The organism is Streptomyces sp. NPDC057002, from assembly GCF_042673825.1.
In the GTDB taxonomy this organism is placed as follows: Bacteria; Actinomycetota; Actinomycetes; order Streptomycetales; family Streptomycetaceae; genus Streptomyces.
In genome coordinates this window covers 114,220-229,562 of record NZ_JBHURZ010000012.1, presented here as the reverse complement: position 1 = coordinate 229,562, position 115,343 = coordinate 114,220, and the positions used below count along the sequence as shown (strand labels likewise).

At 70.6% G+C, this 115,343-nt stretch carries 87 protein-coding genes and 4 pseudogenes (2 of these 91 only partly in view); 43 read left to right on the top strand and 48 right to left on the bottom strand.

Features of this window, described 5'->3' with window-relative positions; translation table 11 throughout:
* The 7 genes from ACFT32_RS41490 to ACFT32_RS41460 all read right to left on the bottom strand — a co-directional run.
* Positions 1–2,738: the 5' portion of a Swt1 family HEPN domain-containing protein gene (locus ACFT32_RS41490; protein WP_382499525.1), read on the bottom strand. 676 nt of this gene lie to the left of the window's left edge; only the first 2,738 of its 3,414 coding nucleotides appear in the window; its start codon is at positions 2,736–2,738; the stop codon falls past the left edge of the window.
* Positions 2,738–5,635, bottom strand: a complete 2,898-nt coding sequence (locus ACFT32_RS41485; RefSeq protein WP_382499523.1) for a DUF1156 domain-containing protein — start codon at positions 5,633–5,635, stop codon at positions 2,738–2,740. The genes ACFT32_RS41490 and ACFT32_RS41485 overlap by 1 nt, the downstream gene beginning before the upstream one ends.
* Positions 5,636–5,715: 80 nt before the next feature.
* A complete protein-coding gene (locus ACFT32_RS41480) occupies positions 5,716–9,183 on the bottom strand; it encodes a helicase-related protein (protein WP_382499521.1) in 3,468 nt (1,155 codons plus the stop codon).
* 194 nt (positions 9,184–9,377) lie between these two features.
* The gene (locus ACFT32_RS41475) at positions 9,378–10,742 is read right to left on the bottom strand and encodes an AAA family ATPase (protein ID WP_382499519.1); all 1,365 of its coding nucleotides are present in this window, start codon (positions 10,740–10,742) and stop codon (positions 9,378–9,380) included.
* Entirely contained in the window at positions 10,739–12,256 is a 1,518-nt protein-coding gene (locus ACFT32_RS41470) for a hypothetical protein (RefSeq protein WP_382499518.1), read from the bottom strand. Before ACFT32_RS41470 ends, ACFT32_RS41475 begins: the two co-directional genes overlap by 4 nt.
* Positions 12,253–13,371, bottom strand: coding sequence for a hypothetical protein (locus ACFT32_RS41465; protein WP_382499516.1), 1,119 nt, complete (start codon positions 13,369–13,371; stop codon positions 12,253–12,255). Before ACFT32_RS41465 ends, ACFT32_RS41470 begins: the two co-directional genes overlap by 4 nt.
* A gap of 115 nt (positions 13,372–13,486) precedes the next feature.
* Entirely contained in the window at positions 13,487–14,377 is an 891-nt protein-coding gene (locus tag ACFT32_RS41460; RefSeq protein ID WP_382499514.1) for a hypothetical protein, read from the bottom strand.
* A gap of 155 nt (positions 14,378–14,532) precedes the next feature.
* On the opposite strand from ACFT32_RS41460, the gene ACFT32_RS41455 reads away from it, so the two are divergent.
* From ACFT32_RS41455 to ACFT32_RS41440, 4 genes are all read left to right on the top strand, one after another.
* On the top strand, positions 14,533–16,194 hold the full coding sequence (locus tag ACFT32_RS41455) for a PD-(D/E)XK nuclease family protein (RefSeq protein ID WP_382499512.1): 1,662 nt from the start codon (positions 14,533–14,535) through the stop codon (positions 16,192–16,194).
* Positions 16,176–17,351: a hypothetical protein gene (locus tag ACFT32_RS41450; RefSeq protein ID WP_382499510.1), complete on the top strand. Its 1,176-nt coding sequence runs from the start codon at positions 16,176–16,178 to the stop codon at positions 17,349–17,351. The genes ACFT32_RS41455 and ACFT32_RS41450 overlap by 19 nt, the downstream gene beginning before the upstream one ends.
* Entirely contained in the window at positions 17,344–20,781 is a 3,438-nt protein-coding gene (locus ACFT32_RS41445; protein WP_382499509.1) for a signal recognition particle, read from the top strand. The genes ACFT32_RS41450 and ACFT32_RS41445 overlap by 8 nt, the downstream gene beginning before the upstream one ends.
* Positions 20,782–20,869: 88 nt before the next feature.
* A complete protein-coding gene (locus tag ACFT32_RS41440; protein WP_382499507.1) occupies positions 20,870–23,728 on the top strand; it encodes a pPIWI_RE module domain-containing protein in 2,859 nt (952 codons plus the stop codon).
* Positions 23,729–24,007: 279 nt separating this feature from the next.
* Here the strand turns inward: ACFT32_RS41440 and ACFT32_RS41435 are convergent.
* The 3 genes and pseudogenes from ACFT32_RS41435 to ACFT32_RS41425 form a co-directional block, all read right to left on the bottom strand.
* Positions 24,008–25,415: pseudogene (locus ACFT32_RS41435) on the bottom strand (bifunctional 3-(3-hydroxy-phenyl)propionate/3-hydroxycinnamic acid hydroxylase); the annotation flags it as partial.
* Between the two features lie 52 nt (positions 25,416–25,467).
* Positions 25,468–26,406: a fumarylacetoacetate hydrolase family protein gene (locus ACFT32_RS41430; protein ID WP_382499505.1), complete on the bottom strand. Its 939-nt coding sequence runs from the start codon at positions 26,404–26,406 to the stop codon at positions 25,468–25,470.
* Between the two features lie 39 nt (positions 26,407–26,445).
* A complete protein-coding gene (locus ACFT32_RS41425) occupies positions 26,446–27,564 on the bottom strand; it encodes a VOC family protein (RefSeq protein WP_382499503.1) in 1,119 nt (372 codons plus the stop codon).
* A gap of 137 nt (positions 27,565–27,701) precedes the next feature.
* Between ACFT32_RS41425 and ACFT32_RS41420 the strand changes: the two genes are divergently transcribed.
* Together ACFT32_RS41420 and ACFT32_RS41415 are read left to right on the top strand one after the other, a co-directional pair.
* Positions 27,702–28,337, top strand: coding sequence for a TetR/AcrR family transcriptional regulator (locus ACFT32_RS41420; RefSeq protein ID WP_382499501.1), 636 nt, complete (start codon positions 27,702–27,704; stop codon positions 28,335–28,337).
* Positions 28,338–28,352: 15 nt separating this feature from the next.
* A complete protein-coding gene (locus tag ACFT32_RS41415; protein ID WP_382499500.1) occupies positions 28,353–28,997 on the top strand; it encodes a TetR/AcrR family transcriptional regulator in 645 nt (214 codons plus the stop codon).
* 39 nt (positions 28,998–29,036) lie between these two features.
* Here ACFT32_RS41415 and ACFT32_RS41410 read toward each other — a convergent pair whose 3' ends face one another.
* A complete protein-coding gene (locus ACFT32_RS41410; protein WP_382499498.1) occupies positions 29,037–29,615 on the bottom strand; it encodes a TetR/AcrR family transcriptional regulator in 579 nt (192 codons plus the stop codon).
* Positions 29,616–29,751: 136 nt separating this feature from the next.
* Here ACFT32_RS41410 and ACFT32_RS41405 point away from each other — a divergent pair, with 136 nt between their 5' ends.
* Positions 29,752–31,374 (top strand): MFS transporter, encoded by a 1,623-nt coding sequence (locus tag ACFT32_RS41405; RefSeq protein ID WP_382499496.1) that lies wholly within the window; start codon positions 29,752–29,754, stop codon positions 31,372–31,374.
* Here the strand turns inward: ACFT32_RS41405 and ACFT32_RS41400 are convergent.
* From ACFT32_RS41400 to ACFT32_RS41385, 4 genes are all read right to left on the bottom strand, one after another.
* On the bottom strand, positions 31,365–41,945 hold the full coding sequence (locus ACFT32_RS41400; RefSeq protein ID WP_382499494.1) for an amino acid adenylation domain-containing protein: 10,581 nt from the start codon (positions 41,943–41,945) through the stop codon (positions 31,365–31,367). The two genes, ACFT32_RS41405 and ACFT32_RS41400, sit on opposite strands and share 10 nt — an antisense overlap.
* Positions 41,905–43,230 carry an MFS transporter gene (locus ACFT32_RS41395; protein ID WP_382499491.1) on the bottom strand — a complete coding sequence of 442 codons (1,326 nt, stop codon included), beginning with the start codon at positions 43,228–43,230 and terminating at the stop codon, positions 41,905–41,907. The genes ACFT32_RS41400 and ACFT32_RS41395 overlap by 41 nt, the downstream gene beginning before the upstream one ends.
* A 114-nt stretch (positions 43,231–43,344) precedes the next feature.
* Positions 43,345–43,686 carry a MazG-like family protein gene (locus tag ACFT32_RS41390; RefSeq protein WP_382499490.1) on the bottom strand — a complete coding sequence of 114 codons (342 nt, stop codon included), beginning with the start codon at positions 43,684–43,686 and terminating at the stop codon, positions 43,345–43,347.
* A gap of 47 nt (positions 43,687–43,733) precedes the next feature.
* Entirely contained in the window at positions 43,734–44,291 is a 558-nt protein-coding gene (locus tag ACFT32_RS41385; RefSeq protein WP_382499488.1) for a DoxX family protein, read from the bottom strand.
* 154 nt (positions 44,292–44,445) lie between these two features.
* Between ACFT32_RS41385 and ACFT32_RS41380 the strand changes: the two genes are divergently transcribed.
* Entirely contained in the window at positions 44,446–44,772 is a 327-nt protein-coding gene (locus tag ACFT32_RS41380) for a nuclear transport factor 2 family protein (protein ID WP_382499486.1), read from the top strand.
* Between the two features lie 272 nt (positions 44,773–45,044).
* On the opposite strand, the gene ACFT32_RS41375 is transcribed toward ACFT32_RS41380, so the two are convergent.
* Complete coding sequence (locus tag ACFT32_RS41375) at positions 45,045–45,803, bottom strand: SDR family oxidoreductase (RefSeq protein WP_382499484.1); 759 nt, start codon at positions 45,801–45,803, stop codon at positions 45,045–45,047.
* A 134-nt stretch (positions 45,804–45,937) separates the two neighbouring features.
* Here ACFT32_RS41375 and ACFT32_RS41370 point away from each other — a divergent pair.
* Positions 45,938–47,578, top strand: a pseudogene (locus ACFT32_RS41370) (alkaline phosphatase D family protein).
* Here the strand turns inward: ACFT32_RS41370 and ACFT32_RS41365 are convergent.
* Positions 47,565–48,587 (bottom strand): Gfo/Idh/MocA family protein, encoded by a 1,023-nt coding sequence (locus ACFT32_RS41365; RefSeq protein WP_382499482.1) that lies wholly within the window; start codon positions 48,585–48,587, stop codon positions 47,565–47,567. The pseudogene ACFT32_RS41370 and the gene ACFT32_RS41365 overlap by 14 nt on opposite strands.
* An 86-nt stretch (positions 48,588–48,673) precedes the next feature.
* Here ACFT32_RS41365 and ACFT32_RS41360 point away from each other — a divergent pair, with 86 nt between their 5' ends.
* The 4 genes from ACFT32_RS41360 (at position 48,674) to ACFT32_RS41345 (ending at position 52,724) form a co-directional block, all read left to right on the top strand.
* Entirely contained in the window at positions 48,674–49,981 is a 1,308-nt protein-coding gene (locus ACFT32_RS41360; RefSeq protein WP_382499481.1) for a multidrug effflux MFS transporter, read from the top strand.
* Positions 49,924–51,108 carry a serine hydrolase domain-containing protein gene (locus tag ACFT32_RS41355; protein ID WP_382499479.1) on the top strand — a complete coding sequence of 395 codons (1,185 nt, stop codon included), beginning with the start codon at positions 49,924–49,926 and terminating at the stop codon, positions 51,106–51,108. The genes ACFT32_RS41360 and ACFT32_RS41355 overlap by 58 nt, the downstream gene beginning before the upstream one ends.
* Positions 51,109–51,299: 191 nt before the next feature.
* Positions 51,300–52,289, top strand: a complete 990-nt coding sequence (locus ACFT32_RS41350; protein ID WP_382499476.1) for a small ribosomal subunit Rsm22 family protein — start codon at positions 51,300–51,302, stop codon at positions 52,287–52,289.
* Positions 52,290–52,370: 81 nt separating this feature from the next.
* Complete coding sequence (locus ACFT32_RS41345) at positions 52,371–52,724, top strand: hypothetical protein (RefSeq protein WP_382499474.1); 354 nt, start codon at positions 52,371–52,373, stop codon at positions 52,722–52,724.
* Here ACFT32_RS41345 and ACFT32_RS41340 read toward each other — a convergent pair.
* On the bottom strand, positions 52,691–54,052 hold the full coding sequence (locus ACFT32_RS41340; protein WP_382499472.1) for a S28 family serine protease: 1,362 nt from the start codon (positions 54,050–54,052) through the stop codon (positions 52,691–52,693). The two genes, ACFT32_RS41345 and ACFT32_RS41340, sit on opposite strands and share 34 nt — an antisense overlap.
* 127 nt (positions 54,053–54,179) lie before the next feature.
* Positions 54,180–54,392, bottom strand: a complete 213-nt coding sequence (locus ACFT32_RS41335) for a DUF6243 family protein (protein WP_382499471.1) — start codon at positions 54,390–54,392, stop codon at positions 54,180–54,182.
* A 110-nt stretch (positions 54,393–54,502) separates the two neighbouring features.
* Between ACFT32_RS41335 and ACFT32_RS41330 the strand changes: the two genes are divergently transcribed.
* A complete protein-coding gene (locus ACFT32_RS41330) occupies positions 54,503–55,132 on the top strand; it encodes a TetR/AcrR family transcriptional regulator (RefSeq protein ID WP_382499470.1) in 630 nt (209 codons plus the stop codon).
* On the opposite strand, the gene ACFT32_RS41325 is transcribed toward ACFT32_RS41330, so the two are convergent.
* Complete coding sequence (locus tag ACFT32_RS41325; protein WP_382499468.1) at positions 55,111–56,031, bottom strand: glycerophosphodiester phosphodiesterase; 921 nt, start codon at positions 56,029–56,031, stop codon at positions 55,111–55,113. The genes ACFT32_RS41330 and ACFT32_RS41325 overlap by 22 nt on opposite strands.
* A gap of 192 nt (positions 56,032–56,223) precedes the next feature.
* On the opposite strand from ACFT32_RS41325, the gene ACFT32_RS41320 reads away from it, so the two are divergent.
* Positions 56,224–56,952 (top strand): bifunctional DNA primase/polymerase, encoded by a 729-nt coding sequence (locus ACFT32_RS41320; protein ID WP_382499466.1) that lies wholly within the window; start codon positions 56,224–56,226, stop codon positions 56,950–56,952.
* 27 nt (positions 56,953–56,979) lie between these two features.
* Here the strand turns inward: ACFT32_RS41320 and ACFT32_RS41315 are convergent, their stop codons facing one another.
* The 6 genes and pseudogenes from ACFT32_RS41315 to ACFT32_RS41290 all read right to left on the bottom strand — a co-directional run bounded on the left by ACFT32_RS41315 (position 56,980) and on the right by ACFT32_RS41290 (position 63,314).
* A complete protein-coding gene (locus tag ACFT32_RS41315; protein ID WP_382499464.1) occupies positions 56,980–57,972 on the bottom strand; it encodes a hypothetical protein in 993 nt (330 codons plus the stop codon).
* Positions 57,935–58,893, bottom strand: a pseudogene (gene efeU, locus ACFT32_RS41310) (iron uptake transporter permease EfeU); the annotation flags it as partial. The pseudogene efeU and the gene ACFT32_RS41315, both read right to left, overlap by 38 nt.
* A 5-nt stretch (positions 58,894–58,898) precedes the next feature.
* The gene (gene efeB / locus ACFT32_RS41305; protein WP_382499463.1) at positions 58,899–60,140 is read right to left on the bottom strand and encodes an iron uptake transporter deferrochelatase/peroxidase subunit; all 1,242 of its coding nucleotides are present in this window, start codon (positions 60,138–60,140) and stop codon (positions 58,899–58,901) included.
* Positions 60,141–60,152: 12 nt separating this feature from the next.
* Positions 60,153–61,301, bottom strand: coding sequence for an iron uptake system protein EfeO (efeO, locus tag ACFT32_RS41300; RefSeq protein WP_382499461.1), 1,149 nt, complete (start codon positions 61,299–61,301; stop codon positions 60,153–60,155).
* A 97-nt stretch (positions 61,302–61,398) separates the two neighbouring features.
* On the bottom strand, positions 61,399–62,229 hold the full coding sequence (locus tag ACFT32_RS41295) for a heme ABC transporter ATP-binding protein (RefSeq protein WP_382499644.1): 831 nt from the start codon (positions 62,227–62,229) through the stop codon (positions 61,399–61,401).
* Complete coding sequence (locus tag ACFT32_RS41290) at positions 62,229–63,314, bottom strand: FecCD family ABC transporter permease (protein ID WP_382499458.1); 1,086 nt, start codon at positions 63,312–63,314, stop codon at positions 62,229–62,231. Before ACFT32_RS41290 ends, ACFT32_RS41295 begins: the two co-directional genes overlap by 1 nt.
* Before the next feature lie 66 nt (positions 63,315–63,380).
* Here ACFT32_RS41290 and ACFT32_RS41285 point away from each other — a divergent pair, with 66 nt between their 5' ends.
* Positions 63,381–64,025, top strand: a complete 645-nt coding sequence (locus ACFT32_RS41285; RefSeq protein ID WP_382499457.1) for a PhzF family phenazine biosynthesis protein — start codon at positions 63,381–63,383, stop codon at positions 64,023–64,025.
* Between the two features lie 21 nt (positions 64,026–64,046).
* Here ACFT32_RS41285 and ACFT32_RS41280 read toward each other — a convergent pair whose 3' ends face one another.
* Together ACFT32_RS41280 and map are read right to left on the bottom strand one after the other, a co-directional pair.
* A complete protein-coding gene (locus ACFT32_RS41280; RefSeq protein ID WP_382499455.1) occupies positions 64,047–64,694 on the bottom strand; it encodes a heme oxygenase (biliverdin-producing) in 648 nt (215 codons plus the stop codon).
* A 172-nt stretch (positions 64,695–64,866) separates the two neighbouring features.
* Positions 64,867–65,724, bottom strand: coding sequence for a type I methionyl aminopeptidase (gene map / locus ACFT32_RS41275; protein WP_382499453.1), 858 nt, complete (start codon positions 65,722–65,724; stop codon positions 64,867–64,869).
* 58 nt (positions 65,725–65,782) lie between these two features.
* On the opposite strand from map, the gene ACFT32_RS41270 reads away from it, so the two are divergent.
* Positions 65,783–66,016 carry a hypothetical protein gene (locus ACFT32_RS41270; protein WP_382499452.1) on the top strand — a complete coding sequence of 78 codons (234 nt, stop codon included), beginning with the start codon at positions 65,783–65,785 and terminating at the stop codon, positions 66,014–66,016.
* Positions 66,017–66,448: 432 nt separating this feature from the next.
* On the opposite strand, the gene ACFT32_RS41265 is transcribed toward ACFT32_RS41270, so the two are convergent.
* On the bottom strand, positions 66,449–67,051 hold the full coding sequence (locus tag ACFT32_RS41265) for a hypothetical protein (RefSeq protein WP_382499449.1): 603 nt from the start codon (positions 67,049–67,051) through the stop codon (positions 66,449–66,451).
* 118 nt (positions 67,052–67,169) lie between these two features.
* Between ACFT32_RS41265 and ACFT32_RS41260 the strand changes: the two genes are divergently transcribed.
* Genes ACFT32_RS41260 through ACFT32_RS41250 form a run of 3 tightly spaced genes read left to right on the top strand, consistent with a single transcriptional unit; the run spans position 67,170 to position 69,242 of the window.
* Positions 67,170–68,243 carry an exo-alpha-sialidase gene (locus ACFT32_RS41260; protein WP_382499448.1) on the top strand — a complete coding sequence of 358 codons (1,074 nt, stop codon included), beginning with the start codon at positions 67,170–67,172 and terminating at the stop codon, positions 68,241–68,243.
* Between the two features lie 35 nt (positions 68,244–68,278).
* A complete protein-coding gene (npdG, locus tag ACFT32_RS41255) occupies positions 68,279–68,998 on the top strand; it encodes an NADPH-dependent F420 reductase (protein WP_382499446.1) in 720 nt (239 codons plus the stop codon).
* A gap of 13 nt (positions 68,999–69,011) precedes the next feature.
* Positions 69,012–69,242 carry a hypothetical protein gene (locus ACFT32_RS41250; RefSeq protein ID WP_382499444.1) on the top strand — a complete coding sequence of 77 codons (231 nt, stop codon included), beginning with the start codon at positions 69,012–69,014 and terminating at the stop codon, positions 69,240–69,242.
* Here the strand turns inward: ACFT32_RS41250 and ACFT32_RS41245 are convergent.
* Positions 69,232–70,032: a site-2 protease family protein gene (locus ACFT32_RS41245; protein WP_382499443.1), complete on the bottom strand. Its 801-nt coding sequence runs from the start codon at positions 70,030–70,032 to the stop codon at positions 69,232–69,234. The genes ACFT32_RS41250 and ACFT32_RS41245 overlap by 11 nt on opposite strands.
* A 105-nt stretch (positions 70,033–70,137) precedes the next feature.
* Between ACFT32_RS41245 and ACFT32_RS41240 the strand changes: the two genes are divergently transcribed.
* Together ACFT32_RS41240 and ACFT32_RS41235 are read left to right on the top strand one after the other, a co-directional pair.
* Entirely contained in the window at positions 70,138–70,812 is a 675-nt protein-coding gene (locus tag ACFT32_RS41240) for a DUF6578 domain-containing protein (protein WP_382499441.1), read from the top strand.
* Between the two features lie 181 nt (positions 70,813–70,993).
* A complete protein-coding gene (locus ACFT32_RS41235; protein WP_382499438.1) occupies positions 70,994–74,275 on the top strand; it encodes a BTAD domain-containing putative transcriptional regulator in 3,282 nt (1,093 codons plus the stop codon).
* Between the two features lie 20 nt (positions 74,276–74,295).
* Here ACFT32_RS41235 and ACFT32_RS41230 read toward each other — a convergent pair whose 3' ends face one another.
* From ACFT32_RS41230 to panB, 3 genes are all read right to left on the bottom strand, one after another.
* Positions 74,296–75,117 carry an ABC transporter permease gene (locus ACFT32_RS41230; protein WP_382499436.1) on the bottom strand — a complete coding sequence of 274 codons (822 nt, stop codon included), beginning with the start codon at positions 75,115–75,117 and terminating at the stop codon, positions 74,296–74,298.
* Positions 75,114–76,133, bottom strand: a complete 1,020-nt coding sequence (locus ACFT32_RS41225) for an ATP-binding cassette domain-containing protein (RefSeq protein ID WP_382499433.1) — start codon at positions 76,131–76,133, stop codon at positions 75,114–75,116. The genes ACFT32_RS41230 and ACFT32_RS41225 overlap by 4 nt, the downstream gene beginning before the upstream one ends.
* Positions 76,134–76,265: 132 nt before the next feature.
* On the bottom strand, positions 76,266–77,117 hold the full coding sequence (gene panB / locus ACFT32_RS41220; RefSeq protein WP_382499431.1) for a 3-methyl-2-oxobutanoate hydroxymethyltransferase: 852 nt from the start codon (positions 77,115–77,117) through the stop codon (positions 76,266–76,268).
* A gap of 203 nt (positions 77,118–77,320) precedes the next feature.
* Here panB and ACFT32_RS41215 point away from each other — a divergent pair, with 203 nt between their 5' ends.
* The 4 genes from ACFT32_RS41215 (at position 77,321) to ACFT32_RS41200 (ending at position 82,158) form a co-directional block, all read left to right on the top strand.
* Positions 77,321–78,919, top strand: coding sequence for an MFS transporter (locus ACFT32_RS41215; protein ID WP_382499429.1), 1,599 nt, complete (start codon positions 77,321–77,323; stop codon positions 78,917–78,919).
* Between the two features lie 46 nt (positions 78,920–78,965).
* Complete coding sequence (locus ACFT32_RS41210; protein ID WP_382499427.1) at positions 78,966–79,616, top strand: TetR/AcrR family transcriptional regulator; 651 nt, start codon at positions 78,966–78,968, stop codon at positions 79,614–79,616.
* A gap of 268 nt (positions 79,617–79,884) precedes the next feature.
* On the top strand, positions 79,885–80,844 hold the full coding sequence (locus ACFT32_RS41205) for an endonuclease/exonuclease/phosphatase family protein (protein WP_382499642.1): 960 nt from the start codon (positions 79,885–79,887) through the stop codon (positions 80,842–80,844).
* Positions 80,845–80,940: 96 nt separating this feature from the next.
* The gene (locus ACFT32_RS41200) at positions 80,941–82,158 is read left to right on the top strand and encodes an MFS transporter (protein ID WP_189724683.1); all 1,218 of its coding nucleotides are present in this window, start codon (positions 80,941–80,943) and stop codon (positions 82,156–82,158) included.
* Positions 82,159–82,249: 91 nt separating this feature from the next.
* On the opposite strand, the gene ACFT32_RS41195 is transcribed toward ACFT32_RS41200, so the two are convergent.
* Positions 82,250–82,798: an O-methyltransferase gene (locus tag ACFT32_RS41195; protein ID WP_382499640.1), complete on the bottom strand. Its 549-nt coding sequence runs from the start codon at positions 82,796–82,798 to the stop codon at positions 82,250–82,252.
* Positions 82,799–82,839: 41 nt separating this feature from the next.
* On the bottom strand, positions 82,840–83,553 hold the full coding sequence (locus ACFT32_RS41190; protein WP_382499425.1) for a haloacid dehalogenase type II: 714 nt from the start codon (positions 83,551–83,553) through the stop codon (positions 82,840–82,842).
* 85 nt (positions 83,554–83,638) lie between these two features.
* On the opposite strand from ACFT32_RS41190, the gene ACFT32_RS41185 reads away from it, so the two are divergent.
* Complete coding sequence (locus tag ACFT32_RS41185; protein WP_382499423.1) at positions 83,639–84,202, top strand: CGNR zinc finger domain-containing protein; 564 nt, start codon at positions 83,639–83,641, stop codon at positions 84,200–84,202.
* 88 nt (positions 84,203–84,290) lie between these two features.
* Positions 84,291–84,812 (top strand): hypothetical protein, encoded by a 522-nt coding sequence (locus tag ACFT32_RS41180; protein ID WP_382499421.1) that lies wholly within the window; start codon positions 84,291–84,293, stop codon positions 84,810–84,812.
* A gap of 28 nt (positions 84,813–84,840) precedes the next feature.
* On the opposite strand, the gene ACFT32_RS41175 is transcribed toward ACFT32_RS41180, so the two are convergent.
* From ACFT32_RS41175 to ACFT32_RS41160, 4 genes are all read right to left on the bottom strand, one after another.
* A complete protein-coding gene (locus ACFT32_RS41175) occupies positions 84,841–86,595 on the bottom strand; it encodes an NAD+ synthase (protein ID WP_382499419.1) in 1,755 nt (584 codons plus the stop codon).
* A 76-nt stretch (positions 86,596–86,671) separates the two neighbouring features.
* Positions 86,672–88,615, bottom strand: a complete 1,944-nt coding sequence (locus ACFT32_RS41170) for a protease pro-enzyme activation domain-containing protein (RefSeq protein ID WP_382499417.1) — start codon at positions 88,613–88,615, stop codon at positions 86,672–86,674.
* A gap of 174 nt (positions 88,616–88,789) precedes the next feature.
* A complete protein-coding gene (locus ACFT32_RS41165) occupies positions 88,790–89,407 on the bottom strand; it encodes a DUF305 domain-containing protein (RefSeq protein ID WP_382499416.1) in 618 nt (205 codons plus the stop codon).
* Positions 89,404–90,075: a DUF3105 domain-containing protein gene (locus tag ACFT32_RS41160; protein WP_382499414.1), complete on the bottom strand. Its 672-nt coding sequence runs from the start codon at positions 90,073–90,075 to the stop codon at positions 89,404–89,406. The genes ACFT32_RS41165 and ACFT32_RS41160 overlap by 4 nt, the downstream gene beginning before the upstream one ends.
* Before the next feature lie 196 nt (positions 90,076–90,271).
* On the opposite strand from ACFT32_RS41160, the gene ACFT32_RS41155 reads away from it, so the two are divergent.
* Positions 90,272–90,718, top strand: a complete 447-nt coding sequence (locus tag ACFT32_RS41155; RefSeq protein WP_382499412.1) for an RrF2 family transcriptional regulator — start codon at positions 90,272–90,274, stop codon at positions 90,716–90,718.
* A 12-nt stretch (positions 90,719–90,730) separates the two neighbouring features.
* On the opposite strand, the gene ACFT32_RS41150 is transcribed toward ACFT32_RS41155, so the two are convergent.
* Positions 90,731–91,918 (bottom strand): globin domain-containing protein, encoded by a 1,188-nt coding sequence (locus ACFT32_RS41150; RefSeq protein WP_382499410.1) that lies wholly within the window; start codon positions 91,916–91,918, stop codon positions 90,731–90,733.
* Between the two features lie 295 nt (positions 91,919–92,213).
* Between ACFT32_RS41150 and glnA the strand changes: the two genes are divergently transcribed.
* Complete coding sequence (glnA, locus tag ACFT32_RS41145) at positions 92,214–93,575, top strand: type I glutamate--ammonia ligase (RefSeq protein ID WP_184596240.1); 1,362 nt, start codon at positions 92,214–92,216, stop codon at positions 93,573–93,575.
* 67 nt (positions 93,576–93,642) lie between these two features.
* Positions 93,643–94,085: pseudogene (locus ACFT32_RS41140) on the top strand (phage terminase small subunit P27 family).
* A gap of 24 nt (positions 94,086–94,109) precedes the next feature.
* On the opposite strand, the gene ACFT32_RS41135 reads toward ACFT32_RS41140, so the two are convergent.
* Positions 94,110–95,351, bottom strand: a complete 1,242-nt coding sequence (locus tag ACFT32_RS41135; RefSeq protein WP_382499408.1) for an IS701 family transposase — start codon at positions 95,349–95,351, stop codon at positions 94,110–94,112.
* A gap of 35 nt (positions 95,352–95,386) precedes the next feature.
* Entirely contained in the window at positions 95,387–95,908 is a 522-nt protein-coding gene (locus ACFT32_RS41130; protein WP_382499407.1) for a hypothetical protein, read from the bottom strand.
* Positions 95,909–96,091: 183 nt separating this feature from the next.
* Here ACFT32_RS41130 and ACFT32_RS41125 point away from each other — a divergent pair, with 183 nt between their 5' ends.
* Positions 96,092–96,262 carry a restriction endonuclease gene (locus ACFT32_RS41125; RefSeq protein WP_382499405.1) on the top strand — a complete coding sequence of 57 codons (171 nt, stop codon included), beginning with the start codon at positions 96,092–96,094 and terminating at the stop codon, positions 96,260–96,262.
* 179 nt (positions 96,263–96,441) lie between these two features.
* On the opposite strand, the gene ACFT32_RS41120 is transcribed toward ACFT32_RS41125, so the two are convergent.
* On the bottom strand, positions 96,442–97,188 hold the full coding sequence (locus tag ACFT32_RS41120) for a hypothetical protein (protein ID WP_382499404.1): 747 nt from the start codon (positions 97,186–97,188) through the stop codon (positions 96,442–96,444).
* 226 nt (positions 97,189–97,414) lie between these two features.
* Here ACFT32_RS41120 and ACFT32_RS41115 point away from each other — a divergent pair, with 226 nt between their 5' ends.
* Positions 97,415–97,558: a hypothetical protein gene (locus tag ACFT32_RS41115; protein ID WP_382499402.1), complete on the top strand. Its 144-nt coding sequence runs from the start codon at positions 97,415–97,417 to the stop codon at positions 97,556–97,558.
* 300 nt (positions 97,559–97,858) lie between these two features.
* Here the strand turns inward: ACFT32_RS41115 and ACFT32_RS41110 are convergent, their stop codons facing one another.
* Complete coding sequence (locus ACFT32_RS41110; protein ID WP_382499637.1) at positions 97,859–98,869, bottom strand: hypothetical protein; 1,011 nt, start codon at positions 98,867–98,869, stop codon at positions 97,859–97,861.
* 116 nt (positions 98,870–98,985) lie between these two features.
* Here ACFT32_RS41110 and ACFT32_RS41105 point away from each other — a divergent pair, with 116 nt between their 5' ends.
* From ACFT32_RS41105 to ACFT32_RS41095, 3 genes are read left to right on the top strand one after another with little or no spacing between them, the layout of a single operon-like run.
* Positions 98,986–99,681 carry a TetR/AcrR family transcriptional regulator gene (locus ACFT32_RS41105; RefSeq protein WP_382499401.1) on the top strand — a complete coding sequence of 232 codons (696 nt, stop codon included), beginning with the start codon at positions 98,986–98,988 and terminating at the stop codon, positions 99,679–99,681.
* 59 nt (positions 99,682–99,740) lie between these two features.
* Complete coding sequence (locus ACFT32_RS41100; RefSeq protein ID WP_382499399.1) at positions 99,741–100,322, top strand: sugar O-acetyltransferase; 582 nt, start codon at positions 99,741–99,743, stop codon at positions 100,320–100,322.
* A gap of 13 nt (positions 100,323–100,335) precedes the next feature.
* The gene (locus ACFT32_RS41095) at positions 100,336–100,899 is read left to right on the top strand and encodes a TetR/AcrR family transcriptional regulator (protein WP_382499398.1); all 564 of its coding nucleotides are present in this window, start codon (positions 100,336–100,338) and stop codon (positions 100,897–100,899) included.
* Here the strand turns inward: ACFT32_RS41095 and ACFT32_RS41090 are convergent.
* Positions 100,880–101,326, bottom strand: coding sequence for a VOC family protein (locus tag ACFT32_RS41090; protein WP_382499396.1), 447 nt, complete (start codon positions 101,324–101,326; stop codon positions 100,880–100,882). The two genes, ACFT32_RS41095 and ACFT32_RS41090, sit on opposite strands and share 20 nt — an antisense overlap.
* A 61-nt stretch (positions 101,327–101,387) precedes the next feature.
* Entirely contained in the window at positions 101,388–101,900 is a 513-nt protein-coding gene (locus ACFT32_RS41085; RefSeq protein WP_382499394.1) for a pyridoxamine 5'-phosphate oxidase family protein, read from the bottom strand.
* Between the two features lie 207 nt (positions 101,901–102,107).
* Here ACFT32_RS41085 and ACFT32_RS41080 point away from each other — a divergent pair, with 207 nt between their 5' ends.
* On the top strand, positions 102,108–105,116 hold the full coding sequence (locus ACFT32_RS41080) for a bifunctional [glutamine synthetase] adenylyltransferase/[glutamine synthetase]-adenylyl-L-tyrosine phosphorylase (protein WP_382499392.1): 3,009 nt from the start codon (positions 102,108–102,110) through the stop codon (positions 105,114–105,116).
* Positions 105,117–105,164: 48 nt separating this feature from the next.
* On the opposite strand, the gene ACFT32_RS41075 is transcribed toward ACFT32_RS41080, so the two are convergent.
* Both ACFT32_RS41075 and ACFT32_RS41070 read right to left on the bottom strand, forming a co-directional pair.
* Complete coding sequence (locus ACFT32_RS41075) at positions 105,165–106,046, bottom strand: phosphatase PAP2 family protein (RefSeq protein WP_382499391.1); 882 nt, start codon at positions 106,044–106,046, stop codon at positions 105,165–105,167.
* 96 nt (positions 106,047–106,142) lie between these two features.
* Entirely contained in the window at positions 106,143–107,177 is a 1,035-nt protein-coding gene (locus ACFT32_RS41070; protein WP_382499389.1) for a LacI family DNA-binding transcriptional regulator, read from the bottom strand.
* Between the two features lie 400 nt (positions 107,178–107,577).
* Between ACFT32_RS41070 and ACFT32_RS41065 the strand changes: the two genes are divergently transcribed.
* The 6 genes from ACFT32_RS41065 to ACFT32_RS41040 form a co-directional block, all read left to right on the top strand.
* A complete protein-coding gene (locus ACFT32_RS41065) occupies positions 107,578–108,846 on the top strand; it encodes an extracellular solute-binding protein (protein WP_382499387.1) in 1,269 nt (422 codons plus the stop codon).
* 128 nt (positions 108,847–108,974) lie between these two features.
* Positions 108,975–109,979, top strand: coding sequence for a carbohydrate ABC transporter permease (locus ACFT32_RS41060; RefSeq protein WP_382499385.1), 1,005 nt, complete (start codon positions 108,975–108,977; stop codon positions 109,977–109,979).
* A gap of 13 nt (positions 109,980–109,992) precedes the next feature.
* Positions 109,993–110,910, top strand: a complete 918-nt coding sequence (locus ACFT32_RS41055; protein ID WP_382499383.1) for a sugar ABC transporter permease — start codon at positions 109,993–109,995, stop codon at positions 110,908–110,910.
* 175 nt (positions 110,911–111,085) lie between these two features.
* Positions 111,086–112,768 carry a glycoside hydrolase family 13 protein gene (locus ACFT32_RS41050; RefSeq protein WP_382499634.1) on the top strand — a complete coding sequence of 561 codons (1,683 nt, stop codon included), beginning with the start codon at positions 111,086–111,088 and terminating at the stop codon, positions 112,766–112,768.
* 119 nt (positions 112,769–112,887) lie between these two features.
* Positions 112,888–114,261, top strand: a complete 1,374-nt coding sequence (locus ACFT32_RS41045) for an alpha-amylase family protein (protein WP_382499381.1) — start codon at positions 112,888–112,890, stop codon at positions 114,259–114,261.
* Between the two features lie 158 nt (positions 114,262–114,419).
* On the top strand, positions 114,420–115,343 hold the 5' portion of the coding sequence (locus ACFT32_RS41040; RefSeq protein ID WP_382499379.1) for a glycoside hydrolase family 30 beta sandwich domain-containing protein. The gene runs 504 nt beyond the window's last position; only the first 924 of its 1,428 coding nucleotides appear in the window; it begins with the start codon at positions 114,420–114,422; its stop codon lies off the right edge, out of view.

Genomic DNA, 115,343 nt, shown 5'->3' with positions numbered 1-115,343 from the left:
GCACCTTCGAGGGCCATACGCACCAGCGTGGCCCCGAGCACCGGGGTAATCCAGCCCTTGGCCTTGAGCGCCGCGGTGACGCGCTCGGCGAGGTAACCACCGTCCTTGGCGATACGAGTGAAGAAGATGGTGGGCTTCTGGCCGGGCAGCTCGGTCGGGATCAGCGCTGCGGTGAATGCCGCCCGCACACGGTCGTCGACGGCTGCGTCCAACTGACGTGCTCGGGTGACGGACTGCTTGCGCTGCTGGGCGCTCAGCTCGAGCTCCTCGGCCTCGTCCGCGATGGACTTCCAGGCCCGGTACTCTCGCACCACTCCATCGAGTTCGGGGTAGGTATCGCGATCAGCGGCGACCATGACCAGCATGTTGCGGCGCTGCCGCTGCCCGGCACCGGCCTCCCGCAGGAGACGCGCGGCGAAATCCGTGGCGGCGGAGGCGTCCTTGCCCCAGGTGAACTTCGGGTGCAGGACCACGAGCTTGAGCACCTCGGAATCGGGGATGTCCCCGGTGTCTAGAGGCGCAGCATGCACGGCACCGAACGAAGCCTTGGATGTCTTCGCCGTGGCCTTGAGGCGTTCGACGATCGTGGCGTGCACGTCGGCCTCGCTGTAGCCGGCCGCACGGTCGGCGGCCACACGGGAGACAGAAGCAGCCAGGTCGTACCAGGAGCGGTCGCCGTCCTCGTAGAAGTAGGTGGCGCGCTGGCCCAGCAGGGCGCGGGCGTCACCGATGTGGTTGATGACGTCACCGGGAACCGCGGTGCCCAAGCGGAGCTGCTGAATGTCGACGCCCTTGTGCGCCGAGCGAAGCGTCGGGACGGTCGCCATGAACACCGATCGCGCGACACGCCTGGTGAGGGCGCGTTGACCGAACGAGGGACGCTCACGGTCGATCTGAACAGGAGTGGCCCCCTCGCCGTCGACGTCCTTGTCCACCACAGGCTTCCAGTTGTCGTCGAGATACTTGGTGATCTCGCTGAATACCTGGGTGTCGTGGACGGGCACGGCGCCGGGGGTGATGAGCGGTGTTGTGTCATGAGCGGCCCACAGTGAGTTGATGACCACGCTCATCAGACGCAGCACGCCGCGGGTGCGCTGGAACTTCGGCAGCGTCGACCAGTCCTCGTAGAGCCGGTCGAACAGCTCAGGGTGGATCGGGTAGGCCGCTCGAATGCGCTGCTCGTACGCGCCGGTGGCCGACTCGCGGGGGAAGAACCCAGTGTTCTCCTGGTAGTACTTCACGTACTGCTTGGCCACCGCCGCGATGTCCGCCAGAGCCACGGCGTCGGGTTCTTCGAACAGGCGCCGCCGCACGATCTCGAAGGATTCGATGTTGTTTGCCGGTCGCCAGTCGTCGGCGTTTCGGCCGATGGTGTGCTGCAGGGTTTCCAGCGCGACGTGCCCGTTGGGGCCGCCGACCTCCAGCGCCGAGCCGCCGCCTCCGTTGTCCAGGGAGTCGGCTGCGGGAATGGAGACCACGAGCATGACCCCCGGGATGGACTTGGCCATCTCGGTCAGGTGCTGGGCGAAGGTGTGCTGCGTTGCGAATGTTCCGCCGGGCAGGTCGTCGCGGCCCACGAGCTGGCGGGCGTAGGCCACCCACTCGTCGATCAGAATCAGCACGCTTTTGCCGCTCGCGACGACGTCCCGTACGACGGCGTCCAGCGCGTCGCCGGGATCGGTGCCGGTCGCATCAGCCATCGCGACGCGATCGAACGCCTCGCGATCTCCGAGCTGCCAGGCCAACTCCCCCCAAAGCGTGCGCACCTGCGTGCCGTCGTCCTTAGGGATCGGCTGGCTCGGGGAGAGCTTTGTGCCCACCAAGGTGACCCGCTTCACGTTCAGAGATTTCAGCGGATCGTCTTCGGCCGTCGGCAGGGAGGCATGTACGACATCCTGGACGGCCTGAGGCAGCGCGTTTGTGGTCAAGCCGCCGGAGAACAGGTGATACAAGGCCAGCATCGAGTGCGTCTTGCCGCCACCGAACTGGGTCTGAAGGTTTATCACCGGGCTTGCCCCGGCATCTCCGGAGAGGCGCTTGAGCGCACGAGTCAGCAGGTCGGACAGACCGCTGGTGAGATAGGTACGGGAAAAGAACTCAGCCGGGTTCAGGTACTCCGGCGCCGCAGTGTGGCCATGGGCCACCGCGTACAGGTCTGCGGCGAACTCTGCGGCGGAGAACTGCCCGCGGATCACATCGCCGTGTGGCTGGATGACCTCACGCCATGGCTTGATCGCCGTACCAGCCTGCATACCGGCCACCTTGACCGCCTGCGCTTCACGCGTCAGCCGGTTGCGAGTCTGCTTCTCGAAGACTTCCCGCTGGTGCTCCATGCGCATTTTCGCGATCGCATCGGTCTCGTCCGCAGTACCGATCACCGTCAACAGACGCTCGATCGTGTCCAGTGCGCGGTAGGTGTCGTCTGAGGAGAATTTCTGCCCGTGGTGCGCTGCGTTCGCAGTCTCCCGCAGCTCGGAGGCCAACGCGGACTGCGGGCGCGAGAGGTCCTTCTCGAAGACCTTCCATCGCTCGGTGACCATGCGCAGCAGGAACCGCACGTCGTCCCGTGAGTACATCTTTGCCGCGCCGAACTTCGCCTCGTCCTCTGTGGCGACCAGCTCAATCCAGTCCTTGCCGGGCGGAGTCTGGGCGGACATACGCATGTCGACCCACGGGCGCATCCCCTCGAGGAGGTGGTCGAGTCCGCGCAACACCTTCTCGTTGTTCGTCAGCGCCATCAGATTTCCTCCCCAAAGAGCGTTTCAGCCACAGCGGCTGGCCGGATCGTGGTCGATGTCGCACAAACATCGGCCCACGCTCCTCCAAGCCCATTGAACAGGCTGGCAGTCGTGGAGTCCTGAGACTCCATCAGCTCATAGATGCGGGTGGCCAGGCGGTTGACTTCGTCCAAATCCACCTTTCCCTTTACCCCGGCCATGAGCCTGGCGGCCTCTTCGCGTCCGTCGGTCGCGTACGCACGTGCCAGGTGGCTGGTGACCTCCCACAGCGACAGCCGGTCGTTACGGGCCGGGTCCCAATGGGGATCAAGGTTCTGCGGCTTGATGAGCGTGACCTTGCCGCCACCGGAAGTGATGATTCCCCCACGAGCGATTCCGTCGACCGACAATCCCAGGGGCACGGCCAGAGACTCAGCATTGCCGTAGGGACGGGTATTCCAGCTGTAGGAGCGATACCAATCCAGGCAGAATCGGGTGCTGGAGTCCAGATCGGCATCTTGCTCGTTTTGTATGGCATCGAACGTCTGGTTGATCAAAGCCAGCGCGGTCTTTACGCTCATCGTCGAGCCGTCGTCCTCCAAAACACGGGAGTAACGGGAAAATACGGCCATGCCCGGGCCCAGGATCGTCTGACGTAGATCAGCCGGAGCGATCGCACCCTCACGAATGCGTGGCAGCGCCTCCTCCAGCTCCGCATGCAATGCCATCAGAAAACCCGTGCGATCTGTCGCCATGGCGGTAGTTGCACGCGGTCGCAGGGCCAATACGATAGAGGACGCGAGGGCATTGGTTCCGGATGCAACCATTCGATTGGAAAGTTCAGAACGCACGGGCCAGGTTGCGGTGACGCTCCACCCTTGGCGAATCATTCCTTCCAGGAAGGTTGACCATCCCGTGGAAGCGACGCCATCCTTTTCGAGTTCCGCTTGTTTGAAAGCGTAGAACACGGCGATGGGGTAATCCAAGGACGCCGACTGGCGTGCGTGAGCAAAAACGTTTTCGAATCCTTCTTCGAAGAACCTCTCGGCTCGCTCCTTGTTGCCGTGCCGATAAGGATTGGCGACCAGTTCTTCTGCTTTAGGGACGAGCATGGTCTCGAAAAGGTCCGGGTGGATTCCGCGAAGGGATCGGCGTAGCCATACGTAAAAGTAGTCGGATACATCTGAGTAAACGATGTTGTCGTAGTATGGCGGATCGGTTGAGATGAGAAGTCCTTCATATCCGCGCGCCGCGGCATCTGCCTGTTTGGCTGCTCCGTTCTTTAGGGCCGGGACCTTTTCGAGGGATCGGCACACCCAAGTGAGATCTTCGAAGAAGTCGCCTGAGGATTCCCCGAACGGGTTGGCTTCTGCAAAATCCCACGCCATAGGAATTGCTTGTCGGGCGAACAATCCGCGGACTGCTTCCATCTTAGGGCTACTGTCCCAAGAATTGATCGAAGACATCTTGTTGGTGGTGCGGCTGATTGCAAATGAGATGTAGGTGGCAATGGCGTCTGCGTACGCATGGGCGCCGTCACCTCCATCAGTCAGACGCTCACCCCGAGGAACTCCGGCGGCAAGGGCGTCAGTGAATGCAATCTCGCGAGCCTCATTGACCAGGTCGCTAAGCGTGGTCAGTGCAACGAGTTGTCGGTTAGTGAAGTAGTCGGCGAAGGAGAAAAATCCCCAGCGGCGTCCCTGTGCGTTACCACCGAATGTACCTCGGGCCTGAGCGTGCAGTGCAGGGTCGCTCTGTCTGATGTCGAAGGCAGGCTCATCAGAGTTCTTCGCAGCGGTTCTGTGGGCTTCCGACGGGGGGAGATAGATGCGCCGCCTGCGCCCCACCACAACGACTGCAATCAGCTCAGGCGCAGGTTTCTTTTCGCTTAGCATGTCATGCTGAAGGTGCACTTCGGCTGCGCTCACGAATGTCTGGCAAGCAATGCACGTGGCGCCTGAGTGCCCAGACATCGTCCCGTCGTTAGTCTTCGTTGGTGCTTTCTTCGGGTCGTGCCCGATGCTGAACTCAACGCGCCGTCCGCCGGGCGCCGCCGTGTCGTCTACCACCGTCGGGACGACGTACGCTTCTTTGCCTTTCTTCTTGCCAAGCCACCAGGTACGTACCAGTGGCATGCGGATGCCGCAGGCGGGGTTCGGGCAAATCACCGTCCGAGCCCAGATCCACGCGATGACAGTGGCGTCTGTGGTCTTCCCGGTGGGCTCCCCGTCAGCCCCCAGCACAGGCACCTGTGCCTCGGGGTACAAGTGTCCAATGCGCTTTTGGGCGCGGTCACGCATCCAGGCCCCATAGCGGCGCACGTCCTCCGCTAGACCAGTGGCGCGCGGCCAAGGTCCCAATCGACTCTCCGCAGCACCCGGGAAGACGGGCGGTTGCCCCGCGAACTTCGGCGGGATCTCGATCAGGGCCTTGTTGATCAGTACAGGTACCGGATTTAGATCGCTGGCGTGAGCCTCCAGGCCCAGGCGCTGCGCTTCCAAGGGGATGGTGCCGCCGCCCGCGAACGGGTCAACGATTGCTGGGGGCTTCCCTCCCGTGCTCTTGAGGACCTCCTCACGGGCTTCTCGGTACAGACCCTCGTCGTTGATGTTCTCCCAGACCACCAGACGCCGGATGATCCCGTGCAGGCGCTCGCGTTCCGCCTTCTGTTCCTCCTCGGTGGCGAACAGCTCGGGATGCGAAGACGGGTCATCGACGAGTTGGGCGAACAGAACCGCCCGCGCGGCCGCCAGCGGTCGGCGGGCCCACCACAGGTGCAGTGTGGACGGGTGCCCGTAGCGGATCGACTTCTCGCGGGCGGACTCTGCGTTGATGTCCTCCAGCGGGAGGGAGACCTCGATGAGCTTGCGTCGAGGGACAGAACCTGACGGCGGTACGGGCTGCACTGCGGTGTTCACCTACTCAATCTAAAATCCGAGGCGCTCGAACCGTGCCTCGGGTGGCGTTCGAGCGGATGAAAGCTTGTGGGCCTTGTGCGTCAGAGAGGTTTTACACCACGGTCCCACTCGGCCTTCCACTTGCGGCGCAGGTCGTCGACGTACTTGTCCAGGACCAGGTCGGCGAAGGGGTTGAGCACATAGCGGACCTGGTCGTTCGACCCGTCTGGGGTGTCGGGGTCCACGGCGACGAGCGCGAGCCGGTAGTCGGGCTCGGCATTTTTGGCGTAGCCGACCTCGCTGGTGGTGACGGTGAAGTTGTCAGCGCCCAGCACACGCCCCTTGACCTCTATGAAGATCAGGTGGCCGTCGGGCTTGCGGGAACGGATGTCGAAGCCCTTGTTGGAGTGTGCCATCTCCTCGGGCACCCGTCCGAGCCGATGCTCGGAAGCCAGCACGGCATCTACGGCACGACGCTCGGTGACGGTGGTGTCCAGGGCGACGCTGTCCGGCGTCGGCTGTTCGCCGACCAGGCTCGGAACCGAGGCAGGCAGGACAAGCGCGGCGCTGATGATCTTCGGCGGGTGCACGGTGACCTGCGTCTCGAGGTCAAGCTCGCTTTGGCGGCGCGCGAGTCGGGCCTCCAGGGAACGCGCGCGATCACGTGCGGTGGCCGGTGAGATACGGATCTTCTTGCCTCCCGCCTGTGCCTCGGCAAGCTTGATCGACTCACCGTCCCAGTAGTTCATCTGAGCCAGCAGCCGCTGACGTACCAGCTTGCGCGTCCGCTCGACAGCCGGGACGACGCGTGCGACGACGTCGGCCCGGTGCTCGGGCAGGCCGTGCCGGATCGCCCAGCCCTGGGCGATCTTCTCAACGCCCTCGGCAAGCCAGGGCGAGGACAGTTCGGAGTCGATGGCAAGGGCCAGTGCGGTTTGCTGCTCCAGGTTCAGGTCTGCAGGCAGGGACAGGTCGAGGTACGGGGCGGGGCCGGCCGGCTGTGCGGTTCCGTCCGGCAGCACGGAAACATACTCGAACCTCTTGCTGATCGCGGTGCCGCGCCCGTCCGAGAGCTCTTCCATCAGGGCGAACACCAGCCGCGGGGTGCCGGCGGCCCGGTCCAGGAAGGTTGCTCCACGGGTCACGGTGTCGCCGTACCTGTTCAGGATCTCGGTGATGATCGCGTCCATCAACGGATGACCTGGGGCTATGAGCTCGGCGTCCGGGCGGCCGGGCATCACCACAGCTGAGGGCTCGAAAGTGATGCGCCCATAGCGCGGGCTGATGGTGCGCCGACCTTCGCGCAGAGTGGCGGGCACCTGAGTCAGCTCGAATCGGTCTTTCTCCCGCTTGGAGGCACGCCCACCCAGGGCACGCAGGGACTCCATGACGAAAGCCTGCACGAAATGGGGCTGCATGCGCCGGGCACGGGCCTCATCCATCTGCCGGCGCAGCTCGGCCAGCTCCTCTAGTCCAATCTCCGGTGTGGCTAGGGCGCGTTCCTTGATCAGCTCGTGGAGGCCGTCGGCTACGGACTTGTCGATGACCTGGTCCAGGTAGGCGCGGACCTCGGGCTGCTCGCCGTAACGGATGGCTCGCACGAGTAGGTCACGCAGCGGCTCTTCCGCGAAGGCGTTCTCACCAAGGACGTCGAAGACCTTGCCGCCGTAGGCGCGGCGCTGCTGCTCGATCTTCGTCAGCAAGCGCTGGAAGACCTGGCCCTCCCTGGTTTCGGAGGCCACGAGGTTCCACAGGCGGCAGACCTCGCGCTGGCCAATGCGGTGGATACGACCGAAGCGCTGCTCGATTCGGTTGGGGTTCCAGGGGAGGTCGTAGTTGACCATCAGGTGCGCGGCCTGAAGGTTCAGTCCTTCGCCGGCGGCGTCGGTGGCGATCAGAACGTGGCAGCGAGGGTCGTTGGTGAACTTGGTGCGGATCTCCCGACGAGCCTGTCGCGCGGTGCCACCGTGGATGGTGCACACGGCATACTCGTCGCCGCCGACCAGGGTGGTAATCCGGTTTGCGAGGTAGTCGAGGGTGTCGCGGTGCTCGGTGAAAATAATGATTTTGTGCGGGGCGTGGCGGTCACTGTTCAGACCGTCTTCGCGAGCCTTGAGGACAAGGGAACGCAACTCCTGCCACTTGCGATCCTCACCCGAGGTACGGACCTGCTGGGCGATCTCTTCAAGACGTGCCAGAACCGCGAGCTCGGCGTCCAGCTCAGCTGCCGTGCGCGCGGCGGTGGCGGCGTCCAGGACCTCGTTCTCCAGCTGCTCCAGCTCTGCGGCACCCAGCTCGTCGGAGTCGAAGTCGTCCGGGTCGAACGACAGCGTCTCGGGTGGGGGAACGAACGGGCCCGCCAGGATCTGCTCACGATAGGCGCGCAGGCGCGCGACACGGCGCCGGATCGACTGGTAGATCGCCTCCGGGCTCGACGCCAGGCGTCGCTGCAGGACCGTGAGCGCGAAGCCGACGGTGCGCCGCCTGCCTTCGGCTCGCTCGGCCCTGTTCATCTCCGTTCGCACGTACTCGGTGACCTCTTCGTACAGGTGCATCTCCAGTGGGGAGAGCGTGTACTCAACAGTCTCGGCCACTCGCTCGGGGAAGAGTGGCTTGCCCTCGAAGGTGAGCAGGTCCTCCTTGATCATCCGGCGCATCAGTCCGGTGGTGTTGGTGGAGTGCACGCCCGGGCGGTACTGCCCGGCGAACCTGTCGGGGTCCAGTAAAGCGAGGAACGTCTGGAAGTTGGCTTCCGACCCCGAGTGAGGGGTCGCGGTCATCAGCAGGAAGTGCCGGGTGATCCTGCCGAGCAGTTGGCCGAGCTCGTAGCGGCGGGTTCGCTTGAGTTCGTTGCCGAACCAGGAGGCACTCATGCGGTGGGCCTCGTCCACGACGATGAGGTCCCATTCCGACTTCGCGAGGACGGTCTGCCACTCTTCGTTGCGGGCCAGCTGGTCCATGCGCGCGATCAGCATCGGGTTGCGCCGGAACGGGTCGCCGTCGCGGTCGGCCTCCGCGAGATCGCGTGTCAAGATCGCCATCTCGATCCCGAACTTCTCCGCGAGTTCGGTCTGCCACTGCTCGACCAGCCCGCCGGGAGCGACGATCAGGCAACGCTGCACGTCCCCGCGTAGCAGCAACTCTTTGAGATAGAGACCCGCCATGATCGTCTTTCCTGCGCCAGGATCATCTGCCAGCAGGAAGCGCAGGGAGCCGGCGTGGGCCAGCAGCGTGCCGTAGACGGCGCGGATCTGGTGTGGCAGCGGGTCGATGTCGCTGGTCTCCACTGCCAGCATCGGATCCGACAGGCCCGCGTGCTGCATGCGCAGCGCCTCAGCCGCAAGACGGAACTGTTCAGGGGCGGCGTCGAACGTCCACCGGGACCTCGGTGCTTCACGCTGTAGACCAGTGATGTCTTCGGGGAAAAGTACCTGATCGAACAGGTGTCCGGAGTCGTCGCGCGCCGTAATTTGAAGAGCGTCACCAACCGGCGTGGCAGCCACGACGGTGACCGACCCCGAGGCCAATCCGGTCAAGCGGACCCCAGGCTCGACATCATCGGCGTGCATAGGACCCTTCCCCCTCCACAACCAGGCGCTGAGAAACTCGGCGCCGACCGCCTTGGACGTTGCTGCTTCATCGGAGCGTAGTTACGAGTGCCCGACGTCGCTGACGAATGCTGCCAAGGCGCTGCACATGTAGCATTCAACCACTTTCTCCGCAGACATTTCACATCGTGGTGATAATTGGAATTCAGGGGTTCTCAAGCCGCCCGCACCCGATGCTCTCCCCGCTCCAACCATCCCATAACCACCTGATGCGCCCGCCACCCATCCGGAAACTTAGGCGGCACATCCAGGTACACAGGACTGCTCCGCGGATGTCGATCCAGCAGATCCCGGATGCCGGCGCGGGCCACCACGATGCAGGCGAAGCGGTGCCGGGAGAGCAGGACGCACAGGCGGCCCGTCTCCAGGTGGAAGTCGGAGGCGTCCTGGCGGCCGGAGAGCGGGTGCCAGACGAGGGTGACGTCGAACTCGCGGCCCTGGAGGCGGTTGGCGGTGTCCACGGTGATGTCGGTCAGGCCGCGGGCGGCGAGGCGGGCGCGGACCGCCTCCACCTGTACGGTGCGCGCCGCTCCGATCGCGATGCGTGCCTCGGTCAGCCGCTCCCCGTTGACCAGCGCCCCGCGCTCCAGCAGCCGCGCCGCCGTCGCCGCGAGGGCGTCCGCCACCTCGGGGTCCTGGTCGAGGGTGTGGCGGGCGGGGAGTTCCAGGTGGCCCCAGCCGGAGTCGGCGGCCCGGGCGAGGACGTTGTCCAGCGGACCCGAGCCGTGAGGCAGGCTGCCGTACGACAGGACGCGCTCCGCTGCCGTCGTGCCGGGGACGAACTCGTAGAAGGGGTAGAAGGCCCGCTCGACCAGGGGCGCCGCCGTCTCCGGGAGGCGCCAGGAGACGGGGAGCTGGTGGCGGACGAGGTCGGGGTTGTGGGCGAGGGTGACGTCGACCGCGTTGCGCAGGGGGTCCCAGGTCAGGCCGTGCCAGCGGTCGGTCTCCACGGTGGCGAAGGGGTCGAGCTGGCCGGGGTCGCCGACGAAGAGGACCTGTGAGTCGTCCTGGGCGAACAGCGGGGCCGTCGCCAGGAGTCCGTCCGAACGCATCTGGTACGCCTCGTCGACGATGGCCCACCGCCACGGCGCGCACTTCTCGGGGGTGACGAACGACCACTTCTTCGCGGTGGACACCACGACGGGTAGGTCGCGCAGGTCCGTCACCTCCTTGCTCCCCGTGACGTTGGGGTGCCGGGTGACGCGGGGCGGGAGGATATGACCTTTGGCGTGGAGGCGGCCGAGCGCCAGGCCGGGGTACTCCCGCGCGATGCGGTCCACGAGGTCGTCGACCTGTTCGTTGGTCTGCGCGACGATCATGACCTGGTGGCCTGCGGACGTCAGGTGTCCGGTGGCCCGCACCACCAGCGTGGACTTTCCGGCTCCGGGAGGTGAGTCCACGACGACGCCACGGCCGGGCGCCGTGTCGAGGCTGGTCAAGATTCCCGCGACCGCCCGGTCCGCGCGTTCGCCGGGGGTGAGGGCTTTGGGCTCCCCGGTGGCGGGGAGGAGGGTGGTCACTCCCAGGTCTCCTCTGCGTCCTCGTCAGTGGGTTCGTAGGGCTGGGGCGGACCGCCATGGGTCCAGGGGGTGTTCTCCTCGTCCGGTAAGGCGGACGGCATGGCTGTCGGGTTGAGCGTGGTGTACGTCAGCTCCTCGCCGGTCTCCGCGAGGGTGCCGACCGGGGCCGGAGGCTTGCGCTTCCTCGCGAAGCCGCGCTCGAGCTGGAGCACCACGGTGTGGCTGCCGTCGTCCTCCTGCCGTACTTCGAGGATCCGTGCTCCTTGGCCGGGCCGGGCGGGGGACTTCACCTCCGTGCCGACCTCGAGGCCGACGCGGGTGTCGGTGCTGGTGCGGAGGGTGATCGTCGGGCGCCACACCTGGGAGCCGGGACGGTCGCCGGGGACGAAGCGGTCCTCCTCCCTGGCCGTCACCGTGCCCGTGAACGCGTCGCCGGTCAGCTCGTACTCCGCCATCACCAACGGGTCGTCGTACGCGCGCTGCGCCTCGTAGCGGGCGACCGCGTCCTCCAGGCGGGCCAGGCGGCGGGCGGCTCGGACGGCCTGGTCTCGGCGGGCCTGCGGGCGGCCGTCGGCGTCCAGGTACTCGGCGTACTCGGAGAACCAGCGCCGGTCGAGGGCCCAGCGGCCGGGGACGTGGGCGCCCTCCGGCAGATCGCGGAGCAGCTCCACGCCACGCCACATCAGCCGCCAGGTGGGCAGCATCTGGCCGTTCAGCTCACGGTCGATCTGGCGGCCGACCGCCTCACGTCCGCGGTCGTCGGACGCCTCGTCGTAGCGCGTCATCAGTTCGTGGAGCGTCCGGTCGAAGACCGGGTCCGTGGACGGACCGGGCGGCGGCCACACGGCGGGGTCCTCGGTCGCCCGCGCCGCCCGCGCGCCGTCACTGCCCTCCGGCGGGTCGATCCAGGCGAGCAGGGACGCGAGGTGGGAGTCCTCGGAAGAGCTCTGACCCGTGGCCCAGTGCGCGGCGAGCAGCCGGGTCATCGCGAGGAGCACACCGGAGTCCGGGAACTCGGACAGCTCCGCCAACCAGGTCAGCCACTTGCCGAGGGCGGGCACGGACGGGTCGACCGCGTACGGCCCCTCGGTGGCGCGCAGTCTGGTCAGCCGGCCGAGCAGGCGCACGTACGCGATGCCCTCGCCGTTCGGTACGAGGAGCTGAGGGGCCCGCAGGGAGCGCAGGCGTTCCTCCTTCTCCTTGCCGCGGCCGACGGTGTAGGGCTCCGTCTCCGTCCGGCACCCCTCGATGTACGCGATGAGGAGTGCGGCGAGGCGCTCGGCGAACCGGAAGCGTTCGGCGCGGTTGCGCGGCTGGCGGACGGTGAGGAGGGTCGGGTGCTCGGGGTCCGTGCCCGCGAGCGCGGCCAGGGGTGCGCACGCCTCGCCGGCGAGGGTGAGCGGCACCAGGACGAACGGCTTCTCGTCCAGGTGCTGGTGGCGGACGGTCGTCAGCGGTTCGGCACGGCCGGTGCGGGACGCCGTGAGCGTCGCGACGGTGGACAGGACGCTCATGCGGCCCCCCGGCGGAGTCGGCGCAGCCGGGCGGCTGCGCGCAGCAGGTCGGCGGCTTCCGCCTCGGCCTCTCCGGGGGCGGCCACGCCGTCCAGGTAGTCGAGCGCGGTGCGCGTGGAGTCGATGCCCGGCAGGTCGTTGCGCACGCCGTTGCCCAGGCGGGCCGGCGAGGCGCATCCGTCGGCCTCGTCGCGGCAGTAGCGCGCCATCTCGCAGAAGGACAGGCAGGAGGGCGTGTACGACGCGTCCAACGCCTCTATGGAGGAGGAGAGTTCGTCCGTGTCTCGGGTCGTGTCCAGGGTCGCCGTCTCGGGGAGCCCGTCCGCGATGTCCTCGGCGCGCCGCAAGCGCGAGAGTTGGAACTGGAGGGCGTCGAGTTCCTGCCGGAGGTCGATCAGGCGGCCGTAGGGGCGATTGGAGAAGTCCTTGGGGCAGACGAGCAGGAACTTGTGGGAGATCTGTTCGGTGGGCAGGCCGGCGGTGTCGAAGGCGCGGCGCAGGGCGAGGACGTACACAGCGGCCTGCTTGGCCGCCTCGGCGACGGCGGTCGGGTTGGCCTGGCCGTCGATCGCCGCGAACGAGCGGATCAGGACGACGTGGAACTTCCCCTCGATACGGTGGGTGAGCGCGTCCGGCTCCAAGTACGCTGTCTGACCGGCGACTTCGAGGGTGAGTACGGGGCGGTCGAGGATGAGCCGTACGTCCTGGCCGGAGGCCACGTGAGCGATGAGGCGGCGGGTCTCCCGCTCGCGAACGTGCAGGGCCTTGTTGCCCCCCACCTCGTTGAGGTCGGTGACGTGGGCCTCCGCCACGGGGACGGAGAGCTGCTCGCGCAGCAGCCGGATGAGCTCGGCGTACCCGCCCCACTTCACGAGGTCGTGGAACGCCCGTTCGCGGGCGAGGGCGAAGGGTGACTGGCCGAAGCGCGGCTCGTACCCGACCCGTTGAGCGAGCAGTGCCTTGTCCACTCCGGCGGCGTCGAGGACAGCGCGGCGGGCGCAGGCGGGATTGGCGGTCAGGGCGGTGATCTTGCGGGCGGTGTACGGCTGAGGGGACTGCGGACCACGCAGGCGCGCGAGTCGGCCGTCGGGGGGTTCGGACTGCTGCGAGGGCATCGTCTCTACTTCGGGAACGACTTCGGGACGGTCATAGGGAACGTCTTCGGACGGTCAGCGGGAGCTCACCGGCGTGCGAGGCGCCTGACCACGTCATCGCCGTCGGTAAGGGTCGTCAGGACAGGGTGCCACTCGCGTCGCGCAGGGCGTCACGCATCGGTGCCGCACCGAACAGTTGCTGTGCGTCGGCGAGTTGGGCACAGGCGCGCTGCGCCGCCGACTGCCGTTGCTGATCGTCCTCCTGCTGGTGGACGGCCGCTTCGGCGCGGGCGGCCGCGATCACGCGGGCGGGGTCGAGCTCCGGGGCCGCGGCATCGTAGGCGCCCGGGATCGTGAGGGCGAAACGGCGCAACAGCCGCCAGGCAGCCTCGGGGGCCGGGTGCCCCGCGGTGGTGAGTCGCTGGATCTGCTCGGCGGTTCCCACCGTGTGGGTGAGGAAGTCGGCGCGCGGGCTGAGCGGGCCGATGATCCGCCGTTCCACGGGCCAGGTTGACAGGGCCAGGAGTCCGCGTGCGGGGACGAGGCGGTCGTGGGTCAGTGCCGCACAGATGTAGTACGGGCGGGCGTAACCCTGCGCGGTGAAGGACCGTTCCTCGTCGCGGCGGAGGGAAGCGAGTTTGGTGGCGACCAGCGACTCGGTGAAGAACGCCTCGTACGCGGACGAGATGAGCTTCGGCGAGGCGGGGGCGCCCAGCAGGGTGAGCGCCTGGTGGACCTGTTCGCGGATCGGGATGGAGCCGTGCGTGGGGCGCTCCTTGCGGCGTGGTTCGCCGCGGTGTGGCTCGCCTGCGGTCGCCGGCGCCTGCGGGGGCGAGGGCTCGGTTAGTAGTGCCTCGCCGTCCGGTCCCGCCTCCGACTCGAGGGCCTGCTCCCAGACGGCCTCGGCCTCACGCAGCGCGCCACGGATGCGCGCGGTTTCGGCCTTGTCCCGTGCGCGTACAGCACCGCGCAGCTCGGTGCGCAGCTGGGACAGGCGCTGTTCGAGCTCCTCCAGTGATGCCGCCATGCGGGGCAGCTTAGCGCAGGAACCAACCTGTGCCAATAACTTCCAATGAGTTCCAAGATTCCTGCTACGGTCGAATACGGCGGCGCACCCGGCCGGTCCGAAGGGTGATGTCTGTTCCGAGACAGGTGACGTCTGTCCGAGGCAAGGGGGAGCCAATGAGTCACGACACGACGGCATGGCACAAGCCGCACTGGCTGACCGGAAACGACGGCCTCGTTCGCGTGGGGCCCGGTACGGGCGGGAGCGAGGAGCACACCTGCCCCTCGCACGCCGCCGCCAAGGCCCGGCCGGGTCTTGCGCCGGTCCGGCGTCTCCGGCTGCCGAAGCCGGAGCTCGAGATGTTCACCCTCGGGCCGGTGACGGATGCCGTCGACCGGGTCGAGTTCCACGGTGAGACGCCCGACCAGGCCCTGGCGGGTTTGCGCTCCCGCACCCCCGCCCTCCACCCCGGCCATCTGACGTATGCCGAGCACGCCCTCCGTACGTACCTGGCAGCGTGCGCCGACGACGGTGAGCAACGGCTCCAGCCGGTCCGCCCGTACTGGGTGGCGCAGCGGGAGAACGGCAAGTTCTGGGAGATGTACGCCTGGTGGCGCAGGTACGAGTCGGGCGACGGACGACTGCGCGAGTACCGGCGGCTGCGGCACGGCGAGGCCAAGGACTCCGAACCCGGCGAGATCGCCATCGCCGTGTACGTGGCCGTTCACGGGCGCCAGGCGGCCTGGCCCCGGAAGTGGGCGCGTGCCTTCGAGCCGTACGGGCCCGCCGTCCGGCCCGAGCGGGTGCGTGTCGTCGAAGTCGGGCTCGCCGACGGACGGTCGCGCGTGCAGTTCGACGGGACGGCCGAGGAGGCCGAGGCGTACTACGCCGAGCACGGGCACGCGCACGTGGCCCGTGTCGTGGCGGGCGGCAGGCCGGTACCCGGATCGTCCTGCGTCGACTGCAAGCAGTTCACGGGCTGCGAGGCCGTGCCCCGCAGGCCCGGTGTCCTCGGACTCTCCTCGCGGGTGGCACCGCTGAGGAAGGTGTCGGTGAGCGATCTGCGCTATCACGCGGCCTGCCCCGCTCAGGGTTTCATCCGTGCCCTGCACCTGCCCAAGTCCGACGAGTACGGCAGCGCGGCCAGGCTCGGCCAGGCGGTGCACGGCTGGATCGAGAAGCTGCACCGGCGCCCGGGGCCGCTGCCGTGCGCGGCCGGCGACATGCCCCCGGAGGGGGAGAACTGGACAGAGGGACGCTGGCGGGTCTCGGACGAGGACGCCGCGACCGGTCGGGACATGCTGCTCCACCACGTCGACGCCTGTCCCTTCCAGGACGCCGCCCTCATCCAGCGGGTCGAGCCCGAAGCCCTCCGCGTCGTTCACGACACCGCGGCGCAGGCCGTCGTCATCGCCAAACCCGACCTGCTCTACCAGGAGGACGGCTCGTGGGTGTGGCGGGAGCTCAAGACGACCCGGAAGCGGCGCCGTCACCATGAGGACCCTCTCGACACCTACCCCCAACTCGCCCTGGCTGTCGCACTCCTGGCGCAGGGAGCGCTGGGCGGCGATCCGGACGGCTCGCGCGTCGAGGTGGAGATCCTCCGGCCCGACGGTTCCGAGCCGCACGTGATCGACCCGACGGACCCCGGCCAGAAGCGGAAGGCGCTGTCGATTCTGCGGCGGTACGCCGGACCGTGGCGGGAGGACGAGACATGGGACCCCCGCCCCGGACCGCATTGCCGGTTCTGCCCGGTGTCCCGGTGGTGTCCGAGCGCCGCTGCCGCGCCCGACGGCACCGTCGCGGGAGAGGGGGAGGCATGGCCACGACCGGCATGAGGGACGCACGGTCCGAGGACGCAGCCGGCACGGACGAGGGGCTGCTTCGCCAGATCGCCAGCGCCCTGGCGTGCCTGTCCCGGCAGAGGACCGTGCCCAACCCGGTCTACCCGGCGAAGGTGCAGAACGCGTACAACCGCCTCGTCCTGCACTGCCTGCGCCGGGGCGAGGAACCACCGGGCAGCGTGCCGCAGATGGTCCGCTGGGCTTGTGAACTGCCCCTGATCGAGTGGCCGTTGGAGCTGCCGCCCGACAACTTTCCCGGAGCGGCCCTGCTCGTCGACCCGGAGACCCGGCTGCCGCATCAGCTGTGCCTGGAGTGGGAGGTGAGTGCGTCCGACCCGGCCGCCGAGCTCTTCGAGAACGAACGCATCCGGGAAGCCCTCGCCGTGTGCCGTGCGGCCAAGGCCCCGCAGGCGTACACCGCGTTCCGGGCTCTGCTCACCTCCAGGCCCGTCCTGACCGGCGCCGAGCTGGCGCTGCTCGGCGGCGATCCCGACTGCGGGATGCTGCTGCACGACGTGATCAAGCGCTGCTATGAACCCGTGCCCGCCTCCTACCAGCAGCGCGGCTCGTACCGGCAGTGCGCTCGCTGCAGCTGCCTGATGGTGCCGCTGCTGCACGGCGGCCACCGATGCGAACTGGACCGGTGCCGTCGCGACGGCACCTCCGACGACGGCACGCCGCTCCGTGCCGACAAAGGCGGGGTCTTCCAGCTCAGCCGCCCGCTGCGGATGTTCATCACCAGCCCCGGGCTCGCGGAGACTGATCTGCAGGCCGCCCTGGAGAAGAAGTTCGGGATCACCGCGGAGATGTGGCCCAACTACGACGCGTACGACCTGCGCGTCCCCCTGTCGGGGCGACGGCACTGGGCCGTGGACGTCAAGGACCGGGTGAACCCCGTTCTCCTGGCGCGCTCCCTCACGCCGTTCAGGAACGAGCCACCGTACGACCGGGCGTTCCTCGTCGTGCCCCGCTACCGCTTCCGCGACAACGAGGCGTATGGGCGGCAGTTCCGCCGCAACCTGCCGGAGGACCTGGCCGACCGGGTCACCCTCCTTGACGACCGGGCCTTCCTGCGGCTGGTCGCCGATGAGATCTCCACCCCGCGAGACAAGGCGGGGGACCCGCGTACCGAAGGAGGACGCCATGCGTGACCGCAGGGGATGGCACCGGCGCTGCTCACCGCAGCAGCTCACCGAGGTGTGGTCGGCGAACCTCGGCAGCTTCCGCCCTGGCGACCTTCTCGACGTCGAACTGGGCCTGTACCTCCTGCAGGACGTGACGCCCACCCGCACGGCCGCCGATGTCTGGCCGCTGCTGGGCGGGTACCCGTACAGCGAGGTGTTCGGAGACGTCCGCACCGACGAGCAGCGGCTGCGCGTTCTGCGCGCTCGCCACTACCTGTGGGACATGCGGCGACGGCACGCCTGGTCGGAGGCGCTGGCCGACTACCTGAAGGTCCCCCAGCATCTGCGTGGATACGACATCGACGGCCCGGGCTCCGTGCCGCGCCGTCGCGAGCCGTCGCGCGCCGCACGCCGTTTCGAGATCTTCGAAGAACTGCTCAGCGCTCCTCCGCGGTTCGCGACGCGGTCCATTCCGTTCGCCGAGGAGGGAGAGCACACCTTCCGGGTGCAGGACCGGACCCACTCCGTGGTGTTCGACGAGGAACTGCTGACGGACACCCTGCCGCGCGCCCACGCCCTGGACGCACTACCGGCCGGGCACGGAGAGCCCGTCGACGTCACCTGGGAAGAGCTCGAAAAGGCCGCCGACGAGATGGACGCCGTCGAGGCGACGGCGCCGGAGAGGCCGCGCAACGGCTGGGCCGGGCGGCTCCGGCGGGTGAAACTGCTCGTGCGCGACACGGAACTCGGCCGCTTCACCGAACAGGGACGGCTGAGGATCGACCGGCTGCTGCACCTCGTGGGGATGGTGGGAGCCGGCAAGTCCACCCTCCGGGACATCCTGACCTACCACCTCGTGACCCGGACACCTCGCCGGGTCACCATCGTCGTCGGTGACGTGGCCGAGACGCTCGCCGTGGTGGAACAGTTCAACCGGCTCGGTGTGCAGGCGGCGCCGATCCTCGGGCACTCCACCAGGGAACGCAACATCAACCGGCTGCATCGCCGCACTGCCACGGCTGGCGCCGCCACCATGCTCGGCCACGACCGCGCGGGCTTCGCCCACCTCAGCAGCGCCTGCCCCGTCGACGTGCTGCGCGGACTGGAAGCGCGCCGTCCACTCGGCATCCGCGAAGCACCGTGCCTGGCGATGTACACCGTCCCCGAGCAGGAGTCCATGGATGGAGATCCACTCCTCGACGACGAGACCAGCGCCAAGCGAGACTCCCAAGGCCCGAAGCCGCAGAGGCGGCTGTGCCCGTTGTGGAACCGCTGCCCGCGCCACCGCGGGGCCCGCGATCTGGTCGACGCGCAGGTGTGGGTCGCCACGCCGGCCGGTCTGGTGCACAGCTCCGTCCCCCTGCACCAGCACCAGGAACAGCTCCGGTACCTGGAGCTCGCGTGCCGGCTCAGCGACCTGATCATCGTCGACGAGGCGGACCGGGTGCAGATGCAGCTCGACACGGCCTTCGCGCCGGCCAGCACTCTGGTGGGCAAGGCCCCGAACTCCTGGTTCGACGAGGTCGCCGTCCACAAGTTCCAGCAGATGGCCCGGGACGGCCGGCTCCAGCTGTCCGCCCGGGACGTCGACGACTGGACCAACGCCGTCAACACGGTCAGCGCAGCCACCGACCGCCTCTTCGCCCTGCTCGTCAAGGACGACAAGCTCAGGCGGTGGATCAGCGTCGACTACTTCAGCGCCTTCACCCTCCACAACCTGCTACTGGACAGCTGGTTCCCGGGGCGGAAGGAGGGCGAACGCCCGCCTGTGGCGGCCCGGACGCTGGACGGTGCGCTCGGCCGGTTCCGCGACGACCCGCTGCACGAGCAGCAGAGCACGGGCGACGACGATGAAGTGACACCCTTGGTGAACACCTTCGTCCATCTCACCCTGGAGCTCCTGCACGCGCCCCAGGGAGCACGGACGCGTGAGAGGCTGCGCGAGACGCTCACCGGCATCGTCGGAGACGACAGCACTGTGCTCGCGGACGCCGATCTGCAGGCCCGGCGCTTCGAGTTCACCCTGCTCCTTTCCGCCCTGCACAGCCGTCTCGACTTCATGACCACGCTGTGGCCGCGCGTCGAGGCCGCCCTCAATCTCGAGAGCGCCTCGAACGTGCTCTCCCGCAGGCCCCCCAAGGACTATGAGGCGGTCATCCCCGAGTCGCCCATGGGCAACGTGCTCGGCTTCCAGTTCCGCCACGACGACCGTGAGCGGGATGGTGACCGCAGCGGTGAACTCCGCTTCTTCCACTGCAACGGCGTGGGCCGCGAACTGCTCATGCGACTTGGCGACCTGTGCGCCGTGGACGGCCGCCCGGGCCCGCACGTCCTGCTCATGTCTGCCACGAGCTGGGCGGGTACCTCGAGCAGGTACCACGTGCACGCCGAGGTCGGTGCTGTTCTGCGTCCTCACGACGAGGAAGTCGAAGCCGTCCTGGGCAGCGAGTTCCGCAAGGAGTTCCTGTACTGGCCCGGGAACGACCGGCCCAAGCCGCTACGCCTGTCCGGCTGTGACCCCGAAGAACGACCGCAGGCCCTTCTGCACATGCTGCACCAGCTCGCGGTGCCCGACCGGAGCCTGCCCGACGCCGAGAGCATGCTGGACTCCGAGCTGAAGGAGATCGACGATCCGGACCGCCGCCGCATCCTGTTGCTCGTCGGCAGCTACGACGAGGCACGCCGGGCCGCCGAGTACCTCAACCAGATCCCCGAATGGACCGGCCGCGTCACCCGACTCGTGTCCGACGACGCCGACTCAGACTCCGCCTGGACTCGGCTGCCGGAGGATGCCGCCGCACGGACCCTGCCCCGCGGTGACGTGAAGGCATTCCCCTCGGTCGGCGGCGAGATTCTCGTCGCGCCGCTGCTCGCAGTCGAGCGGGGACACAACATCGTGTTGCGCGGTGGCAAGGCGGCCATCGGCACCGTTTACTTCCTGGCACGCCCCCACCCACGGCCCGACGACATCTCACTGGCCATCCAGTCCATCAACGACTGGGCTGTACGCCAACTCCGCGATGTCGACGGGTCCTTCCGCCAGAACGCGCTCGCCGCCGCCACACCCGACCAGGCAGCTGTGGGGTTCCGCAGCCGCGCACGCCGTCAGTGGAACCGCTTCCTCACCCGGCGGCTGGCCTGGTCCAGCCTGCGGGACGAGGAGAAGGCGGCGTTCACCTGGGACCAGCTCGTCGTCATGTGGCAGGTCATCGGTCGCCTGGTACGCGGCGGCGTGCCGGCCCGCGTGGTCTTCGTCGACGCGGCTTTCTCCCCCCGAGAAGCCGGATTCCAGGACAGGGATACCCCTGACACCAGCCTGCTGGCGAGCATGCGTGAGGTGCTGGCCCCCTACTTCGAGGACGGGAACCCGGCGGGGCAGCATCCCGCCCCGATCGACAAGTCCCTCGTCCGTGAGCTGTACGAACCGCTCTACCGCGCCCTGGTGGACATGGGCTGACGGCATCTGCCACCACACCGCACCACATTCGCGCCGTGTCCGCGTCGCGTCCGCACACTTCCCGCCTTGCCCCGAGGAGAACGGCACCATGGCCTACCAGTACAACCGCCCGGCGGCGTACCTGCCCGACCCGGCACAGGGCCCCTTCATCGTCCCGATGCACACGCTCTCCCTGCCCGCCCACTGGGAAGAACCACTCCTGCGCCTCTACCACGGCGGTATGCCCGAGGGGCAGGCCGAGCGACGGCGCCGCGTACCCACAGCGGCGGTCAACCAGCTGTTGCGCGCCACCGCGCCGGACATCGTCACGGTCGACTCCACGGCACGGTTCGGCTCGGATAACCCCTGGCTGTACTGCCAGGAGGCGTACACGATGGCGGTGACGAACCTCTACATCGCCACCTGGCTCAAGGGCCTCCCGAGCAATACCGACGATCCCGAGACCACGGCCCTGCTGATGAACTGCTTCCGTGACCTCGACACGGCGGCTCTCAGCTGGCGGCCCGGCAGGGTCGACCTCCTCGAGCAGAAGGTGTCGTCCGGAGGAACCGCTCTGCCTGTGCCCCACGTTTACCGGCTGCTTCCCGACCTCCTCGCCGAACGGATCGCGCGCCAGGGACCGTACGAACACCAGGGGCGGCAGCTGACGTTCCGACAGGTCGCCGGCCGCCCAGGAGCCCGGGGGCAGGGGAGCGGGGGCGCCGAGCTGATGTCGAACGTGATCGAGTACGTACCCAGGCGGCGCGGTGGCGGCGACGGCAGGCCGGCCTACTATGCGGCTACCCTCCGCATCACCGTGCGCACTGTTCCCTTCTCACCCGTCCCTCGCGTCCACGTGGCCGCCGGCGTGCGTCGGTTCGTCACCGGCAAGGTCTATATGCCGTACGGCAAGGGCGTGTCTGCCTACCTGCTCCCGGACGACTCCCTCGTCCACGACGGTCCGAAGCCCCAGCGTTTCGCGGTCGCCATGCTGGACTGGAAGAACGGCACCACGGACTGGCGTCAGGGCGGAGCAGAAGGAATGCTCGCCCGGATCAGCGCCCTTGACGCACTGCCGTCCCCGGACCGGCTGGTGAAGGAGGCCGACCACTGGATCCACGGTCGGGACGGAATCCGGATCGCGATCGGGCACCAGGCGGCCATGGGCAGGCACACGATCGGCACCGGACTGATGCCCAGTGAACGCCGACGGCTGATCGAGTGGGCGGAGGAAGCCATCGCTCCCGAGTTCGTGCCCGTTCCCAAGCTTGAGCGCAGTGCCTACGCGCGGCCGCCGAAGAAGCAGCTCAAGAAGCTGCCGTCCATTCCCAAGGACATGGAAAAGAAGGATCCCGAAGACCTCGCGGTCATCCTGGACAAGCGTGAGCTGGACGCGGCCCACAACGCTCAGGTTCTGCGGGCACGCCTGGCCGAGGCACTCGAAGGGGAAGACCTCACTGCGGTCGTGCTCCACCAGAACGACGCCATTCGCGATCAGATGATCGCCGCGGCGGAGACGGGGCTGGGGCTTGCCGGACACCGGCGTGAGCAGGGCCCCGATACCTGGGTGTGGGAGGCGGAGGAGCTGACCGTCCGGCTGCATGCGCGGCCCCTGGGCGCTCTCGGTGCACCGCTGGGGGGCGACAGCGTGCCACGCCGGGGACAGGAACACGACAAGGCAATCGAGGAGCGCCGTACCGGTGTCGCGCGGGCTACGGCCGCCCTGCGGGAAGCCGTCCCCGGCGTGCGGCTGGCCTTCGTGGAACTCGACGGGCAGGATGCCTTCCGCCACGCCAAACGACGGGCCGACCCCAAGCACGCGATCCGCCTCGGCTGCGCGGACGCAGGCCTGGTGACCCAGTTCATCCGTCCACCGGACCCGGACGCGGAGCCGGAGGAGGCTCTCGCCGACGCAGGTCTGCGTGCCGCCGCGGCCTGGTCGGACGGCCTCCGCCAGACCGGTATGCGGCTGGTGCCTCAGCACCGGCTCGGTGACACGCTCATCCCCGCGAACCTGAACCAGGTGGCCTTCCACCTCGCGGAACGCCGCCTTGACGGGCCCACGGGCAAGCAGCAGTTCACGCCCATCGCGGTGCTCATCCGGCCGGGCGCGAAATGCGTGCTGGGCAAGTCGGCCGACATGCACGAATGGGTGCCGTACCCCGAACTCCTCAAGTCGTTGACGGGACGGGTCGAAGGCAGGAAGAACAGTGCGGAGCAGTCGGCCCTCACGGCGGCGTTCGTCAAGAAGACCCTCGCGCAGCTGCGCAGCACCCCGACGCTCGTCCTGGCTCATGCCCAGGACGTCCGGAAGCGCTGGCCGTGGCTGAGGAACGACGCTCTGGAACGGGACCGGCTCGGCCTCGACGGAGGTCCCGTTCAGCGGATCGGTCTGTACGGCAAGCAGCTCCGTGTCGTCCGGATCGCCGACGGCAGCCGGGACGAGACGGCACAGTGCTGGGCCGAAGCGGAGGAACTGTTTCCCGAGCTGGAGGGCAAGCAGAGCGGGGGCATCGCGATGGGGCTGTGGCGGCCCGGAGCGCGGGGGGACTCGGACCGCGTCTTCTACAGCACCATCGGCAAGTCCGGCACGCAGACGAAGCTCACCAACGATGACGCCAAACTGACTTCACACACCAACGCTTCGGGCAACAACGCCTACCGGCCGACGGCGAACGCCTGGAACCCGGACCTCCTGGAACTGACCGTTGCATGCCTCCAACCCGGAGACGACGCGGAGGCATGGGCCGCGTTGGTCCACCAGCAGCGTTTCAGCGAAGACTATCGCGATGGGCTGGCTCTGCCTCTGATTCTGCATCTTGCGAAACTCGCGGACGACTACGCTCTGCCTCACGAGAACGAGGATGTCATCGACCCGACGGAGCCCCAGGCCATGGCCGCGTCGGATCGGGCTCCATCGGGCCAGCTGACCCTCGACTTCGACCTCGATGACGGGGATGGGGAGTGACCTGCTGAGGTTGAACTCGAGGTGTCGTAGGGGCCGACGGCCGGACACCCGGTGAGAAGAAGCAGCTCTTCGATCCTGCCTGTCTGTGGCGTGAGGGGGCACGCCGGTGGCTGCGGTCCATGCGACAGCGCCCGCGGCGTCGGTGGGAATCTCAGAGCCTGGCGGCGATATTCAAGTTGAGCTATGCCTGCCGATGCTGTTCGGTCGGCGACCTCACGTTCTTCACCTGTGCTGTCGATTACCTTTCCGCGCTTCACGTCGCAGGCCCCGTACTCGGCAGTCGTCACCGAGGTCTGTCGTGAGGACCGTCCGGGAGCCGAGGGCGTCGGCTACCGCCTGGAGGGAGGGGGACGGTGGCCCCGTCATCAGGACCGCGAAAGAGTCGCCGAGCAGGGTGTCCAGGCGGGTGCGGTGTTCCGGGGGCCCGGCCGCCGTTACCCACGGTTGAGGGCACGCGGCCCAACAGACGGCGGCCCGCCCCGAGGGGGCGGCGGCAGACCAGCGGGCCCGCCGTCAGCCCCGGACTGAGGTCGCGGGCCGCGGCCGTGCTCAGCCCGGGGATGCGGGCGGCCGCGTTCAGGGCACCGCGGCGGAGGGCCGCGGCGTCGTCCTGGCCGCCGGTCATCGCCCAGCCCATCGCGACCGCGAGCCGGATCATGTGGCGGGCGTGCGGCTTGCGTTCGCCCTCGTACGTGTCCAGCAACCGCTCGTCCGCGCCCCGCCGGAGGACGGCGGCGAGCTTCCAGGCCAGGTTGTGCGCGTCCCGCAGGCCCGCGCACAGGCCCTGCCCGATGAACGGCGGGGTGAGGTGGGCAGCGTCGCCGAGGAGGAAGACCCGGCCCCGGCGCCAGCGGTCGGCGATCCGCGCCCGGAAGGTGTACCGCGCCTGGCGCAGCACCTCGAACTCGGAACCACACGTGAGGTCCACCCACGGGGCTACCAGTTCCCGCAACAGTTCCGCAGTCGGCTCCGTGTCGTCCCGGAGCCGGAACTCCCAGCGGTAGCGGTCCTCGGCGATGCGCATGAACGTCGCCGGGCGCCGTGGGTCACAGATTTGTTCTACGCCTTCCCAGCAGCGGACCGGGAGGCTTGTACGGACGTCGACGACGGTCCAGCGTTCCTCGAAGCGCAGGTCCTGCCAGCCGGCGCCGATGGCCTCGCGCGTGAGGCTGTTGGCGCCGTCGCAGCCGAGGACGGCGTCCGCCCGCAGCAGGTGTTCGCCCGTGTCGTCGCGGTAGGTCACGCGGACCGGACCGTCGTCGTCCTGCTCGACGGCGACGACCTCCACGCCGCCGCGCAGCTCGCACTCCGGCGTGCGGGCAAGGGCCTCGCGCAGGACCCGCTCCAGCTCGGGCTGGTCGAACATGCTGGTCTGCGGGAAGCCGTGGGCGCCCTGCGCGGCGCGTGGGAACTCGGCCAGTACCCGGTGCCGGGCGTCCAGCAGCCGTAGCCCGCGTGCGGGGCGGGCGATCGCGGCGAACTCCGCCTCGACGCCGGCGGCCTGGAGGATGCGGCGGGCCTCGTCGTCGGCGGCGACGGCACGCGGCAGGGGGTAGACGCGGTGGTGGCGTTCGAGGACGACGGTACGCACGCCGTGCCGGGCCAGGAGGAGGGCGCTGGTCACGCCCACGGGTCCGGCTCCGACGATCACCACGGGTGCGGAGGCCGAGGGGGACTCGACGGTCATGTGCGGCTCTTTCGGGTCTCGGAGTCTGGGTGTTCGGTCTCGGTCGCGCGGGTCATTCCGCGTGAGTCACGGGCGTGCGCTGCTCCCCGAGGTCGATGCGCCCGTCCGGCGTTGCGATGGTCGCGGTCACCACGTCGCCGTGGCGCAGGTAGCGGGGGTTCTTCGCCTGGCCCTTGAAGAACGCCCTCCACTTCATCGCGGGCGGCAACAGCGCGGCGATCTTCTCGACGGGCTTCGGCGGGGCCTTGAGTGCGGTGCCGCCGGGCGTGCCCGTCAGCAGCAGATCGCCGGGGTCGAGGGTCTGGAACCGGGCCAGCAGGGTGAGTGCCCGGGCCGGACGGACGATCATGTCGGCGAGGGTGCGGTCCTGACGCGGCTCGCCGTTCACCGACAACCTCAGCCGCAGGTCGGGGAGATGGGCGAAGTCCTCCGGCTCCAGCAGGCAGAGGACCGGGCCGGTCGGTGTGAAGGTCGGGTACGACTTGCTCTCGTAGAACTGCGTCCTGGTCAGCTGTACGTCGCGTGCGCTGACGTCGTTGGTGATCACTAGTCCGGCGACGTACGACGGCAGGTCGTCGTCCTCTACGACTGTGCCGACGGGCAGGGGGGAACCCAGGACCAGGCCCAGCTCTATCTCGTAGTCGAGGAGCCGGACGTGCTGCGGGCGGACGATGGTGTCGTGCGGGCCGCTGACCGACCCGGACGCCTTGCGGAAGAAGGCGGGCGGGATATCGCCGGTGAAGCCCGAATCGCGGGCGTGGCTGCGGTAGTTGACCATCTGGGCGACTACCCGGCAGGGGGTGGTGACGGGGGAGAGGGGGACCAGGTCGGCGACCGGTGTGCCTGTCTCGCCGGACAGAGCCGCCTCGCGTACGGCGGTCCGGTCGGCCAGCAATTCGGCCGTGGTGACGGCCTTGGTGTCGACGGGGACGGCTCGGTCGCCGAGGGCGACCCACCAGCCGTCGGCCGTGCGCAGGACGTTAGTGCTCATGTCGGTTGCCTTTGGTGAGAAGAGGTTCAAGAACGGGGGTCAGGAGTTCGCGGCCTTCAGCAGGCCCAGCAGGCGTGCCGGGTCCAGTTCGTTGTCGCCCCGCAGGGTCTGGACGACGTCGCGGATCCGTTGCGGGGAAGGGCTCGCGCCGAGGAAGTCGCGGGTGGCCGGTGGGCCCCACTGGGCCAGGCCGCTCGTCGACATGGGCGCCCAGCCGGGCTCGATGTCGCAGGAGAACAGGTCGCCGTCGGCGTAGTGCTCCAGCATGAGGCGGTCGGGGTCGCGCCAGTAGTCGAAGAGCTGGCTGCCCTGGATGTGCCGGCCGATGCCCCAGCTGCGCCGGTAGCCGCGCTCGGTCAGGTACTCGCCGCCCGCGGCGATGGAGTCCAGGTCGGTCACCTGGTAGGCGGAGTGGACGTAGCCCGTGCCCGGCCCCAGATGCATCGCCAGTGTGTGGTGGTCCACTGCCAGGCCGCCCTGGTCGCAGCGGATGAACGCCATCGTCGGGCCGCGGTCGCGCTGCCCGTCCAGGAACAGGAAGTCGGACACGATCATGCCGAGCGTGTCCAGGTACCAGTCCAGGGCCCGGGTGAACTCCCGCGTCTCCAGCACCACGTGGCCCAGCCGCTGGATTCGGGACGGCTCGCGCGGGGGCCGTTGCGTGGCGTTCGTACGGCGTTGCTCGGTGCCCGTGTTGAGGAGGAGCGGCCGTTGTCCGGGCAGCGGCGGCAGGTCCTCGCCGCAGTGCGCCACGCGCACGGGGAAGCCCGAGGGGTCGAGCAGGTCGACCGCCCTTCCGCCGCCGGGCACATCCGCGTCCCGAACGGCCGTGCCCGTCGCCCGGGCCAGCCGGTCCAGGTCGGCCCGCTCCGCCGCGCGGAAGGCCGGGCCGATGAAGCGGGACGTACGACCGCGCCGGATCACCATGCACGGTGAGCCCGCGAAGGTGCCGCGCAGCCACAGCTCCCGCTCGGTGCGGGCGGCGACGCCGAAGCCGAAGTCCCGGGCGAAGACCTCGGCGCGGTCCAGATCGGGCTTCTCGAACTCGAGCCAGGCCAGGTCGGGCACCTTGATCACCGGGTTCCGGGAGCGGCCGGGGTGCTCGCCGCGCAGGGCGCCCCGCTCGCTGTGGAGGTCCTGATGAGCCGTCTTGGACATGACGTCCTCCATGCGACATCGCTCTATTGAGGAAATCTGTATTGAGGAAATCATCAGCATTGACCATTCAATCGTCAATAGTCGGCCCTGAGTGAACTGAGGATTTCATCAGGACTGTGTTGACTAGACTCGCGCGCATGCCGTCGTCAGCTCCGCCCCGCAATCGCTTCGAACGGCGTCGTGCCGAGACCCGGCAGGCGCTCGTCCGCGCGGCGCGGCAGATCCTCGCCGAGACCGGGGACACCAGCGCGAGCATCCAGCTGATCGCGGAGCGCGCGGACGTCGGCTTCGGCTCCTTCTACAACCACTTCGAGTCGAAGACGGAACTGTTCGACGCGGCGGTGCGGGACGCCCTCGAAGAGCTCGGCCAGGCCTTCGACGAGCATCTGCGGGGCGTCGACGACCCGGCGGAACTCGTCGCGGCCGGCTTCCGCCTCAGTGCACGCCTGGCCGACTCCCGGCCCGAGCTGATGCAGGTGCTGCGCCACCGCGGCCTCGGGCACATCCACTCGGAATCGGGGCTGGCTCCGCGCGCGGTGCGTGATCTGGAGGCCGGTATCGCCTCCGGCCGGTTCACCGCCGCCGATCCCACCGTCGCGGTGACCGCCCTCGGCGGCTCGCTGCTGGCGCTGGTGGAGCTGCGGTTCGCCCGGCCGGAGCTTGACGGCGACGAGGCCGCGTCCAACCTGGCCGAGATGCTGTTGCGCATGCTGGGAGTGCCGCCCGAGGACGCCCGTGACGTCGCCCGCCGCCCCCTGCCCGACCTCGACTGACAGGGGCTGAGCGCCGTGACCAAACCCGCTGCCCGCGAACCGCTGCGCCGCAACTCCCGTTCCAACCGGGCCCGCATCCTCGCCACCGCCCGGCAGGAGCTCGGCCGGAACCCCGATGTGACCCTGGAGGAGATCGCCCGGGCCGCCGGGGTGGTCCGCCGTACGCTCTTCGGGCATTTCCCGGGGCGCGCGGCCCTGCTGGAGGCGCTCGCCGAGGAGGCGTCCGAGACCCTGCGCGGTATCGCGGCCGGAGTCCCCGACGCCGAGGAGGCGCCGGAGCGGGCCCTGGCCCGGTTCGTCCTGTCGATCTGGCCCGTCGGCGACCGCTACCGGCTGCTCCTCTCCCTCGCCCGCCAGGACCTGGGCACGCAACGGGTGTCCGAGACCCTCGCCCCGGCCCGCAACGAGGCCACCGCGATCCTGGAGCGCGGCCAGCGCGCGGGCGTGTTCCACGACCATCTGCCGGCGGCGGTGCTGAGCGCCGCGCTGGAAGCCGTCACGCTTTCCCTGCTGGAGAGCGTCAACTCGGGTGCGTGGGAGGACGACGGGACCCGGACGGCGGTGGCCACGCTGGTCGCCGCGGGGGTGTCGGACGAGGCGGCTACGACGATCGTCGGGGACGTGGCGTCGGAGAAGCGGGTCGACGCGTCCGACAGCTGATCGCGGCGGCACTGGTGAGCCGCTGACCTGTGTGTGAGTTCATCCCGCGGGCCCCGCGGCGGTGTCCGCCCCCACCGCGATCAGTGCGGCCCTCGCGCTGCGCGTGCCGTCGTCGCTCCACGTGCCGGCGTTCACGCACTCCAGGAGGGCCAGGAGGAATCTCTCGAGCGCTCTGCCGAGCGGGACCGGCGGGATGCCGGTGCGGAAGGCGCCCTGCCGCTGCCCCTGCTCGATGATCGCCGTCGCCATGTCTCGGGCGGGGGCGAGGATTTCGTCGACGCGTGCCGTCTCCAGGTTCTGCGGCCCGAGTCTCAGCAGCATGCGGTAGCGGTCGCCGACGGGCCACAGCGCCTGGACGAAGCGCGTCAGGGCGGTGACTGCGTCGGGGTCGGGGACCACCGCCGCCAAGGCGCCGCGCAGTGCCTCCGCGGCCTCCGTGGCGAGGCCCTCCACCAGCGCGGACCGGCCGGCGAAATGGCCGTAGACGGTGCGGCGCACCACCCCGGCGGCCTCGGCGATGTCCGTGAGGCTGCTGTCGGGGTCGCGGCCGAGTTCCCGCCGCGCCGCTTCGAGGATGCGGGCCCTTGTGGGGCGGGCCGGGCGGCGTGAGCGGGTCATGACGGATCGGACCTTCGGGCGACGGGGAGGGCGGCTCGATATTTGCACACCAATGGGCAATAAACTAGTCTGCACATCGTTGGGCAAATAACTGCCCCGTTGCTTTGCCCGTCGCTTCACCCCCGAGGAGCCTCCGATGCCGCTGCTTGCCGACACACCCGCCGAGAAGACGACAGCCCCCTATCCACGGCGCTGGTGGGCCCTGCTGGTGCTCTGCCTGAGCCTGCTGATCGTCGTCATGGCGAACACCTCGCTGATCGTGGCGGCGCCGGACATGACGAAGGACCTGGGCCTGACCAGCAGCGATCTGCAGTGGGTCGTCGACGGCTACACGGTCCCGTACGCCGCGCTGATGCTCGTCCTGGGCGCGATCGGCGACAAGTACAGCCGCCGCGGGGCGCTGATCCTCGGTCTGCTGATCTTCGCGGGCGGCTCGGTGATGGGCGGCATGGTCGACGAGACCACCCTCGTCATCACCGCCCGCGCGATCATGGGCATAGGTGCCGCCGTCGTCATGCCGGCCACCCTGTCCCTGCTGGTCGCGATCTTCCCGAGGGCCGAGCGGGCCAAGGCCATCACGGCCTGGAGCGCCACCTCGGGCCTCGCCATCGCCGCCGGCCCGCTCGCCGCCGGCTGGCTGCTGGAGAACCACGCCTGGGGCTCGACCTTCCTGATCAACGTCCCCATCGCGGTCCTCGGCGTCGTCGGCGCCCTGCTTCTCGTGCCGCCGTCGAAGGCGGAGCGGATGGGCGCCATCGACTACGTCGGCGGGCTGCTCTCCATCGTCTCCATCGGCTCCCTGGTCTACGCGGCCATCGAGGGCCCGCACTTCGGCTGGGGCACCGGCCCGATCGCCGCGGCCGTGGTCGCCGGCTTCGGCCTGCTCGCCTTCGTCGCCTGGGAGCTCCGCCACCCCAACCCCATGCTGGACGTGCGCAAGTTCAGGGAGCGCCCCTTCAGCGGGTCGATGCTCGCGGTGCTGTTCTTCTTCTTCGGCACCTTCGGCTCGATCTACTACTCCACCCAGTTCCTGCAGTTCGTCCTCGGCTACAGCGCGCTGGAGACCGGCGTACGGCTGCTGCCGCTGGCCGGAGCCGTCTTCGCCGGGGCCGCGGTGACCGGCCGGCTGGCCCCGAAGCTTGGCGTCAAGCTGGTGGTGGGGACCGGTATGGCGCTCGGCACGGTGGGCGTCCTGCTGCTCACGCGGATCGAGTCGGGCTCCACGTTCACCGACTTCCTGGCGCCACTGCTGCTGCTCGGCTTCGCGATCGGCCTGAGCCTCTCCCCGGCCACCGACACCATCATGGGCTCCTTCCCGGAGTCGGAACTGGGCGTCGGCGGCGGCGCCAACGACACCGCCCTGGAGCTCGGCGGCGCCCTCGGCATCGCTGTCCTCGGCTCGCTCCTCGCCACCTCCTACAAGGACAAGCTGTCCGACCTGGTCGGCGGCCACCTCCCGGCCACCGCGATGGACACCGCCCAGGACTCGGTGGGCGGCGGCCTCGCGGTCGCCCAGCAGGTCGCGAAGAACCCCGACGGCGGGGCCCGGCAGGCCCAGGCCCTCATCGACGCGGTGCACGAGTCCTTCGCCCACGCCATCGCCCAGACCAGCCTCGTCGGCGCCGTCATCATGGCCGCCGGAACCATGATCGTCATCGCCGTGCTGCCCGGCCGCAAGGCCGCCGGCCGGCACAGCCAGGCCGAACCGGCGGCGGAAGCCGACCGGGAGGAGGAGTACGCGGAGTCCGCTCAGCGGTGACGCCCGGCCTCCCCCCTCAGGAACCGGGTGAAGGACCTGCCCCACGCCTCCACGGTCTCCCCGGTGAACAGGTCCGTCGAGTACTCGAAGGTGACCGTGACGCGGTCGGCCTCCGGGGCGATCACGACGTACAGCTCGTTGCGCGCCACGCCCTGGACGGGGAGGGCGTGTACGGAAGCCGCCACGCCCTGGAGGTCCACGGCCGGTGGCTCCGTGGTGATCACCGTGAACAGGACCGTCGGGAACAGGGCGCCCTTCAGGTCGGGTGAGACCAGGGACACCACGTCCGTCAGGGGGAGTTCCTGGTGGTCGAGGGCCGTGAAGAGGGAAGCGCCCAGTTGCGCCACCAGGTCGCCGAAGGCCTCTGCCTCGCCCAGTCGGGCCCGCAGCAGTACGGCATCACCCAGGATGCCCACGATCTCCGCACGGTCGCGTCGGACACGGTTCGCGCTCGACGCCGCCAGGACGATGTCGTTCTTCTCGCCGCACAGGTCGCCCAGCCACCTGGCGAACAGGGCCGCGAGGACCGTGTAGGTGGTGGTGCCCAGGCGGGTCGCCGTGTCGGCCAGGAGGGCGGGGGTGTCGTCGTCGATGACCCAGGTGTGCAGGGCGCCCCGGCCGGACAGCGTGCCGGGGTGCGGGTGGTCGTAGGGGAGGGGCGGGCGCAGGGGGATGCCTTCGAGTTCCGTGCGCCAGAAGCGTTCCAGGGCCGCCCGGCGGTCGTCCGGCAGTGCGTGTTCCGATCGGGCGAAGTCTGTGAACTGTTGTACGTCGCCGGGTAGTTGAGGAGTCCGCCCCGCCCGTCGGGCGTTGTACAACTCCTCCAGGTCGCGCCGGATGAGGCCCAGGGACCAGCCGTCGCAGACCGCGTGGTGGAAGACCGTCACCAGGATCCAGTGGTCCGGGGCGACCCTCGCCAGGCGGAAGCGGTGCAGCGGGGCCTGGTCCATCGCGAAGGGGGTGGACACCTGCTCCTCGCACCAGCGGTCCACCGCGTCCGCCGACGCACCCGCGAGGTCGGTGATCGGCAGCGGTACCGGGATCTCCGCCAGGACCTCCACCGCGTACTCCCCGTCCTGCCGCCGTACGGAGCGGCTGCGCAGGGCGTGATGGCGGGCCACCAGGCCGGTGAGGGCCTGGTGCAGGGCTCCGGGGTCCACCTCGCCGCGCAGGTCCATGCGGTGGGCGATGTTGTAGACGCTCGGGTCGGGGAGCGCGTGGTGGCGGCGCCACAGCCGGCGCAGGGTGGACGGCATCGGCGCGGTGTCCACGACACGGCCCCGTGCGGCGATGCCCCGGACGGTCGGATCCAGGAAGAAGTCGGCCATCGTGAGGTCGACGCTGGCCTCGTCCCGCATGCGGTTCAGCAGCCTGATCGCGCTCAGGGAGTGGCCGCCGAGTTCGAAGAACGACGTGGTGACCGGGACCGGGTCCGTCTCCAGTTCCTCGCACCACAGGTCGTGCAGCGTCTTCTCCAGGGCCGTGGCCGGCGTGGCGTCCGGGTCCCCGCCGGAGCCGTCGCCCGGCTCGGGCAGGGCCGTGCGGTCCAGCTTGCCCGAGGCGTTCACCGGGAGGCGGTCCAGGGACACCCAGCGTCGGGGCACCAGGTGGTCGGGCAGGTCGGCGGCGAGTGCGGCGCGCAGGGGGTGGAGGCCGGCTCGCGGGTCGGTGGGGACCACGTACGCGACCAGTTCCGTGTCGCCGTGGCGGTCGCGGCGGGTGAGGACCGCCGCGTCCCGGACGGCGGGCAGAGCCGTCAAGGCAGCCTGGATCTCGCCGGGTTCGACCCGGTAGCCGCGGATCTTGACCTGGTCGTCCGCCCGGCCCAGATAGTCCAGGGTGCCGTCCGTACGCAGACGGCCCAGGTCGCCCGTGCGGTACAGCACCCCGCCCGTGCCGTCGTCGAGGAAGGCCGCGGCGGTCTCGGCGGGGCGGTCGTGGTAGCCGTACGCCACCGGCGTCCCGCCCACATGGATCTCGCCGACCGCCCCGACCGGGACCTGCCGGCCTGTGCCGTCCAGCAGCAGGACGCGTGCTCCCGGCACCGGGGTGCCGATCGGCGGCCATTCCCCGCCGTCCGGGTCGACGCGGTGCGAGGTGACGATGACCGAGGTCTCCGTGGGGCCGTACTGGTTGTACAGCGCGCAGCGCGGGTGCGCGGCGAGGAACCGGCGGAACGCGGCCGTGAGCTGGAGCGCCTCACCGGCCGAGAACAGCTCGCGCAGGGACGGCAGTTCGGGGGCGGTCTCCATCAGGTACTTCAGCGGGGTGCAGGGCATGAACATCCGCTGCACCTCGTGACGGCGCACGGCCTCGGCCACCGCCGCCGGGTCGTGCCGTACGGCGTCGTCGACGAGGACCAGCGCGGCCCCCGAGGCCAGCGTCGTGAAGATCTCCTGCACGCTGACGTCGAACGCCGGTGACGTCCACTGCAGGGTGCGGAGCGCCGGGTGGCGGCTCAGCTGCCCCCGGACCAGGTTCGCCGGGCCCCGATGGGGTACGACGACGCCCTTCGGCCGGCCGGTCGAGCCCGAGGTGTGGATGCAGTACGCCGGGTCCTCCGGGCGGGCTCCCTCCGGTACGGGCCCGGTGGGGAGCGTGTCGTCCACCTGCTCCACCCGCTGGACGGGCAGTCCGGTCGCCAGGTCCGGGTGCGCGGCGAGGGCGGCGTCGGAGGTGAGCAGGAGGACGGGCGTGGCGTCGGCGAGCAGCAGTGAGAGACGGGGGGTGGGGAGGGACAGGTCGAGGGGGAGGTACGCCGCGCCGCTCTTGAGCACCGCGAGCAGCGCTGTGATCAGATGCGGGCCGCGCGGCAGGAGCACCGCCACCCGTTCCCCGCGTGCAGCGCCCCGGGTCCGCAGCTGCCGGGCGAGGCGGTCGGCCGCCGCGTCCAGGTCCGCGTAGGAGAGCCGCTGGTCTTCGCTGATCAGCGCTACGGCGTCCGGGGTGCGGCGGGCCTGCCGCTCGAACAGGCCGTGCAGGGTGCCGGGGGAGGAAGGGTCGTCCACGCCCGCCGGGTGCTCCCAGCGAGCCAGGGACTCGCGGTCGGCGGCGGTGAGGGCGGTCAGTTCGGGGAGGGACGCGTCGGGGGCGGCCAGGGCGCGGCGCAGCACCTGCTCGACGTAGTCCACGAAACGGCGCACCGTGGCCTCGTCGAAGAGGGCCGTGTCGTACTCGACCATGAACCGGACGCCGCCCGTGTGATGGGTGAGGTAGACGCTGAGGTCGAACGGGGCGCGAGCGCTCGGCACGTCGAGCAGGGTGGCCGTCAGGCTCGGCGGGTCGAAGGGGGCCTCGCCCTCGTTCTCGTACTCCACCATGACCTGGAACAGCGGATTGCGGCCCGGGTCGCGACGCGGGTTGAGGGCGCCCACAAGCTCGTCGAAGGGGACGCCACTGTGTTCGTACGCCGAGGTGCTGCTCTCGCGGACCCGGTGCAGCAGGGCCGGGAAGTCCGGGTCCCCGGTGAGGTCCAGGCGCAGCGGCACGGTGTCGAGGAACAGGCCCACATGGTCCTCGGCGCCGGCGGGACGCGCGGCGACCGCGGTGCCGATCACCACGTCCCGCTGCCCGCTGAACCGGCCGAGGACCGCGCCGATCGCGCCGGTCAGCGTCATGAAGAGCGTGGCGCGCTGACGGGCCGCGAACGCCCGTAGCCCGGCGGTCAGTTCGGCGTCGAGGGCATGTGTGAGGCTCGCGCCCGCTCCCGACCTGACCGGCGGACGGGGCCGGTCGGTGGGCAGGGCCAGCTCCGGTGCGCCGCCGAGGCGCTGCCGCCAGAAGTCGAGCGAGGCGGGATCCGGCTCGGCCGCCGCTGGCGGTGCGGACAGCGGCCCCGGTGCGGGACCTCCGCCTCGCCGGGCGCGGTAGTACGCGGCCAGGTCGCGGGCCAGGACGGCCGTGGAGGAGGAGTCGAAGACGATGTGGTGTGCCATGAGGAACAGCAGGTGGTGCTCCGGGGACAGGCGGAGCAGGCGGGCCGTGACCAGAGGGCCCGAGGAGAGGCCGAGTCCGTGGTCCGCCGTGAGCGTCGCCCGTAGCGCCTCCTCCTGCGTCGACCCCGTGTGATCCTCCACCGGGCAGTCGAGCGGCATACGGTCGCGTATCTCCTGGTACGGGACACCGGCCGTGTCACCGAAGACCGTGCGCAGCGCCGGGTGCCGGTCCGCGACGCGGTCCAGCGCCCAGCGCAGCGCCGGTACGTCCAGCGGGCCGTCCAGCCGGATCGCCTTGGGCTCGTGGTACATGGCGGTGCCCGGGTGCAGTTGCTCCAGGAACCAGATACGGCGCTGGGCCGGGGTGAGGGGGGTGCGGGGCGTACGGCGGGGCTCGGGCAGGGCCCGAGCTGTCGCCCGAGGGGTCGCCTGCCGCACCCGGTCCAGGACCGGCAGTGACGCCAGCACCTTCTCCCTGGGTACGCCGAAGTCCACGAAGCAGGCGATCTCGTCCGCTCCGGCCGCCAGCAGCCGCCCTACGGTCTCCGCCGCCGTCTGCTCGTCGCCGATCAGCGCGCGGGAGCCGCAGTAGCGCTCGTAGGCGCGCCCCAGGAGGAACTCCACGTCCTCCTCCGGGGTGTTCTCCAGGTCCACCTGGAAGCCGAGACTATTGGTGACCTGGTCGAAGAGCGAGAGAGAAGACCGCAGATACGACAGGAACGGCCGGTACGCCTCGGCCCGCGCCCGTTCCGCGTCGTCCTCCAGATACGTGTGCACCAGCACCACGACCCGCCCGGCCGCCGGGTCAAGGCCGTGCTCGGCACGACAGCGCCGGTACAGGGCGATGTTCTCGGCCAGTTGCTCCACCGTCTGCGTCATCAGATTGGTGACCACGCCGAGGTCCTCGGCGGCCGCCCGGCGGTAGCTGTCCGGATTCCCGACGACGGCCACGTACATCGGCGGCCGTTCCTGCACGGGGCGCGGATGCAGGCGGACCTCCACCGGGGTGCCGTCGCCCGCCGTCGTCCGCAGCGGCTGCCCCGACCACAGGTCCCGTACGGCCGCCAGGTGCTCGTACATCACCTCACGGTGCCGGCCGAAGTGCTCCGGGGCGAGCGCGAAGTCGGTGGCGTGCCAGCCGCTGGCGAAGCACAGGCCCGTACGGCCGCCGGAGATGTTGTCGACGACCGACCACTCCTCGGCGACCCGGGCGGGATGGTGCAGCGGCAGCACCACGGAACCGGCGTGCAGCCGGACCCGGCTGGTCCGGGCGGCGAGGGCAGCGGCCAGCACGGAGGGGTTGGGGAAGAGCGCGCCGAAGGAGTTGAAGTGCCGCTCGGGGAACCACAGGGCGTGGAAGCCGTGCTGGTCGGCGAAGTCGGCGGCGGCCATGATCAGGCCGTACTTGTCGTGGTCGGTGTGCTCGGGGTAGTCGCCGAAGAAGTAGAGGCTGAAGTCGAACGTCTCTGAGTGCGAGGGGGAGGGAGCCAGGGTGGGCTTGGCGACGGGTACCGGCGGCTGGGCCGGTGCCGTCGTGGTGCCGGGCGCTGCCGCGAGGACGTCCAGCTGGCGAGAGATCATGTCGCCGACCTGGTCGACGAGTTGCTCCGCGAGCCGTAGCTGCTGACCGAACAGGGCGTGCAGGTCCTGGGAGACCTCCTGGGGAGCGGCGGGCGCCGCCGGTGGTTCCTCGGCGACGGGCTCCCGCACCACCTGCTCCCGCACCACCGGCGCGTCGCCCCGCAGCCGCGCGACCCGTTCGGCCAGCCGGCGCGGCGTGTCGGCCGAGTCGAACACCTCGCGGACCGGGACCCGGACGCCGAACCGCTGTTCCAGCTCGGTCGTCATGCTCATCAGGGAGAGCGAGTCGGCGCCGAGTTCGAAGAAGGAACTGTCGGGGGTGACATCGGCGGTCGGGCGGCCCAGCTTGTCCGCCGTCAACTGCCGTATGAAGTCCACTACTTCATCAGAGCGAGGTGCGGGCCGCTCAGGTGCCGCCACCGGTGTCTCCGTTCGGTACGGCACCCTGCTCCGTCGCAGGGGATGCCCGGGGAGCGGAACCCGGCCGGCGTCGTCGCCGAGGAGCGCCCGCCAGTCCAGGTCGGCGCCCCCGCGGTACAGCGAGCCGAGCGCCGTCAGGAAACCGTGCGCCTGCTCGGCGGCCCCGTCCCCTTCGCCCTGGCCGCTCAGCCAGCGGCTGCCGGGAACGCAGTGCCGGCCGAGCCCGGTGAGGGTGCGCCCGGCGCCGATCTCCACGAAGTCCCGGAACCCCTGCTCGACGGCGGTGTCCATGGCGAGGTCGAAGCGGACCGGCTGCCGGGCCTGCCGGCAGAGGTAGTCCACGTCGACCGTCCAGCCCGCCGGACGCGGCTCGCCGTCGGCCGTGGTCACCAAGGGGGTGTGCAGCGGCCGGTACGTCACGTCGCGCGCACGGGTCCGGAACTCGTCCAGGGCACTGTCGATGTCCGCGGAGTGGAACGCCCGGTCGACCGGCAGCGCACGCCACCGCAGGCCGTCCAGGTCGAGCAGCCGTGCCGCCTCCTTCAGGGCCTCCGGCGGGCCCGAGAGCACCTGGGCGCGCGGGCCGTTGACGGCGGCGAGTTCCGCACCGGCGGCGTCCGCGACCCGTCGGGCGGTGGCCCGGTCGGCCCGGACGGCGAGCATGCCCCCGGCCGGGCAGCGAGCCTGCATGAGGCGCCCGCGCCAGGCGGTGAGCCGCAGCCCGTCCTCCAGGGTCAGGGCGCCGGCCGCGTACAGGGCGGCGTACTCGCCGACACTGTGGCCGAGCAGAAGCCCGGGGCGTATTCCGGCGGCCCGCCAGGCGTCCGCCAGCGCCGCCTGATGGGCGAAGAGGGCGGCCTGCGCGGTCTCGGTGGGCCAGATGTCGTCTTCCGCGGAGGGACCCGCGAGACCTGGGGCGGCCAGGAGCGGTTCCAGCAGGCTTCCGCCGAACTCCCCGGCATAGAGCTTCTCGCACCGGTCGAGCGTGGCCCGTGCGGCCGGCTGCGTGGCGTGGAGGCCGCTCGCCATGCCGTGGCGGGCGCTGCCCTGGCCCGGGAAGGCGAAGGCGACCGGTCCCGCAGGGGAGACCTCGAGGTGGTCGTCCTCCTCCAGCGCGCGGGCGAGTTCGCCGGCCGTACGGCCGACCACGGCGGTACGTGCCGCGCGATGCGGCCGGCCGAGCGCCAGGGTGGCGGCCACATCGGCGGCCGGGAGGTCGGGCCGGGCCGGCAGCCGGTCGCGGAGCCCGGCCGTGAGTTCGGCGAGGGCCTCGGCATCGCGGGCCGACACGGGGACCAGGACGGGAAGATCGAGAGCGGGCCGGGTGCGAGCGGACGGGGCCTCCTCCAGCACCACATGGGCGTTGGTGCCGCCGACGCCGAGCGCGCTGACCCCGGCCCGGCGGGGCACACCGTCCGGCACCGCCCAGGGCCGCAGTTCCGTGGCCAGCGTCAACGTGCCGTCCGCCAGCGGGAGTTCCGGGTTGGGCCGGTTCAGATGCGGTGTCGGCACCAGGGTGCGGTGGCGCAGCATCAGGACCGTCTTGATGAGCCCGGCCATTCCGGCACAGCTGTCGAGGTGCCCGATGTTGGGCTTCACCGAGCCGACGACACAACCGCCGGAACGGCGCGAGCGCCCCGCGTTCTCGCCCAGCACCCGGGCCAGCGCCGTGAGTTCCACCGGGTCGCCCAGCCGCGTCCCCGTGCCGTGCGCCTCCACGTACGAGATCGTCTCGGCGGGTACACCGGCCCTGCGCAGGGCCTGCCGTACGACATCGGCCTGTCCCTCGACTCCGGGGGCGCTGAAGCCGACCTTGGCGGCTCCGTCGTTGTTGACCGCGGAGCCCAGGATCACCGCGTGCACGGTGTCGCCGTCGGCCAGCGCCCGGTCGAGGCGCTTGAGCAGGACGGCGGCCACACCGTTGCCGCCGACCGTGCCGTCGGCCTCCGCGTCGAAGGCACGGCACCGCCCGGTGGGGGACAGGATGGAGCCGGGGTGGCTGTGATAGCCGGTCTCCTGGGGCAGATGCACGGCCGCCGCGCCCGCCAGCGCCAGGTCCGTCTCGCCGGTCAGCAGCGCCTGGACCGCCAGGTGCACCGCGACCAGCGACGTGGAACAGGCCGTCTGCACACCGATCGCCGGGCCGGTGAGACCGAGCCGGTAGGCGACCCGGGTGGCGAGGAAGTCCGGCTCCTGCCCGATGGCCGTCTGCATTCCGGCGGCCGGGTCGGACGGGTCGTACGGCGAGCCGGTGACGGACGGCTGCTGGTGGTCGTAGAGGTTCATGCCCGACCCGGCGAACACCCCGACCCTGACGCCCGGCGCGGTCGCCGCGTGGCCGCCGTCCTCCAGGGCCTGGTGGCAGCACTCCAGGAACAGCCGGTGCGCGGGATGCGTGAGCCCGGCCTCCTTGGGGCTCAACCCGAAGAAGTCCGGGTCGAACTCCTCGACGCCGTCGAGGACTCCGGCGACGGGCACGTGGCCGGAGGTCATGGGCTGCGGCTCGCCGAACACCCGGACGCTGTCCACGCCGTCCCGCAGATTGGCCCAGAACCCCTCCGCCGAGTGCGCGCCGGGGAAGCGCAGCGCCAGTCCGATGACGGCGACCCGTCGCTCGGGGGAGTGGGTCGTGCCGTCGTAAGCCTCCGTGTCCGGCGCGACTGCCGTCGCCGGCCCGCTCGCGAGATGCGCGGCGAGTGCCGTGACCGTCGGATGCTCGAAGAACGCGGTCTGCGCGATCGGCATGCCGAGACGTTCCGCCAGCCGGTTCCGCAGGCGCACCAGCAGTACGGAGGTCAGGCCGAGTTCGTAGAACGGCACGTCCGCGTCGACCGGGCGGCCCAGCACGGCGGCCAGTTCCTCTCGGACGGCCCGGGTCACGGTGTCCGCGTCCGGCCGGGCAGCCGGGGCCGTGCCGCCGAAGCCACCGTCGATCAGCCTGCTCTGGAGTTCGGCGCGGCGCACCTTGCCCGCCGGGGTGCGCGGGAACTCGTCCGCCGGTACGGGAAGGACGTGCGCGGCGGTGAGTCTGAGGCGGGTGAACAGCGCCGCCTTCAGCTCCGTGGTGATCCGCTTGTCCTCGGGGGCGCCGCGGCTGACGAAGAACACGGCGAGTTCCTCCGTGCCCCGCTCCGGATGCGGGATGCCGCAGGCGGCGATCTCGCCCTGCCGGACGCCGTCGACGGCGGTGGCGGTCTCCTCCACCTCGTGGCAGTACACGTTGTGGCCGTTGAGGATGATCAAATCCTTGCGCCGGCCCGTGATGACGACCTGTCCGGAGTCGAGGAAGGCCAGATCGCCCGTGTCCAGCCAGTCCCGCCCGGCGGGGTAGGCCGCGGCGTCCGCCTCCGGGTTGTCGACGTAGCCGGGGGTGAGCCGCGCGGGTGAGTGGACCTGGAGCCGGCCGATCCGGCCCGGCGGGGCGAGGTCGCCGTGGTCGTCGACGACGCGGAGGGTGACGCCGTGCGCGGGCGAACCGGACGCGACGAAGGTGACACAGTCGGCCTCCGGGGTGTCCGCACCGGCCGGGACCAGGTCGCCGCCCAGGCTGCTCTTGAGCAGGCGGTGCACGGTCCCGGGCCGGTCCAGGCGGCCGTAGGCGACGGCCGTGACCGTCTCGGCCATGCCCCAGGCCGGGGCGATGTGCTCCTCGCGCACCCCGTACGGGGCCGTCGCGTCGAGGAATCGGCGCAGCACCGGCAGTACGACCCGCTCGCCCCCGCACAGCAGGGACTTGAGGCCGCCCAGGTCCCAGTGGCCGTCGGGCCGCTCGGCGAGCGCGTCCGCGACCAGCCGGTAGGCGAAGGTGGGCGCCCAGCTGTGCCGCGCCCGGTGTTCGTGGAGGAGGTCGAGCCAGCGCAGCGGGTCGGTGAGCACCCGCTCGGTGGGCGCGTGGACGTTGGTACAGCCGGTAAACACCGCGAGCAGGTGGTAGAGCAGGAAGGCGCCGCTGTGGTCGACCGGCAGCCAGTTCACCATGGTGTCGTCCGGGCGGACGTCGAGGATCCGGCGGCTGCTCGCCGCGAAGTCGGCGAGCCCGGCGTGCGTCAGCCGCGCCGCCTTCGGTGCGCCGGTGCTGCCCGAGGACAGCATCAGCAGGGCGGTGTCGGACGGGTCCGGCGTGACATGGTCGTCGTCGGTGTCCCCGGCCGGCGCGTTCAGGCAGTCCCCGGCGAGGGCGACGCGCGGTGCGGGCGTGGCGTGGGCGAGTGCCGCGGCGCCGGGCGCGTCGGTCAGGACCAGCGGCCGGTCGAATAACGCGCAGGCCTGCCGCAGGCGTTCGAAGGCCGGGGAGCGCGGCGCGGGATGCTCGGCGATGGCCACCGGCAGGGCACCGCCCAGCACACAGGCCCAGAAGGCGGGGAAGAACTCGGCCAGGGGCAGCCCGCACAGCACCACCGTGTCGCCGCGCCGCAGCCCGTGGTCCCGCAGGCCGGCGAGCATACGGCGGGCCGCGTCCAGCAGTTCGGGATACGACCGCGAGGCCGTCGTGCCGTCGGCGGCGACGGTGACTACGGCTCCGCCGGAAGCGGACCGGGCGGCGCTCAGCAGCGCCCGCACGGCGTCGACCGGATCGGCCTCGGTGCGCTCGGGCTCAGGGCCCCGGCAGAGGGCGTGCCCCCGTAGACGTTCCATGCGTGTCCTCTTCCTTTTCCCCGCTGATGGACGATCGGTCTGAGTGGTCCTGGTCTCTACGCGCGTCGCGCCGCCGGACGGTGAGCAGCAGCAGAGTCAGCGCCCCGCACGCCGCCGCCCCGTGGAAGACACCCACGACGGCGAGCGCGGGCAGGGCCTCGAGCGCGGCCGCGGCGGCGATCGTGCCCAGGGCGAACCCGGACTGCTCGGCGGTGGCGGACAGTCCGAACAGCCGGCCGCGCTGCCGGTCGGGTGCCGCCTGGAGGCGCGAGGTGTAGACGATCTCGGTCCAGCCGTCCGCGAACCCGGCCGCCACGGCCGCCGCGATCAGAGCCGGGGAGGGCAGTCCGGTGAAAGCGGCCACGAAGCACAACGACATCGCGCAGGTGCCGACGGCGAACGCGCGCTCGCCCCAGGACGTCCCGTGCGACCGGCGTTTGAGGACCTGGTGGGCGAGGAGGGTGCCCACCGCCCACGCCGCCCAGAACCGGGCCATGAACACCGCCGGATCGGACGGCTCGGCCGCGTGCGCCGCCAGTGGCAGGGCGACGTTGTGCGAAGCGGACGCCAGCGCGTCGAGCCCTCGCAGCGCGATCAGGCCGAGCAACGGGCCCGCGAGGCCCGCCACTCGGCGCCGCAGCCGCCCGCCACGCCTCGACGCGGACCCGCCCCCGCCGCCCTCGGCAGGCCCCGGGCCGCTCACCGCGTCGCCGCCGGTGACGCCCTCGCCGTCGGTACGCGGCCGGAGCATCAGCACCGCCGCGGCGGACACCGCGAAGCTCGCGGCGTTGACCCCGAACGCGACGCCGAAACCGCCGAGGGAGATGACCGGCGCGGCCGACGCGAAGCCCAGCACCGTGGCGACGGACCGGGCTGTGACCAGCACCCCGTTCGCCCGGGCGCGGTCGTGCTGCCCGACCATGACCGGAACCGCGCTGCGCAGGGCGACGTTGAAGTACGTGTTCCCCGCGCCCAGCACGACCACCGCCGCGAGCAGCACCCACAGCGGCGTGCGCGACGCCCAGAGGGCGAGCAGCACCATGGCGAGGGTCTGGGCGAGGTCCGTGGCCACCATGACGGTCCGGCGTGTGAGCCCGGCGGTCACGGCCCCGGCGGTGAGACCGGCCGTGACACCGGCCAGCAGCCGCACCGCCATCACCGCGCCCACGCCCAGGGCGCTACCGGTGACCTCGTACGAGAACAGGCTGAGCGCGATCAGATTCAGGTAGGTCCCGTAGGCCGACACGGCGTGCGCGACCACCAGGGACCGGAACCTTAAGTCCACCCCCGTCACCAAACTCCTCAACCCGACAGGGCCAGGATTCGGCCGCTCGGCATATTCATTCGCAGCGTAGCCCGGCGAAGCGGCGGGGGCGGGGTGTTGTCGAGTATCGGGTGATCAGCCCGGCGAGGCCTGCGACCGCTCCGCCACCCGCTCCAGATGCCGGGCGAACACCTCGCGCGCGTCCGGCGACAGGGTCCGCAGGACCACCAGTGCGGTGATCACCACGTCGCACAGTTCCGACCGGACGTCGTCCCAGCCGTGGGTCACGCCCTTGCGCGGGTTCTGGCCGGTCGCGCCGATCACCGCCTCGGCGACCTCCCCGACCTCCTCCGACAGCTTCAGGATGCGCAGGAGAACACCCTCGCGGCCCTCGACGGGGCCGTTGGTGTCGAGCCACTCCCACAGGGTGTCGATGGTGGCCCACAGATCGGGTCCGGGCGATGTCTGATCGTTCATGGGGCGGCAGCCTGCCACGAGGGTCTGACAACGCCCGGTCCGCCGCCCTACTCCAGGTACTCCTCGTCGAACAGCGGGTCCTGCTCGCCTTCCCTCGCCTTCCGCAGCCGGCTGGTGCGCGCCCCCACGACCAGCACGGTTCCGGCCGCCGTCACGGCGAACGCCGCCGGAATCATCCAGCCCCGGTTCACCGCGTGCCCGAGCAGATGGTCCAGGGAGAGCCGCCCCGGGCCGGTGACGGCGAGGCCGGCGGCCGTCAGGCCCAGCGTCGCCGCGTACTCGTAGCCGCCGCCCTGGTTGAAGAACCCGTTCGGCGTGTGCACCGCGGCCGCCCCCGCCATCGCGCCGGCCGCCGCGGCACCGGCCGCCGGAGTGGCCAGGCCCAGGGCCAGCAGTGTGCCGCCGCCGGTCTCCGCGAGGCCGGCCGCCGTCGCGCTCACCTTGCCCGGGACGTAGCCGACGGACTCCATGAACTGCCCGGTGCCCTCGATGCCGCCCCCGCCGAACCAGCCGAACAGCTTCTGCGTGCCGTGGGCGGCCAGCACACCGCCCGTCCCCAGCCGGAGCAGCAGCAGGCCCAGATCACGTCGGTGGTAACGCCTCACGTCGTCTCCCGGAGCAGACAGCAGGAACTGCGGAGCACTCGTCCGTTTCCACCGTCGCACCGCCGGCCCGCCGCGACACCCGGCCAAGCCGCCCGGGACGCCGTTCGGGTGGCACGGGTGGCGTGGTCCGCCGGCCGGTACGAGGCTGACTGGCATGACGATTCAGACCACGCGCCTCAGTGACCCGGCCGTCCGCGCCTTCGTGACCGCCGTGAACAACCACGACCGCGAGGGCTTCATGGAGCTCCTCGCGCCGGGCGCGACCATGGCGGACGACGGCTCCGACCGCGACCTCGCCGACTGGGTGGACCGGGAGATCTTCTTGTCCCACGGCCATATGCAGGTCGACAGCGAGTCCAACGACGGCCGTTCCCTCGTCGCCCACTACAACAACGACACCTGGGGCGAGATGCGCACCCGCTGGAGCTTCACGGTCGACGACGACGGCAGGATCTCCCGTTTCGAGACCGGACAGGCCTGAAGGACACCGCCCCGTTCTTCGCGCCGCACGCTGTGCGGCAGTCGTTCCACGTACCGGTGCGTACCCCGCGGTCCCACGCGGGGTCCACCCCCACCCGGTGCCGTGGAACGACTGCCGCCTCCCCCCTGGATGTGGTCGACGGAAGCTCTTTGCTCCAAGTGTGAAGCTTTGGTGTAGGAAAGTTGAGCATAAGCGCCCGACCGGCCGCAATAGTGCGGACGTTGTTATTCCGGTTGTGCAGGTTGACGAGTTGACGACCGCGGGACCGGCGCTCAGCCGCGCCCGATGTACGGCATCGCGGTAGCGAGCACGGTCGCGAACTGCACGTTCGCCTCCAGCGGCAGCTCCGCCATGTGCCGCACCGTGCGGGCCACATCGGCCACGTCCATCACCGGCTCCGGCGCCACCTCACCGTTCGCCTGCAGCGCTCCCGTCTGCATACGGGACGTCATGTCGGTCGCCGCGTTGCCGATGTCGATCTGCCCCACCGCGATCCCGTACGGCCGCCCGTCCAGCGACAGCGCCTTGGTCAGGCCCGTCAGCGCGTGCTTCGTCGCCGTGTAGGCCACCGAGTGCGGCCGGGGCGTGTGCGCGGAGATCGAGCCGTTGTTGATGATCCGCCCGCCCCGCGGGTCCTGCTCCTTCATCTGCCGGTACGCCGCCTGCGCGCACAGGAACGCCCCGTTGAGGTTGGTGTCCACCACGTGCCGCCACGCGTCGTAGGGCAGCTCCTCGACCGGCACGCCGCCGGGCCCGAACGTGCCCGCGTTGTTGAACAGCAGGTCGACCCGCCCGAAGCGTCCGACGGTGTCGGTGAAGAGGGCGGACACGTCCTCGGGCCGTGAGACGTCCGTCCGTACGGCGAGAGCCGCGCCCTCGGGCGCCAGGGCCGCCGTCTCCTCCAGTGTCTCGACGCGCCGGCCCGCCAGCGCCACCGACCAACCCGCGCGGAGCAGTTCCACGGCGACCGCCCGGCCGATACCGGAACCCGCCCCGGTCACCACCGCGACTGCATTTTCCTTGGCATTCATGGGCCCGCAGCGTACGGGAGGCCCCGCCATCCGGAACTCATCCGTCCGTCACGTGGGTGCGGTGTACACGTCGACCAGGTGTCGACCCCGGCCACTCCAATGCCCCTTGCAGCCATTCGCCAGGGGAGGACCGGATGACACCCGCAGCACGCCCGTCCCAGCACGCCCCCGAACTCCGCGCGGCCGCCCGGCACATCGGTCGCCGCGGCTTCCTCACCACCACCGGGGCCGCCGCCGCGCTGGCCTTCGCGACCAATCTGCCCTCGGCCGGAGTCGCGGCCGCCGCCGAACTCGACGCCGCGCGGATCACCGAGAACCCGTTCACGCTGGGCGTCGGCTCCGGCGACCCGCTGCCCGGCTCCGTGATCCTGTGAACCCGCCTCGCACCCGTCCCGTTCCGGGCCGACAGCGGACTGCCCGCCGAACGCGTCACCGTCCAGTGGGAGCTGGCCCACGACGAGCGGTTCCGCCGCGTCGCCCGGCGCGGCACCGTCACCGCGCACCCCGAGTTCCACCACACCGTCCACGTCGAGGCGAGCGGCCTGGAGGCCGGCCGCGGCTACTACTACCGCTTCCGCGTCGGCCGTTGGGTCAGCCCGGCCGGCCGCACCCGCACAGCCCCGGACCCCGGCAGCCGCGTCTCGGGACTCACCCTCGCCGCCGTCTCCTGCCAGGCGTACCACGACGGCTACTACACGCCCTACGCCCATCTCGCCGACGACGACGTCGACCTCGTCTTCCACCTCGGGGACTACCTCTACGAGTACGCCGTCAACTCCGTCGGCGGCCAGCGCAAGTACACCGACCGCACCCTGCCCGACCTGTTCAACCGCGAGACGCTGACCCTGGAGGACTACCGCCTGCGGTACGCCCTCTACAAGTCCGACCCGGACCTGAGCGCCGCACACGCCGCGCACCCCTTCGTCGTCACCTGGGACGACCACGAGACCGAGAACAACTACGCCGACGAGATCCCCGAGAACGACGTCCCGCCGGAGGAGTTCCTGCTGCGCCGCGCCGCCGCCTACCGCGCGTACTGGGAGAACCAGCCGCTGCGCAGCCCGCAGCGCCCGGCCGGACCGGACATGCGGCTCTACCGCCGCCTGACCTGGGGCCGGCTCGCCCAGTTCGACGTCCTGGACACCCGCCAGTACCGCTCCGACCAGGCCTACGGCGACCAGGCGCACGTCCCAGGACCCGAGTCCGACGACCCGGCGCGCACCATGACCGGCGCGACGCAGGAACGGTGGCTGCTCGACGGCTGGCGCTCCTCGCGGGCGCTGTGGAACGTCGTACCGCAGCAGGTCATGTTCGCCCGGCGGCACATGGACGCGACCACCCCGTCACGGGTGTCGATGGACGCCTGGGACGGCTACAGCGCCTCACGCCGGCGCGTCCTCGACGGGGCGAAGGCCGCCGGCGTCGAGAACCTGATGGTGCTCAGCGGCGACGTCCACTCGGCGTACGCCTTCGACATCAAGGACGACTTCGCCGACCAGACCTCGGCCACGCTCGGCACCGAGATCGTGGCCACCTCGATCTCCAGCGGCCGGGACGGCGCCGACAAGCCCCCGACCTGGGACACCTACATGGGCGCCAACCCGCATCTGAAGTTCTTCAACGGACGGCGCGGCTATGTGACGGTCGCCCTGGGGCAGGAGTCGGCGCGGGCCGACTTCAAGACCGTGCCGTACGTGACCACGCAGGGCGCGCCCGTCACGACGGCCGCGTCCTTCGTGACCGAGATGGGGGAGCAGGGGCTCAAGCCGGCGTGAGGCGAGGCTCGCCCGTCTCGCCGGGGTAGCGGACGCCGACGCGGTCGCGGATCGCGTCGAGCGTCCGCATCACGGCGAGCGTGCCGTCGAGCGGGACGAGCGGCGACTCGGTCTCGCCGGCGCGCACGGCGCGCATCACCTCGGCGGCCTCGTGGCGCAGGCTGTTGCGCGGCCCGTCCGCCGGGTCGGCCGTGAACTCCTCGGCGTCACGGCCGTCCCGGTGCAGCACGAAACGGTCGGGGAAGAAGAAGCCGTCCGGGATGTCGATCCGGCCCCGCGAGCCGGTGACCGAGGCGGAGGTCGCCGTACCGCCGACGATGGAGCAGTGCACGGAACCGAGAGCGCCGCTCTCCCAGGAGAGCAGGGCTCCCGTCTGGAGATCGACGCCCTCCTCCGAGAGTACCGCTCGCGCGGCGATGTCCGACGGCTCCCCGAGCAGCAGCTGCGCGAACGACACCGGATACACGCCGAGATCGAGCAGCGCGCCCCCGCCCAGCTCCGGATTCCGCAGCCGGTGCGAGGGCGGGAAGGGGCCGGCCAGCCCGAAATCGGCCTGCACACTGCGCACTTCGCCGATCGCACCGTCGTCCACCAGCGACTTCAGCCGCCGCACCAGCGGATTGCAGTACATCCACATCGCCTCCATCAGGAAGCGCCCGTGCTCCCGCGCCAGCGCGACGAGTTCCGCCGCCTCGCCGACGTTCAGCGTGAACGGCTTCTCGCACAGCACGTTCCGCCCGGCCGCCAGACACAGACCGGCGGCGGTCCGGTGCGCGGTGTGCGGCGTGGCGACGTAGACGACATCGATGTCCTCGTCCCGCGCGAGCGCGTTCCAGTCGCCGTACGCCCGGGGTATCCCGAACCGCTCCGCGAACGCCTTCGCCGAGTCCTCGGACCGCGACGCCACCGCCACGACCTCCGCGTCCGGCAGGTCGATCAGATCCGCCGTGAACGCGGCCGCGATCCCACCGGTCGCCAGGATGCCCCACCGCACCGTGTCCGCCGTCATTCCCGACCCGCCTTCACCTTGTGACCCCGAGCAGTCCGTACGAGCTGAGAGCATAGGGGGCGATCGAATCGAACAGGGAGGGACTCATGCCCGAGGGTGGGGCGTCCATATCGAACACCGCGCAGGGGGCCGCAGCCGGGACGGAGCGGCCCGACCTCACATCGCACCGCCGCACCGGGCTCCTCGTCACCTTCCTCCTCGGCAGCCTGACGGCCGTACCGCCGCTGGCGATGGACATGTACCTCCCGTCGCTGCCGGAGGTCACCCGCTCCCTGCACGCGCCCGCCGCCACCGTCCAGCTCACGCTCACCGCCTGCCTGGCCGGCATGGCGCTCGGCCAGCTCGTCGTCGGGCCGATGAGCGACCGCTGGGGCCGCCGCCGGCCGCTGCTCGCCGGGCTCGCCGTCTTCGTCGTCGCCACCGTCCTGTGCGCCCTCGCCCCCACCGTCGAGCTCCTGGTCGCCTTCCGGCTGGCCCAGGGCCTCGCGGGCGCCGCCGCGATCGTCATCGCCCGGGCCGTCGTCCGCGACCTCTACGACGGCATGGCCATGGCTCGCTTCTTCTCCACCCTCATGCTGATCTCCGGGGTCGCCCCGATCGTGGCGCCGCTGATCGGCGGACAGGTCCTGCGCGTGACGGACTGGCGGGGCGTGTTCGTCGTCCTCACCGTCATCGGCATCGCGATCGGCGTCCTGGTCTGGACGAAGCTGCCCGAGACCCTGCCGCCCGCCGAGCGCCACAGCGGCGGCGTCGGCGAGGCCCTGCGCGCGATGCGCGGCCTGCTCGCCGACCGGTCCTTCGCCGGCTACACCCTCACCGGCGGCTTCGCCTTCGCCTCGCTCTTCGCCTACATCTCGGCGTCCCCGTTCGTCATCCAGGAGATCTACGGCGCCTCCCCGCAGACGTTCAGCCTGCTGTTCGGCGTCAACTCCGTCGGGCTGGTCCTCGTCGGCCAGATCAACGGCAAGATCCTGGTCGGCCGGGTCAGCCTGGACCGGGTGCTGGGCATCGGCCTGACGATCGTCATCACCGCCGCGACCGCGCTGCTGCTGATGTCCACGGGCGTGTTCGGCGAGGTCGGTCTCGTGCCCGTCGCCGCCGCGCTCTTCGTACTGATGTCCGCGATGGGCATCACCCTGCCCAACACCCAGGCCCTCGCGCTGATGCGCACCAAGCACAACGCGGGCTCCGCGAGCGCCCTGCTCGGCACGTCGTCGTTCCTCATCGGCGCCGTCGCCTCCCCGCTCGTCGGCGTCGCCGGCGAGGACACCGCCGTCCCGATGGCCGTCGTCCAACTGGCCGCCGCACTGGTGGCAGTGGCCTGCTTCGTGGGAATGTGCCGACCCTGGAAGACGGAGAGCACGCGCGTGAGCGTGGAGGGAGAAGACAGCTGAGCGCACCGAGACTGCGCGACGGCACGCCGGAACGGGCCGGACTCGACCCCGCGGAACTGCGTCAGCTCGTCCGGGAGGTCCACGTCCTCACCACCGGGCAGCGCCCCTGGGCACCGGGCGCCGTCCTGGTCGTCGGGCGCGGCCCCGTGATCGCGGTGGAGGAGGCGACGGGCTGGGCCGTGCGGTACGCGGCCTACGACGAGGACGCCGACGCCGGTGTGGAGCTGCCCGCCGGGGACCGGGTCCCGATGACCGTCGGTACACCCTTCGACCTGGCGTCCCTGACGAAACTGTTCACGTCCGTGGCCGCCGTGCAGCAGATCGAGCGCGGCACGCTGGGCATCGACGCGAAGGTGGGCGCGTATCTGCCCGACTTCACGGCGGCGGCCCGGCACGGCCTCACCGTGCGGCAGCTGCTCACCCACACCTCCGGGCTGCGGCCCGAACTCCCGCTGTACGACTGCGCCGACGCCGCGCACCGGCTGGCGATGCTCCAGGCAGAGCCGCCGGTCGCCGTGCCCGGCACGTACTGCTACTCCGACCTGAACATGATCCTCCTCCAGTACGTCCTGGAACGCGTCACCGGCCGCACCCTCGACGTCCTCGTCCGCGACGGCGTCACCCGGCCGCTGGGCATGACGGCGACGGAGTTCGGGCCCTGCCCCGGGGCGGCGGCCACGGAGGACCAGCGGCGGCCGTGGGCCAAGGCGGACCGGGGCATGCTGCGGGGCGAGGTCCACGACGAGAACGCCTGGGCGCTGGGCGGGGTGGCGGGCCACGCGGGCCTGTTCTCCACGGGCCGGGACCTCGCGGTGTTCTGCCGCACCCTCCTGGCCGGCGGCTCCTACGGTCCTGCCCGCATCCTCGGCCCCGACTTCGTCGAGCTCCTCTTCACCCCGCCCGGCCTCGGCTTCTCCCTGGACCAGCCGTGGTTCATGGGCGACCTGGCAGGCCGGGGCGCGGCCGGCCACACGGGCTTCACCGGCACGTCCCTCGTCCTCGACCCGGCGACGGACACGTTCCTGATCCTCCTCACCAACACGGTCCACCCACGCCGCCGCCGCCCGGACAACGCCCCGAGGGCGACGGCGGGGACCCGGGTGGCCCGAGCGGTACGGGGGATCTGAGAGCACCGCCCCTGGAAATGACCGGCGGGCCAGTCTGCGAGGTCTGCTCTCCGGCCGGGGGCGCTCTGCCCGCGGGCACCGCCTTCCCACCTCGGCCGGTTCCCCACGCCGAGCCCCGCTCTCCACGCGAGCACCCCCCTGCCACCCGAGCACCGCTCTCTCCCCCCCTCGCCCCCTCGTAGAATCGCCGGGTGAACGCCCCCGCACCCCCGGCTGCCGAAACCCTCCGTACCGCTCTCGCCGGTCTGCTCGACGGGCTGCCGGCCCGGCAGGCCTCGCGGGCGGTCGAGCGGCTGATCGCCAGTTATCGCGGGGCCACGCCCACCGACGCCCCCATTCTTCGGGACCGGGCCGATGTCGCCGCCTACGCGGCCTACCGGATGCCCGCGACCTTCGAGGCGGTGCGGTCGGCGCTGGAGGCGTTCGCCGATGCCGTGCCCGGGTGGGCGCCCGAGGGCCATCTGGACGTCGGCGGAGGTACCGGCGCCGCGGCCTGGGCCGTGGCCTCGACCTGGGAGGGAGAGCGGCCCGTCACCGTGCTCGACTGGGCCGAGCCCGCGCTGGCCCTGGGCCGGGAGATCGCCGAGGCCAACCCGGCCCTGCGGGACGTGCGGTGGCAGCGCTCTCGGATCGGAGCGGCGCTCACTCTCGAGAGCACTGATCTCGTCACGGTCTCCTACGTCCTCAACGAGCTGACCGCCCCCGACCGCACCGCCCTCGTCGACGCCGCCGCGGCCGCCGCCCAGGCCGTCGTGATCGTCGAACCCGGCACCCCCGACGGCTACGCCCGTGTCATCGAGGCCCGCGACCGGCTGATCGCCGCCGGCTTCCGCATCGCCGCCCCCTGCCCGCACAGCGCGGCCTGCCCCATCACCCCGGGCACGGACTGGTGCCACTTCTCCGCCCGGGTCAGCCGTTCCTCCCTGCACCGCCAGGTCAAGGGCGGCTCCCTCCCCTACGAGGACGAGAAGTTCAGCTACGTCGCCGCCGCCCGCTTCCCCGTCGAACCGGCCCCCGCACGCGTCGTACGCAAGCCCCAGATCCGCAAGGGCCAGGTCCTCCTCGACCTCTGCGAGACCGAACCGTCCCTCAATCGCACCACCGTCACCAAGCGCCACGGCGACCTGTACAAGGCCGCACGCGACGCCGACTGGGGAGACGCCTGGCCGCCCGCACCCTGATCACGGCCTCCCGCCGGGTACGCCTAAGATCAACTCGCGCCTCTGGGCGTGAGCATGACGTACCAAAAACGGGAGGAACCTTTGAAGAAGCTTCTGATCGCCCCGGTGGCGGTCGCGGCCCTGGCCCTGGCCGGGTTCGTGCCGAGCGCCTCCGGCACGGCGACCGTGCCGAGCGACGACATGACCACCGTCGCTGCCACGGCGAAGTGCAAGAGCCTCACGGCGCTGTCGAACGTCAATGTGCGCAAGTCGGCCAGCACCAAGTCGACCATCCTGCGCCTCTGGTACAAGGGCACCAAGGGCTGTGACATCAAGGGCGTCGACGGCGGCTCGTACAAGAACGCCTGTGGGATCAAGAGCTACCACTACTGGCGCAAGGTCAACTACCGCGGCACCGTGGGCTACGTGCCCAACGTCTGCGTGAAGTACTCCTGACCGACCCAGCGGAACAACGCCTCCTCCGCCGACGCCCGGTCGGCGGGGGACAGGTTCGCGATGTCGACGCTGTGATTGCCGCCCGGCACCCACAGGAGCCGTGAGTCGGCGCCCCCGGGCCGGAAGTGCTCGGCCACGGCCGGGTCCTGGGCGCCGTTGACGAACAGCAGCCGGCTGCCGCGGCGGCGGACCCAGCGGTCGATGTCCGGCATGGCGGCCGTGTCGAAGACCATGGGGATGTCCCGGGGGACGAAGTTGCGCGCCGCGATGCCGTCCGGGTGGCGCAGCAGGTCCGCCACGTGGGCGGTGGGGACGTCGCCGTACCCCAACTGCGTGCCGATCTGGTACCAGTACGGGATGTACCGCCCGGCCGCTGTGTCGGCGTACAGGGACAGCCCCGCCCAGTTGTCCAGCCACGCGTACAGCTCGTCGGTCGTCGCCTCCGGGCCGGGGATACCGGCGGTGTCGGCCGGAGTCGCGCGCTGCCAGAACATGAACAGCACCCGCAGCACGGCGATTTCGAACGCCTTGTCGGCGCTGCCGATGATCCGGAAGGTGTCGCCGGTGGTGGAGGCCCAGGCCTCGTAGCGGGCGACCATCTCGGTCCGGTGCTCAAGCATCCGGCGCTGGGCGGCCTTGACGGCCTCGCGATCCGGGGCGGTGCCGACCGTCTCCAGGAAGCGCAGACAGGCGGAGTCCTCGCGGTCGTCGACATTGTTCGGGGCCGAGTAGACCACCGTGCCGTCCACGTCACCGGGGTGGAAGCGGCGGTGGTAGAGGCTCGTCATGCCGCCCTTGCTGCCGCCGGTGGAGAGCCATGCGCCGGGGTAGATCCGGCGGAAGAGACGGACGACGCGGTGATGGTCGTCTGCGGCCTGGCGGATGGTGAGGTGGGCGTAGCCGGGTCCGGCCGGGCGTGAGGTGCCGAAGTAGCGGTGTTCCACCTGGAGTTGATTGGCGCCCAGCAGCGTCGCCGGTTCGGTGCGCCGGGGGGTGAGGACCGCGTGGTAGCCGGTGCTGAACAGCACCGTGGGCCGGTCGGCGGCGGTGTGGAGCAGGGTGAGGCGCTGCTCGAAGGTGCCGGCCGCGGGGTCGGTGTGGTCCACCGGCTGGCGCAGGCCCAGGACGAAGTGCCGGAACCCCGGCTCGGCGTCCTGCCGCTCCTCGATCAGCCGCAGTCCGGGCAGCGCCCGCAGGGTGTCCGCGATGTCGGTGTCTCCCGCCCCGGGCCTTCCGGCCGCCGCCCGCGCGGGTACGGCCGCCGTGGCGGCGAGGCCCGCCGCCGAGACCGCCGAGGTGAGCAGCCGTCGTCTCGTCCACACGCCCATCGTGTTTCCTCCCGGGTGTCCGTCGGTGCCGTTCGGTCGCGGTGTCCGCGACCGCTTCAGTACATCCGCCGGACGTCCCGGGAGGATCCCGCGCGCGAGGGGACGGTCTCCCCCGGGCGGGGGAGGCTCACGACGACCGGTCGGTCGTACCGCCCTCCTGCCCTTCCTGTTGTTGCTGTCGCTTCTCCTGAAGCTTGCGCAGCAGCTCGCGTTTCTGGGCCTGCGGGTCGAGACCGCTGCCGATCCGGCCGTCCCGGCCACCGCCGCGCAGCGCCTTGCGGCCGAGGTTCTTGCGCGATCCGCCGACACCCAGCATGTTTCCGGCTCCGCCTCGGGTCATGTCGGGGCTCCTCTCCTGAGTGCAATGATGCGACGAGACGTTTCGTCTCGCGCTTACCTCAACACTGTCCGACGAGACGCACCGTCTTGTCAACCTGATAAATTCGAGCCATGAGCCTGAAGAAGTCCGCGCAGCCCGCCCCCGACTCCACCCGGCGCAGCGAGAAGTCCCGTCGCGCCATCTACGACGCCGCCCTCACGCTGGTCGCGGAGGTCGGCTACCCCAAGACCACCATCGAGGGCATCGCCGCCCGGGCCGGTGTCGGCAAGCAGACGATCTACCGCTGGTGGTCCTCCAAGGCCGACGTCCTGCTGGAGGCCTTCCTCGACCTGAGCGAACAGGCGTCCCGGGACGCGGGCCCGGAGTACGAGTTCGCCATCCCGGACACCGGCGACCTCGCCGCCGACCTCAAGGCCGTCCTGCGCCTCACCGTCGACCAGCTCCACGACCCCCGCTTCGAGGGCCCGTCCCGCGCCCTGGCCGCCGAGGGAGTGGTCGACGAGCAGCTGGGCCGCGTCATGGTGGCCAATCTTCTCGAACCGTCGCTCCAGATGTACGCCGACCGGGTCCGCTCCGCGCAGGAGGCCGGCCAGGTCCGCCCGGACGTCGACCCGCGCATCGCCCTCGAGCTCTGGGTCTCCCCCCTCGCCCAGCGCTGGCTCCAGTACACCGGCCCGATCTCCTACGAGTACACCGACACCCTCGTCGACTACGCCCTTCACGGCCTCGCGCCCCGCTGAAGGGCCCTCCGGGCGTCCCGCTGGGCGTCGTCCCGGGCCTCCCGGACCTGCCAGGCCTCCCGCTCGGCGATGCGCGCCAGCCGCTCCGGCGCGTCCGTGATCACCCCGGTGCACCCCAGCTCCAGCACCCGGTCCCGCTGCGCGTCCGTCATCACCGTGTGCGCCCACACCCGCGCGATCCCCGAGTTCACGGCCCGCACCAGGTCCGCGTCGCGCGCCCGGTGGTCCACGTCCAGCAGATCGACGTACGACCGCCAGCGCTCCGGGCGGTCCGTGCGCAGCTGCCGTGCCGAGCGCCACACCTGGGTGAGCAGGCCTAGGCGGTGGGCGCGCCGGGCCACCCCGGGGTCGTTGGAGTTCACGAAGACCGAGCGGGTCAGGCCACGGGCCCGGATCAGGCCGGCCAGCCGGTCCAGGCTCCGCGGATCCTTCGCCTCCAGCATCAGCACGATCCGCCCGCCGAAACGGTCCAGGACCTCCGCGACCGTCGGCGGCCGCTCCGACCGCCAGCTCCCGGGCAGCACGTCCCTCGGGCGCAGCCGTACGCCCTGCCACTCCCGGGTGTCCAGGCCGCGCACCGCGCCGCCCAGGTAGGTGGTGCGGTTCAGGGTCTCGTCGTGGAACACCACCGGCGTGCCGTCGCGCAACAGCCGCGTGTCGAAGTCCAGCACCTGCGCCGTACCGCGCCGGTAGGCGGTCATCAGCCCCGCCATGCTGTTCTCGGGGACCTCGTGGGCGCCGCCGCGGTGTGCGACGTATGTGATCCGGGGGAGTGCCGCCACCGTCAGCGGGCCGGTGCCCCACTCCAGCGGCATCGGGGCGGTGCCGTGTCCCGCGAGGGTCAGCGCGGCCACGGAGGCCGCGGTGGCCAGGCCCGTCAGCGCGATCGTTGTGACCATGGCGATACGGTAGGGCGCCATATCGGGTCAGAGCGGGCAATGACACCGATCTCGGTGCGGCATATGCCTCGCTCGCCCCACCGGTACCCGTCTCATAGCTCCTGCCCCGGATGTGGGCACTGGCCCCCCGGTGCGCGGGAAGATGGGACCATAGGGCATGCTGTTCCGCACGACGGCGAGGCGAGGGGATAGATGAGCGCGGAGTTCGGCGGCCGGACCGGCCTGCAGGGCAAACTCACCCAGTGGCTGCGCGCCGGGCGCCGGCCGAAGGAGACCGCCGGTGACGGCGGCCGTGAGGCCCTGCTGCTCGCCGCCGCCGACGCGGGACTGCCCCTGGCGCCCGCCGCCCACCCGGCCGGCTACCGCTGCTCCTGCGACCGCGTCGGCTGCCCCACCCCGGCCCGGCACCCCGTGTCCTTCGCCTGGCAGACGCAGTCCACCACCGACCGCGCCCAGATCGAGCGCTGGGCCCGCCATCAGCCCGAAGCCAACTTCATCACCGCGACCGGCATGGTGCACGACGTCCTCGACGTGCCCCTGGATGCCGGTCGCGACGCGTTGGAGCGGCTGCTCGCCCAGGGCGTCGAGGTCGGGCCGGTCGCCGAGAGCGACGACGGCCGCATGCTCCTCTTCACCCTCACCCGCGGTACGCCCGAGGACGAGGACGAGTGGTGGCCGTGCGAGCTGGACTGCCACCCCGAGACGGCGGACGAACACCCCGGGCTGCGCTGGCACTGCCGTGGCTCGTACGTCCTCGTGCCGCCGGCCCGGCTGCCCGGTGACGGCCAGGCGGTGCGGTGGGTACGCGGGCCCGAGCACGAGCTGCCGGACCCGTTGAGCCTGCTCGAGGTGCTCACGGAGGTCTGCGGCCGGTACGTCGACGCCGACTCCGCGGGATCGGCGTGGCCCTCGCGGCGCTGAGGCCCTGAGCCGGCCGAAGCCCTTGGGCTACGAGCCCTCCGCCGAGGTCATTCCCTGGATCCGGCCCAGGATCGTCACCTTGCCCTGGCCCTTCGGATCCAGCGCCACCTCGTTGGAGACGAACTCCAGCGTGAGGGACTGCTTGATCTCGCCCGTCGTCAGGGCGAGCACGTCCTTGTCGGGGGTCGGGAACGTGGTGCCCGCGTAGGCCGTCTGCTTCTCGTAGTGCCGCGTGGTGAAGAACACCAGGGCCCCGCCGTCCGTCGTGCGCAGCGCCAGCGGGCCGTAGTCGCCGTTCGTCAGCGGCTCGTCGATGTACTGGGTGACCAGGCCCGGCCTCTTGGTGTTCTTCTCGCGCAGGGCACGCCACTGGCTGGTGTGCGCGCCGTCCGCGAAGACGGGCCCGCCGTTCTTCAGATACGTCGTGTAGGTCTGGCTCAGGTCGCCGGGGTCTGCCGCCAGGCCGGTCGAGTTCACGGGGACCGACTCGGCCCAGCCGTCCGCGTCCTTCTTGAACTCCGGGACCTTGCCGGGGGCGACGAGGGTCAGGTACGCGACCTGGAACGGGTCGTCGAGGCTGCTGCGGGTGAACACGAGCAGCCAGCGGGCGGTGCCGCCCTTGTTGCCGGCGGCGTCGACGACGAACCAGCGGGGCCAGCCGGCCTTCTTCGGGATCGTGAACTTCGCGTCCGTCAGCTTCAGCGGCGAGTGGTTCGGGTTGCCGCCCGGGCTGTTCTTCTGGCCGGCCTTCAGCCGGGCCGAGTCGATGTCGGCGAGGGCGCCGGTGGTGTGCTCGGCGTCCAGGGACGCGTCGTAGGCCTTGTCGGCGTCGTTGTACGCGGTCGTGAACTCCTGGAGGGCCTTGGCGGCTTCGGCGCGGGTGGTGGACGGGAGGATCTCCCGTTCGCCGTGCACGACGACGCATCCGCTCGCCGTCAACGACAAAGCGGTCACCGAGGCCGATATGAGGGTCCTCCGGCCAAGCGGGCGGAGCGTTCGAGGGTCGCGATCCCTGATCATCGGGTGCCTTCACCTTCCCCTTTCCGGAGGCGAACCCTACCGGGTGCCTCCGGCGGTTGGGGCGGGGTGGGGTGTGCGTCAGCTGTCCCGGACCTCGGCCGTCGCCGTCCGGCGTCGGCCGAGGCCCGTCGGTGCCAGGAACAGCGCCAGGGTCGGGATCAGGTACAGGAGCCACACCGTCACCTGGAGGACCGTCGGGTCGGGCTGGAAGTTGAAGACGCCCTTGAGGAGGGTGCCGTACCAGCTGTCCGGAGGGATCGTGCCGGAGATGTCGAAGGCCTTGTCCGTGAGGCCGGGCAGGAAGTCGGCCTCCTGGAGGTCGTGGAAGCCGTACGCCAGGACGCCCGCGGCCACGACCACGAGCATGCCGCCGGTCCAGGTGAAGAACTTCGCCAGGTTGATGCGCAGCGCGCCCCGGTAGAACAGCCAGCCCAGGAGCACCGCCGTGGCAAGGCCCAGACCCACACCGACCAGAGGCCGCGGTGTGCCGTCGCTCGCCGCGTGGACCGAGGCCCAGACGAACAGGGCCGTCTCCAGGCCCTCCCGGCCCACGGCCAGGAACGCCGTGGCGACCAGCGCCCCCGTGCCCATCGCCAGCGCCGCGTCCAGCCTGCCGTGCAGCTCCGCCTTGAGATGGCGGGCGGTGCGGCGCATCCAGAACACCATCCACGTCACCAGGCCGACCGCGACGATCGACAGGGAGCCGCCGAGCGCCTCCTGGGCCTGGAACGTCAGCTCCTGGGAGCCGAATTCGAGCACGCAGCCGAAGCCGAGCGCGAGGGCCACCGCCACCCCGATGCCGATCCAGATCGGCTTCAGGGCGTCCCTGCGGTCCGTCTTGACCAAGTAGGCGATGAGGATGCAGACGACCAGGCTCGCCTCCAGGCCCTCGCGCAGACCGATCAGGTAGTTGGAGAACATCGGGTCTACGCCTCCCCGGAGAACAGCGTCCGGCCCCACCAGTCGTCCTTGTCACGAACGCCCGGCGGGATCGCGAAGAGCGCCGAACCCACGTGCTGGATGTACTCGTTGAGCGCGTCTGTCGCCAGATTGCGCTGGATCGGGATGAAGCCCTCGCGGACGTCCCGCTGATAGGCCAGGAAGAACAGCCCCGCGTCCAGGCGGCCCAGGCCGTCCGTGCCGTCGGTGAAGGAGTAGCCGCGGCGCAGGATCGTCGCCCCCTGGTTGGAGTCGGGGTGCGCGAGCCGGACGTGCGCGTCGGGCTTCATCGCCTTCAGGAACGGCTTGTCGCGCTCCTTGGCCTTGCCGACCGGGGCGCCCTCGCCCTTGTCGCGGCCGAAGATGTCCTCCTGCTCCTGGAGCGAGGTGCGGTCCCACGGCTCGATGTGCATACGGATGCGCCGGGCGACGAGGTAGGAACCGCCCGTCATCCAGGCCGGGCCGCCGGCCTTCCCGTCCACCCATACGAACTTCCGCAGACGGTCCGTCTCCGTGCCCGCGATGTTGCGCGTGCCGTCCTTGAAGCCCATCAGGTTGCGCGGGGTCTGCGCCTCGGGCGTCGTCGACGACGTCTTGCCGAAGCCGAGCTGCGACCAGCGGATGACCACCGTGCCCATTCCGATGCGGGCCAGGTTGCGGATGGCGTGCACGGCGACCTGTGGGTCGTCCGCGCAGGCCTGGACGCACAGGTCGCCGCCGCTGCGGGTGCCGTCGAGGTTGTCGCCCGCGAACTTCGGCAGATCGACCAGGGCTTCGGGGCGCTGGTCCGCGAGGTCGAACCTCTCGAACAGGGCCGGGCCGAAGCCGATCGTGAGTGTCAGGCGGGAGGGCTTGAGGCCCAGGGCCTCGCCCGTGTCGTCCGGGGGCGCCTCGGGCAGGCCGCCGTAGGCGCCCTCACCCACCGGATGCCCGGCCGTCATCCGCCGGGCGGCCTCCGTCCAGTCCTTCAGCAATTGGACGAACTGCGCGCGGTCGTCGGTCGTCACGTCGAACGCGGCGAAGTGCAGGCGGTCCTGTACCGGGGTGGCGATGCCCGCCTGGTGCGCGCCGTGGAAGGGAACCGCGGCTCCGGCACCGGCGGGGGCTTCGTCGTCGTCGCGGGCCATCGCCACCGCTCCGCCGGCCGCGGCGGCGCCGAGCGCGAGGCCCGCACCGCCCCAGCCGAGCAGCGAACGGCGGGAGGGAGACGCCGGGTTGGTGTCCGTCATCGTGGCGCCCCGCTACTTGGCGACCGCTGCGGCGAGCTTGGACAGCGGCTCCGCGAGGGCGTTCACCGCGTCCGACAGCTCCTTGCGGTCCGCCTTGCCGACCTTGTCGTAGGAGGTGAAGTCGTACGAGGTGGTGTTCGGGCGGTACCGGTCGAGCAGCTTGTCCAGCGCCGTGAACTGCTTGTCCAGTTCGCTGACGAGGGCCGCGTCGTTCTCCTTCGCGACCGGCTTGAGCAGCTCGTACGACTGCTGCGCGCCCTCGACGTTGGCCTTGAAGTCGACCAGGTCGGTGTGCGAGTAGCGCTCCTCCTCGCCGGTGACCTTGCCGGTGGCGACCTCGTCGAGGAGTTCCTTGGCGCCGTTGGCCATGGAGGTGGGGGTGATCTCGGCCTTGCCGACCCGCTTCTGCCAGTCCTTCAGGTCGGTGATGAGCGTGCCGGCGAGTTCCTTCTCGCGGTCGCCGATCTTCTTGTCCTGCCAGAGGGCCTTCTCCAGGCGGTGCCAGCCGGTCCAGTCGGTGGCCGGGTCCTGGCCGTCCTCCAGGCCGTCCTCGCGGACGTCGACCTTCGGGTCGATGTCGCCGAAGGACTCGGCGACCGGCTCGGTGCGCTCCCAGCCGATGCGGGAGGGGGCGTACGCCTTCTTCGCGGCTTCGAGGTCGCCGTCCTTGACGGCCTGGGCGAACGCCTCGGCCTTGGGCAGCGTCTCGTCGGCCTGGGCCTGGACGTAGGCGCGGTAGGCCGCCACGGCCTTGTCCAGGCGCGGATCGCGCTTGACGGCCTTGCCGCCGGTGACCTTGACGGCCTGGCGGATGCCGTTGCCCTTCATGCCGGGCTTGCAGGCGATCTGGTAGTCGCCGGCCTTCACCTCGGCGGTGACGCGCTGCTTGGTGCCGGGGCCTATGTTCTCCCGCTCGGTGACCACGCGGTCGTCCGGGAAGAGGACGTAGACCTCGGTGACCTTGGAGCCCTTGTTCTCGACGGCCAGCTCGACGTGCCCGGCCGGGAACTCCTTCTTCGACACCTCGCACTTGTCGTCCGTCGCCGTGACGTGGACGACGTGGTCGCCGTCCTTGGCGTTGCTCTTCTCGGTGCAGCCGGTGACGGCGGTCAGGGCCGCCGCGACGGCGATCGCGAGGGAAGCGGGTCTGGCGGGTCGCATGAGGGCTCCAGGGAAGGGAAGGTGAGGCTCACCTAAGGGCCACATAAGGATGGCCTGAGTGGCTCAAAATCGCCGCCATGAATGAGTCAAGGAGGGGTCAAGGCTCCCTCCGGGGGGTCACCAGGAGCGCTCCGGTCCGGGGGTGCGGGAGGACCTCGACGGCCTGGTCGTAGACCTCGGTCAGCAGTCGTTCGGTGAAGACCTCGGCGGGCGGGCCGTCCGCCGCGACGCGACCGGCGCACAGCAGCGCCACCCGGTGCGCGTAGGCCGCGGCGAGCCCCAGGTCGTGCACCACCACGACCACCGCGTCACCGGCGTGCGCCCTTGACCGGCACAGTCGCAGCACCAGTTCCTGGTGCCGTAGATCGAGCGCCGCGGTCGGCTCGTCGAGCAGCAGGAGCGGGGCGTGCTGGGCGAGCACCCGGGCCAGCGCGACCCGGGCCCGCTCGCCGCCGCTGAGCGCGGAGAACGGGCGCGTGGCGAAGCCGGTCACCTCGGTGGCGGCCATGGCCTCGGCGACGGCCCGGTCGTCGTCGGCCGGGGTCGTGGCGGGGGACGCGGCGTGCGGGGCCCGGCCCATGCGGACGACCTCCTCGACCGTGAAGGGGAAGGAGAGCGCCGCGGACTGGGGCAGGACCGCCCGGCGCAGGGCGAGATCGGGCGCGGGCCAGTCCGCCGCCGGGCGGCCGTGGACGCGTACGACCCCCTCGGCGGCCGGGACATCGGCGGCCAGGGCGCTCAACAGGGTCGACTTCCCCGCCCCGTTGGGGCCGGCCAGGGCGAGGACCTCACCGGCGCGCACCGTGAGGTCGACCCCCTTCAGCACCTCGCGGGCCCCGAGCCGGGCACCCAGACCCCGGGTCTCGGCCAGGACGTCGCCGGGAGCGGGCGGGGGAGGGGGAGTGGGACGTCGGGTACGCAGGCGGATCACGCCCAGCCTCCTTGTCGGCGCCGGGTGCGGCGCAGCAGCCAGAAGAAGAACGGGCTGCCGAGCAGGGCCGTCAGCACCCCGAGGGGGAGTTCGGCGGGCGCGGCGACCGTACGGGCCGTCAGATCCGCCGCCAGCAGGACGAGCGCGCCGAGCAGCGCGCTGCCCGGGATCAGGAACCGGTGTCCGGGGCCCGCGAGCATGCGCAGCAGGTGCGGGACCACCAGGCCCACGAACCCGATGATCCCGGAGACGCTCACCGCCGCCGCGGTCAGCAGCGCGATGACGAGGACCAGCACGATCCGCAGCCGCTCCACGTCCACGCCCAGATGCCGCGCGGGCCGCTCGCCGAGCGCCAGCAGGTCCAGGCGGCGGGAGTACAGGGGCGCGACCGCCAGGCCGAGCGCCGCGCACGGCAGGACCGCCAGCACCTTCGGCCAGGTCGCCTGGGAGAGCGAGCCGAGCTGCCAGAAGGTGATCTGGTTGACCGCGGCGGTGTCCGCGAAGAAGAGGAACAGGCCGATCAGCGCCCCCGCGAAGGCGTTCACCGCGATGCCGGTGAGGATCAGCGTCACCACCTCCGTGCGGCCGCCCGAACGCGACATCGCGTAGACGAGCAGCACCGTCACCAGGCCGGAGGCGAAGGCGAAGACGGACACCGTCCAGGTGCCGAGGACGTTCACACCGAGGGCGATCGCCCCGACCGCGCCGACCGCGGCGCCGGAGGAGACGCCGATGACACCCGGCTCGGCGAGCGGGTTGCCGAACACGCCCTGCATCAGCGCGCCCGCGCAGCCCAACGAGGCACCGACCAGCAGGGCCAGCACGATCCGCGGGAACCGTACGTTCCACAGCACCGACTCGGCCACCCGGTCCAGCTCCCCGCCGCCCAGCCCCAGCCGGTGCTGCACGGAGGCGAGGACGTCACCGACCGGGACGGGATAGGCGCCGGTGCCGGCCGCGACCGGGACGAGGACGAGAAGGGCGGCGATCAGTCCGGCGGTCAGCAGCCACGCCGTCGTACGGGGTCTTCGGGGCGGGCTCTCGGCCGGGGCGCTCGTGGTGGGCCTCTCCAGGACGGTCATCCAGCCTTACCTGCGCTCTCTGTCGGTCGTCGTGGCGGTGGAAAGGTTCAAGGCAGAATTGCCCTCGTGACTGACTACGACGTACTCCGTGTCTTCTGCGGGCCGCGCGGTGGATACGGCAATGAACTCGGGGTCGTCCGCGAGGGTTCGGTGATGTCCGGGGAGAGCGAGCGGCAGGAGTTCGCCGCGAAACTCGGCTTCAGCGAGACCGTGTTCGTCGACGATCCCGAGCGCGGCGTGATCGACATCTACACACCGGCCCTGCGGCTGCCCTTCGCCGGGCATCCCTGTGTCGGGACGGCGTGGCTGCTCGACGTGCCCGAACTGGTCGTCCCCGCCGGGGTGGTCGGTGCCCGGCAGGACGGGGAGTTCTGCTGGATCGAGGCGCGGGCGGAGTGGGTGCCGCCGCGCACTCTGCGGCAGTACGGCAGCGCCGCCGAGGTCGACGATCTGGCCGTACCGCCGCCGGGGGAGTGGGTCTACGCCTGGGCCTGGGAGGACGAGCCCGCCGGCCGGGTCCGCGCCCGGGCCTTCCCCGGCCGGGGCGACGGCATCGACGAGGACGAGGCCACCGGGGCGGCCGCCCTGCTGCTCACCGACCGGCTTGGCCGGGCCCTCAACATCACCCAGGGCGCCGGCTCCCAGCTGCTGACCGCGCCCCAGCCGGGCGGCTGGACCGAGGTCGGCGGCCGGGTCCACCTCGAACGCTGAACGGACGGAGGTCTCGCGGCCCTACGCCGACAGCGGGAACTCCTCGCCCAGCGCCTGGAACACCGCGTTGTTCAGCGCGTAGGCCCGCTTGCACTCGGCCACGGCCCGCTGCCGCTCCAGCTCGTCACCGGGCACCGCGTCCAGCAGGGCGCAGTAACCCCGCTTGAAGGCGGCCGGGTTGGGGATCTGCTCGAAGACGTAGAAGCGGACCCCGTCGCCCTTCTTCGTAAAACCCCACGCCTTCTCGGCCGTGTCGCGGATGATCTGCCCGCCGGAGAGGTCGCCGAGGTAGCGGGTGTAGTGGTGGGCGACATAGCCGGCCGGCCAGGCGCGGGCGCACTCGGTGATCCGCTCCGCGTACTCCAGGGTGGCGGGCAGCGCGCTGATGCCCGACCGCCAGCCGGGACCGCGCAGATACTCCAGGTCCTGCTCCAGCGAGGCCATCCGGAAGAGCTCCGGGCGGACGAACGGGCCGGCCACCGGGTCCGCCGCCAGCCGCGCGGCCCCCGACTCCAGCGCCCCGTACACGAACCACAGCTGCTCCGTGTAGCGCGCGAACGCGTCGACGCCCAGTTTGTGCCCCAGCAGGTCGCTCATGAAGGTCGAGCCCCTGACCTCCTCGTGCTGCTCTCGGGAAGCGGTCCGAATGAGGGTCGAGAAGGATTCCATGGCGACACTTTCTATGGTTAGGCTAACCTAAGTCAATAGCCTTGCCGACCTGTTGTCGGTAAACTTCCCGACGCGGCGTCGGCAAAAACATGCGGACAAAAAGATGCGGACATGAGGAACGGCCCGCCCTCCGGGGAGAGCGGGCCGTTCGACGGTGTGCGTGCGGGCGGTGCTACGGCAGCGTGAGGATCTCCGCGCCCGTGTCCGTCACCACCAGCGTGTGCTCGAACTGGGCCGTCCGCTTGCGGTCCTTCGTCACGACCGTCCAGCCGTCGTCCCACATGTCGTACTCGTGCGTCCCGAGCGTCAGCATCGGCTCGATCGTGAACGTCATGCCGGGCTGGATCACGGTCGTCGCGTGCGGGCTGTCGTAGTGCGGGATGATCAGGCCCGAGTGGAACGAGCTGTTGATGCCGTGGCCGGTGAAGTCCCGCACCACCCCGTACCCGAACCGCTTCGCGTACGACTCGATGACCCGGCCGATGATGTTGATCTGGCGGCCCGGCCGGACCGCCTTGATGGCACGCTCGAGGGACTCCCGCGTCCGCTCCACCAGCAGCCGCGACTCCTCGTCGACCTCGCCCACCAGGTACGTCGCGTTGTTGTCGCCGTGCACGCCGCCGATGTACGCCGTCACGTCGAGGTTGATGATGTCGCCGTCGCGCAGGACGGTGGAGTCCGGGATGCCGTGGCAGATGACCTCGTTGACCGAGCTGCACAGCGACTTCGGGAAGCCGCGGTAGCCCAGCGTCGAGGGGTAGGCGCCGTGGTCGCACATGTACGCGTGCGCCACCTTGTCCAGCTCGTCCGTGGTCACCCCGGGGGCGATCAGCTTCGCGGCCTCCGCCATCGCCCGGGCGGCGATCCGGCCGGCGACGCGCATCGCCTCGATCGTCTCGGGGGTCTGCACCTCCGGTCCGGTGTACGGCGTCGGCGCGGGCTTGCCGACGTACTCGGGGCGGCGGATGTTTCCGGGCACGGAACGGGTGGGGGACAGCTCCCCCGGTGCGAGCAGCGACTGGCCAGACATGCCAGCGAGTCTAACCAGCGCCCATGGGGGAACATGTCGATGGCGAGAGGAGCTGGTCATGGCCCTGTTCAAGAAGCGCACGGTCGGCAAGCCGGGTGAGTGGTACTACTGCCTGGAGCACAAGAAGGTCGAGGAGGGGCCGGAGTGCCCCAACAAGGACCGTTTCGGGCCGTACGCCTCCCGCACGGAGGCCGAACACGCGATGGCGACCGCCCGCGAGCGCAACCTCCAGTGGGAGAACGACCCCAAGTGGCACGACGCCCCGACGGGCGGCCGGGACGACACCGCCTGAGTACGCACCCCGGCGTCCGTGGGCAGCTGCGCGTGCCGCCCACGGACGCCGTGCGTTTCCGGCCGACGCCGCCCGCACGGCACACCGGCTCGGCGCCGGGTCCCGGGGCGGCGCTCGGCGATGCCGTCTCGTGTCAGGTCGGCGGGTGGCCGATGCGGCGTGGCCGGCCTGGGCTGGGATGACTGACGGCGCGCGTCGTGCCTTGGCGCCGGCAGCGGCGCGCCGGCTTGGCGCCGGGTCCTGGGGCGGCGTTCGGCGATGCCGTCTCGTGTCAGGTTGGCGGGTGGCCCGGGCCGGCGCGACCGATCGACCGCGTGCGTCGCGCCCGAGACGACACCTCCGGGCCGACTGACGCGCCGGCGCGAGGGCGTGGGAAACGCGTCGGCCGCGCTCCCGCGCCGTGCGGGCGGCGGGCCCTCCCCGGGCCCGGACTCACCAGCGCGCGGGTGGTGGGGCCGTCAGGTGTTCCGCCAGTCTCGACACCCTGTCCCGGAAGCGGCGGCGGCCCCGGGGGGTCGGCAGGGCGTTCTCTCCGGCCGCCGCGCTGACCAGGTGCTGGACCGTGTCCAGGTCCAGTTCCGAGCCGGCGGGGACGGCCAGGGACTCATGGGCCATCGCCGGCAGTTCCCCCGCACCGGTGCCGAGGGCCAGGACCCTCGCCCCGGCGCGCCGGGCGTCGGACACCCGTTCAAGGAGTGGTGCCGCAGGTCCCTCGGGGGACACCACCAGCAGCGTCTCGCCCCGCCGGGCCGCCTCCAGCCGCCCCAGACCGACCGCGAGATGCGCCGGGTCGCAAGGGCGCGCGTCGTGCCGTACCAGCGTCGGGGCCAGCTCCGGGGTGCCCGACCACGCGGCCTCGTCCACCAGGTGCGCCGCCAGATGCCACGGCTCGTAATCCGGCGTGCCGACGAGCAGCAGCCCGCCCCCGTGCGACACCACCGAACCCCGCAGCGCCCCGGCGAACCGCCGCGTGGCGCCCAGCCACTCGGTCCCGGCGAGCACTTCCCGCAGCAGCGCGACCCGTACGGCATCCATGCGACCGCATCCTGCCCCGACCGGTCACTCGTGATGTGGAATTCACCACGAATTCGCCCGGCTTGGGCACAGGGACCGGTCACGCGTGCCGCTGTCGAACGACCGGAGGAACCCGCCGATGACCGAGACCAGCGTCCCCTTCCGCGCCGGCCGTGAGGGATACGCCAGCTTCCGGATCCCCGCCGTCGTCGCCACCGCCACCGGCACCCTGCTCGCCTTCTGCGAGGGCCGGGTCGGCTCCCGGGACGACTTCGGGCACATCGACGTCGTCCTCAAACGCTCCACGGACGGCGGCCGCACCTGGGGCCCGCTCCAGGTCGCCGCGGAGAACGGCGACGCCCTCGCCGGCAACCCGGCCCCCGTCGTCCTCGACACCGGCCGCGTCCTGCTCGTGCACGTCCGCAACGCGGCCCTCGCCACCGAGGACGCCATCCGGCGCGGCAAGGTCAGCGCGGCCGACGGGCGCCGCGTCTGGGTGCGGCACAGCGACGACGAGGGCCTCACCTGGTCGGCGCCGAAGGAGATCACCCAGGAGACGAAGAAGCCGCAGTGGCGCTGGTACGCCACCGCCCCCGGCCACGCGATCCAGCTGAGCACCGGCCGGATCGTCGTCCCCGCCAACCACTCCCTGCCGCCCACCGGCACGGACAACGGCACGGAGGGCCGGTACAACGGCGGCCACTGCCTGCTCAGCGACGACCGCGGCACGACCTGGCGCATCGGGTACGTCGACGACGACACCGACGGCTACATCAACGCCAACGAGACCACCGCCGCCGAACTCCCCGACGGCCGCGTCTACTTCAACACCCGCAACGACTCCACCTCGCCCGGCACCCGCGCCGACGCCCACTCCGCGGACGGCGGACAGACCCTGGTGAAGCCCTTCCGCCCGCAGGCCGGCCTCGCCGCCCCGGTCTGCGAGGCGAGCGTCCTGCAACTCCGCGACCCCGATGTGCTCCTGTACTCCGGCCCCGCCGACCCGGGCTTCCGCGCCCTGATGACGATCCGCGCCTCCACCGACGGCGGCACCACCTGGCGCCCGGCGTTCACCGTGGACGGCCTGCCCGCCGCGTACTCCGATCTGGTCCGCGTCGACCCGGACACCGTGGGGCTGTTGTACGAGACCGGCGACTTCGGCGCGTACGAGACGATCACCTTCCGACGGTTGCCCGTGACGGAGCTCACCTGAACCTTCGAGGGCGGCGCGGACGTAAAGTCGGGGCCATGACCTCTACCGACAGTGCTGCCACCGACAACGCCCAGAAGGCCCCCGCCAAGGACCCCTGGGACCTGCCCGACGTCTCCGGACTCGTCGTCGGTGTGCTCGGCGGAACCGGGCCCCAGGGCAAGGGCCTCGCCTACCGGCTCGCCCGGGCCGGCCAGAAGGTGATCATCGGCTCGCGGGCCGCCGAGCGCGCCCAGGCGGCGGCCGGGGAACTCGGGTACGGCGTCGAGGGCGCCGACAACGCCGAGACCGCGCGCCGCAGTGACATCGTGATCGTCGCCGTGCCGTGGGACGGCCATGGCAAGACCCTCGAATCCCTGCGCGAGGAACTGGCCGGCAAGCTCGTCGTCGACTGCGTCAACCCGCTCGGCTTCGACAAGAAGGGCGCCTACGCGCTCAAGCCCGAGGAGGGCAGCGCCGCCGAGCAGGCCGCCGCCCTGCTGCCGGAGTCCCGGGTCACCGCCGCCTTCCACCACCTGTCGGCCGTGCTGCTCCAGGACCCGGAGATCGAGGAGATCGACACCGACGTGATGGTGCTCGGCGAGGTGCGGGCCGACGTCGAGATCGTCCAGGCGCTGGCCGGCCGTATCCCCGGTATGCGCGGCATCTTCGCGGGGCGGCTGCGCAACGCCCACCAGGTGGAGTCGCTGGTGGCGAACCTGATCTCCGTGAACCGCCGCTACAAGGCACACGCCGGGCTGCGCGTCACCGACGTGTGAGCGGGTGAGGCGGATGGGGGACACTGGTCGTCGTAGCAGTGTCCCCCGACAGGAGTCGACCGAAATGCCCCGCCTTGCCGTTTACGCCCTGATTGTCTGCGTCCTCTCCGTGGCGGCGGCCGTGGTCTCCTTCGTCCAGGGCAGCTGGCTGGGGATCGTCTGGGTGCTGCTCGCCGGGCTGTCGTCCAACATGGCCTGGTACTACCTCAAGCGCGCCAAGGCGCGGAAGTCGGTCAAGGGCTGACCGAGCAGAACTCGTTGCCGCCCTGCCAGAAGCGGTACAGCTCCTGACCGCAGTACGTCTCGAAGTCGCTGATCTGCAGGGACTTCAGAATCGTGTCGATCACGTCGAAGAACACGCCGTTCACCGCGGGCAGCCACAGCAGCGCGAACACGAACAGCAGACCGAACGGCGCGAACGGCTCCACCTGGCGCCGGATCTTGTACGACAGCCACGGCTCGATCACGCCGTAGCCGTCCAGGCCCGGCACCGGCAGGAAGTTCAGCAGCGCGGCCGTCACCTGGAGCAGGGCGAGGAAGGCCAGCGCGAGCCGGAAGTCGCTCGGCACGCCGTCCAGGGCGTCCAGCCAGAACGGGGCCGTGCACACGATCGCGAACAGCACGTTCGTCAGCGGACCCGCGGCCGAGATCAGACTGTGCCGCCAGCGCCCCTGGATGCGCCCCCGCTCGATGAACACCGCGCCGCCGGGCAGGCCGATGCCGCCCATGATCACGAAGATCACCGGGAGCACGATGCTCAGCAGCGCGTGCGTGTACTTCAGCGGGTTCAGTGTGAGATAGCCCTTCGCGCCGACCGAGATGTCGCCGCTGTGCAGGGCGGTGCGCGCGTGCGCGTACTCGTGCAGACACAGGGAGACGATCCAGGCAGCCGTCACGAAGAGGAACACGGCGACGCCGGGCTGCTCCGCGAAACCGGTCCAGGTCGCCCAGCCCGTGACCGCCGTCACGGCCATGATCCCGACGAACACGGGACTGATCCGCCGCTCGCTGTGGCGGCTGGTGGCGGTGGTCATGGGGCTCCCTGCACTCTTCGGACACGCGATGGGACTGCCCGACCGTACCGGGCGCACGGGGAAAACGTCTCGCGCGGGGCGGTCGGTTCCGGAGAGGGTGGGGGCATGGGGCTCTGGCACGTGTTCTACGCGGACTGGCAGATGGAGTGCTGCGGCACGCCGTTCTCGGTGGGGGACGAGGTCAGCTGGCCCCTGCTGCTCCTGGACGCGGACGACGCGTACGGCGGCGGCTGGCACGACCAGCTCACCAAGGTCGCCGGGCCGGTGGAGCACGTGGGCGGTGTCCGGGTGGTGCGGGAGGAGACGGGCCTCACGGTGGCACTGGGCGGGGAGCCCCAGGGGTGGATCCGGTCGGTCGGGCTGCTCTCCGTCGAGCGGCACGGCGCCTCCTGGCCCCAGGCCACCGGGCGGGTACGGGCCGTACAGGTGCTCACCCAGGGCTACGCCGAGACCCCACCCGGCTCGCGCTCCTGGGAACCGGTCCCGGGGGAGCGGAGTCTGAGGGCGGTCGACCAGTGCCCGAAGTGGTTCGCCGACGACGCCGCGGAGCAGGGGCGCCGGCGGCGGGAGTCCGGGGTGGTGGTGACCCTGGAGGTACCGGGCACGGACTCCTGGCTCTCGCACGCCGTCCGCGATGCCCTGGGCCTGCCCCAGCAGGGCGCCGAGCCCGGGGCGGAGACGGAGGGTGTCCCGGCGGAGGCGCTGTCGGCCTTGCTGGAGTCCCTGAGCACCGTCGCGGTCCCACCTGGGTCGAGGGTCGCCGGGCGGCGTCGGGGCTGAGGCCGGGTGGGTCCGCAGCCCGGCGGAGCGGGGCGCCGCTCTCCGTGGGACGGGCGCCGCCCTGGGGGCACCTCCCAGGCCCTTGAGGCACTGAGGGAGGCACGCATGCCCGCAGCTGAGCGACGACCTTGCCCGCCGCGCCGTAGAAACCGTGTGACCCGTCCTCGTACCACCGGAGACAATGGACCCCGTGCGCTACCGCATCCTCGGCACCACGCAGGCGCTCCGCACCGACGGCACGGTCGTTTCGGTGGGCGGGGCGCGGTTGCGTGCGCTGCTGACCGTGCTCGCTCTGCGGGCCGGCCGTACCGTGCCCGTGGGGCTGCTCGTCGACGAGGTGTGGGACGGTGCCCCGCCCGCCGACGGGCCGGCGGCGCTCCAGGCGCTGGTCGGGCGGTTGCGGCGGGCGCTCGGGGCGGACGCGGTCGCCTCCGCAGAGGGCGGGTACCGGCTGGCCGCCGCGCCCGACGACGTCGATCTGCACCGGTTCGAGCGGCTGGCCGGCGAGGGACTGCGGGCCCTGGCCGACGGCGACCCCGCCAAGGCCGCCGTGATCCTCGACGACGCCCTCGCCCTGTGGCGCGGCCCGGCCCTCGCCGACCTCCCCGACCGCACCGCCGAGGCGGCCCGCCGGGACACCCGCCGCCTGGACGTCCTGCGCGCCCGCCACACCGCCGCCCTGGCCCTCGGCCAGGCCGAGCAGTCCCTGCCGGAGCTGACCGCCCTGTGCGACAGCCACCCCCTGGACGAACCCCTCCAGACCCTGCGCCTGCGCGCCCTGCGCGACGCGGGCCGCACGGCGGAGGCCCTGGACGCCTACGAGGAGGTCCGGCGGCTGCTCGCCGACCGGCTGGGGGCCGACCCGGGGCCCGAACTGCGTTCCCTGCACGCGGAGTTGCTGAGCCTGGGAGACAAGCCCGCAGCCGCACCCGCCGCCGAGCCTCAGCCCGTCGGCAACCTGCGGGCCCGGCTCACCTCCTTCATCGGCCGCGAGAGCGACATCGAGACCATCCGCGGCGATCTCACCACCGCCCGGCTGGTCACCCTGCTCGGGCCCGGCGGGGCCGGCAAGACACGGCTGTCGCAGGAGGCCGCCGAGACCGTACGGCCCGCCATGTCCGGCGGCGTCTGGCTGGCCGAACTCGCCCCGGTCGACGACCCCGCCGCCGTACCGGAGGCCGTGCTCACCGCCGTCGGCGCCCGCGAGACCGTGCTGTACGGCGCCGGCGCCGAGGGCATCCGGGCCGCCGTCGCCGACCGGCTCGACGACCCCGTCGAGCGGCTCGCCGAGCACTGCTCCCGCCCCGGCATGCTGCTGATCCTCGACAACTGCGAGCACGTCGCCGACGCCGCCGCCCGGCTCGCCGAGGAACTGCTGGAGCGCTGCCCGGGGCTCACCGTTCTCGCCACCAGCCGTGAACCCCTGGGTGTGCCGGGGGAGTTGCTGCGGCCCGTGGAGCCGCTGCCCGAGCCGGTCGCGCTGCGGCTGCTCGCCGACCGGGGCGCGGTGGCCCGGCCCGGCTTCCGCGTCCAGGACGACCCCGAGGCGTGCGCCGAGATCTGCCGGCGCCTCGACGGCCTGCCCCTGGCCATCGAACTCGCCGCCGCCCGGCTGCGGATGCTCACGCCCCGCCAGATCGCCGACCGGCTCGACGACCGCTTCCGCCTGCTCACCTCCGGCAGCCGCACCGTCCTGCCCCGCCAGCAGACCCTCAGGGCCGTCGTCGACTGGTCCTGGGACCTGCTCGACGAGGACGAACGGGACGTCCTGCGGCGGCTGTCGGTGTTCGCGGGCGGCTGCGACCTCCCCGCCGCCGAGGCGGTGTGCGGACCGGTCGCCCTGGAGGCGCTCGGCTCGCTCGTCGACCGCTCCCTGGTGGTGGCCTCCCCGCCCCGCGAGTCGGCCGACGGCGAGATGCGCTACCGGCTGCTGGAGACCGTGGCCGAGTACGCCGCCGAGCGGCTCGACGAGGTCGGACAGCGCGCCGGCGCGGAGCGCGCCCATCTGACGTACTTCCGCGAACTCGCCCGTATCACCGACCCGTTGCTGCGCGGCCCCGGCCAGCTCGCCGCCATCCACCGGCTCGAGCGTGAGTACGAGAACCTGCGCACCGCCCTGCGTCACGCGGTCGCCCTGCGCGACGAGCAGGAGGCGCTCTGCCTGGCGCTGTCCCTCGTCTGGTACTGGCAGATGCGCGATCTGCGCATCGAGGCCCGCAACTGGTGCCGCGAGGTCATGGCCCTCGGCCCCGACCCGTTCACCGAGCCCGTCCGCCGCGCCGTAGCCGTCTGGCAGCGCTGCACCGACGCACCGCCCCCGATGACCGGTGAGGTCCTTCTGGAGGCCCGGCGGGGTGTCCACCTGACCCATCTCGCCTGTATGGACACCGAACTGGACGCCTGGCAGAGCCCCGAGGCCCAGCGGAAGCTGCGGACCATCGCCCAGACCTACGAGCCCGGCCTCCCGCAGAACTGCCGGCTCCCCGGCCTGCTCTGGTTCTTCGCCGTGATGCTGACCGGCGACATGGACCGGCTGCGCGTCATCATGGAAGCGGCCATCCGCACCTGCCGGGAGACCCCCGGCTTGGAGTGGGAGCTGGCCTCCGGTCTCCAGATGCGGGCCAACTTCCTCGCCAACCGCACCGACTGGGCGGGCGACGCCGCCCGGGACGCCGACGAGTCGCTGGAGATCTACCGGAGCCTCGGCGACGCCTGGGGCACCGCCGAAGCCCTCTCCGCACGCGCCGAGGCCCATGAACGCAGGGGCGACTACAACCTGGCCGCCGCCGACTACGAGGCGGCCATCGCGCACGCGGAAGGCGTCGGCGCCCGTGCCCAGGCGGCCGTCCTCGGTGCCCGGCTGGGCAGCACACTGCTGGAGGCCGGCGAGGGCGAGCGCGGCGAGCGGCTGCTGCGCGAGGTGATCGCACAGCGCGAGGACTCGCACAGCGAGGCCATGCCCGCCGCCCGGCTGTTCCTGGCCGTCTGGCTCGGCATGACGGGCCGCGTCCCCGAGGCTCGTGAGCACCTGCGGCGGCTGCGCCAGGACTTCCGTATCGCTCACTTCGTCGTCTTCGACGCGTTCATCCTGGGCGCGGAGGCCTGGCTGGACTCCGTGGAGGAGCGCCACGAGGAGTGCCTGGACCGGATCCGCAGGGCTCTGGAGCGGGCCGGCGACCCGCTCTCGACGGCCATCGCGCCCCATATGCGTTCGCTGTACCTGGCCGTCGCCGCCGGTTCCCTGGCCGGCCTCGACGGCGGGCACCGCGCCCGGGACGCGGCCCGCTGCCTCGGCGCCGCCCATGTCCTGCTGCCGCCCGGCCACGTCGCCGCCCGGCAGGAGCGCGAGGCGCACGCGCAGGCCGAGCGGCGGGCCCGGGCGGTGCTCGGCGACGCCGCGTACGAGAGCGCGTACGCGGAAGGCGGAGGCCTCTCCCCCGAGGAGGCCACCGCCCTGGTCTGACACGAGGCGCCCCCCCGGGGTCAGCTCTTGGTGCGGAACTTGTGGATCGCGATGGGTGCCATCACCGCCGTGATCGCGACCGACCAGCCGAGCGTCACCCACAGATCGTGCGCGACCGGCCCGCCGACCATCAGACCGCGCGCGGCGTCCGCCAGCGTGGAGAGCGGGTTGTAGTCGGTGAAGGCCTGCAGCCAGCCCGGCATCGAGGTCGTCGGCGCGAAGATCGACGAGCCGAACTGGAGCGGGAACAGCACCAGGAAGCCCATCGCCTGCACGGACTGCGCGTTCTTCATGATCACGCCCAGGGTGAGGAACACCCACATGATCGACGAGGCGAACGCGGTGGACAGGGCCACGGTCGCGAACAGACCGAGCCAGTTGGTGATCTCGAACCCGACCGCGACGGCGACGATCATCAGCACGGCGGTCGCGAACAGCATCCGCAGCAGCTCCACCGAGATCTTCGCGAAGAGCACCGAGCCCCGCCCGATCGGCAGGGACCGGAAGCGGTCCATGACACCGGAGTTGAAGTCCTGGCTGAAGCCGGTGCCGACGCCCTGGGACAGCGTCATGCTCATCATCGCGATCATGCCGGGGATCACGTACTGCACGTACTGGTCCTGCCCGCCGCCCAGCGCCTGCCCGATCGAGCCGCCGAACACGAACACGAACAGCAGGGTGAAGATGACCGGCATCAGCAGGGCGTCGGCCATCGACTCCGGGTCCTTGCGGATCCACAGCAGATTGCGGCGTACCAGGGCCCCCGTGTGGCGCAGATGCGCGCGCGGCGAGATCCGGGCGTCCGCCTCGCCTTCGTGGAGGGGTGCGGTGGCGGCGCTCATACGGCGACCTCCTGACGGTCGTCGGCGGGCACGGTGTCCTGCGGGGCACTGGCGCGGTGGCCGGTGAGGGACAGGAACACCTCGTCCAGGCTGGGCAGTTCGGTGGTGATGGAGGAGAGCGTGATGCCGCGCGAGGTGACGGCGCCGACCACGGCGGTCAGCTGCTCGTCGCTGAGGATCGGCACGAGGACGTCGCCCCGGTCGGTGTCCACGGTCGTGGTGGCGAGCCCGGTGATCCCCAGCTCGTCCAGCGCGGCGGCGAGCGGCCGCAGGTGCTCCGGATCGGCCGGGCGTATCCGCAGCGCACGGCCGCCGACCTTCGCCTTCAGCTCCTCGATGGCACCGCCCGCGATGACCTGTCCGCGGTCGACGACGGTCAGCTCGGTGGCGAGCTGCTCGGCCTCCTCCATGTACTGGGTGGTGAGCAGCACGGTGACGCCGTCGCCGACCATGCGCTTGACCTCGTCCCACACCTCGTTGCGGGTGCGCGGGTCGAGCCCGGTGGTGGGCTCGTCCAGGAAGAGCACGGCAGGCCGGCCGATCATCGAAGCGGCCAGGTCCAGCCGCCGCCGCATGCCTCCGGAGTACGTCGCCGCGGGCCGCTTGGCGGCCTCGGTGAGCGAGAACCGCTCCAGCAGTTCGTCGGCCCGGCCCCGGGCGCTCTTGCGTGGCAGATCGAGCAGCCGCCCGATCATGTACAGGTTCTCCCAGCCCGAGAGCTTCTCGTCCACGGAGGCGTACTGCCCGGTGAGCCCGATCACCCGGCGCAGCTGCCGGGGCTGCCGTACGACGTCGTAGCCGACGACGGTGGCCCGGCCCGTGTCGGGGGCCAGCAGCGTGGACAGGATCCGCACCAGGGTCGTCTTCCCGGCCCCGTTCGGGCCGAGCACCCCCATGACGGTGCCCTCCCGCACGTCCAGGTCGACCCCGTCCAGTGCCTTGGTCTCTCCGTAGTGCTTCACCAGCCCCCGCACGGTGACCGCGGCGCCGCCGGCGTGTGTGTCGATTCGCGTCATGAGACAGACGGTCTCAGGGCCCACCGACAAACCACCGACAAGCAACCGACAGACCGGTGTCGGGGCCCCGACACGGGTACGGCCCGCCGACTGGGGGAAGGTCGGCGGGCCGTCCGTGGTACCGCTGTGGCTCTAGTGGACGGAGTGCTCCTCCTGCGGGAACGTTCCGCCGACGACGTCCTCGGCGAACGCCTTCACCGCGCTGCCCATGACCTCACGGAGGTCGGCGTACTGCTTCACGAACTTGGGAACGCGCCCGCCGGTCAGACCCAGCATGTCGGTCCACACCAGCACCTGCGCGTCGGTCTCGGGGCCGGCCCCGATCCCCACCGTCGGAATCTGCAGCACCCGCGTCACCTCGGCCGCCAGCTCCGCCGGGACCAGCTCCAGCACCACCGCGAACGCGCCCGCGTCCTGCACGGCCTTCGCGTCCCGCAGCAACTGCTGGGCCGCCTCCTCGCCCCGCCCCTGCACGCGGTAGCCCATCGCGTTGACGGACTGCGGGGTCAGGCCGATGTGCGCCATGACCGGGATGCCGGAGTCGACGAGCAGCCGGATCTGCTCGTGCGACCGCTCGCCCCCTTCCAGCTTCACGGCCTGCACGCCCGCCTCCTTCACCAGCCGGGTCGCCGAGCGCAGCGCCTGCACGGGACCCTCCTGGTAGGAGCCGAAGGGCAGGTCGCCGACGATCAGGGCGCGCGAGGTGCCCCGTACGACCGCCGCCGACAGCATGGTCATCTCGTCGAGGGTGACGGGCACGGTCGACTCGTACCCCAGGTGGCAGTTGCCCGCCGAGTCGCCGACGAGCATGACCGGGATGCCGGCCTCGTCGAAGACGGACGCGGTCATCGCGTCGTAGGCGGTGAGCATGGGCCACTTCTCGCCCCGCTCCTTGGCGGCGGCGATGTCGCGCACGGTGATACGGCGGGTGCCCTTGCCCCCGTACAGCGTCTTGGCGCTCTGGGCAGCCGAAAGCTGCGTCATTGCACGGCTCCTCACACGTCATCTCGAGGCGCCCTGACGGCGTCCCCGGACCACGTCCATGGTGGCACCTCGTGCCAGTCAGGGCTAGGGGAGGCCCTGTGAGTTCCGCCCGGCGCCCCGAAAGCGGCCGTGCGAGTAAGAGCTCGGTAAGGGTATTCCAATACGAGACGGTCTCGTATCGAAATGGTTCTACGCTCGACGGCATGACTACTCCTGCCGACCGCGCCGCCCCCACCGGCCCCCGGATACCGGAAGCGGTGCACCGGCGCCGCTGGGCGATCCTCGGTGTGCTGATGCTCAGCCTGCTGATCGTCGTCCTCGACAACTCGATCCTGAACGTCGCCATCAAGACGATCTCCACCCCGGCCCCGACCGGCCTGGGTGCCACGCAGAGCGAGCTGGAGTGGGCGATCAACGCCTACACCCTCGTCTTCGCGGGCCTGCTGTTCACCGCCGGGCTGCTCGGCGACCGGCTCGGCCGCAAGAAGGTGCTGCTCGGCGGCCTCGCCGTCTTCGGCATCGGCTCCGCGCTCGCGGCGTTCTCCGGCTCGCCGGGGGAGCTGATCGGCTTCCGGGCCGTGATGGGCCTGGGCGCCGCGTTCGTCATGCCCGCCACCCTCGCGGTCCTCATGAACGTCTTCGAGCGCGAGGAGCAGCCGAAGGCCATCGGCATCTGGGCCGGCGGTGTCGGCCTCGCCATCGCCATCGGGCCCATCACCGGCGGCGTGCTCCTCGACCACTTCTGGTGGGGCTCGGTCTTCCTCATCAACGTGCCGATCGTGCTGCTCGCCCTCGCGCTGATGCTGTGGCTGGTGCCCGACTCCCGCGACCCGAAGCCGGGCCGTGTCGACCCCGTCGGCGTCGTGCTCTCCGTCGTCGGCCTGGTCCTGCTCGTCTACGGCATCATCAAGGGCGGCCAGCTCGCCGACTTCACCGACGCCACCGTGCTGTCGACGATCGGCGCCGGTCTCGCCGTGCTCGTCGCCTTCGTGGTGTTCGAGAAGCGCAGCGACCATCCGTCCATCGACGTCACGTACTTCAAGAACAAGGTCTTCTCGGCCGCCATCGCCGCCATCGCGCTGGTGTTCTTCGCCCTGATGGGCGTGACCTTCTTCTCGGTCTTCTACACCCAGAGCGTGCGCGGCTACTCGCCGCTGCAGACCGGCCTGCTGATGCTGCCGCTGGCCGCCGCCCAGATGATCTTCGCGCCACGGGCCCGGCTGCTGGTCGACCGCTTCGGCAACAAGGCCACCACGACCGCCGGAATGCTGGTCATCGCCGCGATGCTGGCCGCCTTCGCCACCCTGGACGCGGACACGCCCATCTGGATCCTGGAAGTCATCTTCTTCCTGATGGGCACCGGCATGGCGCACATCATGACCCCGGTCAGCGTCGTCATCATGCAGGCCCTGCCCCGCGAGAAGGCCGGTTCGGCCTCCGCGCTCAGCAACACCTTCCGGCAGCTCGGCGGCGCCCTCGGCATCGCCGTCCTCGGCTCGGTGCTGTCCACGGCTTACCGCACCGGCATCGACGACAGGCTCGGAGTGCTGCCGCCCGCCCTCCGCCACACCGCGGGCGAGTCCATCGAGGCCACGCTCGGCGTCGCGGCCAAGCTCGGCCCCGAGGGCAAGGCCCTCGTCACCCCCGCCTACGACGCCTTCCTCCACGCGATGCACATCACCGCCCTGTGGGGCGCGGGCGTCGCCCTGATCGGCACGGTCGTCGTGGCGCTGTTCCTGCCCGGGAAGCCCTCGGCACCCGAGCAGGAGGAGGAGAAGGAGTTGTCGGACGCGCGGTCGTGACCCTGCGCGACAATGCATCTCCCCAGCCAGCAAAGGACGGAGCGACGTGAGCCTCGCCGAACGGCACCCCCCGAACGACGGCCCTCCGAGGGGCCGCCCCAGAAGCGAGGCCGTCGAACGCGCCATCATCGAGGGCGTGATGAGGCTCCTTGAGGAGGGCGTGCCCCTCGCGGAGCTGTCCATCGAGCGCGTCGCCCGCACCGCCGGCGTCGGCAAGGCCACCATCTACCGCCGCTGGAGCGGCAAGGAGGAACTCTTCGTCGACGTCCTGCGCGCCGCCGAACTCCCCGACCCGCCGCTCCCCGGCACCTCCATGCGCGACGACCTCGTGGTCCTGCTGGAACAGGTGCGGCGGCGGGGCCTGGCCAGCCGCTCGTCGGCGATCCTGCACAACGCGCAGGCTCAGATGAAGAGCAGCCCGAAGATCTGGGCGGCGTACCACGCCACCGTCATCGAGCCGCGCCGTCGGCGCGGTCTCGAGGTCCTGCGCCGCGGCCAGGAGAACGGCGAACTGCGCACGGACATCGACCTCGACCTGCTCAACGACCTGTTCGTCGGCCCGCTGCTCCTGCGCGCCGTCCTGCACCCGGACGCCGACCTGCCGGAGGGCCTCGCCGAACAGGTCGTCGACACGCTGCTCGAAGGGCTGCGTCCCGGCGGCTCACCGTCCGTCAGTTCGGTCCCGCGGCCCTCCTAGTGTGCGCGTTTCGTCACAGAGGGCGCTTTCACAGGCGGTGACCGGAACTCACCGCGCGGACTCGTTCGTCCTCGCCCCCGTACGGCCGTCGACGGACGGCGGGAACGGAACGGATCATCCCCTAGGGTCGTAATGACACGGGGGCGATGGTGTGCACGGCAGGCAGTGAGGCGACGGTATGGCGCAGCAGGCGTACATGACGGAGACGGACAACGGCGGCTCGGGACCCGAGCGCCGGGGAAACCGGCTTCGCCGCCTGTTCGACCGTATGACCGGCGGCCGGCGGGGCGACCCGAGGATGTGGCGGCGCGGTCTGTTCGTGGCCCTCTGCGCGGTGCTGCTGGCCGTGGTCATGCTGGTGCACTCGCACATCCCCAACACCATCGGCAATCTGGGCAGCCTCATCGAGACGTTCCTGCCCTGGCTGGGGCTCCTCGTCCCGGTGCTGCTCCTGCTCGCCGTCATCCGCAAGTCGGCGACCGCGCTGATCGCGCTGCTGCTGCCGTCGCTGGTCTGGCTGAACCTCTTCGGCGGCCAGCTCAGCGACAAGACCGTCACCGGCGGCGACCTCACCGTGGCCACGCACAACGTCAACGCCGACAACCCGGACCCGGCCGGCACCGCCCGTAACGTGGCTGCCTCCGGCGCGGACGTACTGGCCCTGGAGGAACTGACGGCCTCCGCCGTCCCGACGTACGAGAAGGCGCTGGCGTCGACCTACCGCTACCACTCGGTGGAGGGCACGGTCGGGGTGTGGAGCAAGTACCCGCTGACCGGTGTGCGGGCCGTCGACATCGACATGGGCTGGACCCGGGCGATGCGCGCCACCGTGACCGCCCCGGCCGGGCAGGTCGCGGTCTACGTCGCCCACCTGCCGTCGGTGCGCGTGAAGGTGGAGGCCGGCTTCACGGCCCGGCAGCGCGACCGGAGCGCGGAGTTCCTGGGCGAGGCCATCTCCCACGAGCCGCTGCGGAACGTCGTGCTCCTCGGCGACCTGAACGGCACCATGAACGACCGCGCGCTCAACGCCGTCACCTCCCAGATGCGCTCCACGCAGGGCGCGGCCGGCAACGGCTTCGGGTTCAGCTGGCCGGCGTCGTTCCCGATGGCGCGCATCGACCAGATCATGGTCAGGGGCATGGATCCGGAGAGCTCCTGGACCCTGCCGGAGACGGGCAGTGACCATCTGCCGATCGCTGCCCGTGTGAAGGTCGCCACAGACGGCTGAGTAGGGCCGTAGGCGGAATAGCAGGCCTGAGAGACTTTGTTCCGTACTTGAACATACGAAAGTACGGATCCCCAGCAAGACTCGAAAGGCTTCCTCATGCCCCTGGCCCTGCTCGCCCTCGCCGTGGGCGCCTTCGGCATCGGTACCACCGAGTTCGTGATGATGGGGCTGCTGCCCGATGTCGCGGACGACCTGCACATCTCGATACCCAGCGCCGGCCATCTGGTGTCGGCGTACGCGCTGGGCGTCGTCATCGGCGCCCCCCTGCTGGCCGCGGTCACGGCCCGGATGTCCCGCCGCACGGTCCTGATCAGCCTGATGGGACTGTTCGTCGCGGGCAACGCCCTGTCGGCCCTGGCGCCCGACAACGGCTGGCTGCTGGCGGCCCGCTTCCTGAGCGGCCTGCCGCACGGCGCCTTCTTCGGTGTGGGCGCCGTCGTCGCGACCAACATGGTCGCCCCGGAGCGCAAGGCGCGCTCGGTCTCCCTGATGTTCCTCGGCCTGACGGTCGCGAACGTCGCGGGTGTGCCCGTGGCGACCCTCATGGGCCAGAACCTCGGCTGGAGGGCGACCTTCCTCGGCGTCAGCGCCATCGGCCTGGCGGCGATCGCCGCGCTCGCGTTCCTGATCCCGCACGACCACGAGCACACCACCGCACAGGGCCTGCGCGGCGAACTCGCCGCCCTGCGCTCCCTCCCGGTCTGGCTGTCGCTCGGCACGACGGTCGCCGGCTTCGGCGCCCTCTTCTCGGCGTACAGCTACATCACGCCGATGCTCACGGACGCCGCCGGCTACGCCGGTGCCAGCGTCACCCTGCTGCTGGCGCTGTTCGGCGTCGGCGCGACCGCCGGCAACCTGCTCGGCGGCCGGCTGGCCGACCACTCCCTGCGGGGCACGCTGTTCGGCGGCCTGGCGTCCCTCGTGGTGGTGCTGGCGCTCTTCCCGCTGCTGATGCGGACCGAGCTGACCGCGGCCGTCGCCGTGATCCTGCTCGGCATGGCGGCCTTCGCCACCGGCTCCCCGCTCCAGCTGATGGTCATGGAGAAGGCCGCCTCGGCCCCGTCCCTGGCCTCCTCCGCCAACCAGGCCGCCTTCAACCTGGCCAACGCGGGCGGCGCCTGGATCGGCGGCCTCGCCCTGGCCGCGGGCTTCGGGGTCACCTCCCCGGCCCTGGCGGGCGCGGCCCTGGCCGTCCTCGGCCTGGCCGTGGCGGCGCTGGCGTACACGGTGGACCGGCGCCGGGCGCCCGCCGCCGGACGCGAGCGGATCGTGGCGAGCCACGTCCCGCAGGAGGCGGAAACGGTGCACCACTGATCGTTGCCGGTACGCCGGCGCGGTGACTCGGGCGGCAGTCCGTGGGTCGGTCCCACGGGCTGCCGCTCTGTTCATCGGGGGGTCTGGCGGCTCATCGGGGGGTCTGGCGCCGCGCCGCGACCACCGCCGAACTGGTGGGCGTGGTGAGGACCTCGGTGGCGTCGAGGCCCGGATGAGTGAGGTAGAACAGCCGCAGCTCGTCCACCTGACCCTCGAACCCGGGCGGCCAGTCGGCCGACGGGGTGAAGTCGTCCAGGACGAGAATCCCACCGGGAGCGAGCAATTCGACGACCCGCCCGGGATCGTCCCGCTTGCCCCCGCCGTCGCAGAAGAAGACGTCGAACGGGGCGTGCTCTTCGAGCAGCCGCCAGTCCCCGGCCAGCACACTCACACGGTCGTCGCCCGTGAAGACACCGGCAGCTCGACGGGCCAGCTCCTCGTCACGCTCCACGGTGACGAGACGGGCATCGGCCCCGAGCCCACTGTGCAGCCAGGCGGTTCCCACGCCCGAGCCGGTGCCGCTCTCGGCGACGACCCCGTGCGGTTTCGAGGCGGCGACCATACGGAGCAGCCTGCCCACCTCGGGAATGCAGCTCTTCTCGAACCCGGCCTCGGCGGCGAGACGCTCCGCGAGAACCACCCGGCCCGGAACCTCACGCCCTGCCACGATCGGGCCCCCCTTCACGGTGGGCCTGACGCTACCTGACCCGCTGTCAGCGCGTCGGCCAGTTGATCGAGTCCCTCGAACCGCCCGTCGAAGGCGTCGGAGCTGGTCGGCGGATCCCCTGCCGGTCGACGGACGTAGGCGGTCCGCATGCCCGCCGCCTGCGCTCCGCGAAGGTCCCAGGCGTGCGTGGCCACCATGAGGACGCGCTCCGGTGGGCATCCGGCGGTGTCGACGGCGAGCCGGTAGACCTCCGGTGCGGGCTTGTAGGCGTGGACTGTCTCGGCGGACAGGGCCTGATGCCAGCGCAGCCCCGCATGCGCGTTGAGTCGCGGCAGGGCGGTGCGGCTGGCGTTGGAGAGCCCGACCACGGGGAACCGCCGCGCGAGTTGCTCCAGCCCGGCGACGGAGTCGTCCCACGGGGGCAGGCGCTGTCCCGCCGTGGCCAGCCGGGCGACGGCAGCCGGATCGGTGATCCCGGCCCGCTCGGCGATGTGACGGGCAGCCTCCGCGTCGATGATCTCGGTGTTGGCGTACGGGCGGTGCCCCTGCTGGATGCGCCGCTGCTCACGCTCGCCGTGCTGCTGCCACAGGCTGACCCATTCGTCGACGGCCGCCTCGTCGGATGCGGGGGCCGCTTCGCGCATCGCTGCCCTGAGCCCGCTGGATTCATCGACGAGTGTTCCGAGGACATCGAAGACGACGACCTCGATGTCGCGGATCCCTCTCATACGACCTCCTGCCCTCAGCCTGCCGTCACCACTTCAACTGGTGACGATATTGCCCATCCGGCTTGTCACCGGTCAAGATGGTGACGTGGATTTCACCTTCGTGAGCGGCGACCCGGCCCTCGACCTGACCGGCACCGTGCTGAGCCGCCGGGACGAGCCCGTCGACCTCCTGACCGCGCCCGCGGATCTCGAACGGTGGGTGGCCGCGTGTGACGGGCTGCCCGACCGAGTCACCGCCGACGGGCAGACCTTCGCGTCGGCGCTGTCCCTGCGAGAGGCGCTCCACCGACTGGCCCTCGACCGCGTGCTCGACCGCCCCTTCGATCCGGGCAGTCTCGACCTCGTCAACGGCACGGCTGCCGGGCCGCCGTGCGTGATCGAGCTCGGCGACGCGGGCCTGCACACCTCCGGGGACCTCCCCGCGACACTGTCCCAACTGGCCCGGAGCGGTATCACCTTGCTGGCCGACCCCCACGCCTGCCTCAAGGAGTGCGGCCGCCCGGGCTGCACCCGCGTCTACCTCGACCGCTCACGGGGTGCGCGGCGCGCTTGGTGCGGGATGGAGGAGTGCGGGAATCGCGTCAAGGCGGCGGCTTATCGGGCGCGGAGACGGGGAGCTGGCGACACTGTGGGGCCTGTGGGGCCTTAGGAGGATCGTCAAGGTGTCACGCCTTACGCCAGGAGCGATGCGAGGATGACGGCCCCGCCCTGCCTCTGACCCTGATCCCGGAGCCCGCATGCCTTTACGGACAGGCACCACCCGCCCCATACCCCTGCTCCTGTCGATCGTGCTCGCCGCCGGGGCGCTCACCGGCTGCGCGCTGCAGGAACTCGCCAGGGACTGCGGGGGGACCGACGACCGCGTGAAGGAGCTGGCCGCGCTCGGCATCCTCGACTCCCGGCCCGCCGGGGCGACCGTCGCGCGGGGCTTCGAGGAGGTCGACGCCGGCTGCTGGGCGGACAGCGGCGACGTCTCGGTGTACGCCAACCGGACCTACGCCTTTCCCGGCACGCGGGCCGAAGTCGCCGCACACTACCGGGCGGCGGCGGAACGAGACGGATGGACTCCGCCGGCCCGTGACGCCTCGCCCGATGACCTGTGCTTCGCAAAGGAGAGGAAGTCCCTGCGGATCGACTTCCTCACCGCCGAGGGCCTCGCGGAGGAGGGCCACGGTAGCCGCCCCGATCTCACGACCGGGGCCGGCTACTCGATCGGCGTCGACTCGTTCGTGAACAGCGGCGTCGAGGCGGGCTGCTAGAAGAGGCGGGCTGCTGGAAGTCGCGCCCTCAGACCGACTCCCGCCACCCATTGGTGATAGGCAGCCGGCGGTCCTTCCCGAAGCCCTTCGCCGAGATCTTCGTGCCCGGCGGGTACTGGCGTCGCTTGTACTCCGCCGTGTCGACCATGCGCAGCGTCTTCGTGACGAGCTCCCGGTCGTAGCCGGCCGCCACGATCTCGTCCGCGCCCTTGTCGTGGTCGACGTACAGGTCGAGGATCGCGTCCAGCACCGGGTAGTCGGGGAGCGAGTCCGTGTCGACCTGGCCCGGGCGGAGTTCCGCGCTCGGGGGCTTGGTAATGGAGTTCTCGGGGATCGGCGGGGTCTGGCCGCGCTCCCGGGCGGCCCTGTTGCGCCACTCGGCCAGGCGGAAGACCGACGTCTTGTACACGTCCTTGATGGGACCGTACGCCCCGACGGAGTCGCCGTAGAGCGTCGAGTAGCCCACCGCCAGCTCCGACTTGTTGCCGGGGGCCAGGACGATGTGGCCCTCCTGGTTGGAGATGGCCATGAGGAGCGTGCCGCGCAGGCGCGACTGGAGGTTCTCCTCCGCAAGGCCCGTCAGGCCCAGCGAACCCATGTACGCGTCGAACATCGGCTCGATGGCCACGGTCCGGTAGTTCAGGCCCGTGCGGTGGGCCATCTCCGCCGCGTCGTCCTTGGAGTGGTCCGAGGAGTACTTCGACGGCATCGACACGCCGTACACGTTCTGCGCGCCCACCGCGTCGCACGCGATCGCCGCGACCAGCGCCGAGTCGATGCCGCCCGACATGCCGATCAGGACCGACTTGAAGCCGTTCTTCGCGACGTACGCCCGCAGGCCCACGACCAGCGCCGAGTAGACCTCCTCGTCGTCCTCCAGGCGGTCCGCGTAACCACCTGGGAGTTCGCGCTCGTAGGGGGCGAGCGGCTTCTCCGAGAGGATCACGCGGTCGATGCGCAGACCGTCGTCGACGACACCGGTGGGCGCGTCCTCCGACGCCTCCGGCAGGTCCAGGTCCAGGACCACGCAGCCCTCGGCGAACTGCGGCGCCCGCGCCACGACCTCGCCGTCCTTGTCCACGACGATCGAGTCACCGTCGAACACCAGCTCGTCCTGGCCGCCGATCATGGCCAGGTACGCGGTCGTGCAGCCGGCCTCCTGGGCCCGCTTGCGGACCAGGTCCAGGCGCGTGTCGTCCTTGTTGCGCTCGTAGGGGGAGGCGTTGATGGAGACCAGCAGGCCCGCCCGCGCCGAGCGCGCCGCCGGGACCCGGCCGCCGTCCTGCCAGAGGTCCTCGCAGATGGCCAGGGCGACATCCACGCCGTGCACGCGCAGGACCGGCATGCTGTCGCCGGGCACGAAGTAGCGGAACTCGTCGAAGACGCCGTAGTTCGGCAGGTGGTGCTTGGCGTAGTTCAGGACCACCTCGCCGCCGTACAGCACCGCACCCGCGTTCTGCGGCGCGCCGGCCGGCTGGCCGTACTTCGGCTGGGCGGTCGCGCTGCGGTCGAGATAGCCGACGATCACCGGCAGCTCGCCGAAGCCCTCGTCGGCCAGACGGGTGGCGAGACTCCGCAGCGCCGCCCGGGAGGCCTCCACGAAGGACGACCTGAGGGCCAGGTCCTCGACGGGATACCCGGTCAGCACCATCTCGGGGAACGCCACGAGATGCGCTCCCTGCTCGGCGGAGTGCCGGGTCCAGCGGACGATCGACTCGGTGTTCCCGGCGAGGTCGCCGACGCTCGAATCGATCTGGTTCAGGGCGAGACGTAGTTGAGGCACGGGCCCAGTGTAATCGTCAGAGCGACACAATGGGGTGGTGTGAGTGACCCCACACCACCCCGTGCACCATCGGAGATCAGCGGCGCCGGTACGACTCGACGTAGCCGCTCGCGGGCGAGCCCACGCCGGTGACGTCGTCGTAGCCCTTCACGGCCGCGAGCGAGCTGTCCTTGCCCAGGCTGCGCACGGACGTGGCCAGACCGCCGGTGGCGTCGTAGCCGTTCACGAAGTCGACGCGGGCCACGGCGAGGCCGGAGCCCGTCGGGTTGTCGGTGACGTCGTGGTAGACCTTCGAGCCGGCCTTGGCGTAGATCGCCGGGTTGGCGAAGCCGATCGGCTCGCCGCCCCGGGCCTCCTGGGCCAGGGCCTGGACGGCCGCGACGGTCGGCGCGGCGAGCGAGGTGCCGCCGATCCGGTACTCGCTGTACGCCTGCGTCTTCCCGTCCGGCTGGGTCTGCGTCTGGCCGACCAGGAACCCGGTGTTCGGGTCGGCGATCGCCGCGATGTCCGGAACGACCCGGTTGCCGGCCGCGTTGTTGGCCTTCGCCAGCCCGTCCGGTACGACACCCTGCTGGTAGGGCGGCTCCGCCACCGTCTTGCTGGTGCCGCCGCCCGCGCCGGAGGTGAAGGCGCCGGGGAAGTCCGTCCAGCTCTTGCCGTCGGCCGACAGATTGGCCTTCTCGGTGCCCCAGCCGGTCTCCCAGAGGTACCGGTCGTCCTTGCCGACGGCCAGCGAGGTGCCGCCGACGGCGGTGACCCACGCCGAGTTGGCCGGGGAGTCGACCTGCTTCGTCCCGGAGCTCGCGACCTCGTCACCGTCGTCGCCGGAGGAGAAGTAGAAGCCGATGCCCTCGACCGCGCCCAGCTGGAAGACCTGGTCGTAGGCCGCCGCGAGGTCGGGCGTCTGCGCGGCCTCGACCTCGCCCCAGGAGTTGGACACGATGTCGGCCAGGTGGTTGTCGACGACCTTGCCGAGCGCGTCGAGCAGGTCGGCGTCGGTGCAGGACGCGGCGCCCACGTAGGTGACGTCCGAGGCCGGCGCGACCGCGTGCACGGCCTCGACGTCCAGGGTCTCCTCGCCGTACCAGCCGGAGGCCGAGCAGTCCTCGGTGTTCGTGTACTTCTTGGGCAGCACCTGGTGCAGCTGGCCGGTCTTCCACGCCGCGTCGCCGTTGCGCTTGGCGTAGGTGGCGGCGTCGTAGGCGATGGTCGGCGAGGCGTACGCGTCCGTGATGGCGACCCGGACGCCCTTGCCGGTGCGCTTGCCCGCGCCGTAGGCGGCCCGCAGCTGCTTGCCGGTGTAGCCCTTGACGGCGTACGGGATCTTCGTGCCGTAGGCGTCCGGGAGCGTGGTCGCGGTCTTCGAGCCGTAGTACGAGGAGAACGGCCCGGCGTTGCGGAACACGGTGTCCGGCGGCGGCAGCTGGTCGTCGTGCGTGACCATGTGGGGCGCGTTGTCCAGGCCGGTGACGGTCAGTACGGCGTCGGCCAGGCTCGCCGGGACGGAGGCGGTGCTCGCCGGGGCGCGGTAGGTCTGCGCGCCCTTGGCGAAGTTGTGCAGCTGGGCGCCGAACGCCTTCTCGGCGGCGGCCACGTCACCGGTCACGGAGACGTAGTGCTGCGTGACGCCCGTGACCTTCAGGCCGGCGGCCGTCAGCCAGGACGTCACCGCGGCCACCTGGGCCTTGGTCGCGCCGAAGCGGGCCTGTGCCTTCTTGGCGGTCAGGTACTTGCCGTACGAGGCCGACGCCGGGTCGGACACGGCCTTCGCGTAGGCGGCGAGACCGGTGGCGTCGCGGCCCCGGAGGTATACGCGGGCGGACAACTGAGTGCCGTCGGAGGTGGCGCCCTTGTCGGCCTTGGCCGTGGCCCAGGCGGGCCGGGTCCCGGCCAGCAGGTCACGGAGCGGGTGGTCGGCGGCGTGCGCCGCGGGTATGCCGAGCGCCAGCGCACCGGCGAGCATCGGCAGTGTCGCCGCGATGCTCACTCCAGTGCGCGCCTTGGCGCGGTTGGATCTCATGGAACCCCCTGTGCGGTTCGTGGCGAGTGATCACTCGACGGTGGCCACTCTCGCGACGAACCGTTCATGTCAGGGGAATGCGAAACCCAAGAAGCGCCCTGCGCAGGCCAAGAAGTGCCCAAGACGCCGTAAGGCAGGGCGATTTGAGGCTTACGCCCCCAAGGGGATTCCGCGCTAGGAGCGCGGCGCGGCGCCCCGTTCCTTCAGCATGTCCGCCATCAGGCCGATCTCCGACTGCTGCGCTTCCACCATGCCCTGGGCGAGCCGCTTCTCCACCCCGACCGTGCACTTCTCCACACAGCCCTCGGCCATGTGGACGCCGCCCTTGTGATGGTCCGTCATCAGCTGGAGGTAGAAGATCTCCGCCTGCTTGCCGTTCAGCGTGCCGAGCTTCTTCAGCTCGGTGTTGGTGGCCATGCCCGGCATCAGCGCGCCGTCCTTGCCGGAGGCCATGCCTCCCATGTCCATCCAGGCCATCGGTTCGGAGGACACCTTGGGCAGCCCCCACAGATCGAGCCAGCCGATCATCATGCCGCGCTGGTTGGCCTGCGTCTGCGCGATGTCGTAGGCGAGGCGCCGCACGTCCTCGTCCTCGGTGCGGTCGCGCACGATGTACGACATCTCCACGGCCTGCTGGTGGTGCACCGCCATGTCCCGAGCGAACCCGGCGTCCGCGGACTCGGCGGAGGGGGTCCGGCTGCTGCCCTCGTCCCCGGCGACGGCGTAGGTGATCGCACCGGCCGCGACGAGCGCCGTCGCCGCGGCACCGGCGACCAGACCGGCGTGCCTCACTGCGACAGCCCGTTCGTGCAGGCGGCACCCGGCTCGGGCGTCTGCTCGCCCTGGACGAACTTCTCGAAGAACTTGTCCACGTTCGGGTCGCTCGCACCCGTCACCGTGCGCTGGTGGCCCCACGCCGAGAGCATGATCGGGTCCTTCTGGTCGTCCATCGGGCTCATCAGCGTGTACGGCGTCTTCTTCACCTTCGCCGCGAGCGCGTCGACGTCGGCCTTCTTCGCGTCGGCGTTGTACGTCACCCACACCGCGCCGTGCTCCAGCGAGTGCACGGCGTTGGTGTTGTCGAGTTCCTTGGTGTAGACGTCCCCGTTGCAGTTCATCCAGACCTGGTTGTGGTCACCGCCGACCGGCGGCTCGGAGGCGTACTTCACGGCCTTGGTGACGTGGTTGCGGGCCAGCTTCCCTTCCCAGGTCTTCACGCCGTCCTTGCCCGTGACGAACTTCCCCTTGCCCGAGGTGTCGCTCGCGGCGGCGGTGTCACTGCCGCCGTCGTCGGACTGGGACCGCACGAGCACGACACCGCCGCCGACGAGACCGCACACGACCACCACGCTGGCCGCGATGACGAGGATCCGGTTGCGGCGCTCACGGGACTGCTCGGCGCGCCGCATCTCCTCTATCCGCGCCTTGCGTGCCGTGCTGCTCTTGTTGGCGGAGCCCATGAGGTGTCCTTCGTGGGAATGGTGGGACGGTCGGGTGGCCTGATCGTAATGGGGGGAACAGGGCGCCTCGTAGGGCGGCGGCGGGAATGGGCTGAATCGATACGGCACCGACAGGTGCCCGACAGCTTCGAGCCCCTTCCCCGCTCCCGTCCGCGGATAATTTGAACCGCAGATTCCCATTACCTACGCTGCGTGTATGCGGCTGCTGCGCTCCACCGACCTCGCCCTGCGGGTCCTCATGCGGCTCGCCGTCGCGGGCGAGTCGAGTCCGACGACCCGGGAGGTCGCGGACGGCATGGACGTGCCGTACACGCACCTGGCGAAGGTCGTCGCCGAACTCCAGCACATGGGGCTGCTCGAGGCCCGCCGCGGCCGCGGCGGCGGTCTCACCCTGACGGAGCAGGGCCGCACGGCGTCGGTGGGTGCCGTGGTGCGCGCCTTCGAGGGCGACGGCGATGTCGTCGACTGCGAGGGCCCCACCCCCTGCCCCCTGAACTCCGCCTGCCGGCTGCGCGGCGCCCTGCGCCGGGCCCAGGAGGCGTTCTTCACCTCACTGGACCCGGTCACGGTCCGGGACATCGTGGCGGAGCCGACGGGGGCGCTGCTGCTGGGGATCTCGCGGGGAGACCAGCGCCCCATCTGAGGGCCGAGGCCCCTACGGCTGCCCCGCCAGCCACAGGTCCGGCCCGAACACCTCGTAGTGGATGTCGGCCGGGGACACGCCCTTCGCGATGAGCTGGGCCCGTACCGCCCGCATGAACGGCAGCGGCCCGCACAGGTACGCGCGCGTGCCCGGCGCGACCGGGACGCCGGCGAGGTCGACAAGACCGGAGTGGGTGCCCGCCGGGGCGTCCTGCTCATACCAGAGGTGGACGGCCGACTCCGGAAGCTTGGCCGCGTAGGCCTCGTGGTCGGTGCGCAGGGCGTGGGTGGCGGGTGAGCGGTCGCCGTGTACGACGGTGACCGGGGCGCGGTGCCCCGAGCCGGCGAGGTGCGCCAGCATCGCGGTCATGGGGGTGACGCCGATGCCCGCCGAGGCCAGCAGCAGCGGTGTGCCGGGGCCGGCGTCCAGGACCAGGTCGCCGTAGGGCTCCGACAGTTCGAGGACGTCGCCCTCCCGCACGCGCGCGTGGAGGTGGTTCGAGACCTCGCCGTCGGGGGCGCCGTCCCCCTGCACGCGCTTCACACTGATCTGCCGGAGCAGCGGACCGGGCGCACCGGAGAGGCTGTACTGCCGTATCTGCCGGGCGCCGTCCGGGAGGGCGACGCGGACGGAGACGTACTGGCCCGCGAGGAAGTCCCGCACTTCAGAGCCGTCGGCGGGCCGCAGCCGGAAGGTGACGACGTCCTCGGTCTCGGTGACGCGCTCGACGATCTCCCAGGTCCGCCAGGCGGGCCCGCCGCTCTCCTCGCGCAGCCGCTTCTCGACGGCGATCAGGGCGTTCGCCATCAGCCAGTAGACCTCGTCCCAGGCGGCGGCGACCTCGGGCGTCACGGCGTCGCCGAGCACCTCGGCGATGGCGGCGAACAGGTGCTCGTGGACGAGTTCGTACTGCTCGGGCGTGACGCCGAGCGAGGCGTGCTTGTGGGCGATGCGGTGCAGCATCGCGTCCGGCCGCTGCTCCGGGCGGTCCAGCAGGTGCGTCGCGAAGGCGGCGACGGAGCCGGCGAGCGCCTGCCGCTGGGTGCCGGCGGCCTGGTTGCCCCGGTTGAACAGGTCCCGCAGCAGCTCGGGGCGGGCCGCGAACAGGCCGGCGTAGAAGCGCTCGGTGATCGCGCCGAGGGCCCCGCCGACGGCGGGGAGTGTGGCGCGGACGGTGGCGGCGGACTGCTCGGACAGCATCGGGGCTCCTCGGTGCTCGACTGGGAGCACGGTATTTAAAGTTGCATCTGAGATGCAAATTAAGCGGGTGGAGCAGCGGAGCGGACCGGCCGTTACGGATGTCGCCGTCAGCAGGCACTATGGGCGGAAGAGCAGTTCACCTGCCGTACGTGAGGCGTTCGGCCCAGGGCCGGCCGGGCGATCATGGTGCGCAACGCGTACGAAATGGTGGTGTGGTGGGATGCTCAGGTGCCCGACCGCCTCCCGTGGTACGGAAGAGAAGGCGGCCTGACCAGCAAGGATGGGGAAGCGGAAGATGGACAAGCAGCAGGAGTTCGTGCTCCGGACCTTGGAGGAGCGCGACATCCGGTTCGTACGGCTGTGGTTCACGGACGTGCTGGGCTTCCTCAAGTCCGTCGCCGTGGCCCCGGCCGAGCTGGAACAGGCCTTCGACGAGGGCATCGGCTTCGACGGCTCCGCGATCGAGGGCTTCGCCCGGGTCTACGAGTCCGACATGATCGCCAAGCCGGACCCGTCGACCTTCCAGATCCTGCCCTGGCGTGCGGAGGCCCCGGGCACGGCCCGCATGTTCTGCGACATCCTCATGCCGGACGGCTCCCCGTCCTTCGCCGACCCGCGCTACGTCCTCAAGCGCGCCCTGGCCCGCACCTCCGACCTGGGCTTCACGTTCTACACCCACCCGGAGATCGAGTTCTTCCTGCTGAAGGACCGGCCGCTGGACGGCAGCCGTCCGACGCCCGCCGACAACTCGGGCTACTTCGACCACACCCCGACCAACGTCGGCATGGACTTCCGCCGCCAGGCGATCACCATGCTGGAGTCGATGGGCATCTCGGTCGAGTTCTCCCACCATGAGGGCGCCCCGGGCCAGCAGGAGATCGACCTGCGGTACGCCGACGCGCTCTCCACGGCCGACAACATCATGACGTTCCGCCTCGTGATGAAGCAGGTGGCGCTGGAGCAGGGCGTCCAGGCGACCTTCATGCCGAAGCCGTTCTCCGAGCACCCGGGCAGCGGTATGCACACGCACCTGTCGCTCTTCGAGGGCGACCGCAACGCCTTCTACGAGTCGGGCTCCGAGTACCAGCTGTCGAAGGTGGGCCGCTCCTTCATCGCGGGCCTGCTGCGGCACGCGGCGGAGATCTCCGCGGTCACCAACCAGTGGGTCAACTCCTACAAGCGCATCTGGGGCGGCGCGGAGCGCACGGCGGGTGCGGGCGGCGAGGCCCCGTCGTACATCTGCTGGGGCCACAACAACCGCTCGGCGCTGGTCCGCGTGCCGATGTACAAGCCCGGCAAGACGGGCTCGGCGCGGGTCGAGGTCCGCTCCCTGGACTCGGGCGCGAACCCCTACCTGGCCTACGCGCTTCTCCTCGCCGCCGGTCTCAAGGGCATCGAGGAGGGCTACGAGCTCCCGCCGGGCGCCGAGGACGACGTCTGGGCCCTCTCCGACGCCGAGCGCCGCGCGATGGGCATCGAACCCCTCCCGCAGAACCTCGGCGAGGCCCTGACCCTGATGGAACGCAGCGACCTGGTCGCCGAGACCCTCGGGGAGCACGTCTTCGACTTCTTCCTGCGCAACAAGCGGCAGGAGTGGGAGGAGTACCGCAGCGAGGTCACGGCGTTCGAGCTGCGGAAGAACTTGCCGGCGCTGTAAGCGCAGCTCAAGGCGGGTTCTCCGCTGATGCATTGCATGGGGCTGACGGCTGTGGATCGTCGGCCCCATGGTGTCTCACTGCCTCTGGGCCGTCTCTGGGACGTCGCAGCGTCGAGACGCTGCGAAGCTCGACAAGCTTCGCGGCAACCCGTCGAAGAAGAAGCTGAACGAAGCTGAGCCTGAGCCGGCCACGGGGGCTCTCGCCCCGCCGGGCGACTTCGAGGGGGAAGCACTCGCTGAGTGGAACCGCGTTGTTCCCGAGCTGCTTCGCCTCCGTCTCGCCACGGTCATTGCCCGGGCCTACCTCATTGCCTACTGCTCAGTGTGGGCGAATTCCGAGGAAACGCGGCTTGTCCTGGCCGAGCGCGGCCCCCTGGTAGAGGGCGCGACGGGAACCGGGTCATGAATCCTGCTGCTCAGATCATGTGCGACGGCGCAGACATGATGAGCAAGTTCGGCTCACGCTTCGGCTTGTCGCCAAGCGACCGCACGCGGCTGTCTATGGCTTAGTACTCCAGCCGTAGATCGTGATCTTCATGGCTGGACGGCCGCTTGATGTCGGTAGTGGCACCGGCGGGCGCGGGCTTGATGCCGACGTCGCCAGTGTGACCAGCGCAGGCGGTGTGCGAGGTCGTGGGCTGGGCGGATCAATGCCGCGAACAGGTGCTGGATCTCGTTGCCGGTCATGGGGATCAGGCCGTCGGGGGCGGGTCGGTCGCGGCGTTCGGTGGCTGCAGTGCAGGCGAGGAAGGCGTGGGCGAGCATGGCGAGGGTGGCCCAGCGGTGCAAGGAGGTCCAGCGGCGGACCTGGTGCTCGTCCAGGCCGGTCAAGCCCTTGCTTGCCTGGAACGTCTCCTCGATCGTCCAGCGCCGTCCGGCCACCCGCACCAGCTCGGACATCGGCACCGGACGCGGTGAGAAGCAGCGGTAGAAGGCGAGTTCACCGGTGCGACGGTTGCGACGGACCAACAGGCACCACTGGCCGGGCCAACCGGCGGCGTCGTGGATGTCGATCTGGGCCCAGTCGTAGTACCGCTCACCCTTCGCGCCTGCTCCGGCCGACAGCCGCTGCCAGGCCCGCTTCGGGATCCGCGCGGCCAGAGTCTTCGCCTGGAACTTACCGGCGGGCGTGATGACGGAGTGGGTGCTGGACACCGCCAGGACGTAGCCGGTCCGACGATGTTCCAGGGCGGTCCGCAGGTGCGGGTTGTCGCCGTAGACCTCGTCGCCCGCGACCCAGCGCGCGGGTGCTCCCGCGTCCAAGGCCCGCTCGACCATGCGGGCGGCAAGTTGGGGTTTGGTGGCGAAGGCCAGGCCGTCGGGGATGCCCGCGCTCCGGCAGCGGTCCGGTGCCTCGGTCCACGAGCGCGGCACATACAGGGCTCGGTCGATGGCGGCGTGTCCGCGGGCGGCGGAGTACACGAGATAAACGGCGACCTGGGCGTTCTCGACTCGGCCGGCCGTGCCGGTGTACTGACGCTGGACGCCGACGGTCGCGGTGCCCTTCTTCAAATCGCCCGTCCCGTCGACCACGAGCACCGCCTCGGTGTCGCGCAGGTGCTCGACCACGTAGGCGCGTATGTCGTCACGAATCGCGTCGGCGTCCCATTTCGCCCGGTGGAGCAGGTGCTGCATGCCGTCCGGAGTGGCATCGCCCGCGTGCTCGGCCAGGGTCCAGCAGTTCTTCCTCGGCAGGTCCGACAGCAGCCCGGAGACCAACCGCCGCACCCGGCGACGGGGTTCAACTCGGGAAACCCGGCCGGCGATCCGGCTCATCAGTCCTTCGAATGCCTCCTGCCAGTGGGCAGGCACTACGTCGGCGTCCGAGGCCGCCGCGTGATCATTGGTTTGCCCACACAACACCCCATGATCAACGGCGGCCTCGGACGCCACCGAAGCCAGTAGTCGGGCCCCTCGACTCGGTAGCGAACGTCGACACCGGCAACGAACCGCAGCTCACACACGAGCCGACGGGCGCCGTCCGGCGCCAAGCGGTGCGGCGCCAACAGCAGCTCCAGCTCGTCATAGCGGGCGTCGACCCCGCCGTGGCCCGGATGGCTCTCCTGTCCGACCTCGCCCGCCTCACGGCGCTCGTACCACCTGGCGTAGATCGCCCACTGCTCGCGCTCCAGCTCCGTCACCGCCTCGCTTGCGGGCCAGACCTGGTACTCATCGACTTCATGGCTGTGGTCGTAGACGTGCATCTCGAAGTAGTGAGGCTTCCCGCCGATGTCAGCAAGGCCAGCCCACGGGCCGTCGTACCACTCCGACTCGGCGTACACAGGCTCGAAGCCGTCCGCGATCAACTGCTCTTCGCCCCAGATCTCAGCCACGCAGGCAGGCTACCGGCGAGCAGCCTCCGTATCCATGATCACGATCTACGGCTGGAGAGTTAGGCGGCAACTCCGGGATGCCACCTCGGGGTCGCAGGGGTTGAGCGCCGGTGGCGTTTGGGTGGCGCCGGGCGCAAGGTGGGGTCTCAGGTGCTGTATCAGATAATCGGCACAGTGAGATAAGTGTATAGCGCGAAAGAATCAATCGTCGTGACCAATGGGACCTTTACGGAGGATGCCGCCGCCTGGGGGAGTGTGCATGGCATCCATTTGATTGACCGTGCCATGTTGGTTAGCTGGTCAGAGAAGGCGGATCACCTATACCAATTGGTTGCACTCGATATCCCGACGTGATTAACGACCGTGGTGGCGCCGTTCTGGGGAGCCTTAGCGCGGGAAGTGGGCGGGCTGTGTGCACGATGCCAAGAGAAGTACTTCTCACGCCCTGGTGTCCACCATGCTGTTGTGCGGTCGCTCAGGTAGTCCAGGAATGGTGGGGCGCGGGTGCGGCGTTGGTCCAGCGAAGGAGAAGATCAATATTTCTGCCAACTTGTCAGATTTATCCAAGTCGCGCATCTGTTGTTCTTGATTCGTCTTGCTCGGCGAACGATCTCCGGACTTTTACCCACGGCCGCGAAGTCGGCGCGTGCTGCATCGGCATGGCGCCGCACTTCTTCGCATAGAGGTGCATCCGGATTGTCTTCAGTGTCAGCCAGCAGCATCGCGCTCAGTGCCCAGTAGATGCGAGTGAAGTGGCGCGCTTCTTTCCTGATGTATATGTTTCTCGCTCCTTCCGAATCGGTTATGTTGAGTGCTGCTGAATACTCTCTGTTCATTTTGGCTAAATGAAGGTTTTGGGCGGCAATATCAGCAATTACTCGATGCGCCTGCAATGCCTCCAGTGGATCCGCCATCCGCAAGCCGCCAGCTCCGTCGGACTCCATCCGGGTGGATAATTTCAATGCTTGCCGGCTCATGCGTTCGGCGAGTTCGAGGTCGGTGGTCGAGAGGGTTAGAAACAGGCCTATTAGTCGATATGTTGAGGCGCTCAGGTGGAGTTTTTCTTGGCCGTATTGTGCAATAAGTGCGTCTATTTGGGTGGCTAGGGTGACGATTTCGTTTCGGCGAGCGTTACCGCCTGTACGGTCGAAATCACTCATCTGCACGACGTACTGGGAGATTTCTCTACGGGCCAGGTCTTGCCCCTGCGCATCGGCGAGGTTTCTCGAAGCGCTGACGCCGTAGAGGGCGGAGAGTGTGGCAGCGATGGCGGACAGCATGGCGATGACAGTGCTGGCGACGGCTGCCCTGGCAGACAACCGTTCGGTGCTTGATGGAGATGTCTCGCTGCGTCGGGCCGGTCTGATACGACGAGGCAAGGCGCAACCTCCCTAGCGATCTGCTCACTGGGTGACCTATCGAGTTCAACCGTGACGTGTCTGGCTCGGCCCGTACAACCCGAGGCGGCCACTAGAGGGTAGGAACGGATCTCCGTACGGTGATTTCGTGCCGTTCACGACATACGTTCAGGCCATGTTGAAGGATCACAGCGAGTTCCTGCCGCGACTGGACTTCACTGCCATCAAGCGGGAAGTGTCGGGGCAACTGGTCGATCTCCTGCACGCCAACGAAGCCCGGAACCTCGACTGATGGCCGGGCCTTGGCAGCCAGCGCCCGTTTCGCCTGCGCGAGGGCGGGCGCCGGCTTGGTGGCGAATGCGTGAGCCTTGGGGAAACCGGCCGTCGCCATCCGCGCCGCATCGGCGAACCAAGCGGCCTGCACGTACAGGTCCCGGTCCGGCGTGGCCCCGCTCGATCGCGTACGTCGTATACACCGCCACGATCACGTTGGCGTCATGGCCGGTCCAGGCCGACTGCCTCCGCGATCGACCAGCAGTTACCCGCAACGCCCGACATCATTGATCCGCGTGGTCACCGTGCACGAGGCCTGTCATCTCCGATACCGCCCCGCCACTGCCGCGAAGGCGGCCTTGGGTTCCCATTCCATGTCGGGGTAGGTCTGCCCCCGGCGCCCTTCGAGGAGTTTGACGATGCCCAGGCCGGCCCGGTCCAGGTCGTCCCTGGGGTCGCCGTCGGGGCGGTGCGGGTAGCCGGGCAAGGCGAACAGGAACACGAACGCGCTGTCCACGCCCTCGGTCTCGAAGATCTCCAGCAGTTCGCTCAGATATGCGGCCTGGCCGGCCTCGTCACGCTCGTATATGCCGTTCAGCCGTACTGGAGCCTTGGTCTCCGGGTCGTGCTCGACCACGTCCAGCACCCGCCCACCGCGGTCTCCCGCGCCGCGGTAGGCCGCGGTGCCGAACCCGGTGATGGCGAGCGGCTTCGGGCCTTGGGCCAGGGTGCGCACCGCGTCCCGGAACCGGTCGGCGACCTCGGCGGAGCGGATCAGCTCGAACGTCACAACGTCGAAGGGAGTCCAGTCGACCTGCTCGAACTGGATGGATGCGTAGGTGAGCTTGCCCTGGAAGCGCTCGCGGACCGTGGCCGCGGCATCGCGGAGGAACGCGTTGATGCGCACGCCGAGCTCGCGCATCGCTTCGGCCCGCCGCTCGGGTTGGCTCATCAGCTGCTCGACCCTCTCCTCAGGGCTCCCTCCGGGCAGGAACCCGCGGTTCATCACGCTCAGCTCGACCCCTGCGACGAACACGACCGCGGCCCCCTGCTGCCGGAGCCGTTCCGCTCGCTCGGCGCAGTCGCGGAGGAGCGTGAGGATCTGCTCCGGATCCAGCTCCAGTGGATAGGGCGAGAACCAGACCTCCAGGCCGAGCTCGGCGGCGGCACCGGCGGCCAGCTCCAGTCGGTCCGGGGCGCCGCCGATGATCTGGATCGCGTTGCAGTGCAGGTCGTCGCGGATGATGGCGAGCTCGCGCCGGACCACCGCCGGGTCGAAGTGCTCGCGGGATATCTGGCCGTGCACGACGAATCCGGTGTCGTAGGTCATCCCTCTTGCTCGCACGGTGACGTCCTCTCCCTCGGTCTCGGTCGGGTCGAGACTGACAAGAAAAGTGCGTGCACGCAAGTTTGCGTGCACGCAGCTCTGTGTGGAACGCTGACACCGTGACGACACCACCACCAGGGCTGCGGGAGCGGAAGAAGCGGGCCACTCGCGAGGCGCTGCGTGAGGCGGCTCTGCGCCTGGCCGTGGAGCGCGGACCGGATCAGGTGCGGGTCGAGGACATCGCCGAGGCGGCCGGGGTCTCGCCGCGCACCTACAACAACTACTTCGCCAGCCGTGAGCAGGCGATCGTCTCCGCTGTTGCCGCGGACCGGGAGGCGCGGATCGCGGCGGCGGTCGCGGCCCGGCCCGCAGGAGTGCGCCTGGCTGACGCCGTCACCGAAGCAGTGGTCGAGCAGTACGCGAACACCGGTGAGCGCGAACAGCAGGCGCTGTTGCTGATCACCACCCGGACCGCGCTCCGCGACGCGTTCCTCGATACCACCGCCGACATCGAGCTCCCTCTCACGGCGGTGATCGCCGAACGCCTGGGCGACGCCGGAGCGCACACAGCCCGCGTTCTCGCGGCGAGCGTGGCCGCGGCGGTTCGCATCGCACTGGAAGGCTGGCTCCGGCCGGCCGAGACCGCAGGGATCGCCGGGGATTTCGGTGCCGGAGGGCTGGTCGTGCCCTCAGGTTCACTGCCCGACCAGCTCCGCGCGGCGCTGGCCCCGCTCGCGCCCGCGTTCGACGCCGCCGAGCGACACACCCGGCCGGCCGTTGACGGCATGCCCCGGGCGAAGCCCCATCGCATGTGACGGACCCGGAGACGAGCAGGAGTGTACGTCTGTACATTCACGAGTGTACGATCGTACGCATGGCCATCGACTACTTCGCGAACGACCCGCGCACCAACCTGGAGCGGATGCTCGCGGGCGATCTCTACATCGCCGACGACCCGGAGATCGCCCGGCGGCAGCAGCGGGCGATGCGGCTTGCCGGGCGGTATCTGGCCGCCTGTACCGAGGACGCCGAGGCGGCGCGGCCGCTGCTCGTCGAGCTGCTCGGCTCGGTGGGGGAGGGAGCCGAAGTGCGGCCGCCGCTGTACGTCGACTACGGCAGCAACATCTCCATCGGGGCGCGCACCTTCGTCAACTACAACCTGACCGCGCTGGACGTCGCCCGGATCACCATCGGCGAGGACTGCCAGATCGGCCCCAACGTCCAGCTCCTCACGCCCACCCACCCGGTGGAACCGGAGCCGCGCCGGGACAAGCTGGAGGCCGCCCGGCCGATCGTCATCGGGGACAACGTCTGGCTCGGCGGCGGAGTGATCGTGTGTCCCGGAGTGACCATCGGCGACAACGCGGTGATCGGCGCGGGGGCGGTGGTCACCAAGGACGTGCCGGCCAATGTCGTCGCCGTCGGCAACCCCGCCCGCCCCGTCCGCAACTTCTGACCGGCGCACGCCCATGGCCACCGGACACACGGACCCGCAGCGGCGCGAACGCATTCTCGCCGCCACGCTCGACCACATCGCCGACGAGGGAGTCGCCGGCGTCTCCCACCGCAAGATCGCCGTCCGGGCCGGGGTGCCGCTCGGCTCGATGACCTATCACTTCACCGGCATCGACGATCTGCTGCGCGAGGCCTTCACCCGCTTCGCCGACCACATCGTGGCCGTCTTCGAGCGGCATCTCGGTAGTGCCGGGACCGCCGAAGAGGCCCGTGAGGCCGTCACGGACCTCGTGCACACCCTCTCCGAGGGGCCTCGCCGCGATTTCGTCCTCGCCCACGAGTTGTACACGCTGGCCGCCCGGCGCCCGGAGTACCGCGAACTCACCCACGCGTGGATGCGCCGCAGCCGCCTGCTCCTGGAGCAGCACTTCGACGCGGACACCGCCCGTCAGCTGGACGCGCTCATCGAGGGTCTGACCCTGCACCGCGCCCTCGACACCGAACCGCAGAGCCGCGAGCTGACGCGGCTGGCGGTCACGCGCCTCACGACCGCCGCGGTCACGCCTCCTGGCGCTTGAGGTCCGCCAGCAACCGGTGCAGCGGCTCCGTCGCCCGGCGGCGGTACTCCTGGACCGCCCAGCCGTTGCCGTCCGGGTCGGTGAAGTGCATGAACGTGGCACCGTCGTCCGGCGCGTACTGGACCGGCTCCGAGACATCGAGGCCTCGTTCGACGAGCTCCGCGTGGGCCGCCTTGATGTCGGCGACGCACAGCTGGAGGCCCTGGTACGAGCCGGGGGCCGGGGTGGGGCCCGGTGTCATCTCCCAGATCGACTCGCCGAGGGCGATCGAGCAGCCGGAGCCCGGAGGGGTCAGCTGGACGATCCGCATCCCGGGCATGACCTCCTGGTCGATGTCGACGTGGAAGCCGACCTTGTCCCGGTAGAAGTCCCGGGCGCGGTCGATGTCGGTGACGGGCAGCGGGATCACTTCGAGAGTGAAGTCCATGGCGTGACTCCTTCGTCAGGCATCCGTTTCGTCAGGCATCCGTCGGGCGTCGGATTGCGGCTCAGGCGAACCGCCACCTCGTCTGGCTGAACGGCTCCCCCTTACCGAAGCCGAAAACCGTGCCCGGCGCCACCGCGTAGACGGCCGCGCGCCCCGCGCCGTGGCGGAAATAGCCCTCCCGTACCTCGAAGTGCCAGAAACTGCCGTACTTGGCCTCCCACCCGGCGGCCAGTTCGCGTAGCCGGGCGTCGTCGGTCACGCGCCTCGCCTCGCCCTCCACCACCAGGTCGTAGCCCTGGTCCCAGGTGTTCGTGCCGGTGGTGAGCACGACGTTCGGGTTCTCCGCGAGGTTCCTCGCCTTGCGCTCCTCCGGGCCCGTGCAGAAGTGCAGGGCGCCGTCAGACCAGATCGCGGGCAGCGGGGTGACGTGCGGGCGCCCGTCCGGTCGTACCGTCGTGATCCAGAACAGCTCCGCCGCCGTGAGCCGCGCTTCGGCCTCCTGCCAGTCGGTCGCGGTGGCGTTCTCGTCGCTGTAGCGGCGGTCCAGCCTGGTCTCGGGGTGCATGGTGGTCATGAGTGTCCTCCCGGCCTCTCGCTCCCCTCTCTTCACAGGGCAGACCCCGTCCGCCCGCCGAACTCATCGGAGCCTGACCCGGGCTCTGCGGTTAGGCTCAAAGCCGTAAGACCTTGATCCGAAGAAGAACGAAGCAAGACCGAAGCAAGCGAAGCAGGACCGAAGCAAGACCGAAGCAAACCGACGCGAGTCCGAGGGAGGCCCGGGATGACGGCGGCGCCGGGGCGCAGGAGCAGTACCTTCACACGGCTGCTGCGGCACGGCTTCACCGACGCCTCCGCCGCCGAACGGCTCCTGGACAGTGCCGAACTCGTGCCCCTGCGCGACGACCCGGTGCTGCTGGAAGCGCTGGGCGGGACCGCCGACCCCGATCTCGCGCTGCTCGGACTCGTCCGGCTGCTGGAGTCCCAGCCGAACCCCGGCGCCCGCCGGGAACTGCTCGACACGCTGATCGCGGCCAAGCCGCTGCGCGACCGGCTGCTCGGAGTGCTCGGCGCCTCCACCGCCCTCGCCGACCACCTCGCCCGGCACCCGGACGACTGGCAGGCGCTCGTCATGTACGAGGCGTACGACCTGCACCCCGGGGTGGAGGAGTTCGAGGCCGGCCTCGCGGAGGCCACCGACCCGGTCTCACTGCGCGTCGCCTACCGGCGCTGTCTGCTGTCCATCGCCGCCCGGGACGTGTGCGGCACGACCGGCGTCGCCGAGTCCGCGGCCGAGCTCGCCGACCTCGCCACCGCCACCCTGCGCGCCGCCCTCGCTCTCGCCGAGGCCGCCGCGCCCGAGGACGCCGCCCTGTGCCGGCTCGCCGTCGTCGCGATGGGCAAGTGCGGCGGCCACGAGCTGAACTACGTCTCCGACGTGGACGTCATCTTCGTGGGGGAGGCCACCGAGGGGGCCGACGAGACCAAGGCCGTGCGGGCCGCGACCCGGCTCGCCTCGCACATGATGCGGATCTGCTCGGAGACCACGGTCGAGGGCTCCATCTGGCCCGTGGACGCCAATCTCCGGCCCGAGGGCAGAAACGGTCCGCTCGTGCGGACCCTCTCCAGCCACCTCGCCTACTACCAGCGCTGGGCCAAGACCTGGGAGTTCCAGGCGCTGCTCAAGGCCCGCCCGGTGGCCGGCGACCTGGGCCTCGGCGAGGAGTACGTCGCCGCCGTCCAGCCCCTGGTGTGGAAGGCCGCCGAGCGCGAGAACTTCGTCCCCGACGTGCAGAAGATGCGCCGCCGGGTCGTGGAGAACATCCCCGTCGCCGAGGTCGACCGCCAGCTCAAGCTCGGCCCGGGCGGCCTCAGGGACGTCGAGTTCGCCGTGCAGCTGCTCCAGCTCGTGCACGGCAGGACCGACACCTCCCTGCGCAGCGGTACGACCCTCGACGCGCTCAAGGCCCTCGCCGCCGGCGGCTACGTCGGCCGCGCGGATGCCGCCCAGCTCGACGAGGCCTACCGCTTCCTGCGCTCCATGGAGCACCGGATCCAGCTCTTCCGGCTGCGGCGGACCCACCTCGTCCCCGAGGACGAGGCCGAGCTGCGCCGCATCGGCCGCTCCCTGGGCCTGCGCGCCGACCCGGTCGCCGACCTGCACCGCGAGTGGCGCCGGCACGCCACCGTCGTACGCCGGCTGCACGAGAAGCTGTTCTACCGGCCGCTGCTCGACGCGGTCGCCCAACTCGCCTCCGGAGAGGCCCGGCTCAGGCCCGAGGCGGCCCGGGAGCGCATGGTCGCCCTCGGCTACGCCGACCCGGCCTCGGCCCTCCGTCACCTGGAGGCGCTGGCCTCCGGCGTCACCCGCAAGGCCGCCATCCAGCGCACCCTGCTGCCCGTCCTGCTGGGCTGGTTCGCCGACTCCGCCGACCCGGACGCGGGCCTGCTCAACTTCCGCAAGGTGTCGGACGCCCTCGGCAAGACGCCCTGGTACCTGCGGCTGCTGCGGGACGAGGGCGCCGCCGCGCAGAACCTCGCCCGTGTGCTGTCCGCCGGGCGGCTCGCGCCCGACCTGCTGATGCGCGCCCCGGAGGCGGTGGCGCTGCTCGGCGACGGGGACGGCGGCGGTCTGGAACCGCGCTCCCGCACCCATCTGGAGCAGGAGATACTCGCCGCCGTGAAACGGGCCGACGGGGCCGCCCAGGCGGTCACCGCCGCACGCGGGGTGCGCCGCCGCGAGCTGTTCCGTACGGCCGCCGTCGACATCGTCGGCTCCTACGGCACCGAGGAGCAGCCCGCCGAGGCCGACCAGGGCGCGCTGGTGGACCAGGTCGGCGGCGCGGTGTCGGACCTGACGGCGGCGACGCTCGCCGGCACCCTGCGGGCCGTGGTGCGGGAGGGCTGGGGCGACAGTCTGCCCACCCGGTTCGCGATCATCGGCATGGGCCGTTTCGGCGGGCACGAGCTGGGCTACGGCTCCGACGCGGACGTGCTGTTCGTGCACGAGCCCCGTGACGGCGTCGACGAGCAGGAGGCCGGGCAGGCCGCCAACAAGGTCGTCTCGGAGATGCGCCGCCTGCTCCAGATCCCCAGCGCCGACCCGCCCCTGCTCATCGACGCCGACCTGCGCCCCGAGGGCAAGTCCGGGCCGCTCGTGCGGACCCTCAAGTCGTACGAGGCGTACTACCGCCGGTGGTCCCTGACCTGGGAGTCGCACGCGCTGCTGCGGGCCGAGCCCGTCGCCGGGGACGAGGACCTGGGCCGCCGGTTCATCGAGCTGATCGACCCGCTGCGCTACCGGGCGGACGGGCTCGACGACGAGGCCGTACGCGAGATCCGGCGGCTCAAGGCCCGGATGGAGTCCGAGCGGCTGCCGCGCGGCGCCGACCCCAAACTCCACGCCAAGCTGGGCCCGGGCGGTCTGTCCGACGTGGAGTGGACCGTGCAGCTGCTGCAACTGCGGCACGGCTCGGCGGAGCCGGGCCTGCGCACCACCCGCACCCGGGAGGCCCTGGCCGCCGCCCGCACGGCCGGGCTGATCACGGAGGAGGACGCCGCGACCCTGGACGAGGCCTGGGTCCTCGCGACCCGCGTCCGCAACGCGGTGATGCTGGTCCGCGGCCGGGCCGGCGACACATTCCCCACCGAGCCCCGCGAACTGTCGGCCGTCGGCCGCTACCTCGGGTACGGCCCCGGCCACGCGGGCGACATGCTCGACGCCTACCGTCGCACGGCGCGCAGGGCCCGGGGCGTGGTGGAGGAACTGTTCTACGGGGTGGCAGAGCGCTAGGGCCTCGTTCGGATCACGCCGCAGACGCGGGGTGATCCGAACGGGGCCCTAGTCCGACGGCCCCCGGCCGGCCCCCACCCGCACGCGGTGCCCGGGCGAGGTGGGTTTCGTCGGGACCAGGCGCGGCAGCGCGTACGGCTGGGTGCCGTACCAGAGCCTCGCCACCGTGAATCCGAAGGCCAGGCAGAGCAGGCCGCCCACCGCGTCCAGCCAGAAGTGGTTCGCGGTGGCGACGATGACCACCAGGGTGAGCGTCGGGTACAGCAGGCCCAGCACCCGCACCCAGGGGACCGACGCCAGCGCGAAGATCGTCAGGCCGCACCACAGCGACCAGCCGATGTGCATCGACGGCATCGCGGCGTACTGGTTGGACATGTGCTTCAGATCGCCGGACGCCATCGATCCCCAGGTCTGGTGGACCATGACGGTGTCGATGAAGTCGCTGCCGTTCATCAGGCGCGGAGGCGCCAGCGGATACAGGTAGTAGCCGACCAGGGCGACGGCGGTGGTCGCGAACAGCACCAGCCGGGTCGCCGCGTACCGGCCGGGATGCCGACGGAACAGCCACACGAGCACACCCAGCGTCACCACGAAGTGGAGCGTCGCGTAGTAGTAGTTCATGCCGATGATCAGCCAAGTCACCGCGTTCACGGTGTGATTGACCGACTCCTCCACGGCGATGCCCAGATGGTGCTCGGCCTGCCAGATCCAGTCGGCGTTGCGCAGTGCTTCGGCCCTCTGCTCGGGCACGGCGTTGCGGATCAGCGAGTACGTCCAGTAACTCACCGCGATCAGCAGGATCTCGAACCAGAACCGGGGCCGGCGCGGGGTGCGCGGACGGTGCTGCGAACCCGGGCCGCTCTCGGCCGTAACGGTCTGCGGAAGGGCCGATTCCCGGCCTTCCGGCTTCGTCACGGTCGTATCACCCATAGGCGCAAAGTCTGCCAGAAAAGGACTTCCCCACCGATCATCCCTCGGCCGGGCCCGGGCCGCATGTTCTCCCAACGGCGAGATCAGGCCACTACGTCAGGAACGACCGCGGTCCCCGGGTGCCGAGGCGGTCGAACCGCGCACCACCAGCTCCGGCATGAACACGAACTCGCTGTGCGGGGCCGGAGTCCCGCCGATCTCCTCCAGCAGCGTGCGGACCGCCGCCTGGCCCATCGCCGGGACCGGCTTGCGGATCGTGGTCAGCGGCGGATCGGTGAAGGCGATCAGCGGCGAGTCGTCGAAGCCGACCACCGAGATGTCCTTCGGCACGTCCAGGCCCAGCTGCCGGGCCGCCCTGATCGCGCCCAGCGCCATCATGTCGCTGGCGCACACCACGGCCGTGCAGTTCCGCTCGATCAACGCCGTGGTCGCGGCCTGGCCGCCCTCCAGGGTGTAGAGCGAGTGCTGGACCAGCTCCGTCTCCACGGCCTCGGCGCCCAGGCCCAACTGGTCCTGCATCGTGCGCACGAACCCCTCGATCTTGCGCTGCACCGGCACGAACCGCTTCGGCCCCAGGGCCAGCCCGATCCGCTGGTGCCCCAGGGACACCAGATGCGTGACCGCCAGGCTCATCGCGGCACGATCGTCGGGGGAGATGAACGGCGCCTGCACCTTCGGCGAGAAACCGTCGACCAGCACGTACGGCACACCCTGCGCGCGCAGCCGGTCGTAGCGCTGCATGTCGGCGGTGGTGTCCGCGTGCAGCCCGGAGACGTAGATGATGCCGGCGACCCCCCGGTCGACGAGCATCTCCGTGAGCTCGTCCTCCGTGGAACCGCCCGGCGTCTGGGTGGCGAGGACGGGGGTGTAGCCCTGCCTCGTCAGAGCCTGGCCGATGACCTGCGCCAGGGCCGGGAAGATCGGGTTCTCCAGCTCCGGGGTGATCAGGCCCACCAGGCCCTCGCTGCGCTGGCGCAGGCGCACCGGGCGTTCGTAGCCCAGCACGTCGAGGGCGGCCAGCACGGACTGGCGAGTGGTGGCGGCGACGCCCGGCTTCCCGTTGAGGACGCGGCTGACAGTCGCTTCACTCACCCCCGCCTGAGCGGCGATGTCGGCAAGCCGTGTGGTCACAGCACTGGACTGTAGCGGCCGGGGACCTCCTTGCACACCGACGGGACGCCTGGTGCGTGCCGTCCCACGGCCGGCTGCGGGTTGCTGGGTCATCGCGGTCCCCAAAAGTCGAGAAGAGGTCGTGGCCGGCGTCCGATCCGCAACGGATGATTCCCCCGACGGAAACGGATGGCAAGTGCTTGCAGAGTCTTGCACAGCTGTCCGACTGCCCGCCGAACAGCCGGAAATCAAGGCTGCGGGGCGGTCGAGGGGAGGTCACGGCGGGATAACCATCGGCATCGCTTGCAACTTTTTGCTGCAAGGTCTTTCGCAAGTCCTTGAAGCGCGGCTAATCTCACCGACGCCCGGCGGCCAACGGCGCAGTCGGCAGCACGAACGGGCTGACCCTCAAGGAGAACTCATGCGGCGTGGCATAGCGGCCACCGCGCTGGTGGCGTCCCTCGCCCTGGCGGCGACGGCGTGCGGCGGAAGCGACAGCGGCGACGAGGCCGACGGCCCGGTCACCATCACCTGGTGGGACACCTCCAACGCGACCAACGAGGCGCCGACGTACAAGGCCCTGGTCAAGGAGTTCGAGGCCGCCCACAAGGACATCAAGGTCAACTACGTCAACGTCCCCTTCGACCAGGCGCAGAACAAGTTCGACACCGCCGCCGGTTCCAAGGGCGCCCCCGACGTGCTGCGTTCCGAGGTCGGCTGGACCCCCGCCTTCGCCAAGAAGGGCTTCTTCGCACCGCTCGACGGCACCGAGGCCCTCGCCGAGCAGGACAAGTTCCAGCCCAGCCTGATCGAGCAGGCCAAGTACGAGGGCAAGACCTACGGCGCCCCCTTCACCACGGACACCCTCGCCCTCGTCTACAACAAGGCTCTGTTCAAGAAGGCCGGCGTCGAGGCCCCCAAGACCTGGGACGACCTGAAGAAGGCCGCCGCCACCGTCAAGGACAAGACCGGCGTCGACGGCTACTGGGGCTCCACCCAGGCCTACTACGCCCAGAGCTTCCTCTACGGCGAGGGCGCCGACACCGTCGACGTCGACGCCAAGAAGATCACCGTCACCTCGCCCGCGGCCAAGAAGGCCTACGGCACCTGGCAGGGCCTGTTCAAGGGCAAGGGCCTGCACAAGGCCGACGCCACCGCGGACGCCTACGCCCACATCCAGGAGGCGTTCGTCAGCGGCAAGGTCGCCTCGATCGTCCAGGGCCCGTGGGAGATCACGAACTTCTACAAGGGTTCCGCCTTCAAGGACAAGAACAACCTCGGCATCGCCACCGTCCCGGCCGGCTCCACCGGCAAGGCGGGCGCCCCGACCGGCGGCCACAACCTCTCCGTCTACGCCGGCTCCGACGCGGCCCACCAGAAGGCCTCGCTGAAGTTCGTCAACTTCATGACCTCGGCGAAGGCCCAGGAGACCATCGCGCTGAAGAACTCCACGCTCCCCACCCGCGAGGACGCCTACACCGCCGAGGTCAAGGCCGACCCCGGCATCGCGGGCTACCAGGGCGTGCTGTCCTCCGCCCAGCCGCGCCCGGCGCTGCCCGAGTACAGCTCCCTGTGGGGTCCGCTGGACGACGAGCTGATCGAGATCGCCGGCGGCAAGGAGTCCCTGGACAAGGGCCTCGGCGACGCCGAGACCGCCATCACCAAGCTGGTGCCGGACTTCTCCAAGTGACCGCCGCGTGGCCGCCGGGTCCCCTCGGGGGGAGGGGACCCGGCGGCCGCCGTCCGCGCCTGCGCCTGAGCCCGGGCAGCTCCCCTTGGCCTCCCTGACCTCCTTGAACCTCCAGAAGGTGTCGAACCATGACAGTCGTCATCGACCGAGCGACCGGCAAGCGGCGCGGTGAGCGGGAGCCGCGCCCCGGGCCGGCCCAGCGGCTGAAGAACGGCTTCCACAAGCACTGGTACGCCTACGCGATGGTCGCCCCGGTGGCGATCGTCCTCGGGGTCCTCGTGCTGTACCCGCTGGCGTACGGCCTGTACCTCACGCTCACCGACGCCACCAGCCTCAACACCGCCCGCACGATCGGCGTCAACGAGATCGACGCCACCTACAAGTTCATCGGCCTGGACAACTACGCCGACATCCTGTGGGGCCCGACGGCGTACGACCGCTTCTGGTCGCACTTCCTGTGGACGGTCTTCTGGACGGCGGCCTGTGTCGCCCTGCACTACGGCATCGGTCTCGGGCTCGCGCTGCTGCTCAACCAGAAGCTGCGCGGCCGCACCCTCTACCGGATGATCCTGGTGCTGCCCTGGGCGGTGCCGACCTTCGTCACCGTCTTCGGCTGGCGGTTCATGCTCGCCGACGGCGGCATCATCAACTCCGGCCTGGACCTCCTGCACCTGCCGACGCCGTCGTGGCTGGAGGACACCTTCTGGCAGCGGTTCGCCGCGATCATGGTCAACACCTGGTGCGGTGTGCCGTTCATGATGGTCTCGCTGCTCGGCGGCCTGCAGTCGATCGACGCGAGCCTGTACGAGGCCTCCGAGATGGACGGCGCCAGCGCCTGGCAGCGGTTCCGCTACGTCACCCTGCCCGGCCTGAGGTCAGTCAGCACCACGGTCGTCCTCCTCGGCGTGATCTGGACCTTCAACCAGTTCGCCATCATCTTCCTGCTGTTCGGCAACACCGCCCCCGACGCCCAGATCCTCGTGACCTGGGCCTATCAGCTGGGCTTCGGGCAGCAGCCGCGCGACTACGCCCAGTCCGCCGCCTACGGAATCCTGCTCCTGTCCCTCCTGATCGTCTTCACCTCCTTCTACCGCCGCTGGCTGAACCGCAACGAGCAGCAGCTCGCGATCTGAGGCAGGAGTCCCCATGAGTACGACGAGTACGACCACCGTCGAGACCCCCGCCGCGGCCACCGAGCGGCGCCCCGCCGGCGACCCGCGCAAGGCCCGCCGCCGCGGCGAACAGAGCCGCGCGGCCTCCCTCGCCTCGCACGCCGTGCTGATCGGCGCGAGCCTGACCGCGCTCTTCCCGATCGCCTGGCTGGTCTTCCTGTCCCTCGGCCCGGACAAGGACGACTACCTCCACCCCGGGCGCATCTGGAGCAAGATGACGCTCGACAACTATGCGTTCGTCCTCCAGGACACGAGCTTCTTCGACTGGCTGACGAGCACGCTGGTCGTGGTGCTGGGCACGACGCTCATCGGCGTCGTCGTCGCGGCGTCCACCGGCTACGCCGTCTCCCGCATGCGGTTCCCCGGCTACCGGAAGCTGATGTGGGTGCTGCTGGTCACCCAGATGTTCCCCATCGCGGTACTGATCGTGCCGATGTACCAGATCCTCTCGGATCTCCAGCTCATCGACAGCTACCTTGGTCTCATCCTTGTCAACTGCACCACGATCGTGCCGTACTGCGCCTGGCTGATGAAGGGCTATTTCGACACCATCCCGTTCGAGATCGACGAGGCGGGGCGCGTCGACGGGCTGACCCCCTTCGGCACGTTCGCGCGGCTGATCCTGCCGCTCGCGAAGCCCGGCCTCGCGGTCGCGGCGTTCTACAGCTTCCTCACGGCCTTCGGTGAGGTCGCGTTCGCCTCGACGTTCATGCTGAGCGACGACAAGTACACGTTTGCCGTCGGTCTGCAGACCTTTGTGAGCGAGCACGACGCTCAGCGGAACCTGATGGCCGCGACGGCTGTGCTGATCGCGATACCGGCCGCCATCTTCTTCTACCTCGTGCAGAAGAACCTGGTGACGGGCCTTACCGCCGGTGGCACGAAGGGGTGACCTCCCTCCGTCGATCGGCCGCGGCGCCGTCGTGGCCGGTCGCGCAGTTCCCCGCGCCCCTCGGGGGCGCGGGTGTGGCGGCCGTGGTGCCCATCCGACCCCGCTGTGCCGCGGCCGCCCCAACATCCCGCCCACGCCTTCCATGACCGACATCCTGTTACGCATCAAGGACGACATGAGCCAGCAGCACTCCGCCGCCCCTGCCATGACCCCCACCGTCGTCAAGCGCCGCGACTGGTGGCGGGACGCGGTGATCTACCAGGTGTACCCGCGCAGCTTCGCCGACAGCAACGGCGACGGCATGGGTGACCTGGAAGGTGTCCGCACCCGTCTGCCGTATCTGCGCGACCTCGGCGTGGACGCCGTGTGGCTCAGCCCCTTCTACGCCTCGCCGCAGGCCGACGCCGGCTACGACGTCGCCGACTACCGGGCCGTCGATCCCATGTTCGGCAACCTCCTGGACGCCGACGCGCTGATCCGCGACGCCCACGAGCTGAGCCTCAGGATCATCGTCGACCTGGTCCCGAACCACTCCTCCGACCAGCACGAGTGGTTCAAGCGGGCCGTCGCCGAGGGCCCCGGCTCCCCGCTGCGGGAGCGCTACCACTTCCGTCCCGGCAAGGGGGCCGACGGCGAGCTGCCGCCCAACGACTGGGAGTCGATCTTCGGCGGCCCGGCATGGACCCGGGTCACCGAACCCGACGGCACGCCCGGTGAGTGGTACCTGCACCTCTTCGCCCCCGAGCAGCCCGACTTCAACTGGGAGCACCCGGCGGTCGGCGACGAGTTCCGCTCCATCCTGCGCTTCTGGCTGGACATGGGCGTCGACGGCTTCCGTATCGATGTCGCCCACGGTCTGGTGAAGGCGGAGGGGCTGCCCGACCTTGGATCCCACGACCAGGTGAAGCTGCTGGGCAACGATGTCATGCCGTTCTTCGACCAGGAGGGCGTGCACGAGATCTACCGGCAGTGGCGGCTCATCCTCGACGAGTACGCGGGGGAGAGGATCTTCGTCGCGGAGGCCTGGACGCCGACCATCGAGCGCACGGCCCACTACGTCCGCCCGGACGAGCTGCACCAGGCCTTCAACTTCCAGTACCTCAGCACCCACTGGGACGCCGGGGAGATGCGTGAGGTCATCGACCGCACCCTGGACGCCATGCGCCCGGTCGGCGCCCCCGCCACCTGGGTCCTGTCCAACCACGACGTGACCCGGCACGCCACCCGCTTCGCCAACCCCGCAGGGCTCGGCACCCAGATCCGGCTGGCCGGGGACCGGGAGCTGGGGCTGCGCAGGGCCCGCGCCGCGAGCCTGCTCATGCTGGCGCTGCCCGGCTCGGCCTACGTCTACCAGGGCGAGGAGCTCGGGCTGCCCGACGTCGTCGACCTGCCGGACGAGGTGCGTCAGGACCCGGCGTACTTCCGGGGCGCCGGCCAGGACGGCTTCCGCGACGGGTGCCGGGTGCCGATCCCGTGGACCCGGACCGGATCGTCGTACGGCTTCGGTGACGGGGGCAGCTGGCTGCCGCAGCCGGACGGGTGGGGCGAGCTGAGCGTCGAGGCGCAGACCGGGGAGCCCGGCTCGACCCTGGAGCTGTACCGGGCCGCGCTCGCCGTGCGCCGCGAGCAGCCCGACCTCGGCGCCGGTACGTCCGTGGAGTGGCTGCGGGCGCCCGAGGGTGTGCTCGCCTTCCGGCGCGGTGAGTTCGTGTGCGTCGCGAACACCACCGGGGAGTCGGTGGCGATGCCGGCGTACGGCCGGGTGCTGGTCGCGAGCGGCGAGGTCGTCCTGGTCGACGACGAGTCGAAGGTGCCGGCCGACACCACGGTGTGGTGGACCACCGGGGTCACCGCCTGATTTTCCTTTGAATTTCGTACGGCCCGCTGCCCTTTCGGGCGGCGGGCCTTTAACATCTGCGTCACCGCAAGGTTTCTGAACCTTGCAGCAAGAACCTTCAACGAAGAAGGAAACCCCACATGGCACGCAGATTCCTCGCCTCCGCCGTCGCGCTCGCCGCGGCTTCGGTTGTCATGAACCCAACCAGTGCGCAGGCCTCCCCACCTGGCACCAAGGACGTCACCGCCGTCCTCTTCGAGTGGAACTTCGCCTCCGTCGCCCGTGAGTGCACCAACACCCTCGGGCCCGCCGGCTACGGCTACGTCCAGGTCTCCCCGCCCGCCGAGCACATACAGGGCTCCCAGTGGTGGACGTCGTACCAGCCGGTCAGCTACAAGATCGCCGGCCGGCTCGGCGACCGCACGGCCTTCCGGGACATGGTGAACACCTGTCACGCGGCCGGTGTGAAGGTCGTCGCCGACACGGTCATCAATCACATGGCGGCGGGCAGCGGCACCGGCACCGGCGGCTCGTCGTACAGCAAGTACAACTATCCGGGCCTGTACTCCGCGCCCGACTTCGACGACTGCACGGGCCAGATCACCAACTACCAGGACCGCTGGAACGTCCAGCACTGCGAGCTGGTCGGCCTCTCCGACCTCGACACCGGCGAGAACTACGTGCGCGGCGCGATCGCCGGGTACATGAACGACCTGCTCTCCCTCGGTGTCGACGGCTTCCGCATCGACGCGGCCAAGCACATGGACACGGCCGACCTGGCGAACATCAAGTCCCGGCTGAGCAACCCGTCGGTGTACTGGAAGCAGGAGGTCATCTACGGCTCCGGCGAGGCCGTCCAGCCCACTGAATACACGAGTAACGGAGACGTCCAGGAGTTCCGCTACGCCTACGACCTCAAGCGGGTCTTCAACAACGAGAACCTCGCCTATCTGAAGAACTATGGCGAGGGCTGGGGCTATATGAACAGCGGCGTCTCCGGCGTCTTCGTCGACAACCACGACACCGAGCGCAACGGCAGCACCCTGAGCTACAAGGACAACGCGAACTACACCCTCGCCAACGTCTTCATGCTCGCCTGGCCCTACGGCGCCCCGGACATCAACTCCGGCTACGAGTTCTCCGACCATGACGCCGGCCCGCCCGGCGGCGGCCAGGTGAACGCCTGCTGGCAGGACGGCTGGAAGTGCCAGCACAACTGGCCGGAGATCAAGTCGATGGTCGGCTTCCGCAATGCCACGCGGGGCGAGGCCGTCACCGACTGGTGGGACAACGGGGGCGACGCCATCGCGTTCGGGCGGGGGAGCAAGGGCTTCGTGGCCATCAATCACGAGTCGGGCTCGCTGAGCCGGACCTACCAGACCTCGCTGCCGGCGGGGACGTACTGCAACGTGCAGAACAACACGACCGTGACCGTGAACTCCGCTGGTCAGTTCACCGCCACCCTCGGCGCGAACACCGCTCTCGCCCTCCACGCGGGCCGGTCGGGCTGCTGAGCGCGAGCGCCCCGGTGCGGTGCGTGAGGGATTGACGCTTCCGGAACGCTGCCCTACGTTCCCTCCACAGTGGCAACTCCCTGAACGCTGTTCAGCATCTCGAACACTCGCCCCCCGGAAACCCCGGGGGGCGACCTCATACCACTGGGAGCGCTCCCATGACGGGACGGATCACGCTGCGCGGACTCAGAGGTCTCAGACGGTGGACGGTGACATCCCTGGCGGTGCTGATGACCACCGCCGGTGTCACCGCGGGGGCCTCGCCGACGGACACCCGCGCGGATGCCTCGGCGACCATCGACGGGTCCACCCGGCACCAGCCGATCGACGGCTTCGGCATCTCCGAGCACTTCGGCCGGGCCGAGATCATGCGCGGCTCGCAGGGCCTGCCCGCCCAGCGTCAACGCGAGATCCTCGACCTGCTGTTCAGTCGCGGCACCGGCGTCGGGCTGAGCATCCTGCGCCTCGGCATCGACTCGGGCATCCAGCCGACCGACCCCGGCGGTCCGAACGCGACCCCCAAGTACGTGTGGGACCGCAACGACAAGGGCCAGGTGTGGCTCGCCCAGCAGGCCAAGGCGTACGGAGTGAACCGGTTCTACGCCGATGCCTGGACGGCCCCCGGCTATATGAAGACCAACGGCACCGACGCGAACGGCGGCACCCTGTGCGGCCTGGCGGGCGCGAGCTGCCCGAGCGGCGACTGGCGCAAGGCGTACGCGAACTACCTGGTGCAATACGCCAGGTTCTACGCCCAGGAGGGCATCCGGATCAACGACCTCGGGTTCACCAACGAGCCCGACTGGACGGCCACCTACGACTCCATGCGGCTCACGCCAGCCCAGGCGGTCGAGTTCACCAAGGTCTTCGGACCCGTGGCGCGAGCGGGCGGGTACCAGGTCGTCTGCTGCGACTCCTTCGGCTGGAACCAGCAGAAGAACTACACCAGCGCGATCGAGGCCGACGCGACGGCCCGCGGCTTCGTCGACACCCACGCCGGCCACACATACGCCAGCAAGATCGACGGGCCGCTGCCGACCGGCAAGCGGACCTGGATGTCGGAGTGGTCGCCCGACGGCACC

Excerpts from the sequence above, each read along its gene's own strand:
- ACFT32_RS41480 (WP_382499521.1), bottom strand. The coding sequence starts at position 9,183 with ATGCACGCCGATGATGTCGAGCCTGGGGTCCGCTTGACCGGATTGGCC.
- ACFT32_RS41470 (WP_382499518.1), bottom strand. The coding sequence starts at position 12,256 with ATGAGCGTCCTGTCCACCGTCGCGACGCTCACGGCGTCCCGCACCGGC.
- ACFT32_RS41465 (WP_382499516.1), bottom strand. The coding sequence starts at position 13,371 with ATGCCCTCGCAGCAGTCCGAACCCCCCGACGGCCGACTCGCGCGCCTG.
- ACFT32_RS41460 (WP_382499514.1), bottom strand. The coding sequence starts at position 14,377 with ATGGCGGCATCACTGGAGGAGCTCGAACAGCGCCTGTCCCAGCTGCGC.
- ACFT32_RS41455 (WP_382499512.1), top strand. The coding sequence starts at position 14,533 with ATGAGTCACGACACGACGGCATGGCACAAGCCGCACTGGCTGACCGGA.
- ACFT32_RS41450 (WP_382499510.1), top strand. The coding sequence starts at position 16,176 with ATGGCCACGACCGGCATGAGGGACGCACGGTCCGAGGACGCAGCCGGC.
- ACFT32_RS41445 (WP_382499509.1), top strand. The coding sequence starts at position 17,344 with ATGCGTGACCGCAGGGGATGGCACCGGCGCTGCTCACCGCAGCAGCTC.
- ACFT32_RS41440 (WP_382499507.1), top strand. The coding sequence starts at position 20,870 with ATGGCCTACCAGTACAACCGCCCGGCGGCGTACCTGCCCGACCCGGCA.
- ACFT32_RS41430 (WP_382499505.1), bottom strand. The coding sequence starts at position 26,406 with ATGAGCACTAACGTCCTGCGCACGGCCGACGGCTGGTGGGTCGCCCTC.
- ACFT32_RS41425 (WP_382499503.1), bottom strand. The coding sequence starts at position 27,564 with ATGTCCAAGACGGCTCATCAGGACCTCCACAGCGAGCGGGGCGCCCTG.
- ACFT32_RS41420 (WP_382499501.1), top strand. The coding sequence starts at position 27,702 with ATGCCGTCGTCAGCTCCGCCCCGCAATCGCTTCGAACGGCGTCGTGCC.
- ACFT32_RS41410 (WP_382499498.1), bottom strand. The coding sequence starts at position 29,615 with ATGACCCGCTCACGCCGCCCGGCCCGCCCCACAAGGGCCCGCATCCTC.
- ACFT32_RS41405 (WP_382499496.1), top strand. The coding sequence starts at position 29,752 with ATGCCGCTGCTTGCCGACACACCCGCCGAGAAGACGACAGCCCCCTAT.
- ACFT32_RS41400 (WP_382499494.1), bottom strand. The coding sequence starts at position 41,945 with ATGGAACGTCTACGGGGGCACGCCCTCTGCCGGGGCCCTGAGCCCGAG.
- ACFT32_RS41390 (WP_382499490.1), bottom strand. The coding sequence starts at position 43,686 with ATGAACGATCAGACATCGCCCGGACCCGATCTGTGGGCCACCATCGAC.
- ACFT32_RS41380 (WP_382499486.1), top strand. The coding sequence starts at position 44,446 with ATGACGATTCAGACCACGCGCCTCAGTGACCCGGCCGTCCGCGCCTTC.
- ACFT32_RS41375 (WP_382499484.1), bottom strand. The coding sequence starts at position 45,803 with ATGAATGCCAAGGAAAATGCAGTCGCGGTGGTGACCGGGGCGGGTTCC.
- ACFT32_RS41365 (WP_382499482.1), bottom strand. The coding sequence starts at position 48,587 with ATGACGGCGGACACGGTGCGGTGGGGCATCCTGGCGACCGGTGGGATC.
- ACFT32_RS41360 (WP_382499481.1), top strand. The coding sequence starts at position 48,674 with ATGCCCGAGGGTGGGGCGTCCATATCGAACACCGCGCAGGGGGCCGCA.
- ACFT32_RS41340 (WP_382499472.1), bottom strand. The coding sequence starts at position 54,052 with ATGGGCGTGTGGACGAGACGACGGCTGCTCACCTCGGCGGTCTCGGCG.
- ACFT32_RS41335 (WP_382499471.1), bottom strand. The coding sequence starts at position 54,392 with ATGACCCGAGGCGGAGCCGGAAACATGCTGGGTGTCGGCGGATCGCGC.
- ACFT32_RS41330 (WP_382499470.1), top strand. The coding sequence starts at position 54,503 with ATGAGCCTGAAGAAGTCCGCGCAGCCCGCCCCCGACTCCACCCGGCGC.
- ACFT32_RS41325 (WP_382499468.1), bottom strand. The coding sequence starts at position 56,031 with ATGGTCACAACGATCGCGCTGACGGGCCTGGCCACCGCGGCCTCCGTG.
- ACFT32_RS41320 (WP_382499466.1), top strand. The coding sequence starts at position 56,224 with ATGAGCGCGGAGTTCGGCGGCCGGACCGGCCTGCAGGGCAAACTCACC.
- ACFT32_RS41315 (WP_382499464.1), bottom strand. The coding sequence starts at position 57,972 with ATGATCAGGGATCGCGACCCTCGAACGCTCCGCCCGCTTGGCCGGAGG.
- efeB (WP_382499463.1), bottom strand. The coding sequence starts at position 60,140 with ATGACGGACACCAACCCGGCGTCTCCCTCCCGCCGTTCGCTGCTCGGC.
- efeO (WP_382499461.1), bottom strand. The coding sequence starts at position 61,301 with ATGCGACCCGCCAGACCCGCTTCCCTCGCGATCGCCGTCGCGGCGGCC.
- ACFT32_RS41290 (WP_382499458.1), bottom strand. The coding sequence starts at position 63,314 with ATGACCGTCCTGGAGAGGCCCACCACGAGCGCCCCGGCCGAGAGCCCG.
- ACFT32_RS41280 (WP_382499455.1), bottom strand. The coding sequence starts at position 64,694 with ATGGAATCCTTCTCGACCCTCATTCGGACCGCTTCCCGAGAGCAGCAC.
- map (WP_382499453.1), bottom strand. The coding sequence starts at position 65,724 with ATGTCTGGCCAGTCGCTGCTCGCACCGGGGGAGCTGTCCCCCACCCGT.
- ACFT32_RS41270 (WP_382499452.1), top strand. The coding sequence starts at position 65,783 with ATGGCCCTGTTCAAGAAGCGCACGGTCGGCAAGCCGGGTGAGTGGTAC.
- ACFT32_RS41265 (WP_382499449.1), bottom strand. The coding sequence starts at position 67,051 with ATGGATGCCGTACGGGTCGCGCTGCTGCGGGAAGTGCTCGCCGGGACC.
- ACFT32_RS41260 (WP_382499448.1), top strand. The coding sequence starts at position 67,170 with ATGACCGAGACCAGCGTCCCCTTCCGCGCCGGCCGTGAGGGATACGCC.
- npdG (WP_382499446.1), top strand. The coding sequence starts at position 68,279 with ATGACCTCTACCGACAGTGCTGCCACCGACAACGCCCAGAAGGCCCCC.
- ACFT32_RS41250 (WP_382499444.1), top strand. The coding sequence starts at position 69,012 with ATGGGGGACACTGGTCGTCGTAGCAGTGTCCCCCGACAGGAGTCGACC.
- ACFT32_RS41245 (WP_382499443.1), bottom strand. The coding sequence starts at position 70,032 with ATGACCACCGCCACCAGCCGCCACAGCGAGCGGCGGATCAGTCCCGTG.
- ACFT32_RS41240 (WP_382499441.1), top strand. The coding sequence starts at position 70,138 with ATGGGGCTCTGGCACGTGTTCTACGCGGACTGGCAGATGGAGTGCTGC.
- ACFT32_RS41235 (WP_382499438.1), top strand. The coding sequence starts at position 70,994 with ATGGACCCCGTGCGCTACCGCATCCTCGGCACCACGCAGGCGCTCCGC.
- ACFT32_RS41230 (WP_382499436.1), bottom strand. The coding sequence starts at position 75,117 with ATGAGCGCCGCCACCGCACCCCTCCACGAAGGCGAGGCGGACGCCCGG.
- ACFT32_RS41225 (WP_382499433.1), bottom strand. The coding sequence starts at position 76,133 with ATGACGCGAATCGACACACACGCCGGCGGCGCCGCGGTCACCGTGCGG.
- panB (WP_382499431.1), bottom strand. The coding sequence starts at position 77,117 with ATGACGCAGCTTTCGGCTGCCCAGAGCGCCAAGACGCTGTACGGGGGC.
- ACFT32_RS41215 (WP_382499429.1), top strand. The coding sequence starts at position 77,321 with ATGACTACTCCTGCCGACCGCGCCGCCCCCACCGGCCCCCGGATACCG.
- ACFT32_RS41205 (WP_382499642.1), top strand. The coding sequence starts at position 79,885 with ATGACCGGCGGCCGGCGGGGCGACCCGAGGATGTGGCGGCGCGGTCTG.
- ACFT32_RS41200 (WP_189724683.1), top strand. The coding sequence starts at position 80,941 with ATGCCCCTGGCCCTGCTCGCCCTCGCCGTGGGCGCCTTCGGCATCGGT.
- ACFT32_RS41190 (WP_382499425.1), bottom strand. The coding sequence starts at position 83,553 with ATGAGAGGGATCCGCGACATCGAGGTCGTCGTCTTCGATGTCCTCGGA.
- ACFT32_RS41180 (WP_382499421.1), top strand. The coding sequence starts at position 84,291 with ATGCCTTTACGGACAGGCACCACCCGCCCCATACCCCTGCTCCTGTCG.
- ACFT32_RS41170 (WP_382499417.1), bottom strand. The coding sequence starts at position 88,615 with ATGAGATCCAACCGCGCCAAGGCGCGCACTGGAGTGAGCATCGCGGCG.
- ACFT32_RS41160 (WP_382499414.1), bottom strand. The coding sequence starts at position 90,075 with ATGGGCTCCGCCAACAAGAGCAGCACGGCACGCAAGGCGCGGATAGAG.
- ACFT32_RS41155 (WP_382499412.1), top strand. The coding sequence starts at position 90,272 with ATGCGGCTGCTGCGCTCCACCGACCTCGCCCTGCGGGTCCTCATGCGG.
- ACFT32_RS41150 (WP_382499410.1), bottom strand. The coding sequence starts at position 91,918 with ATGCTGTCCGAGCAGTCCGCCGCCACCGTCCGCGCCACACTCCCCGCC.
- glnA (WP_184596240.1), top strand. The coding sequence starts at position 92,214 with ATGGACAAGCAGCAGGAGTTCGTGCTCCGGACCTTGGAGGAGCGCGAC.
- ACFT32_RS41135 (WP_382499408.1), bottom strand. The coding sequence starts at position 95,351 with ATGAGCCGGATCGCCGGCCGGGTTTCCCGAGTTGAACCCCGTCGCCGG.
- ACFT32_RS41120 (WP_382499404.1), bottom strand. The coding sequence starts at position 97,188 with ATGCTGTCCGCCATCGCTGCCACACTCTCCGCCCTCTACGGCGTCAGC.
- ACFT32_RS41110 (WP_382499637.1), bottom strand. The coding sequence starts at position 98,869 with ATGACCTACGACACCGGATTCGTCGTGCACGGCCAGATATCCCGCGAG.
- ACFT32_RS41100 (WP_382499399.1), top strand. The coding sequence starts at position 99,741 with ATGGCCATCGACTACTTCGCGAACGACCCGCGCACCAACCTGGAGCGG.
- ACFT32_RS41095 (WP_382499398.1), top strand. The coding sequence starts at position 100,336 with ATGGCCACCGGACACACGGACCCGCAGCGGCGCGAACGCATTCTCGCC.
- ACFT32_RS41090 (WP_382499396.1), bottom strand. The coding sequence starts at position 101,326 with ATGGACTTCACTCTCGAAGTGATCCCGCTGCCCGTCACCGACATCGAC.
- ACFT32_RS41085 (WP_382499394.1), bottom strand. The coding sequence starts at position 101,900 with ATGACCACCATGCACCCCGAGACCAGGCTGGACCGCCGCTACAGCGAC.
- ACFT32_RS41080 (WP_382499392.1), top strand. The coding sequence starts at position 102,108 with ATGACGGCGGCGCCGGGGCGCAGGAGCAGTACCTTCACACGGCTGCTG.
- ACFT32_RS41075 (WP_382499391.1), bottom strand. The coding sequence starts at position 106,046 with ATGGGTGATACGACCGTGACGAAGCCGGAAGGCCGGGAATCGGCCCTT.
- ACFT32_RS41065 (WP_382499387.1), top strand. The coding sequence starts at position 107,578 with ATGCGGCGTGGCATAGCGGCCACCGCGCTGGTGGCGTCCCTCGCCCTG.
- ACFT32_RS41060 (WP_382499385.1), top strand. The coding sequence starts at position 108,975 with ATGACAGTCGTCATCGACCGAGCGACCGGCAAGCGGCGCGGTGAGCGG.
- ACFT32_RS41055 (WP_382499383.1), top strand. The coding sequence starts at position 109,993 with ATGAGTACGACGAGTACGACCACCGTCGAGACCCCCGCCGCGGCCACC.
- ACFT32_RS41050 (WP_382499634.1), top strand. The coding sequence starts at position 111,086 with ATGAGCCAGCAGCACTCCGCCGCCCCTGCCATGACCCCCACCGTCGTC.
- ACFT32_RS41045 (WP_382499381.1), top strand. The coding sequence starts at position 112,888 with ATGGCACGCAGATTCCTCGCCTCCGCCGTCGCGCTCGCCGCGGCTTCG.